The organism is Brevibacillus schisleri (assembly GCF_055685845.1).
In genome coordinates this window covers 677672-793014 of the sequence record NZ_JBVNDM010000001.1, presented here as the reverse complement: position 1 = coordinate 793014, position 115343 = coordinate 677672, and the positions used below count along the sequence as shown (strand labels likewise).

The window sequence follows — 115343 nt, the reverse complement described above, 5'->3', positions numbered from 1 at the left end:
CATGATCGCAATGATGACGATATACGGGATCGAATACGGGCCACTCGGGCCGATGTACCCCGTCCCAAGCTGATTGAAGTCACTCCGCAGTCCAGCTATTGGCTGAGATTGATTGGGCTCTCTGTCAAAATAGATGGAGTTGAATCCGTATACAATGACCATCATGCCCAGCGTGGCAATAAAAGGGGGCACGCTAAAACGAGACACAATGATGCCGTTGATCAGGCCAACCAGCAAGCCCGCAGCGATTGCAATGAGAATGGGGATAAGCAACGGCAAATCGGGTAAATCCGGGAAAAATCTCCGCGGGTAGTCTTGAGTTTGCAGCATCGAGGCGGAGATGACAGCCGTCAATCCGACCACTCGCCCCGCAGAAAGATCCGTTCCACCTGTAATAAGAACAAACGCAGCACCCAAGGCAATAATGGCGCGAGTGGAGGATTGCATCAAAATATCTCGAAGCGTTGTAATGGAAAGAAAATTGGGATCGTAAATCGCAATTCCCGCTATCAACAAAACCAAAACGATATAGATGGCATTTTGCGTAACAAAGCCTTGCACCTGTTTAGCAGACAACGAAGACATGCCTGTTCCCCTCCTTTCTCATGCTAGATGCTTGGTAGCCAGCCGCATGATCTCTTCTTCAGTTGCTGCTGTTCCTGACAAAAAACCGGAGAGCTTCCCCTCGCACATGACCATGATTCGATCTGACATGCCAAGCAACTCCGGCATTTCCGAAGAAATCATGATGATGCCTTTTCCTTGACTCGCCAGCTCCGCGATGATGGTGTAGATTTCGTATTTGGCGCCGACATCAACTCCACGCGTAGGTTCGTCCAGCAATAAAATATCCGGATCAGTCAAAAGCCACCGCGCTAGCAGAACCTTTTGCTGATTGCCTCCCGACAGGTTTTTGATCATTGCTTTCATAGAGGGCGTCTTGACGCGGAGCATCTCGATGCTTCGACTGACATCCGCCCTACGCTTGCGCTCATTGAGGAGCAGAAAAGGTGTTTGGTAACTGGCCAAATTCGCGATGACCGTATTTTCGAGAATCGATAAGACAGGAATGATGCCAGTGACTCGCCGTTCCTCCGTCAAGAGCGCCATTTTGTACTTCTTCGCATCCTTCGGTGATTTGATCCGTACCTCCTTACCGTTGATCGACACTTTTCCTGCTGACACTGCACGCAGTCCAAACAATGCCTCAATCAGCTCTGTTCGTTGTGCACCCACGAGACCGCCTACGCCTAAGATTTCGCCCTTGCGTAATTCAAACGACACGTGCTGAAAAGACTGGGAAAACGGGGAGGTCAATCCCTCTACCTTCAAAATGGGTTCCCCCGGTGTATTGGAACGACTCGGGAAACGCTGCGTCAGGTTCCGTCCGACCATTTTGGAGATGATCAGGTCTGTCGTTAGCTCAGTAGCCCGCCATGTACCGATGAGCTTGCCATCGCGCATGATCGTTACGTCATCCGCAATCCGTAAAATTTCTTCCATCTTGTGTGAAATATAGATGATAGCGACACCTCTGCTCCTCAGTTCGCGGATGATGGCAAATAACTGCTCCACCTCATTTCCCGTCAAGGAAGACGTCGGTTCGTCCATAATGATCACTTTGGATCGGTAGGAGACCGCTTTAGCAATTTCAAGCGACTGTACCTTGGATACAGACAAATCACGGACTACAGCGTGCGGATTCAGGTCCATTCCCAGATCAGCAAATAGCTTCTCTGTATCCGAAAGCATTTTTTTCTCATCCACAAACGGAAAAGGACCGATTCTTTTGACCGGAAAACGTCCTAGCCATATGTTTTCCATGACATTGCGAAAGGGCACCGGATGCAGCTCTTGATGAATCATGGAGATGCCGTGTGCCAACGCGTCCTTTGAGCTGCTCATCGTCACCTGCTCATTGTTTAAGACGATTTCTCCCGCATCTGGCCGATAAATTCCGAAGAGGCATTTCATTAAGGTAGATTTGCCTGCTCCATTCTCTCCCATCAGTGCATGGACTGTTCCGGGCCGGACTTTTAGCGTGACATCATCGAGTGCCTTGACCCCTGGGAATTCTTTGTGAATGTGGTTCATTTCCAACAAAAACTCCTGCTGGGCCATGGAATGCCCTCCTCTTTGCAAAATCATCCCCATCACCGAAACAGGGGAGTCGGATTCGTCACATCACCGACTCCCCTGCCTTTTATTTCGCGTCGTTCATGTTCTCCTTGGTGATTTTTTTGTAGGGCACCCACACGTACTTACCGTCTGTAATGTCAAAGCCAGTGGAATCTTTTGTTGGCGTTTCACCCTTTGCCAAAGACGCCGCGATGCTAAGAGTGGCTTTTCCCTGATTATTCGCATCGTTGAGGACCGTTCCGAGCAAGGTTCCCGCCTCGAGCTCCTTTAGTGCGGGCGCTGTAGCATCCACGCCAACAACGGGCATGTACTTGCCATTCGCAAAATAGCCGGATGCCTTCAGCGCTTCGATTGCCCCCAGTGCCATATCGTCGTTGTTGGCAAGAACAGCTTCGATCTTGTCACCGGAAGCTGCAAGGAAGGCTGCCATCTTTTCTTGCCCTTTTACGCGATCCCACATGGCCGTATCTTCCGCGACCTTCTCTACTTTAATCCCTGCATCTTCAATCGCCTTCACCGAAAACTTCGTCCGCAGCTCAGCATCCTGATGCCCTGGCTCGCCTTTTAACATGACGTATTGGAGGACACCATCCTTGTTTTTATCTGCTTCCGGGTTTGCTTTCCAATAATCGACGATCAGCTGCCCAGAGATCGTGCCGGATTCCTCCGCTTTTGCTCCCACGTAGTAGACCTTATCCCACTTCTGCATATCCTCTGGCATCGGCTCACGGTTGAAGAAGACGACAGGGATATTGGCTTGCTTCGCCTTGTCGATAAGGACGCCAGCCGCTGTGCGATCCACCGGATTGATGGCGAGGGCATTTACCTTTTTGTTAATGAACAAATCTACTTTGTCATTTTGCGTAGGCTGGGCATTTTGGCTGTCTACAATGTCCACCTCCGCCTTGCCCTCTGCTGCTTTTGAAATCGCATTGCGTACTCCCGTCATGAACGTATCATCGAACTTGTAAATGGCGACTCCGATTTTGGGATTCCCCGCGGGAGCCGATCCTCCCCCCGACGCTGCCGGCTGCGAACCGCCTGACTGTGAGCATCCAACCACCGAGAGCGTAACAGCGGCCACCAGTGTAGTGGCAATCAGCTTTCTCATTCGATAATCCCCCTTTATCCCCTATATTTACATCTGATATACACCAAATGTAAGCGTTTTCCATAATGTGTTCCATCGAAAATCCTGCGTATTTCTATCAAAATTCTCATCTGTTTTTCGGTGGCCTATTTAACGAAGGGGAAGAGGAGCTTTTGATTCTCCGACCAGAACATATTCTCCCGATCGATTACTTTTGTTCCGGTGTCGACCAAACTGGGTATTGCTTCTCTGTTGCTCGCGTCGACCGCGTACTTGACGCCTAGATATCCCATCGATAGCGGCTTCTGGATGATCGTCGCGGAAATGATTCCTTCCTCCAAATACTCCAGCACTTCCGGCGGGCTGTCGATTGCTACGATTTTGACTCTGTCCCGCAGTCCACTGTTTTCTATTTCCTCGGCCACACCGATCGCTGTACTGGAATCGAGTGCAATTACTCCTTTCAACTGCGGATGTTTGCGAATCAGTTCGCGCGTCCATTCACCAATCTGCTTTTTATCCGAGGGAACATTTTCGTTGGCAACCAGTTCAACCTGCATTTCCCGTGGGAGCAAATCGAGGACGCCCTGTTCTCTTCGTTTGGCATTTGCCTTTATCCGATCTGTACCGAGCAATGCGATTTGTCCCTTTTTTTCAATCAGGTACACCATTTTTTCGAAGGCCTTCCTGCCCATATCGTAGTTATCCGTCCCAATGTAGCTCTTGACGGCTGAATCATTTCCGACTGTGTCGAGTACAAGGATCGGGATGGCCCGCTCCCTTGTCAGCTTAATGGCTTCTCTCAAAACTTGTTCGTCACTAGGTGCCACCACGATTGTCTCGGAACCATCTGCGATTGCTTGCTGCACCAGCTCCATTTGCCTCTGAGCATCCTCCTCATAGTCCGGTGCGTAAAAATTCAAGTTTCGCTCATATTCCTTAGCAGCCATCTCCGCGCCGAGCTTGACTGTTCGCCAATAATCGCCGTGCTTCATACGGACGATTAGCGCTACTGTTTTTTTCTTGTCTACTTCCACATCCGTTAGCGAAGCACTACACGAGTAAAAAAGCGTCACCGCTACCAAAACGACCAGTCCGTATACGGTAAAACGTTTCCCCGCTGCTGTCCTCATAAACGATCTCGCTCCTCTGCAACCTGCCGCGGAATCCATACACGCACAACGGTCCCCTCTTCCTGTTCGCTCGCGATTTCCAAACCGTACTGTTCGCCAAAGCTCAAGCGGATGCGTTCCTGCACGTTTTGAATTCCAACGCCCGAGCCTTCTTCGCTTTTGTAAAAGCAGGCTTTTACTTGGGCAAGAACATCTGGGGACATGCCCAAGCCATTGTCACTCACTTGAAGTAACACCTTGCCGTCGATGAGCGCTACAAATATGCGAATCTGTCCCGGATCAGCCAAATGCTCGATCCCGTGGTAGATAGCGTTTTCCACAATTGGCTGGAGCAGTAACTTCAGCGTCAGACAGTTAAGCACCCCATCCTCCTCCTCATTCTCGACCACGATCTCGTACTCAAATTTTTGCTTGTACCTCATTTTTTGAATAATGAGATAATGCCGCACGTGCTCCAGCTCTTCACGCACCGTGATAATGTTTTTACCTCTACTCAGGCTAATCCGAAACAGTTTTGACAACGAAGTAATCGTGGTGATGACATCCTCGTTTTTTCCGTTGCCGACCATTCTGACCACAGAGTTCAGCGTGTTGTACAGAAAATGCGGATTGATCTGTGCCTGTAGCACCTCCAGCTCGCTTTTTCGTTTGGCTTCCTGTTCCCGAATGATCTGGTGCATCAATTCCCTGACCTTCGCGACCATCAGATGAAAACGCAAGGAAAGCTGTTCGACCTCATGGCTTCCCCGGATCGGTTCACTCTCTGAAAAGTCTCCCTGCTCCACCTTTTCCATAGATTGCTCCAGCAGTTTGATCGGTCGAGATATTTTTGCAGAGAGATAGTGCAGTATAAACAACACCATGACAATCACGAAGATGAGCAACAAAAAAATGAAGCGACTGATTTCTTTTTTGGTCGTGACAATCTCGTCCATGTAGGAAACCCCAATGATTTTCCAGCCTAGCTGATCGATCGTCTTGATGGTGATCAAGCGCGTTTCGTCCTGTGTCTCTTCTACATAGCTGCCGTAGGAATGCTTCAGCGGCAAGAAACGGTTTTCATTTTTCAATCCGGCGTAAATCAACTGCTGCTGCGGATGGTAGACGATGTTCCCGACCAAATCGATGATGTAGACGTACCCCTTTTTCCCCAAGCCCACTCTCTGGCATAGGTCATCGATCTCTTTGAAATTCACATCGACTAAAAGTACGGCAGGAATTTCTCCGTCAGGTCCGTGGAGAAGAATTTCCCGACTCATCGAGACGACCCAGGTGTACTCTCCTTTAAACAGGTTCTGGATATGCGGGAGCGAAAAGTTCAGGTTCGTCGGGTCCTCATTCGCCTTTTGGAACCAGCTCTGTTCGGTCAAACGAGTGTTTTGCCTCAGTACTTTGGAAGGAGTTGTGGCCAATAACGTTCCGTCTCGTGTAAAAACCGCGATGGAGACGATGTCCTTTCTCGTTTCTACGATTGTCTCCAGCTGTTCGCTCAGCTTGTCAGCCGTGAGTCCCTTGCTTCTTCTGATCTTGTCATCGACGAGTTCGAAAATTTGCGTCATCCCGTTCAAATAGCTGTCCAGATTATATTTCACCTGTTCCAGGATTTGCTGCGTGTGCAAATAGGCGTTTTGTTCTGCCGTCTGCGCAAATTTTCCGTACAGCATCACTCCGACAAACAGCATGACGAGTACCGTCACGAGTGTAAAGGAAGTGGTAATAATAAATTGAATGCCTTTGACCCTGATCACCGCTAGCAATCGTTTCATCGGTTAACCTTCCTGCTCGCTCTGACTTCGGTACTCTTTAGCGGACATGCCTGTATACTTGCGAAAGCTGAAACTAAAATAATTGGGATCGGTATATCCTACTTTCTCCGCGATTTCAAAGGACTTCAAATCGGTTGTCCGCAAAAGCTCCTTGGCCTTTTCCATGCGCAACGACAAGAGATAGGAAACAAAGGTGGTTTTCGTCTCTTTCTTGAAAATACCGCTAAAATAACCGAGGCTGATGTGCAGATGCTCGCACACCTTATGGATGGATATGTCGGGAGAATGGTAATGTGCGTGGGTGTAGTCCAATGCCTGCGTGATCAATCGCCTGTACGTCGTTTGCCGTCCGCTTGCGATACTCGCCATGAGGCGCTCACAAATATCTGTGATCTGTTCTCGGGCATCCTCCATACCGGTACAGGTCGTCATAACCTGCAACAGATAACGTTGCCCGCCAAACAGTTGATCCATGTCAACTTCGGCACGATGGGCAGTCTTCAAAATGGTCGTCATAATTTCCAACAAATAAATTCGGTAGTCCTCAATGGATACGGGTACACCCGCCACTTGAGCAAACAATTCATCAATCACGTTCCGAAGCTCCGCACTCGTCCCCATTTTGATGCACCGAACCAATTCATGCTCCCTTCTCTCATCGAGGCGTATCTGTTCACTCGCTTGCTTTTCCACGTCATTGATCAATATCATCCTGTTGCAGCCAAGGATGCTTTTGTAATCGAGTGCCTGCATGGCGTCCTCATACGAATAAGGGAGTGCTGCTATATCTGCCACAGCGTTGCCAATTCCGATTGTCACCGTGATGCTCATATATTTTTCAATCGTTCGCCTGATTTCTTCTGCGATATTTTGTGCTCGCACTTCGATTCGCTGCGTGTCGTCTGCTTTTGTTCGCATGAGCAGCACTACCTGATCTTCATGGAAACAAACGATGCCCGCCTGTTTGCCTGCGTTTAGCTGCTCTTCTGCAATATTTTTCACAGCAAAAAGAAACAACTGCTGCTCCTCCTGCTTGGGCTGGTCTACACAGATGACCGCCACGAGGTATTCGGGACTCCTGAGCTCTATCCCGTATTCGCAGGCTTTTGCAAAAACATCTTGCTGTACGAGCTGACGACTCAGCAAAGATGATAAAAAAACCTCCCGCAACACCGGCAAACTTTTTCGATAGCTATCGCGCAGCAGCTGAACGTTTTCCCGGTGGGCCGCCTCTTCGTCCATCCGTCGCTTGACCTTGTCCAGCGCCTCCGTCAGCTCATTCGCAGAAAACGGCTTGAGCACATATTCATCAATTTGCAGCTTCACGGCCTTCTGCGCGTACTCGAACTCATCAAACCCGGTCAAGATAATGATGCGAATGGCAGGGTAATCGCGCCCGATGGACTCCGCCAGCTGAAGTCCGTTCATAAAGGGCATCTTGATGTCGGTTACGACGACGTCCGGTCGCAGCCTCTCTACCAGTTCCAATGCCTCTCTGCCGTTTTCTGCTGTGGCAACCACCTCGTATCCGTGGCTATGCCAGTCAATTTCTTGGCTAACCCCTTCTCTTACATCTTCTTCGTCATCTACCAATATCAGCTTATACATAGGCACCTCCCGCTGTTGTACTTGTACAACGGGAGGCAATTGTTTTCCTGCAAATGGAATGGTATGGCGCTACCACGTCTTATTCAGATCATCTGCATAGAACAGAATCGCTTTTTGATAGGCCAAAATCGTAGGATCACTTGAGGTTTCTGCGAGGTTTTTCAGGAGGAGATTCATGGCTTCGTGATGCTTCCCGAGATTGTAATACGCCATGGAAAGAAAAATCGGAAAGGAACGGTCGCAGGGGAACTGTTGCATCCCCTTTTCAAGCGTAGCTGCTGCCTGCTCGTATTGTCCCAGCGTGCGATACGTACTGCCCAAACCGAGTAATGCCCCTTGCAGGTCGTCTTCGACAGACAGTCCGAGCTCAATCGCTTTTTCGTAAAAGGGAACAGCTTCCCTCTCCAATCCGGCTGCGTCGTGGCACCAAGCACACTGATAATGAGCGACAGGATCAGTCGGAGATTGGCTGACGAGCTGAAGGGCAAGCTGGATCGCTTCGTCCAGATGCCCTTCTTTTCGCAGATGAATGATAGTTTGGATCATCGGGTTCATGTGAGCACTTCCTTTGCCTGAGTATCTCTCTTTCCCCTAGCGTAACAGGGCAGCTTGGCAAGGTGAAGACACAAATTCGTTATGTGCCCTGCAAGGATTTCGTCCGCTCTCTTTCGCTTCTCCGTTGTCGATAGGCTCTCATCCACGACCAGCCCAAAATGAGAAACGGAACTAGCACCAACAGGATCAATAGGATGCCGTCCCAAAACTCCCACGAGTGAAGCGGAGCGTTTTTCATGTCGTCAGCAATGATCCAGATGAAATCAACCGCCATGCGCAGCTGATACTGGACAAAGAACCAAATTCCCCACACCGATCCAATCAAATAGACCCAGCTATACCAGCGGATGACTCTCTTCTCATGGTCAGCTACGTACTCCCATTCCTCCTGCTCCTCCTGCGTCATGGAACGGAATTTCCCTTTCAAAAACATCCGTGTATTCACCATTAAATTGGAGCATTGGAACTTGGTTGCCAAAACGTAGTACAAGTCGGTCTGCATGAAAACCATAAACTGAAAGGCCAAAGCCATGAGCAGAATGACATTCAGCATGCGAATGAATGCTTCCATGAAGGGCACAAGCGTCAGCCAGCCCTGATCATTGGCAAACAACAGAATCACACCGATTCCCATAAACATCGCATCCCACGACATTCCCGCCAAAAACGCCCTGTATCTGCGCTGTGGCTCAACAAGAACAATATTGGACATATTCGTCTCTGCTACGGCAAAAACAAGACGATGCCCCAGACCGATACGACTGCCGATCCCCAATGAGCGGGCCGCCATCAAGTGGGCCATCTCATGGAAAAACAGAAAAACCCAAGTGGCCACGAATGAAACCACTACCGAAACCGTCACGGAAGAAGAAACAAAAATATCGGAATAGACCGGGATATACTTGCCCGTAAACAAACAAATGAAAAGACCCGTGATAAAGAAGATACCGTATACTCCAAAGGCAACGCGATTAAAGAAAAACTGCCCTGTACTCTGCTTGATCCAAGAGAAATGATCCACAACCGGCACTGGCTCGTTGACAACTTCTCCATCTACCATGTAGACAAATTGATAGGAAGCAATTAAATCCTGCGCAAAGTCAAGCACATCTACCGGTTCGCCCAACCGTTCTTCCATGATCGTCGCGACTTCATGAATGCTCTTCCCTTCATCCAGCATATCGATGATCTCGACACCAATGGCCGGAAGCACAATGAAATTGCTGATATCCGTTCGCCCAATGAGGATCTCTTCCTCGTTTTCCGCCCGGCGCGCAAGCGGGTGCATCTTGAGAATGCTATCTCCCGAGATATTCAATTAGACACCTTCCTCTCTTACAGGAACGATTCCTTACTTTGCGAGCACTTCATTTCTCTTGATATGAAAAATCGGTTCCGTTCCGCTGCCTCTTCCACAGGTCGGGCATTCGGCTTCATTTCGCTCCCACTCAAAAAACACGCTCTTTTCCAACGTGTTGAAATCGAAAATGATAAATTTGCCCGCCGATTGTACAGGAGCAATTCCAGTCAAATACCTGATTGCATCTGAAGCCATCATTCCTGTAATCATCATGGTGTTGGGTGCAATGGTGGCAGTAGGCAGAATAAAGTTGGTATCGAGCAGCCTTTGGATCAGCTGCGGATAGTCCTCGATCTGTGTAGAACGATGCAAATGCATGCAGTCGATACAGCCTGTCTTGCCCGGTTCTACCATGAAGAACTGTCCTTCGATGAGGTTGAATCCCCCGGCAATGAACGGGATTTGCAGTTTGGTGCAGGCATGATTCACCCATCTCTGCAAAAAGAAAAAGGGCTGATCGGCTGCGAGCATCACGAGGTCACTTCCCGCAATAACCCGCTCCACGTCTTCGCTGGACTTGATTTGCATCGTCTCCGTTTCAATCAATACCTCAGAATGAAGCCTTCCGATGAAATCACGTGCCGCTTCTACCTTCAGGCGACCAATATCATGCTCGTTAAAGACCATTTGTCTGTTCAAATTGCTAAGCTCTACTCTATCAAAATCCACTAGCTTGATATGCTGAATACCCGCTCCTACCAGATTGACCAGTAGCGTAGAGCCAAAGGCACCCATCCCTAAGATCGTCACTTTTTTTCTACTTACCTGTTCCTGTAGCTCGCTTGGACTTTGATTGAGATCGGTAAACAAGGAGAAGTAGCGAATATTCGCTTTATATCTTTCCTTTTGTTCCGAAGTCAGAACGGAAGCCTCTTCCTTCGCCTGATCCATTAGGAAACCCAAACCACTCAGTGATTCCACTGCTTCCACTATTTCTTCATACGTAATTTCGGGGTAATCGACAACCAATAATGTATGTATTTCACCGACAGTACGAGTGCCATCCATCAGTTTGATCATCTTGCGGATGGACCCATTCTCGTCTTCCAATTCGAATGTATAGCCAGGAGCCTCTCCCAAGCGGAGCATCTGCTCTGTCACTTCATAGACGGGATGCACTGGTTTAAATAAAGGACGACGTTCCATAAAAACACCTCCCAATAGTAGGTTAGCTAACCCGGCTCAATTTAGATGAAAAAAGGGAATAGCTCTTGTGCTATTCCCCCTCTTCTTAAGAGAATTAAGCTGCTACTGCAGTAGTGCGAACGCTTTCAACTTTTTTCGCTTGGATTTTCATGGATAGTTCCTCCTCTCTCTGATTCAAAAATAAAGACAAGTTGATTATATTTCATAAATTTACAGAAATCTACAAATATTAGCAAAATTTTATATATTTTGGTAATATTTGACTATTTATTTCGTATGCAATAGTATTTTCCTTCCATTTTCTATTAAAAATCTTAGGATTCCTTCTTTTTGGAAAAAATTTCGATCTATTTTGGAAAATCCCCCTGATTTTGGGACACTTTCATTTCGGGATTCGTAGTACTAGGATGTAATAAGAAAATTTCACCAAGATCACTTTTGTTTGATCAAAAAAGGAAAAGCTGCGCAGCGAGCCTTTTTTGCTTAGGGGGAGCACTAATGGAGGAAGATCGAGTGATCATCGGGCGGGTCTTGCAAGGAAACAAAGACGCCTACTCCGAGATCATTGCCAGATACCACGGAAAAGTAAGTTCCATTCTTCGCAAGATGTTGGGACATACACCGGATGCACAAGATATCGTGCAGGAAATTTTCATTAAGACGTACTACCATTTACCAGAATATAAGACAAACTACGATTTTTCTGCATGGTTGTACCGGATTGCTGCCAACCATTGTCTGGACGAGCTGCGTAAACGTAAACGCAAGCTTACGCTCCGCTCGAATGAGGAGATAGAACCAGTGGATAGCCACACGCCGGAGGTTGCCTTTCTGAATAAGGAGGGGCAGCGCTTGTTGCGTCAAAGGATGATGTCCGTCGAAGAAAAGTATCGGATCGTCCTCGAAATGCGCTACTTCGAATCATTGAGTTGTGAGGAAATCAGCCATCGACTGTCGATCCCGTCGAGTACTGTGCGGACGCGCCTGTCTCGTGGAAAAGACAAGCTAAGGGAAGCGATCGGACATGCAGGGCAAGGGGGGGACTTTCATCTATGAAATGCTTAGATAAAGGACAAATTGCTTTGTATCTATACGACCTTCTTGAACCAGAGGAAGCCGAGGTCATAGCAGCCCATTTGGAAGAGTGCCCTCATTGTCAGTTGAAGTTGAAGCATGAGCTGGACGAGCTGGATGATCCGGAAGAATCGCTAGCAACAGATGAGCCATCACATGCTGTCATCCATGCCATTATGGCGAATCTGCCCCCTTACCCTATACACGTTCTGAAACGCTCAGAGAGACAAAACATACAGAAGAAAATTGATTGGAAGAAAAGGAGTCTGGATATCGTGAAAAAAGCAACCATCGCCGTAGCAGGAATGGCAGCAGTCGTCTATTTTGGAACACTGACTTCACCATCTTTTGCGACTTATGTAAATAACTTGTATGCCGCTACCATAAAATCAGAGCCGCAGCAGACAGAGAGCAGCTTGTTTGGAGCAAAAGCGTCCGAGGACGCCCTCATCCAGCGCGGACTTGAAAGAGGATATAACAAGAAGCTTGATTTGAAAGCCGTCGACAACGGAATGACGCTGGAAGTAAAAGAAGTTATGGCAGATACGAGGGATGTCCGGATTATTTTCGGCTTCAAGGATAAGAATGGCAAGCAACTTGAAAAGTTGTTCTGGAATTTGCCAGTGGGGGATGAAGATAAACTGAACGAAACCTATGAAATAAAAATCATAGACGAAGACGGAAACGTTCTTGAGACAATTGATAAGTACCATCTTAAATATAACAAGAAGGAAAGCATCGGCGAAAAAGGTGAGTACTTGATGGTCAGCCGACCGATTAGCCGATATTTTACAGATGTCAGCAAGATTCCTGACAAACTAAACATCGAGCTTCGCATCAAGAAGCTGGACAAAGTTGACGGGAATTGGAACGTGACCATCCCTGTTGATATTTCCAAAGCTAAAAAGGAAACGAGAATTGTTCCGATTAACGAGCATTTTACCGCTCCCAATGGGGAAGTGATTAATCTGAAGCAAGTGATGGTGACACCTGGCCAAACTGAATTCGTTATCGAGAATACGGAAGGAAGCGGTAGTTCCCCATCCTTAACTTATGAAGTGGTGGACGACAAGGGGGCTGTACTCGCAGCTTGGAGCACTCTGGACCTAATGAGTGAATTTGGGGAAGAGCCGAATCCATTTTTCAAAAATGTAAGCAGGGAATATTTCGTTCGTGCAACCGATGACAAAAATATTCACTTCATCACCTTTCATTCCTTGCCAACGGATAAAAATCTAACCTTTAGAGTCGGTGATAATTATGATCAGGTTCCTTCGAATTTTAAGCAAAAGTTGTCCATTGAGACACTAAAAACCACTCCTGTAACGATACAGCATGAAGGAAGCACACTAACCTTCTCAAACTTTGCTTCAGAAGAGATAACCAAAACAAACCCAATCACTTCTGAAAAACACAAAAAGCTGCGTAGTACCATACAGCTAGAGGCAACTTTGGCACCGGGTGTGATCTTTTTAGATTCCTGGGAGGGTGCTGATGACAAGGGTAATGAATACGATTTTAATTTCGTAGGCTCCACAACAAAAGATGAAAAAGGGAATTTTATCATGAAAGGTACACTCGTAGATGAGATGGACGTTATCCCGAAAGAGCTGACGCTTACGATCGAGGAACAAGTGAACAAAGCAAAAGATATGGATTGGAGCGTAGCACTTCCACTGAAGAACTAACGCAAAAATAAAACCACCACTCCCAACGAGACTGTAACAGCTCATGGGAGTGGTGGTCTTTTTTTAGTATTGGGTTCCTTTTACAGCCTTCACAGTAGAAAGCGCAGCAGCGAGATCATCGTAAATAACATTTCCTACAACAACCGTATCAGCAATCGCAGCCATTTCTGCCGCTTGCTCCGGGTTACGAATCCCGCCGCCATAAAAGAGGTGGGCTTCGCCCGCGCCTGTCTTGGCAGCCTTTACGATTGTCGGATCGCCGTATGTACCGCTGTACTCCATGTAGACAATCGGCAAACGACAAATGTTCGTCGCTACCTGCGCGTACGCTTTGGCCTGCGTGGCATCCGCAATCGGACGTGCTTTTGTCAGCTGTGCTACGCCCGCTTCTGGATTGGCGATGATATATCCTTCTGTAATGATCTCATCCCAATGAATATAAGCACCAAACGCTTGAAGCCCCGATACATGCGGAGCAAAAATCCAGTCTGGATCGCCAGCGTTCAAGACGAGCGGGATCAAGTACGAATCAAATCCCGGCACAACTGCATCCAGCGAGGAAATCTCCAGGACAGCCGGTACTGCGTAACGACGCAATCGCGACATCAATTCGAGTGTATTGTCATAGGTCACACCGTACGTGCCGCCCACAATAATCGCATCTGTTCCGGACTCGCAAATCGCCTCCAAGGCCTCGTCATCGATTGTTTTATCCGGGTCTAGTTTAAATGTATGGCGCCAGCCACGATAGTCAATCAACGTTGCCTGCCTCCTAGCTATTTTCCGATCCGCTCAAGTGCCATCTGATATCCGTCATTTCCATAGTTCAAACAGCGCTTGACGCGGGAAATCGTCGCCGTACTTGCCCCGGTCTCTGCTTCGATCTGATTGTAAGTAAAGCCCTTGCGGAGCATTCTCGCCACTTCCAGGCGCTGTGCGAGTGACTGCATTTCGTTCACTGTGCACAGATCGTCAAAAAATTGATAGCACTCTTCCATCGTTTCCAGGGAAAGAACAGCTTCAAACAACTGTTCGAGCCCTTTTCCTTTTAATTTTTCCAATTGCATGTCTGTCACCTCTGTTATATATCCGTCTATCGAGCGATTTCTCACTGTACAATTTTTAAGCACTAAAGCTTCACCAATTATCTTAGAAGAAACCGCCTTCATCCGCAACCCCTAATCCTTACTGGAACTTGAGGGACTTCGACAGACCCGGTGAGTTCGGCAGTATGGAAATCCAAGTATTTCCAGGCAAAAGTGTTGCTTCTTGCGTCAAAGCCGCATCCTCATAGGCACGGATGACACCATTGCTGCGCTTCCATTTGATCTTGCGCGCTTTTCCTTGCTGGAACAAATAACCGTCCCCCGGACCGATTACATCGACCGATAGACGCCCTTCTTTATCCAGCACGCGGTGTTTGGCAGAGATGACCAATAGATTGGTCGTGGACAACTGTTTCTTGTCGCTCAAGTCCAAATGCGGCTTGCCTGCCGTAAAGCGCATGTATTTTTTTTGCTCGGCATCATAAGTAAAAGCCGCTTTATTCAATGAGTGGAAAGTCAGATCTACCTGTGAAGCAGGCTCACCTTCCTTGATCTCGGTATCCTCCGGCAGGAACGTGAAGTGAGGCACCTCTGCCGTTTGACGCATCCCTTTATCCTGCATCGCTTTTTCCAAGAGCTCTGGCTTGGTGTACAGGTTATGTGGCATTTTGCGGAATTTTTCGCGCCAAAAGTATTTGCCATTCGGGATTTCATCTAGATGACTGAGGTCTTTTCTCGCCAAGGTTTCCAGTGCATCCGGACTGCCTCCCGCGTGGACGAGAACTGCATCGAAACCAGTCCCGATCTGGATAAAATAAGGGCGGATACTGCGGACAGGTCCAATTACTTCCGGTCTTTGACTTTGGAATATCGCAAGAAAACGGGTCATTTCCCCTTCTGACAATACCTCATAAATCATGTCCGCTTTGTTGATACCTGTTTGTGGCCGTGCGGGCGGAGCGTTGTTGATCATCACCATGATCGGGCGTTTGCTCCCCAGGTTTTCGTGACTGCCAATTCCCGTCATCGGTGCCTTATACGCATATTCGATGGGCTGATTCGTTTCCGGTGGCGTTTGCACGAGCGGATCAGGTATCTGCGGACTAGGTTGGGTGTCCACTGGTTTTTGACCGCAAGCCGTCGTTAAGAGCATGAAGGCTAGTACCATGAGAGACGATTTGACTGTTCGTTTCATATGAATCGCTCCTTTCCATCTCTCGTTGTCTTTTTTTCCCTGTTTCTTTTTCCAGAAGGATACAGGGGAATCCTGCTTCCACACGTTTTCCACGATTCTCATACGTCCGTACCACACATCTGGTTTTGGGCTATGCTACAATACGGATATAAAACAGATGCAAAGCGAGGCCGAAATCTATGAATACCCCCTACCTCGTCTATCTGGTGGACGATGAAACGAACCTGTTGGACTTGCTGCAATCGTATTTGCAAAATGCCGGATTGCAAGTGAAAGCGTTTTCTAGCGGCAAGGACGTCTTGCCGTTACTTGATGAAGAAACACAACCACATTTGTGGATTTTGGACATCATGATGCCCGACATCGACGGCTATGAGCTCTTGCGTCTTATCCGCGAAAAGTCGAATGTACCCATCATCTTCATCTCCGCTCGCGATCAGGATGTCGATAAAATCATCGGACTGGAACTAGGCAGCGACGATTACTTGGCGAAGCCATTTCTCCCTCGGGAACTGGTCATCCGTGCGAAAAAGCTGCTCCAGCGCACCTATGAGAAGCCTGGTGCCGCTGCTTCCTCTACCCAAACTTTCCAAGATTGGGTAACGATCGATCCTTATATCATCTCAGAAAAAGGCAGACAAGTAAAAGAAGGCGACGAGCTTATTGATTTAACCACCAAAGAATTCGAGCTCATTGTCTACCTTTTGCACAATCAAGGTATGGCCTTGAATCGTGAGCAGATTCTAACCTCTATCTGGGGGGAAGACTACATCGGCTCAGATAGAGCTGTCGATGACTTGGTGAAGCGCATCCGCAAAAAAATGCCCAAGTTTCCATTGGAGACGGTCTATGGCTTCGGCTACCGAATGACGCGTATATGAGCAAATTCCGGCTGAAAAACCTCCCGATTTCCAGGCAAATCCTCATTTTGTTCATGATCCTGACAAGCGTCCTCGGGGTTGGCCTTGGCATCGGGTATCCACTGGCTGTCAAACAGTACCTGGTATCCAACACTTACTCGCTCTTGGAAGAAGAGTTTTACACATTATCTCAGCATATCTCCTTCAATGAGCATAATGAGCTGCTGCCTGTTCCGGCTGCTGCCCCCTACTTTTTACAGCTCTTGCTCCAACGCTATGAGTACTCCTTTGATATGATTGTCTATGCCGAGAACGGTCAAGAGCTGGGCAGCCGGAGCAATAGCAACGGCCGCATACCGTATGAGGATTCCAAGGAGCTGTTCCTAAAAGCAGCCACATACCCAAGCCAAAAGCTGCAGCATGGTTCGCTGGACCGTGGAGACGAGAGCTATTTGTTCGTCAGCAAAAAAATGGACTACCACGGCTTCCCTTACTACATGGTGCTGTTCTCCAAGGAACAGGAGCTCAACCAGATCAATTCGATTTTGACTCGTCAGTTTTTGCTCGTTTTTGGTCTGCTGCTGCTCGTAAGCTGGCTTTTGGCCGTGTGGTTTAGCGGGTATTTGAGCAGGCCGCTACGCACCCTTGAAGATCTGTGCAAAAAGATCGCTCGTCGTCAGTTCGATATCCCGCTAGCGATGGATCGCGGGGATGAGATCGGACAGCTCGCCCGCTCATTCGATATGATGAAAAACCAACTGAAGGAATACGACGAGTCGCAGCAGCATTTTGTCCAAAATATTTCCCATGAGCTCAAAACACCGATCATGGCGATTCAAGGATACACGCAAGGACTCATAGAAGGCGTCTTCCAGGGCCCTCAGGCTGAAAAAGGGCTTTCCATCATCATGGAGGAGAGCAAGCGCCTCGAAAAGGTCGTCGGGCAGCTCTTGTATATCACGAAGATCGAGTCTGTCTCGCAAATGATGCAAGTCGATCGCGTCGACCTGTCAGAGATGATGCACCTGTTGAAGCAGCGACTCTCCGTGCTTAATCCGCAAATCGAGTGGGAGTTAAATCTGGCAGACGACCTGATCGTGGAGGGAGACGGCGAGCAATTGAGCACTGCATTTGTCAATATCATGGAAAATCAACTGCGCTACGCCAAAAGCCGACTTACCGTCACAGGGAGACAAGCGGGAAAAAGCGTCGTCGTCACGATTTCCAATGATGGTCCCCCCATTGAGGAAGCGCTGCTGCCGAATTTGTTCCAGCGTTTCCGCAAAGGAAAGTCGGGCAAGCATGGGCTTGGACTCGCTATTACCCGTGCCGTTTTAGAAGCACATAAAGGGACAATCGATGCCCGCAACGATCCAGATGGACCTTGCTTTACGATGATCGTACCTATTGAGTTTAAAGGCAGATTGAACTGATAGGAGGGGACACTTGTCCTCTCTTTTTCTATTCTAAAGGAGAAATTCAATAAAAGCGTAGGAAGATACCGTGACAAAACCGAGCTTCTCATACACGTGTATCGCCGTGGGATTATCCGCAAAGACAACCAAATAGACATGGTCAGACTTATCCAAGCCAATCTGGGAAATATCTGAGCTGATTTGCGTACCCAATCCTTTTTGCCGATGATGAACAGATGTGCCAATGTTCCCGATTTCTACAAAGGCTTCGTTATAGACATGAAAGCCGGCTACGGCCATTGGCTCTCCTCCTTCCGAAAAGAGCGCGATGTGTGGCATTTCTGCTACTTCCTCCGCCCGAAAACTAATCATTCCGAGCTCTGCCGCCATATCCTCCACGATCTGTGCTTCGGATAACTCCAGTATTCGTGATTGTCCCACAGGTAAAAGACGCTCGGGATATTTTAGTTTCATCAAACGCATGGTACGTGTGGATAGTATATTCGGAATTTGTACTCGCGTCAGACAAGGCTCTGCTAGTGCAATCACGCCCTTTTGTCCATCTGGCAGGCTGCCGTCTAGCACTTCTTTCATATAGGAGAGCATCGGCTCCACCTCGTAATTTTCCTCCCCCTCTACGACATGAAGTGAAAACGCGTGAAACGGCATCCCTTTTAGGTAAGACCCGATGGCGGTTATTTCTCCTTGGACGCCGTCCGTTACGACGACACTCCTATCCGTTCTCAAGAAAATATTCCCGTATAAAATATACGAATCTTCTAACGAAATTTGTTCCAAAAGCTGGCGATGTTCATGACCTGTTCGCAATTTTAACAAAGAAATCACTCCTTCTAACGATTCCCTATTGACGTTGTCGTACTTCACGGTTAACATGGTAAAAATTTCTCTATTAAAGAAGCAGTTCAAAAATCAATTTCACCTAGGAGGAGAGAATCGTGGCTTTTTATTACACAGAACCATCTCGGACGTTTAATGAGTTTTTGCTGTTGCCAAATCTCACCACAAAAGAATGCACACCGAACAATGTGGACTTATCCACTCCGATTACCAAGTTTAAAAAAGGTGAAAAGCCTGCCATCACACTAAACATACCGTTCTCATCCGCAGTCATGCAAGCAGTTTCCGACCATCATATGGCGGTCGCATTGGCTAGATGTGGCGGTATTTCGTTTATTTTTGGCTCCCAGTCCATCGAGAGCCAAGCAACCATGGTTCGCAAAGCAAAAGGCTACAAGGCTGGTTTCGTCGTGAGCCGATCCAATCTGACGCCAAGCCATACGCTGAAAGACATTTTGGAATTGAAAGAGGCGACAGGCCACTCCACCGTTGCCATTACGGAAGATGGTACGGCAAAAGGCAAGCTGCTCGGAATCGTAACGGGTCGCGATTATCGCATCAGCCGCGACTCTCAGGACAAACTCGTCAGCGACATCATGACTCCATTCTCGAAGCTGATCTATGGCAAATCCGGCATCACGCTCTCCGAAGCCAACGACCTGATCTGGGAGCACAAGCTCAACTGCTTGCCAATCGTAGATGAAAATCAAAATCTCGACTTCCTCGTTTTCCGCAAGGACTACGATTCCCGCAAAAACAATCCGCTGTCCCTTTTGGACGCGAACAAGAGCTATATCGTAGGTGCCGGTATCAATACAAAGGACTACAAGGAGCGCGTCCCTGCGTTGGTGGAAGCAGGCGTTGATATCCTGGTCATCGACTCCTCCGATGGCTTCAGCGAATGGCAGCGCGAGACGGTTCAATTTGTAAAAGAAAACTTCAATGTTCCGATTGGTGCAGGTAACGTCGTCGATAAGGAAGGCTTCCGCTATCTCGTGGAATCGGGCGCAGATTTCATTAAAGTAGGGATCGGCGGCGGCTCCATCTGCATCACCCGCGAGCAAAAAGGAATCGGACGCGGTCAAGCCTCTTCCCTCATTGAAGTGGCAGCAGCTCGCGACGAGTATTTCAAGGAAACAGGCATTTACGTTCCGCTCTGCTCTGACGGCGGAATCGTACACGACTACCACGTGACACTGGCTTTGGCTATGGGTGCAGACTTTGTCATGCTGGGACGTTACTTCGCTCGCTTCGACGAAAGCCCGACCAAAAAAGTGAAGATCGGCAACAACTTCGTGAAAGAATACTGGGGAGAAGGCTCCAACCGCGCTCGCAACTGGCAACGCTATGACACTGGCGGCAAAAGCAGTCTCGTCTTTGAAGAAGGCGTAGACTCCTACGTACCATACGCAGGAAGCCTGCGCGAGAACATAGACCGTACCTTGAGCAAAATCAAATCGACCATGTGCAATTGCGGGTCGCTCTCCATCTCAGAGCTTCAGCAAAAAGCGCGAATTACCGTCATTTCTGCTACCAGCTTGGTAGAAGGCGGCGCACATGACGTTATCTTGAAAGAAAGCAGCATGGCTGCTGAGTAAGACACTCGACGCGTAATCACAAGAAACCAGTCTGCAGCTCACAGGGCTAGCAAACTGGTTTTTTTCTTAAGGCCCCCACACTCAGCAAGAGAACGGGCAAGAACAAACCGTACGTCAAGGAATAAGGCATCCAAATTTCTGAAACGAAAGTATCAAAATAAGAGCGGTTAGGCATCGTCGCCAATGCCACCACAATCATGATCATTCCCAGTGGCAGTGTCAATTGGCGGTAATCTCGCAACCCCACTGTATACGCGATTCCACAGCTCGTCGCATAATAGCAAATAGTAATTTTGACAAAGAGCGTGATAAACCAGATAACGGCCATCATCACTTCTATTCGCTCCAAAAAATTGCCGATACTGATTTTTTGCGCAAGTGTGTAGCTTGGGTAGGCGAGTAGCACAGTAATATCGGCGCCTAAAACCAAGATTGCCACAGAAGTAATCAGCGTCAGGCAAAAATTCGCGAAAAGGATGCCCCAGATATAAGCTTTGGCAGCACTCGCTGGCCGTTTTACCAAGGGAAACATCACGATCAGAATGACCGTTTCCAGCAAATAACCCACGTATCGGAAGTTCCCCCCGATAACAGGAGCGATTCCATGCGCAACCACAGGCTTCAGATTTTCTATTTTGATCTGGGGGGAGATAAATGCGATCAAGACAAAAAAAAGCAACAGAAAATACGGAAACAACAGCTCACCCACCCGAGAAAAGGCTTCTGGTCCACTGCGGACCCCCATAATGATGATCACCAAAAAAAGGACAAGAATAATTTCAATGGGGGTCTCCTGCATAATCTGCGTCGTGACAAAATCGCCAATCTCCATCAGCATGAGCGAAGCATCGATGAAGAAGTAGCTGATGAACAAAACAGCCACCGCTTTCCCTATCCACTTTCCCAATATTTCCTCGCTGTACTGAAAGATAGACTTGTTCGGATACCGCATACTCAGCGAAACATACAGGTAGGTTAAAAGAAAGCCTTCCCCCCACCCCATGAAGGCGGAGATCCAGGCGTCCTGTTTGGCAGCGGTAGCCGTAAGGGATGGTACGTACAAAATCGCATCACCAATCCCGAAGAGTGCCACGAGTATCATAAATTGCCTTGCGCTAATATGACCGTTGTCTATCAATTCCTCTCGCTCCCCCGCCTCGCTGCTGCCGACTGCCTCATTCCACAGTTCCCAAAATGAAGTCGCTGAATGGTTTATAGACAAATGTGATCCAGTCCAACGGGTTGGGAATATTCGCCTTAAGCGATTCGGCTATCCCAAGTCCTGTCCCAACTACAAGCAAAATGAAGAAAACCAGCATTTCCTTTTTCATCGCGTTCCTTCTCAAATAAGGCACCTCAAAGAGGGCAATGAGTAGACTGATCAGCAAAATCAATATGATGGTCCACATGCTGTGCAGTGCACCTACTTTTTTTGCAGGATTACCTTTACCATTTCCATGGATGGAAAAAGTTATGCTCTACTCCTTTTTCATGAAAGGAATAAACGAATTGCCCACTTTTCCTGTCCGTCTGATCTTCACGTCTGTTTTGATTTTCACTTTCAGGTTGGGGAATTGAGAATCCCACTCCTCTTTTACCTTTTCCCACCCTTTGGGGTCATTTTTGTAGATCGACTTGCCAAATCCAAAAACATCCGATCGGTATTGCTTTTGCGCTTTATGGATGGCGCTTACGATTTTGCCTCGGATCTGCTTTTCTACGTCAGCTTCCAATTTGTAAATAGTTTTGGGATCGGACAAATCGTTGCTGCATGCTACCTCGCCCACATTGCCTTCTGCGGAAATGCTCACTTCCACTTGTGGTTTGCCTTTTTCCACCTTGCCTTTGACAGTTGTTTTGTTTCGGATGATCTCAATGACAATTTTATTGTTTTTGTCACAAGGAATTTCTTCTACTGTACTGTCCACCCTGTCTGTGATGTAACTGAATCCGATGCTTTCCTCTTCGTTAAACCATCCACGTAGCTTGTCTCCTTTGAAGACACCGATTTCGTGATACCTCAACAGCGATGACTGGCTTTCCTTTTGGGAATTACCCCCGGAAGTCCCCATATGTACCTTCCCTTTCGGATTAACGCCTACCAACACTGGCTCGATCCCGTCTCGTAGCAAATCCGCAATAAATTCATCCAATTGAATGGAGACAATCGATCCCCAGGCACTCTCTGCTGTTTCCAAGCTTTTATAGAGCTTCGTCGCCGGGATTTTTTCCAGTGGATCGATCATGCTGAGAATTTGTAGTGCTGTCGCGTCCTTGGCTAGAATGACATAAAAGTCAGGCCGGACCTCATGATCGCGAAATAACAAATCCAGCACTTCCTTTGCCCCTTCTTTTGCTATCTGCTCCCCTAAAACCAGTACCTGGATATGGGAAAAGTAAAGCCTTCTCGGGGTAACCGTTGTCATTTTACGGATTCCCTCAAAAATGCTGGATGCCCGCATGCTGTAAGTCGCAACAGATGATTGGTTCATTCCCCCTCCCTCTTTTGACGCTACCCCTCCCGGATTGACGATTTGGGTGGATATCACGTACTCTCCGTCAATCTTGTCGATACCTGTTCCCATGACGATCGCCAAATCATTCAATTCTCTACGATTCCAGCAGCCTGTCAACAAAACGAGAAGAGCAAGGGTCAGGAGGAACACCCCTTTACGTTTCATGCCGTTTCCACCTCAGTTCATCATTTTTCATCACCTCGGCACGATACTTCGCTATATTTTACTTTTTCGTTCTCTGACGCTGTTTTTCTGGCGCAAAAAATGGGGACGCGTATGCATCATCCAGATGGGAATCCGAAGCAGTGTATCCTTTTGATCGGCCAGATTCACAGGGGCCAGCGGAGCCATATATGGGACACCAAACGAGCGCAAGGTGCATAGGTGAATGCACAAGGCGATCATCCCCACAAATATGCCGATAAAACCAAAGCTGGCGGCAAGTGCTATCAAGCCGAACCGCAACAGTCGAATCGGAATGGACATGGAAAAGGAAGGGAAGACAAAGCTGGTAATTGCCGTAATGGAAACGACGATGACCGTAGCGGGTGAAACCAGTCCTGCCTGCACAGCCGCTTCCCCCAGCACAAGTGCTCCCACGATGGATATGGCTGATCCAACCGCCCTCGGCATGCGCACTCCTGCCTCTCGCAGCATTTCAAAGGTAAACTCCATCAACAGCGCCTCGACTGCAGCAGGGAATGGCACTCCTTCACGCTGCGCTGCTATGCTCATGAGCAGGTTCGTTTGCAACATTTCCTGATGAAAGGTGGTAATAGCAACATAAATGGATGGACCAAGCAGCGCGATAAAAAAAGAAATAAACCGCAAAATACGCAGGATCCCAAAATCTGCACGCATGTAATAGTCCTCTGGAGACTGGAAGAATTGGACAAAGACGGCTGGTACCAACAAAACAATTGGTGTACCGTCCACCAGAATGGCGACGCGCCCTTCCAGCAGCCCGGCTGCCACCGAGTCTGGACGCTCTGTATTGTAGATGGTTGGAAACGGCGTGAAGGTATGGTCCTGAATCATTTCTTCAATGTTCCCGCTCTCCAAAATACCGTCGATCTCAATCTTTCCCAGTCGCTCCTTTACTTCTGCCACTACGCTGTCCTGCACGACTCCTTTTATATACATCATGGCGACTTTGGTCTGTGTCATGTCCCCGATCTGCACGGTCTCCAACCAAAGATTGCGATTATTGATCCGCCTGCGCACCAAAGCCGTATTGGTTCGGAGGTTTTCCGAAAACGCTTCTCTGGAACCCCGAACCACCGTTTGCACGGAAGTCTCCTGAACACCACGATCTTCCCACTGCTTCGTATTTGCGATAAATCCGTTGGAATATCCATCTACCAAAATAACGGTATCCCCCGTCAATAGCGCATCATACAAATGGTCAAAGTCATAGACCTCTTCCACTCCACCAATCGTCAGCAGGAAATCCTTCATTAGTATCAATGATCTTTCTTCACACTCGGCTTCCGCCGGGATGTGCGCTTTTTTTGCATGGAGCATCAGAGACTCCATGAGGCTGCTAATCATATTTTTATCGACCAGACCCTCGGTGTACAAAATCCCTACCACAATCTGATCGACTGCTTCCAGACGTACTTGCCTCGTCACGAGATCCGTGCTGTTGCCCAGCTCTTTTTTCACCTTTTCCAGATTTTCTTCCAACGAGCAATGAAAAAGCGCAGATTGTTTTTTTGTATCCATCATTTCGAATCACTCTTTTTCCAGTTCGGGATATGTTTACTATCCCTCATGGCTGTGGGGTCTATGCTGAACGCAAAAAAGCCCCCTGTTCAGGGGCTGTTGACAAAAAGGGTTAGGGACCCAATGCCCTAACCCTTTTGCCGTTTTTTCACTTATACGTCGTCGGATTGTTTTGTTTCGTAACCTGTGATTAGTTTGCTTTTATCATTCGTTTAATGTTAATTGCCATTGCAGAAAAGAGGCAGTGTTCGGATACATTTCGAATGCCTCTTTTGTATGTTTCTTTTAAGTTATGCTGCCTTTTCATTGTACCGAAGGTACCCTCGCACCATATTCTTCTTTGCCTTTGGATAACACTGTACTCTTGGCTTTGCTTCCTTGCTTGGTTGCGTTCTTTAGCCTCTTGGAATAATGGTCTTTCTATTGTTTTGCGAGATGCGGTTTGTCCAAAACATTGTTGGCGTAACTCACAGGACTTACAGTCCTTTGTTTGGGCAGCATAAATTTTGCTATAACTTTGTTTCCAACTGTGCCACTTAACATGAGTAAATTGAAGTGCCTTGCCATTCGAGCAATAATAGGCATCGTTCATTTCATCAAATGTAAATTGTACTGACCTTTCGGTCTGATCAATAACACCTTTTATCGGAGAGATATAACCGGTTATCTTTAAATTTTCTAATTCATGGTGTACTCCAGAGCGATCATACCCTTTATCTGCGCCTACTTTGCCAATATGTAAACCAAATTTCTCTTTTTGTATCTGTAATCGCTTTATAAATGGTTCGTGGTCATTCACATTAGCAGCCGTAACGTGTATATCAGTTATGATTCCATGCTTAACGTCCACACTGGTATGCGCTAAATAGTGAAATCCCTTGGGTTTATTAGGACGGTTCAATAAACCTGACTCCGGGTCTGTTGTGCTCTGTTTTACTTCCTTCTCAGGAGGAGAGGTTTTAGGTTTTCTTCCTCGTTTTTTCCTAGTGGGATCGTTATCTCTGTCTTTTTTAATTCTCCGTGCTTCCTTTTCTAGCTCTTCAAGGTACTCAGTAGGCTTTTTCTCCACTAAAACTTTTTCTGACCTATTAATCGATGCATTCGCTTTGATGTGAGTAGAATCAACAACAATTATTTCCCCAGTAACTAAACCAGTTCGAATACATTCCGAGACGATGTGATCGAAGATCTCCTGAAAAATATGGCTTTCTTTAAATCTACGACGGCGGTTCTGGCTCAGTGTGGAATGATCGGGAACAGTGTCAGTTAAGTCCAATCCTAAAAACCATCGATAGGCCAAATTCACTTGGATTTCTTGTTCCAACTTCCTTTCGGAAGGGATGCCATAAAGATACCCGATAAGGATCATTTTCATTAACAAAACTGGATCAACTGAGCGACGACCTACAGGCGAGTATAAGTGTTGCACTTTCTCATAGATAAAAGAAAAATCAATCTTATTACGAACAACACGTAAAAAATGATTCTCGGGTACAAGATCATCCAAATTTAAGAACATAAACTGGTGCTGTTTGTCTCCATCGATTCCCATCATGAGATAGCCCTCCAAAATAAAAAGAACCGTATAGAAATGATTTCTACACGATTCCCAGAAACCCCTATCTCTACGGCAATTTGTCAACAGCCCCGTTCAAGGAGGCTTTGGGACTGAACATGTTAAGTCATCATTGTTACGGCAAACGATATACGGCAAATGGTTCCCCATTTCGATACGTATCGCTCAATCGGTCCAGCTCTGCCAAGGTCGCTTCATCCAACGCCAACGCTGCACTTTGCAAATTATCCGTAAGCTGCCCTACACTGGTTGCGCCCACGATCACCGAAGAGACAGCCGGCTTGTGCATGAGCCAAGCCAAAGACAGCACACTAGAGGATACACCTAGCTCCGCCGCTATCCGACTGATTTTACGTCCAAACTCCAGCTTGTCTTCACTTAACAACCGGACGAAACGCGGCTCCTTGTCCGCCCGCGAACCAGCCGGAGCCTGTTCTGCGGAGGTATATTTGCCTGTTAAAATTCCGCCAGCAAGCGGGAAGTACGGAATGATCCCCACCCCCTGATCAAGACAAAGCGGTACGAGTTCACGCTCCGGTGTCCGATCTGCCAATGAGTAGCTCACCTGCGTCGATATGTATCTATTTAGCCCTTCCCGCTGACTGATGCCAATTGCCTTCATCAATTCCCAGGCCGCATAGTTGGAAGCCCCGATGTAACGCACTTTCCCGGATCGAACCATGTCATCTAGTGCGCGGAGTGTTTCTTCCAAAGGCGTCTCTGGATCAAACGTATGAATTTGATATAAGTCCACATAATCGGTGCGCAAACGCTTCAAGCTGTTCTCAAGCTCCAGCATCAGGTGGTATCGCGATGAGCCTCTCTGATTTGGTCCTTCGCCTTTTACCAAACCAGCCTTGGTCGCCAAAACGACCTCGTGCCGTTTCCCTTCAAGCGCCAGCCCAATGATTCGCTCCGATTCTGTTTGCGTGTAAATATTTGCCGTATCAATAAAGGTAATCCCGTTTTCGATTGCGGTATGAATGATGTTTATTGACGTTTGCTCATCCGCACGCCCTCCGAATGAGTTCGTACCTAATCCCAATGCCGATACCTTCAATCCACTGCCACCGAGTCGGTAGTATTTCATATTGTGATCGACCTCTTTTCATAATAGGAGTGCTCCTCTATTATCTCCTATTTGGGTGGGGATTGAAAAATAAGATTAGGAAAGCTTGTTTTTCGAAATATTCTGTATTTTTTTCATAGTTCTTGATACACACATTTGGGATACATTTAAAAATTCTGCGGTTTGTGTCTGATTGTAGCCTGCCATCCTTAGTTGCAGGACTTGCCACTCTTTTAATGAAATTTGATTTTGCAGTTGCGCAAGCAAAGCAGTAACATATAGCTTGTCCAGCACGTACTCTTCGACGTCTCGTCCTTCGTCCTTCAAGACATCCATAGCGGTGGCAGCTTCATGGCTAGAAGCGGATGCCTTCAAAAATGGCTCTTGTAAATACTTCACAGGTCTCCCGACATCCAGCGCTTTTTTGATCTGTTCTACATTTTCACCCAATAATTGGGACAATTCTTCTATAGTAGGGAGATATCCCAAGTCTGCTTCGATTTTACTGATGTGATGGAGAATCGTTGTTGCCGTTCTAGTCGGCCGTACAATATTTCCGCTATCTCGCAAAAAACAGTTGATCTCCCTCACAATCGTTATGACTGCAAAGGACGAAAACTTCACGCCTCTTGCTATATCAAAGGCTTTGATTGCCTTGATGATTCCCATTCTCCCCAATTGCAAAATATCCGCTTTTTCCAAACAATATTGCCTCACTAATGTCTCCGGCTTTCCGATATATTTGTGCACAGAATGCCAAATGAGCTCTTCATTTGCGAGTATAACTTCACCTAGATACTCACTGTCTTCCTTGCAGCGGCGAATATTCTCCATGTTATACAAGGAGTATTGTTCTTTTTTCTTGCCCAATCTCTGATTTACGAACACAGCATGCTCACTCATAATACCTCCTCCCAGCCTATCTTTATGGTTCTCTTAATAAGCCGCTCATTTTTTTGTAGTGGGCCATGACTTTTGTATAGTAGCCATCGTGATAACGATTTCGGTCGACATTTCCCTCGCCTTGGTTATAGGCGATGATACTTAAACGAAGGTTTCCATATTTCTTTTGCAAGAGATCTACATACTTGATACCCGTTTGTAGATTGATCACGGGATCAAATAGGTCATCAGGGTGAACTCCCAGCCAGCTTCCTGTGCGCGGCATGATTTGTAATAATCCTCTTGCCCCCTTGCCGGAGATCGCGTCGTGCTGAAAACGGCTTTCCTGCCAGATCATCGCCATGATCAAGACCGGATCTATTTCGTATTGCTTGGATAATCTAAAAATCGTTTCTGTATAAAGCTCGACTGTAGCTCTATCAAGTCTCGGTGCAACCTGTGTGATTACGTTGGAAAGCTCCTTTTTTCTATGCCACTGCCTATCTATGTCCCCGGCCAGCTTCACCACAGGATGAACTTCCGACAGTCCCTTTTCTACGACTGGCAGTACAGCATTTGCGGGAATGAACACTGCGGCAACAATGCCGATGAACTTTGTTAGCACGTAACTCGCTTTTTCAGATGTAGCTGATGGACTGCTTGCAAAATGTTTTTCTGCATTCTTTCCACGCCGATTGCCGTATCCAGTGTATGTACCGATCGGCGCGAAGCATGGGCAAGGGAAAGATAGGCTTCCTGCACCTTTAGCAGCATGGCATGATTCGCATCTACTTCGGTTCGCAGAAAAAAGGTCACATCGGGTCGCTTCGTCAAATCACTCATCGTGGCATACCAGGAAAGGGGAGTATCTTTTATATAGAAGTAGTAGTAATTGGACAGTTCATAATGATCAATGATGATAAAATCAACGTTCTCCTTCGAAAGCCTCGCCATTTCTCGCTGATAGTCCAGAAAGTCCGCTTCAAAAAGCTTTCCTACCGCTTTCTCATCCAGCTCAATTTCGCAGCGAAGCCACATGCCAATGACTGCTCCGATCGGGGTATCTAAACGCGGAAATGACACTCTTTTCACTTTATATCCGAGGCATCTCAAATTTTCTTCCAGCAACGCCGCTTGGGCTTCCTTCGCATTGGCGTCAATTCCTTCGAAAGCGACAATCGTGGGCTGTCTCATGGCACTACTCCGTCTCCTCATTTGTCGAGATTTCCTCTGCTGCTTCACGAAGCTTCTTCTCTGCTTCAAGCTCAGCAGCCTGAGTAGCCAGATGATCTGCTAGCATTTGCTCGAATTCTTCCTTTGTGATCTCAAAAATCTCGGAGTCGAGTGGGTTTACCGTGTATCCCATACCGTCGGTCAGTAAAAAGTTTGTGTAGGTCAACGGCTCCTCACGAAACTCCTGCTTTTCGTAATCGAAAGCAATGACTGCTTTTTCAATGCCCGCTACGCAACCGCCGAACCAGATATTTACCTCTTCTTCTCCGCCTTCTGCTGTAGGTGTTGTATGCATATTGGTCGGAACGTGTACATATTTTCCAATGACCTGATGGGAGAGCTCCTCAGTTAATTCCTCATTCATCTTTTTCAACAAAACTGCCATGCTGGATCATTCCTTTTCATCGATTATTTGTGTATGTCTACAGCTCACCGTACTGCTTCAAAATTGCCTTGATGATTTGACACACTCTTTCCTTGCTGATATTGAATCTCTGGCCAATTTCCTCATGGTAATAGCCTTCACTTCTCATCTGGAGAATCAGCTTGTCTCGCGTGGACAGCTTCATATACTCCATGATGTCGAGCATCATCTCTACTTCCTCATATCGAAACTCCTCACTCGGAGCGGCAATACGGCTGATCATCGATTCCTCTTCATTCTCATCTCCGCTAGAGACTAGAACTGCATTACTGTTTGTCAGGTTTTTTTGCGTGCCGGCTTTTCGCAAGCAGTCGCGAATTTTATTCGTAATCACATGATCGACAAAGGTAGTCACTCTGGCTTTTTCCTGATCGTAATCCTTCATCGTGCGATACACCTTTAAGAGAACCTCCTGGACGACATCATCATGAGTCATTCCAGCAAACGTCATCCCTGTCAGCTTGGCTTCACAGTTTTCCTTGGCCTTCTGTAAAAAATCCTCGACTTTCCCTGCGAAAAATAACTCGTCCATTTGGTGAAGTTGATCTGTCATGAACTTCATCCCCTCCTCATGCTCCTATTCATAGTTGCTCTATCACACTAGGTAATGGGAGGAGGGTTTTAGCAACCAACTTTCAAATTTTTTTCGGGCAAGTTTGCAAGGTACCAGCCGTGAATACTTTTCCATTCAAAATTTTCCAGGAGGCACACTGACGCTTGATGTACCATTGGCAATCGCGGCAAATGTCATGAACCACACAACGACAAGTCATGGGCACGACATCCTGTTCCTTTGCTGACATCAAGATGTCGTTGACTGTCATTTTCTTTTGGCAGGCTTTTTCATAATCACATCCCTGACAGGCCATGCTACTCACCGATCCTGACAATCCCAATTCCTTTTAGGGACGCAGGATTCACTTGAACATGCTCGCGAAAGAACTCTTCCAAAACGGCTATGGGGGTGTCTTGGGTCGATGTATATTTCATGACCTGCACCTGCTCTCCATCTGCCGAAAAACTAATCTGATAGTACATGGTTTCTCCCCTCCTTTTGCTTCTTGTCGAATCTATACGAAGCGCTTTGAGATGAATTAAGCGGAATTTAAAAACAAAAAAACCAGCCGTTTATTCCAGCTGGTCCTCTACATATAATTCCTCTATCATTTCCTCTGTGATATTCATCTTCCCAAATTCCTGACAAACTTTTTGAAGTCCAAGCAGCAAGGAATCATTTTCTGTGAAAACCTCGTTCAGATCCATTCCCAACATGCCAAGCGCGTCACTGAGCTCCTCCCAGCCTTCGCGATCGATGTCCTCTCCTAGTAGAAATTCAGCTAATGCAGCAACAATTACGACATACAATACAGCTTTTTTGGAATCTCTCATTCTTATCCCCTCCATTCTTATTCGTTGGAAATAGAATAGACAGTTTCGAATGAGTTTTCTCCCTTTCAAAAGAAAAAGCCCGCTGTGGACGGGCTTACTTTACATCTGCAATGATTTTTTGAATCAAACTTTCATCAATCAAATGGCTGGCTACTGTCAGGGCCTTTGCCATCCGCTCCTTATCTCCATCAAAAACCTCGTGGATAATGTGACGCACACTTTCTTCATTCAGCATGAAGTTCTTGGCCATCGCCATAATCCCAACAACGGCTTCATGATCTTCGAGCCCCTTCGCAGAAACTTTTTCCTTCGTTTGTTGAATGATGATTTGTATTCCATCACTTCGCAATGTTATGACCTCCTGGCTTCTATACGACCAATTATGTATTCCAAGGGAGACTTCTTCCCCTTCTGTCTAACCTATGAACGTAGAAGGAGCAAATATTGTTCCAAAATTCCCTAGTAAAGGGGGTGAATCATTCATGGTTGTCGACCTCTATTACCATCTCTATGAATTACTTTCTACGGATAGCCAGTTGCTCGCATTACTCGGAATTGCTCCAGAAGACAAGGACTCCCTATCCAAGCAGATTATCAAGCGAAGAAAACTCGCTCCGCTATCTGATGTTGCGAAGCCTCTCCTTTCCTTCTACGCAACCTCCGGAAAGCGCGACACCGATAATCCACTCCTTCTCACCAGCTTTTTCCGATTAGATGTGATCACGCCTAGCGATATCGAGCTGGCGCATCAAATCGCGAACCACCTTTTCCATCTCTTAGACGGCAAAAGCTTATCGATGAATGGAATAGAAGGATTAGACATGTATGTTGTCTCCCAGCAGGAATCCGATACGGGTCATTCCTCTGCGTACTGCTTCACACTGGTCACGAAGTTTACTTTGCAAGTTTGTTAGACATTTCAAAACACCGTCTATCCTATGACAAGCTGATCGCGATTCCCTTTTCACACGATTCAGCAACAGCACACAAATCCCCTATCTAGAAGGAGTGACTTTCATTGTCTAAAAAAATGATTATCAAAGGTGTCGGTCAATTTCTTGCCAAACGCGCTTCCAAGGATGGAAATGGCGTCGAAGTCATTACGCTTGGTAATATGCAGGACCTGAAAATTGACATGAATGTTGAAATGGAGGATATCTTTGGCGGCGATGGACTCTTCGCCATTGACACTCTCGTTAAATCGAAAAGCATTGAGATTACCGCAACGGATGCCAAATTTGATTTGGCGGCTCTCGAACTGATGATGGGCTCCAAGCTGCAAGAGCAAAAGAGCGACTATGTATATGTACTGGGTGAACAAAAAGCAGTCACTGCTGGCAGCCTGAATCGAACAGCATCCACTGGCGACGCTGGTGTATGTGAAGTCGAGTTTGGCGACAAGCTCTTCAACGGTGGCGGATTTGCTGTTCGTCTAAAAAATAGCAATCGCCTTTTGAAACAAGTGAAGTTGAGCACGTCTGCTGCACCACAAGCTGATGAGTTCATGGTGGATACTTTCAATGACGGCAGCGATACAAAAACTCGTTTGATCTTCTCTCCTGCCCTGCTCAATGAAGATGTGGTCTTCAACTATCAGCGAATCGAAAAGGTAGACGTGGTCGACATTTTGATGGATGAAGTGCCATTCCCGGTTCATGTCGTCCATCACGGCTCCTTCCTGCAAAAGGACGGAACCTATGCAGGCATTGAAACAGAGCTGTTCTCCTGCATGGCAAAAGGCAGCTTCTCGATCGATGCGGCACGCTCCACAGCCAGCACTTCCGCTATTTCTTTGTCCGTTATTGATCCAGAGCGAGCAGATGGCAAGCTAGGCAGTGTGAAACGCTTCGTGTCTAACAAAAAAGTGTAACTCTTTCGAGGGTAATCAGGCTGAGTGGAGAGCTCCGTGCTCTTCGCTCTTGCCTTGTATTTTTTCAAAGGGAATAACTTACAACGAATCATAGCGAACGACAACGCATTTTAGCAAGTAGATATATTTAACAAATACAATCTAGCATTGTTCTAGGAGGGATTCTTCCGTGCTAAACCACCAAGAAGATTTGGAAAAAAAACACGCAGAGATGATGAACCAAGAAGCTGTAGAGCGGATTAAAAAACAGCAGGAGGCTGATCTGGTAGAGGCTATTTTCTTTGAAGATGATAGTGAAGTCATGCTGCGTGACGGCAAAACCTACCGGATTCCGCCTGTGACCTTAAAAGACGCACGCATCCTGATGAAAAAGCTAGGAACCGTTCATATCGACGCGATTATCCTTAATTTTCTCCCGTACGAAAACAAGGAAGAAGATTTATTCGATATCCTGCTTCTTGGCTTTCGCAACCACCCTACGGTTACTCGTGAGTACTTGGATGAACATTGTGATTTGGAGACGGCCAAAAAGCTTATTAACATTCTCATTGGTCTAAACGGCTTAAAAAAGTAGAGAGTGGCGAGGGTGACAGTTCCGCCATTCGCGATACGGAATCTGGTGAGCCACTTGATTGGGGCGATCTATTTTTTCATCTCCATAAGGACTGTGGTTTGAAAAAATGGGATATTTGGGAGTACACCCTTCCCCAAGTAGCAGAATTAATGAAGAGAGTAAACAAATACATTCAATTTGAGGTAGAGACACGCATGGGTTTTCCTTTTATGAGAAGAAAGGGTACGAATTCTGCTGCCAGTTCTCCCCATGCATCTAATTCGCAAGACTATCAGGAAATTTCCGAAGACGATATTGCCGTACTTGGCAAAGTGTTAGGTGGTCTATAACCCGTTTCTGTCTATTCTAAGACCAGAACGGGATTTTTCTTTTGAGGAAGGTGATATTCATGGAAACTCAACGTTTGACCGATGCCCTCCGCTCTATAACGAATGCTGCACGGAGTTCTGTAGAGCAGTCGGCATCCCCATTTCGAGCCGAGCAAGCTATCCCATTTTTTCAAGCAATGAATCCGCAACTGTATGAATTACGCCAGATGATACGCGACGTCGAGTCGAAGCCACTCAGCTTTTCCCGTAAGTACGAGTCTCAGCCAGTTTCCCAGGCTGCTCCTGCTTCCCGGCTGTCCGTGAGTACAGGAGCCATTTCCCCGTTCCGGTTTGCTACTGTCCCTAATGCTCCCGTTAAAAGAACAGAAAAGTCCTACGGCAAAAGAAGCACCCTTTACCCACAAGCATGGGAAGAGGCTGCCGTAGATGTGTTGCAAAACATGATGAGCAACGGCCTTCATACGCTTATCGCCTCGATGGATAGCGAAAATTGGGAGTCAGCGAAATCTTTGAACCGCCTGATAAAAAGAGCAGAGCGCAATTTTTTGTTCAAGGATACAAACATGATGGATTTGGCTCAGGCACGCGTTTCAGGACGCACGACGAATCAAAAACAAGTGGAAGAAGAAGCATATAGCTTGCGCGAATACTTGCGATCAGGAGTCAAACAAGACCTGCGGGAAATCGCGCTAACACATGCCGTCAGCCTTGAAGAAGTAACCAGAGCCTACTATACGTCTTCTCGCCGATCAAATGACCCGCATGTAGCGGTAGCCAATATTCGGGAGAAGGCAGCCATGTTACCAAATGACCCTCTTGCTCCCCAAACCCGGATGCAAACCATCTGGCAGGCAGCCTCCCTTGAAGCATTCGATATTTTTAAAAATCAGCCCCGTAGCTTTCCCACGCTTTTGTTACACCTGCTTCAGCGCATGAGGGAAAGTCAGAGCCAATTATCGCTCGCTGTTCGTCTGTTGAAAAATACTGCGGATCAATACGGAGGAAAAGCCGCCTACGTCAAAGCCCGGCGCAATCTTCATGAAGGAAGTGAGCAGCGAAGAAAAGAGCGTGTTACCGCACTGCTTGGTCAATCCTCTTCTCCCTTTACACAAGAAGCGCTGGAGATCCAGTCCTGGCAATTGCAAAATCTGTCTTCCTATCAGGCAGCCCGCACTCGATTGATTCGCAACAGGCTCGAGCAGAAAAAGGTCCAAGAGCTGTATCCGCACAATGACAGATTGTTAAAAGCACTGATTGCAGAAGAGAAAAAGCTGCTGAAACAGTTGCATCTTCTCTGGCTGAAGATGCGCGATGTAGAGCGTCAGGCACATTTGCTCGCCAGCCGAATTCATTTGACCCAGCGGGCATTCGGTGGTTTGCAAAACACGATTACCACCTTGATTCCTGCCGTCACCTCGCTGGACGAGAGACTGCGTGCTCTCTCTGATACGTCCGTTGCTACTGATGAGCAAATCAAGAACATGACCAGTGACTTAAAGCAGCAGGAAAAACAGCTCCAGAAAACACGGGAAGCCTTGAAGGAATTGACAGAAGCACTGTCCACGGCTGTACCCAAACCTCCGAGTGCCACAGCGGGTCCTCAGGCTGCTCCCTCAGCTCCCGCCGCCAGCAGTTCATCCTCTACCGCAAGCAAACTCCCCCCTGTTGCTGCAGCTCTCCTATTTGAGGAGTTCTCAGGTGATCTCAAGACGAAGATAAAGGAAAAGCTCAAAAAGAAGGAGGACAAGAAAGAATCGGACGATACGGAGGACGATACGGATGAGTCAAGCTCCACGCAGGATATCCCACCGAGAGGGAGCGCAGACAGAGATCCAACGCCTTCCGATAATGATCCAGGCCCAAGGGTACCACTATGGCGAAAAGGATTAAAAGCCGCCGGGAACTTGTTAAAAGGTGTTGCTCTCGCACGCGTTGCCATGACAGCGGCAGAATTTTTGGATGGCTTAAACACAGATTGGGTGCAACCTATGTTTATGTCCGATACCCAGCGGCAAAGCAGAGTGTTGGAAAATCAAAAAGGCCTCGTGGACAAAATCACGAGTATTGACAAAATGCCTCCTGGTTTAAAGCATCTTTTTTTTGTAGATACCGCCATTACAGGTATTAAAGATAGTTTGATCAACTTACTGGGTGGCACTACTCCTTCATTTAGCGATTACTATAACGCTTACGAAGCTGCTTACAAATATGATGGCAAAGACCTCAAAGAAGAGTTAAATAAAACCTTCCAGCCAGACAGCAAGGAAGCTGACCTCGAACTCGAAAAACTCAAAGCAAAATATAAAAAAGACGATGAAAAAGAAAAGTACTCTCGGTTTATTGATATTGATGGAGACGGCTCCAAGCTGAACAATAGCGCCGTTCCTTCATGGGATGAAGTCAAATCACTCGACCTTGGCAAGGAAGTGGTTGGCTATCATCTGGAAAAACTCGACTATAATGACGGAATTCTTACAGCCAATTACGAATTAGAAAAGAGCAAACTTTTGTCCGAGGGCAAAACAGAAGATTCCCAAGAAATGCAAGACTTATTTGCAAGGTACCAAGATGGTAAAAGAGCAAATAACAGAACAGCTCGGTTTTTTCTGGAAGGCCTCATAAAGAATATTCCTGACAATAGCGACGCCAAACAAGTAGGACAATTTACACTTGCGGGCTTAGACGCTTCTTATGAACAAATTAACCTCGATAAAATCAACCATATCGCCGGCACCAAAATTAAATCTGCGATGAGCAAAGTGAGCTCTGACCTGGCAAATAAAGAGCATCAGTATTACATTGACCGAAGTGAAGCACTCTTAGCTGGCCACAGTCCCAATTCTGAGTTCATGAAGAAACTCGAGGAAAAATATTCACGCAGTACGATTGAGTCGTTAGATGCAGGGAATTCTGACATGGATCGTCTTTTGGCCGAGTACCAAAACAACGAAACATATAAGAAAAGCATCGAGGACTTTAAAAAAGGCCTCGAGAAAGCCAAATACGACAATCTCGTATCTCTGCACATGTCCAAGCAGCCCACCAAAGGAACCTTCAACATGCCCGACGGCTTACAGCCACTGACCTACTGGGGCATGCAAACGGCCAATGGAACACATAGCACCTACGACTTTACCTATGGCGGCGACAGCAATGTGAACATTACCATCGCCAACATGAGCGGAACGGAGGCTGACCTCCAACGCCTCGGCTCGACCGTCAGCGAAGCCGTTCGTAATACACAAGCAAGCCTTTCCACCGAATTGAGCCAACAAGTCCGCTCTGGAATCGCCACGAGCTACACGAGATTGTAAGGAGGTACAGAAATGACCCAACAATACGCCTTTGGCACTGCCAATCAGCGCTACAGAAAAAAGCTGTTCCTTGATACTGGCTTTGAGTTCATGGAAGTAAACGCCCGACTCATCGAGCCGTATTCTCCGCCAAGCCCCCAGCCTTCCTTGCGCGAAATCAAAATCATTAACGCTCCCTCGCACATCCATCACTCCGGTTTTAGCAGCTACCAATGTTCATTGACCTTGCTTTTTCCAGACAAGGAATCGTATAACGATTACTTGAGCTACGCAGGCTGGACCCACAAGTTTTACGATGAAAAGGGAAGCATTTTTCTCGGAAGCGCAGAATCTATTACCCCCCAAGTCCTTGAGGCAGGACGGCGCTACAGTGTAACCGTCGATCTGATCCTCATCAAAAAAGACTCAATTGAGCGCGAATCACGCTTTCGGTTTCAAGATATTGAGGGACATTGGGCACAGAAAAACATTGAGGAGATGGCCGATCTCGGGCTCATCACAGTCATTACCCGAGATGGGAAGCCTGTCATTTACTTCCGCCCCAATGATTTCGTGACACGCGCCGAATTTATTGCTTTTTTAAATCGGACAAGGCGGCTGGTAGAGCGGATGATTCGGGAATAGCTGAGGCTGTTCCGGGTTTCTGTCTACTCTATATAGGAGGTGATGAAAATGATCAGCTGGGCTGATGTGAATGAAAAAGACTGGTTTTTTAATGAAGTAATGGAGGCCAGCAATTATTTGATGGCTGACGGAGAACCGTTCATTCAAGGAATTGCTTATGGCTCCTTTGAAAGCAATGCTCCTTACTTGTATGAGGAGTACAAGGGCTCCACTGGACAAAAAGTATTTACGCTCGCAGCCAAATTGACACCAAGTGCAGATAACCCCCTCTTTGTCTATATTGACGGCACGCAAACCCTTTTCAAAGAAATTCGGCCGAATCAAACAGACCCAAACAAAACGGACGTCGAGCTGTATTACGCACCATCTGCCAACTCGGTTGTCGCTTTTTCCAGCTTCGGAAAACCTGCCTTGGACCGTTTTGGCAAACCGATTCCCCCCAACTCCTCTTCCTTTGCTTACCCGAACAAACGCCTCGATAACGGAGACACCTATTTCTACAATCCATTCAGCCGCCAATTCAACGAGTATTTGTACGCATATGGTCGCTCCTTGAAGCGAATGGATGTGCCAGAAGAGGAATGGAAATCGACACCTGCCCAAGACCTCGCCAAAAAATATATTGGACTCAAGCAAGACGTCTACATGGTCAGTCCTGCTCCGGGTGCAACGATTTATCTCCCCTACAATCTAAATGGCGTACAGGTGCGCTTCATCTACAACAGCTACGAAAACGGCGCACTGTTTATGCGAGGCGGATATTTTTCGGTGAAAAGTCCTGGCGTATGGCGAAACGATCGCTTCTTTCCCAATGCCTACATCAATCGGGCAGAGGCTTTTCTGCTCATTGACCGGCTTCGGCGCTCTTTTTACCAACGCTTTACGGATTCACAACCTCCCACTCAGCGGCTGGATGAATCCCATACGGCATACGAGGGGCAACGTGTTTTTCGTCTGAACGGTACCTATCCCGCGGGTAAAAAGCTGCTTGCCGTCAAAGTGGATGGAAAAGGGGTCAACAGTTCCGACTATCAAGAATTTGATGATCATACGGTACTGTTCAACATGCCGCTTGAGGCGGACAAAAACGTTCATTTCCTCTATGTCAAAGAGACGAGCACCCGCTTTGAAGATGTTGGGCGCGAAAAGTACATGTACAACAGCAACACCGGGGAAAAAATTGCGCTAAACGGTGGGATGACAGGCAGCAAGCCTTCATGGTGGGCACCATCCGTCCTTTCTATGGAAGACGAGCGATTTGGCAACGGTGATTACCTGGTCGAAGGCATTGCGATCAACAATTTCGCCGATGGAGCCGCTGTCGTTAACCATATGTACGAGGTATCGTCATCCAACGCGGAAGAGAAAGAAAAATGGTTCATGCCTTACTCGCTGCTCACCCGGGCACAGGCCGTCTCTTTTTTGAATCGCTTTCGAAAATGGTCCCTGGAACGGTTTAAATAGGAGGTGCTTTCATGCAAACGATGTCCAATGAGCTGCGGAGAATTCTCTCCGAAAGACTCAAACTGGGAGAATTATCGAAGCCCGCGTGCCGCGTCGAGATAGATCGACTCATCTTCGTGCCGGGCCGTACCGAAGAGCTCGATTTCATTATGAGTGATCGGCGGGAAGAAAAAACATTGACCCGCACCATCATTCAAGATAGCTCAGGAGAGGGCGGAACTGCTCTATCCAAGATTTCTTTTGTCTTTCCTGTCGAGGGCAAAAGCATCCGAGATATTACAGCCTATATGGGCGACAACCGCAACCACAACGGGATTGATATCGCTTGTCCAGTCGGTACGCCCATCAAAGCTGCCTGGGCTGGCAAAGTAAAAAAAGTGACCGTGTCTGAAAAATATACGAGCTTTGGCTTTCGCGTAGAAATTCAGCATGCGGATGGCATATGGACCCGTTACGCCCATATGAGCGAAATCCATGTCAAAACAGGGGATTATGTCACGCAAGGCACTATTATCGGAAAAAGCGGCAATACAGGAGACGTCCGCTCTGCCGGCGTTACGAACATGGGCACCTATGACGATCCCAATTCCCCCCGCTCCAAAGGAAGAGGTGCTCATCTGCACTTTGAGGTCTGGAACGGACAAGCCGTCATTGATCCTTTTCCTTATATGAATGGCTCGAAGCATCTGTTCGCTGCCTCTTCCAATAACGGCTCAGGAGTCACAACCGATGCCACCTATGTTGGAACACCAGGAGCAACTCTCTTTGACGAACGCTTTACCAATAATACGTGGCACACAAAATCTGTCTACAAAGTAGACGAGCTGACCAAAAAGCTATCCATGATCGAGAGAAGCTCGACGGAGCATAGCAACCTCACCTTTACCTTTGATCCCAAAGGGTACAAGACCGTCTTCCCCTCCCCTACCGTTACGACAGGTATGAATCTCAAGCTGACCTCCCTTCACCCCGGCATTTTTAGCATGGGATTCTCCACCAACTTCGGTGAAGGTGCCGGCGAGCTGCGCGTTTTTTTCAATGGAAAAATGCAGATCAAGGTCAACAAATTCTCTGGGACAGAAAACGTAGAGATTCGTGATATCCCCTTTCCTAATGGCGAAATGGAAATCCGTATCGAGCTGTTCTGGAATGGAAAACAAGTCAATCGTTTTTCCCTCCAATACATTCAGATTAAGGAATTGCAAGGGCGACCCGATCTGTATGGGAACAAAGACAAAGTCGATCCGACGATACAGCAGGAGTTTTTTGAGGAACGGGAAATTACGAGCACCTTCATGCCTGGTCAGCCGCGAAAAGTATCGCTCCAGGTCGGAAAGTTCGTCTATATGGACACCCTTACTCTGGACAATATTAACCACATCGAAATGGACGACCAGTTTGAAATGGATTCACGTGAGGCACGGATCACGATTTCAAACCCGGGCGGCTACTACAGCCCGGACTATAATCCGTTTTACTTTCCGGAAACCTACAAGGAAACCCCTTGGTCTTATTTTGTGAATGGATTCCATGTCGGTGTCCTCTCCGAAAATACTCCTGTCCGGATCTACATGGGTTACGGTCTGAATTTGATGCGGGTATTTACTGGGCTGATCGACAAGCTCGATTTGAATGGCGAGGAATCGACCATGACCATTTACTGCCGCGATATGTACAAGAAGATTTTGAACAAGGTCATTACCGAGGACAAGCAATATCCATCAGATGTCGGACATTCTGCTGCGCATGATACCAATGTTTTTTCCTCGATGTCTCGTCGGGACAAAATCATCTCGATGGCTAAAAAGCAGGCCAAACAGCAGGGTCCAGAGCTCGATTATAAATTTCTGCTAGCCATCGCCGAGCATGAGACAAAAATGGGGACGCTCGGGAAAGGGCTGCCTCCAGGAGACTTCATTCTCGGATATGGATGCTATACCGGTGAAAAATGCGATCCGCAGTACCAAGGAATCGAACGACAGCTCTATCGCGGAGCCGTTCGCTATCGGGAAGCCATGGCGAGCAAAGGCTGGCGCTTCCAATCTGTCGACGACGTCAAATATTTTTGGCAAGGAGGAGACAAGGGGGCTTACCAATGGGCAAGCGATACGAATTGGTATAACAGTGTGTGGCAAATCTATCAAAAGTTCCGTTCCAGCACGGAGTTTGATCAAATCCCCGAGTGGGAAGGTACTGCACCTGTCCCCACCGAACCAACCGCTAAAGCCGCCTACCTCAAATCCGCTATCGTACAAGACTTGATCGCCCATGCAGGAATGTATAGTTGGCGCAACAATCCGCAAGACATTTACTACCCCTATGCCATTGTACAAGAGACAAGCTATACCCACGCGACGCAAGCGACAGGCAAGGTTTTCAAGGCTGTACCGGATAAAGAAGGCGAATTCGTAGAAGTCGATGCCGAATCCATTTTGACCCCAAAAGGTTGGAAAAATCCTTTTATTGAGCCGCCCGGACGCAAATTCGAATCGTATCAATACAAAGTGGGAGAAGCCATCGCGGAAATCATGAAAGATACAGAATTCCGTTCCTATTGTGACCGTTACGGTACGTATCGCTTGGAAGAGATTGATATGAATCGACCGATTGTAGCTACTTATACGGAGCACGACAATTTGATTACGATTCATAAGACGATCGATTTTTCCCGTGGCAGGAGCCATCTTGTCATCTTGGACGAAGAAAATAAGGCTGGTCATTTCGTAGATACCGAGATTTTGATGGAGCTAAAAGGCGAGGTCCGCACAGGCGTGAGGCACGTTCCTTCTGCGAAGACAGACGAATTGAAGCGACTGGCCGCGCGACGAACATTTTTTGATATAAAACGCTTGTGTCGTACGCTGCAAATTTCCATCCCCGGTAACCCTGCCTTGGATGTCCTCGATCGTATTTACATTATCGACTCCAATACAACCACCCGCGAAGCGTATACCATCAAAGGAATTCGTTCGATGTTCGATGCACAGAACGGCTATATGCAAATCCTCGATTTATTTTGGAGCAACAACGAGGGGGCGATTGTGTAATGGCCGGGATTGCGAATGATTATTTGATTTATCCCATCCTCGATCTGATCCGCGATGAAGTCCACCGTACCAAGACAGTCACAGCAGATCCGTTCGTCGAAGAACCCTCTGTACGTCTAATCCGGGAGCATCCCCTCGATCCGGAAAAGGTCACGGGTGCAAAGCTATTCTACGAGTCTGGCTACATGCTGGATATTTCCCTCACATTTGGCTCTACAGACACGACCACCTTCCCGCTTGAAGTCGATCAGCTCCATCCAGACTGGGAGTACTATTCTCTATGGCGATTAACCTCGGTTACCGCTGCGGGCTACGCACCTGACGGAAAAACGGTAGGATCTTATCTGATCCGTCTACTCTATGATACAAGGGGCCTCTTAACTGGCACCGATGTCCTTCGTATAGAGAAAGAGAGGTGAGTACAAGTGGGCTTCTCCGTTGTTTATTCGGGCGGGGGCGTGATCGACAAGGTACGAGAGCTCCCCTACCCGCACTTTTCCAAATTTACTGAGCCCTTCATTCGCGGACGCATGCTTGATGTGACTGCGTCCAAGCAAGTCTTTTCCGATACCTATGCCCTTCCCTATCCGACAGAATTTTTATCCGTAGCGTTTGCTACCAATAATTACTGCGTCGGCGATTACTGGGAGCTGAGTCTGGACGGCGTGAAGGTCTGTGAAACGATTTATACCAAAGAGCTTCCGGAGTCCGTCTCGATGGGAAACAGCTTTGGGATCGTCTATCCGTTGAAGCCAAATGCGCAAGTCCGCTTTGACTTCCACAACATTTCAGGTACGGAAAAGAAAGTTTGGTACAATGTGAAATTTTTACGCAAGAAACTGTAAAGGAGGCGTATGGATGCCTAGTAAACAAGTAGCTTGGATCGAGGGCGAGGTCACAGCCGATTTGCTCATCAACAAGCTGGCTGATGAAATCGTCAATGCCAAAATCCCGGATACGAAGAACCGCTGGGAAAAGGTGTTCGAGGTTAATGAAGATAAGTGGGTTACGTATACGAAGACCACTGTTGCGAATACGCAAGGGACGTACAAGCATACGGATGGGAAGACTTATCAGGTGTATAAGTTACCAGATTTGCGGGAGTTGACTGCTAATGATGGTGTTCGACTCGTCGATGCAGACGGATATGTCTATGAAACGATTAATTACAACAATACAAAATCAGGTAAAAAAATTCAGGTCATGCAGTTTACCTACAAGGATGATACAGGAAAAGATAATACCCTCTCTATTCCTGGGCTCTTAGTAATTAATGTAGATGATCCTGATCCTACCAATACAGTTGGCAAGAAGTGCCTCGCTCTTCAACAAGGAAAGTATGAATTAGACGGTCATACCTTTACAGCCGGAAATGAATGGGACGAATATCAAGTGATCACACAAGTTCCATCTGACTGGAATGATGTTTTGGCAAAAGGCAAGTGGACTGCTTACTATACATCTGGCGGTACCTGGACTAATATCATTCCCCCTTCCTCCAAATTCGGAATGGTCAAATACATTGCCAACCCCGTCCATCACTACGACCGAACCGTCGTCCTAAAAACCGTTCCTGACATCCCTTCAGGCCAAACCCCTAACGACTATTTTGTCATGCTAAAACATCCTATTAATCAATACAACTACTTGGATGTGTCCTACGGCAAAGGCTTCAAAGGCAAAAACCCAGTTGGAAAATCTGCCGATACCTACCTGCTAGCCTGCGATAATAGCACCGTTATTCCCGGTAAAGTACCTGTCGTCATCGATCAAAAACAGGCTGAACTCCAGTACAACAAATGGAACAATCCTGATGATGGTGACAAGTACACCCCACCTCAGGAAGCATGGGCACTCGATTACGACGACAAGGTCGAAATTAAAAGCCCTTCCTCCCACTTTTTCTACGGCGCCGACTCTGTCGTCTCTTGGGTACCAAACAAGAAGCGTCGCCCAGACTATTGGGTGGAATACAACCTCTCTGTAAGCAATGATCGTGTAGCAATCGTAATTGAAGGCGATCCTTCTCCAGATATGGATGCTTACTACAGCAGCTTTGCTTATATCGGAAAGACGATTCCTTTTGCTGACTATGACCACAAAGGCAATTTTGGCATCACAGTCGGCATGGGTGATTTGACCAAGGAAAAATCAGGATTCCTTCCTGCTGACATCAAACAGGACACCAATCCTAACTATTCAGGCTGGGGACGCTACACCTCCAACGGCATGTATTCCTTCTCCATGCTGCAAACCCGTAGCTCCGTTTACTTCCAAGCATACTACCCTGCCTTCATTACCCAGCTCCCCAAATACGATGGAGTGGGCACGCTCCCTCCTGAGCTCTCCAAAATGGTACTCGAAGCAAACGGCTTCCAAAGCTCGAAATGGACGAAGAAATATCATGCATCGCCGATCTATCTGGTACACCAGTTCGAAGGCTATCGTGGCTACCTCGACAGTGTCGTAGCAATCGAGGACCATAATCTGATCAATAAGGACGAGCTCGTCGTAGATACCGAGGAACCAAAAGATCCGAAGAACCCTGCTGCCGGAACTTGGACAGAGGTATACAAGTTCTTCCGAATTAATACCCCTGTTAATTTCTTTAAGTACTCCCCTAACCCTACCGATTGCACCATCGCCATCTTAAAAGAAGTATATTAAAGGAGGATTTTCACATGGCCAATTTTAAATACATTGAAAAAATCACCACTTCTAAAGAGCTCCTGGATACGATTAAATCTGAAATCGAACAACTTACTAACTATACCTTTAACCCAGCTGCCGGAGAGACACAAGAAAAATCAACCTGGACAGTTATGACAGATCTCACAAAAAAAGATTCCGCTTCCGGCAAAACCTCCGAGCTTGTCCTAAAGGGCATCTCCAAAATTAACACCGAGACCAAAGAGTTTTATGTTAAATTCGTCAATCCAGGCTTCACCAACCCGAAGGAACACAGCTCTCTGACGGTTCAAGTATTGACAGACTACAATGCCACAGCCAAAACCTTCGCAACAGAAGGACATCCAGTCAATTTCGAATGGGCCGACGAGAAATTCGTCGTGAATGGCAAACCGACAGATCGTACGATTGATAAACCTGTCTACCTGTACATGAATGTGATGAACAATCGCCTTTCTCTGGTTGCCGTTGGCGATCCGGCTGTTCACTTTGAAGATTATCGCAAGAGCTTCCTCTATGTCGGCGCACTTAAGCCATTCAAGTACAACATGGATGATGTGGTTGGAAACATCATGCTGACGGCTGGAGCTGTCGCTACTGAGCCTACTGCCCCAATCGCCCCACACGATTATGGTCAATACACCTCTTTTGGCAACAACACCTTGCAAATGCTGGCGACAAAATCAGGCATTCGCTTCCAAAAACACTACCCTGCCTTCATTACCCAAGCTCCACAGCCGGGCAAAGCATATTCCGATAGCAAGCTCGGCGATACCGGTCTTCTTCTAGAGCCTCAAGGCTTTAACGCATCTGCTTGGACACGTCGTTACCATTTGAGCCCGATTTATGTCGTACACGGATATGATGGATACCGCGGCAGCTTGGATGCATGCATTGCTGTTTCGAAAAACAACATTCTCCACTTGGATGAATTGATCATTGATGTTGATCCGAGCGACACGACCAAGAAACACAAGCAGGAAGTGTACCGCTATTTCGACCATAATACCGAACAGAATTTCATGAACTACTCCGCCAACGTAAAAATGGGGGTCGCTTTCCTGAAGGAAGTTCGCTACTAAAAGAAGTCCCTCTAAAACCGTATAGCTAGCAAAAGGGGGAAAACTAGAACGCATCTCTGGTGTTCCCCCTTCTTTTTGGGAGGTGAACCATTTGACCGGGATTTCTTCTCTAGCAGCCTATCAATTCAGACTTGCAGATCACTACGCTTCTATTCGCAACTATATCGGAAAAGTAACTTTCACGACTTCGCCCTCCCGTAAGTATTCCTTCGTCTATATTCCCTACGGACAAAGTGCCAGTATGGTCATGCTAGATTATTTGCTCGCGAATCGGAAATCGTTTGCCGCTGACCTTCAAGACTCCTTGCAGGATATGATCCGGAATGATACTAGCATGGCCAATCCCATGGAGCTGGTCGTGGTATCCGATCGCTCGCCATTTAAAGAGAGCTTACTTCAGGACGATGCCTTGGACGCTGACCGGATCATTAAACAGCCGCTACAAGTCATTCGTCGTGTACATTTATCAGATCGGATTAAAGCAGCAGGAATGGCAAAGCTCAACCCTGCCAAAATGTTTGTGCGTGTGCATAAAGATGAGCTGCATATCGATTTGCCACCAGCATTGGCAAGTCGTTCCGTATCGTCAGAAGCTGTCGTCAGGAAAGAACAACCTGGAGCAGCACGAACCGAGCGATTCGCCGGAAAAAAGATAGACGAGTCGTTCACGGGAGAACGTACTTCCACGTTCGATTTATTCGTCAATACCGAAAGAAGCTTGGCTGAGCGAAAGTTTTGGGCTTCTCTCTTTGTGCAGATGGAAAGAGAATACGCAATCAGATCGATCACTCAACACCTATCTATTGAGAACAGCCTACCTCTTTCCAACCGCAACAACAGACATACCATGTTTACGGATTGGTCTTACTCCATTGGCGAGCGACATACTTCCTTCCAGATGACCCGACACTTCGTGCAAGCCTTCCACAGGATGAAAACAAAGCCGACGAAAGTGCTTCGCGACATGGACTGGGCTTACCTCAAAGCCCGTCAGTATGACGCCATGCTACACTTCCTTCAACGTGCAAGTAGGATCGCTACGCAAGATTTAGCGATCCATCGGGCTTCTACAGGTTTTCGAACCATGCTCCAAGATGGTTCCCTTTTACAGAATCAAGACTGGGGCTATCGAGATTTCACGCGTCTTCTCTCCCTCGATTCCTTTTCACCAACAGCCTTCCGACCATACCAAAATGACTTATTCATCAATCGCTCTCGACTATATGCTACTCGTCCCTATCAATCCCCTGGCACACTCATCACGGAATATGCTATTGGTAATCGGGACGTGGTTTCAGAGCTCGCTATTTTCCTATCACAGATTACGGGAACCCGAACGATTCAAACAGATGCTTCGCTCATGAACTATCTGGAACAAAGCTCCCGACACACCAGTCCCCTCTTGTTTGTTCCCAATCCCATCAATGATTCTCTTCGAGAGAAAACCAATCCGCTCTGGATTCCCCAGCACTTCGAACTCGGAAAGAAAGATCTTTCTCGTCCCACTTCGATTATCAAGGAAGACCTTCGCGCAGATCGCCAGCTCGTACATGCTGCTCATCTTTGGGAAAAGGAACGCGCCATCGATCTTAGTGGGGGCAAAGCACCTAAGCCATCCTTTTATCAGGATGAGGATGACATTTTCGCCAATCTGGAAAATGTACGCCCAAGTCTCCTGACAGAAGAAATGGTCTTCGCAACCATCTTGCGCTTACTGCCCGCTCATCTTTTGGAAGACATCCTTGGTTCCAAGGAATTTCCTTCCCACCTGATGGATGACATGATTTTTGCCTCGCGCCTGACAGACGGCCAAAGCATTCTGGAAGCACTCATGGAATGGGCGCTGACCAACAAGACTTTCGATGCTTATGTAGATGAGGAATTTTTGGAGGGTGTACGGACACGGGTTCAGGCATTGATCGAATCTGAGGTCATTTTCAGTAAAGCGTTGCAAGACAGGGCGGGCATTCTTTCCTTTGAGACATGGGAGTCCACCCGTCAGAATGAGATTCTCTCGCATCTGGAGGAAGATGGGGTTGCAGGAAAACGGGAAGTATTGCTACCTTCAACGGTTGAAGAGGTGGATATCACCAGCCAAATGGAAGCAGCTCCTTCATCCCTTACAGAAGCACTAGTCGGCGAAGATGTATTCCGTCCAGCCGAGCTGCAAATTGAGAATCCTTTTGGTTACATGGAACCCGATCCGTCCTTTTTGTTCGATGAGCATACAGCTCGTAAATCCGCTCACGCCAGCGACCTTGACGAGTTGCCGGTCACCGCACTGTTGCGCAGCAGAATCACGGAATTGTGCAGCGGCTATCTCTTCGCTACCTCCCCGCATGAGCGAGCCAGTTACCTCGTCGATTTATACGATGTGGCAGAAAAAAGCGCGCGTGATGGAGAACTGCAGGACGATGAATGGCAAAAGTATGCCAAGCTCGCGTTGGAACAAACGGTATTGCATGAGCAACTAATTGCCTATCAGCCGGAAGCAGCCGCTCATTTGATCGAATCCATCCTCAGTTACAAGCTACCAGATCAAGCTGTTATCAACGCGGATTGGGTAGCCTCCAACCAAGAGCGCGCTACCTCGCTACTCACCCAAATCATGGGTAAAAAAGAACTCGCAGATGCCGTCATCCTGGAATACTTGGCTGGCCAATTGGATCATAGAAAAGGGCATATCGAGAAACCATTACTTTCTGTTCGCGACTACAAGAAAGCATGGGCAGATCGTATAGAAGAAATAGGACAAGGTTTGGTCTACGACTACTCCAACGATGTGCTCGAGGCTGAGCACGATCCCGAGCATTGGTCAGGTGGTTTTTCTGTTCCAGAAGCGTACGATCCCCACGATCCATTCAATGCGTACTATCCATGGACGACGGATATGAATGCACTCGCGATGGGGCAAGACAACTGGACTCGTTTTGGCTCTGGCAGTTGGGAGCATAATCGCGACCAAGGCACTTTTACCCACCCAAAAGGCTCTAGTGGCATGAGCGGCTACATTCGAAATGACTTTACCTATTCAGACTATCAATTTGAGGTCGATTTCAGAGTAGATGAGCCCGCAGATGGAGACAGCGCTGGTATCGTGTTCAGATATCACAACGACCAGAACTACTGGATGTTCGTCGTCAGTGACGGAAGCGCAAGCGGTATGCCGCGACCCATGCAGCTTTTTAAGGTAGAGAATGGTAGATCAACCATGTACTCTACCCCGATGAACCCGTTTGCCTGGGAAAAAGAGAAATGGTACACGCTGCGTGTTTGGGTTACGGGTAACCGCATCCGCGTCTGGGTAGATCATAACCTGCAATACGATTTTACGGATTAGAGGTGATCATTTTGGGTCATACGTTTGGCATTTTTTCTAAATCAGTGGGCAACGTCACATTCGGAAAAATGCGCTCCTCATTGGTAGAGGGCGCATTCCACCCGAATCATCCGGACAATCCGGACAGCCCCAATCGTCCTCGTGCTGAGGATCGTTATGCCGGGTATCAGAATCCGCTTTTAGGCGATCCCGGCAAGGGTCAGATTGGTCGTTGGCAGACCGTCAATCTCGACTCTCTCGAAAGCGTGATCGATCAGATGATTGAGCAATTCGTCCGGGACAAAAATTGGTACGCCAAGGTTCGCTGCCGAGAAGCACTCTGGAACATGTACCGTCGCCTGGAATGGTGGGTCAACCAGCAAATCGATCCGCAAAAAAACGACTACCAGCGCGCCTTGCTCATGGTACGCGATTGCATTTACAAAATCCTAAAAAACGCCGAGCAACCGGATGGAACCCATCAAAATGTTTCGCTACCAGTTTGTCCGGCTCCTTATTATCATCACTTTAGCGGTTACTATCTCAATCATTACGATGCCATCGATAAAGAAGTCCCTACATTTGATATGCGGACTCTTCCGCTTTCGGATAAATTTCACGGCTTGTTCCGCTATGTCTCCTCCACCGAGGATCGGGAATGGACAATGGTCCACTCCGTCGGCACCAATGAGATGGCGGGGAGTGAAAACATCATGAAGCTGGATGTGACCACTCTCAAGCACGGTAATTCCAGCAAAGTGACTTTTCAGTGGCGCTTTAAAAAGCAAGGCTTTATTCGTTTCAAGTACATGGCTAGCACTGCTCCTGGCGATGGGTTGCTGTTTTTTATTAATAACAATCAGGTTGGCGGGGAATGGAATCAGAACAGCAGCTGGCAGGAAGCGAAGTTTCACGTCAAGCCGGGGCAGACGTATAAGTTTGATTGGTTTGTTCGGCGGATGAGTGATCGGCGGTTTGGGAAGAATGCGGTTTATGTTAAAGATGTGGAGTGCGTTGAGGTGGTGCAGAGCCTGGATGAGCAGACGCCTCCGGATGTGGATACGTTGGGGGATGCGGCTTATAACATTCCTGGCTGGGAATGGATTACTCTTTCAGATAAGAGCATCATCACCACTTATTTTTCAGGAGTAAACGACACACTTTCAAGGAAGGTTCAGAGAGTACTTGATGCGGAGTGCGCTGGAGATTTCAGTTTTCAATACGAAATGGGAGTGGATAACCCGCCCTATACGAATGAATCTGCTCTATTTTTCGATGAAAGATTTGCTTCCCGGACCCAAATCGGCGAAGGTGTACGAGGAAGTACCGCAGTCTCACAACAAGGATGGCAGTGGTCATTAGATGGACAATCCTCCTCCACTCAAGAAGATTCAGCTATCATTTCCTATGATATTGAAATTGGTGACAACTGTACCGTTGATTTAACAGGAGATGTCCAACTGATCTGTCCACCACTAGAGATTGATCACTACGAGGAACGAACCACAAATGTTTCTGATCCTTTAAACTTCTACTTCACCGGGGTGAGTCACTGGGAATGGAAGTCGATTCCCGGACTTGGTAGCGGTATTTATATGCAGGACCCAATTGTTTCTGGAAATGGAGATGCCACCTATACTTTTGAACTTGAGGCTGATGGGTGGATTGAGTTCAGTTTTACTACTGGTTTGCGTTATACAGAAAGACTCCTCGTCATTATCAATGACGTACAACAACTAGAAGCAACAGGAGATGAATGGGAGAAAAACGTACAACTCCCATTAGTAAAAGGCCGTAATACCGTTATTTTTCGAATTCAAGATGACATGACAGAAGAACCCCTTGAGGAAACCTATCCTGGTGAATTCTCTTATCGCTCGTCAAGCGGCAAACATAAAACGCCTATGGGCAGTTACATTGATGTAGACAGAGAATGGAGAACAGACAAAAACTCTAGTTACACAAAAGAGGATCGTGCAGAAAATGTTTACGACATCTTCCTGAATCCCGGCTCCTCTGTTGAATTTTCGGAAGAACTGGAACTGAAAAATCTCGTTGATGAATCGAAAGAAGACGAGTATGAATTGATATTCTCTGAAAATTTTAATGATCGAGATAAATACGCACGTGAAATTCGTGTTGATGACAATTGGGAATGGGAAGATATCGTTACTCGTTATCATGGGGAAGGTCACGGAGGAGACGGCGTACTCAAGGTTGAGAATAAAGACGGTACCCGGAACCGCCTTTATGTCGAGAATATAAATTTGGATGAACCGGGGTTCGTAAAGTTTGAATATGGCGGTTCCTTTTCAAAATATGAGAGTCTCAGCCTATATAGTAACAATCGGTTAATTTGGTCGGAAAACAAAAGCACCAGTGATCCTCTTGGGCATACGATAGTGGTTCCACTTAGCCGAGGAAAACAAACGTTAAAGTGGGTATTTGAAGATTACGATAAAGTTGAAGTTGAAGCCCCTAATTCTGGGTATAAACCACCGACAAAACCCGATCCTTCTACAGGTGGTGAGCAGTGTTATCCCTCGGGATCAGTAACTCATTTGGGTGATTATAGCCCTTTCATTGATCACCAACAAGTATATGAATCTAAAAGAAAATTTAGAGTTCGATGGATGCAATATACCCAAGATCCTGTAAAGATTTACTACGATGGTAAAGTACCTATTGCTCAAGGAACTGAAAGAGATGGTTACACACTCAGGCGATTTATTAATAACTCTTCTATCACATCAGCCAAATATTCCGAGCGATTAAAAATCTATGCTGGTAAAGGCTATGATGTTCCAAATGCATTCGATGTCCCTGTCAAATGGGTTTTCCGCTCTCATCCTGACGCTGCTAAAAAGACACCGATACACTATGACAATACCTATGTGATAACGTCTGAACAGGTTGCAAATAAAAATAATTCTTCCACCTATTGGTACGTTACCTTTGACAGTGTGGGGAATGAACATTTAGAAGTTGAGTTTGACTATCAGTACTATTGTTACGAACTAGATAGCAAACAAGGTAATAAAAATGGGCGACAAGTCTCTACGAAAAGATTATATAGCTACGCAATAGCGACGGAATACGATCCTAAAACGAATTCTCATCTTTTTGTAACACGTAAAGGTATTGGCTGGAATACCCCAACAATCACAGCCACAGGTAGTAAGAGGATGAATGTAGGAAACACGCAGAATCCCTATAATATAAAAGATTGGAACGATGCTGAACACCGTAGCTCCAAAAAATTTTATTGTAATAAGCCAGGTCCCTACTGCATTGTCTTTGACGTCCAACGAACTTTTTTTAAAGACTCAACTTTTGGAAAAAATGGTATCCCCTATTACATCGCTATCCGCAATCTCAAATTAAAATCCAATAAGCACCGTGAATTCAGCAATAACTATGACGACACTAAAGTAGAGGTTACAGTAACGGATATAACTAATCGAACAATTATTGATTCTTACCCCTTATCAGCAGGTCCTACAGGACAGGCTGAACATTTCATAAAGTACGATGTCCCTAAGGGTAGACATTATCGTATTGATTACAAACTGCTAAAGGGAATAAGTCATAGGGGAGGATTAGATGACAACGGAGGAGTCTTTACTCTCAGTCAAGGAAAGGCTGAAGAAAAGTGGGTAAGCTATTGCATTGATAAACTAGGCTCTATTTATCCAAAAGACAACTCGCCATATGAACCTAATCTCCCCCCTCCCACTCAAGTAATCATACCCGACGACTCCTGGTGTTGGATCGATACAATCGAGATCAGACAAAGTAAAAAATCAAAACCATGTCGTGATGCCTATGTCCGTGTAAGAATTTACGACGAAGACAACGGAACCATCATATCCGAAGAGAAATACTCGGATTTTGATGATGTACAAACAATCAAAGCTGCTATTACCAATGATTCTGATGAAGGTAAAAATTATTCTATTCGAATCAAGTTCTATACCGATTGTGATGCCGAAGCGAGATTAAGTAATGGAGAGTATACATTCCATGACAAGCTCCCGCTCCCTAAATCATCAGCGTTTGTATACAACTTCAAAACGACTGCCAACGTCCCCATATGGATAGGCGGATGCAACGGCAGCAATATCCAGGTAAACATCTATGATCAAACAGGCAACAAACTTCAAAACACTACCGTTAATCTCTCCGGAAACTACGACTTTACCCTCGAAAACCTATCCAAACCTTCCGTATCTAAAGTACGTGTCGAAATTACTACAGAACAAAAAGGCCAGATAAGCGAGTGGACTGGCAAAAGTTATTTGACTACGTTCAAGCTACGAAATTTCAAAGCAACGGAAAATTGGACAATTGTCCCCTCTCCTTTTAATAGCCAATTGGACTTTTTCATTGATGGCGTTCTTCGAGGTAGCTATACAAATGCCGGTGGAACTCCTGTATTTCAAGTAGATAGAGGAAGACATACTTTCACCTGGGTATTTACAGCAAAAGGTACAACAGAGGTCTGGGATTACTGCAATATCGACTACATCAAACTAACCAACTGGATCTGCGACAAGGTCCTCGTCACCCCCTACTGCGATCCCGGCAGCGGAGACAAATGCGTCGAAGCACTGATCAAATGCTTGCTCGCGATCTGGAAACAACGCCCTGAGGCATGTGTGATTGGCAAACGAATATGGCTATTTACGTAAGGAGGTACTTCTATGAGTGTAGTTTCTCGGCGTAAATCGGGGTTTCTCTTCGAGGATTCTTTCGATTCTCTTACCCTCGATTCCAAGTGGAACATGACACCAAATGACTCTTCAAGGTGGTCGCTATCTGACGCACCAGGCTCGCTCCGTTTAAAAGGCGGAGCCGAGCCGCTTCAACTCTTCTTAGACACACTTACCCCCGTGAAACAATTCGTCCTCGATATGAAAAATTCATACAATCCGAAAGCTTCCGGAAGCACAGGCGGATTGACTGTCTTCATAAACCACAATGACTTTTTCCACGTCGAAGAATATTACGATTCATCGCAAGGCGCTGCGAAAACCTTCCCCTGGCTTCGATTAATACGCGACTACAATACCTATACCGCGTATTGGTCCGAGGACGGAGCCATCTGGCACATCATCGGTTCGGAGGAATTCAACCGCCTTGCTCCCAAAATCGGTATCTTTCTCAACAGCAGCGCTACAGACGACTATCTGGACATGGAACACGTCCGCGTTTTCTCCCTCCCCACTCTCACAGTCTCAAACCTCTCCCCCGGCATCCGCGTGGAGCTGCTCGATTCCACAGGAGCCACTGTCGACTCCAAAACGTGTCGGACAAGCCAAACATCCATTCACTTTGATATGACTCAGCATCCTATTCCTTTCACTGGCTCCCTCCGTTTTGCGGAAGCAGACGGAAAAACAACCATTAGCTCCAGTGACCAGATGGAAATGTGGGGCGGGGACGAATACGACTTTTCCCCCTCTCTCACCCTCTTTTTTATCGATGGCGAAGGAAAGGAAGTCCACCTGCAAGACAACACGGAGGAGTTTCTCGGTCATATGCTCCAAGGCCAGTATAGGGAAGTGAAAATGATCGCCCGAAATACGATGCATCATGGGACTTTTACGGGTATCCAAGGGGTTCTCATCTCCTATGCAGGTACCGATCAGTACAAGCGGCTAGTAGATGTCGCTACAGACAAAAACGGAGTGCCTGGTACGTGGGGCGATTCTTTCACCCTGCCGGATACTGCCGCAGGAAATGAACAAGTTTTCTGGACGCGGATTTCCCGTGAGACCGATCCATCCCTCGTAGATAAAACGACGCATGTCCATTTTGGGCTCAATTTGTCCGCCGTTTATACCAAATAAATCGAAAAGGAGCTGAACGTATGTCGGTCAGAATCACCCGAACAGGCACCGAAGTCGTCCTGGATCATAATGAGTTGGCCAACAAGGGAAAACGTACCCACACCGAAATCGACTCCTACCTCCAGGAGCTGGATGATGCCAGAGAGAATAAACCGAGCTTACAGGATAAATTCCGTGAGCTAAAAGACAAAGACGATGAACAGGATCGTCAGCTTGATGCCGTGAAAAGTGCTGTTTCTACCTTTCAAACGGGGCTGAATGCTTTATCGTCAACGGTCAGTGCAGCAGAAGCGAAAAATCAGACGCAAGATCTCCGTCTTTCACAAGTCGAACAAAAAAACGCACAGCAAGACCAAGCCATTTTGAAGCTACAAAGCGATGTCTCATCTAACCCGAACGCCGAGGTGGTCGCTGCACGCCGAGATCGGGATGGGAAGACTTTTCCCAGTCTAAAAGCTCGGTTGGATGATATGCAGGGGAGGATTGGTTCTGGGGGCGGCGGGGGAAATAATGGGGGAGCCACGAGCATCTCCTTTGATTTACAGACCCCCATCAATATTTTGCTGAATACCTTCCGTGATGCGGAAACACATAACAGACCCGCCTATCGTCAAAACAACATGTATGTAGATGTATTTAGCGATTCCTCAGGAATTGATATCGAGAAGTCGTCTTCTTTTGCCAATATAAATGGTACCGTCTCACCCGGGCTTTACGATACAAACATCATCATGTCCGGTCCAACTGAACCTGCCCCTTATCACGTAACCTCGTCTAGTGAAACATCTGGTTACCCTGGATGGATGGGAATCAACGGAAATTTAACTGATTCCTATTATACAGATGGAGTGACTCCTCCAGCAGAAGGTCATTGGTGGCAAATTGACTTTTTCGTCCCCAAAATTATTACTAAGCTCGCAATACGAGCTATTGGAATCTCAGCTGGACAGTACGGTCTTGCCACGTTTACTCTGCAAGGTTCACAAGACAATACGAATTGGACAGATTTATACGTAGGATCTCATGCAAACACAGGTTCAGAGTTAGAACACAGCTTTACGAATACCTCTGCATACCGCTATTACCGCCTGGCCAAGCTTCGGAGTTATCGCAGTGCAAACCCGGTAATTTACACCGGTTGGCACGAGATTAAATTCTATGAAATTATTGACGCTGTTACTCTCGTGACTAAGGCAGTTAATGTTGACCGCTCTCCAAAGAAGGTTATTACAACTGCGGAGTATACTGACGCGGTCACCTTCGACCTGACCCTCGATGGAACAACTTGGGTAAACAACATCGATTTAAACAAGCTACTCGATACTTCTTCACTAAAAGGTACAAACCTCCAATTACGAGCTAACATTCCAGCTACAGGCAGTTTGAAATCGTTAGGATTTACTTGGTATGACGATAGCATGCTTGTTGAGATGCCGAGCAAAGAAGGGGGAGGCGGGGATCGTAGCAGTACCAAACCGTTAGTAGACGTCGTGGCCGCTACGAATATTTTGCGTAATGCTTATCGTACTTTGGAAGGCGCGAATCAGGGAGCGTCGGTTCGGCATAATTTGTATGCAGATGCTTTTGTAGATTTATCTGGGATCGATTTATCTAAATCAGAAGCATTTCAAATCCAAAATGGAAAGTTTACCAAAGCTGCTGGAGTACCTTTCTCTTGGAAGGATCTAGGCGTCCAAACCGCTTCATCTATTGGAGACTGGTATAATAGTAGCACTAGTTTTAGACCTTACAAATCAAATAGTACGACCCAAACCTATGCCGTTGAAAAAATCGCTGACGATAATGCTATTGCAACACCGGGTGGATATTCTGATTACTGGCTTCAAGGCGGTACAAGTGCTGACTTATTCATGAAATGGGTAACACCTGTAGAAATATATAAAATCATTCTTTGGATGAATGGCAGTTTAGGACAAAACGGACACGATTATTGCGACCATCAAATTTTTGTCAAAAATCCATCAACAGGTAAATGGGAAGCAGTTACTCCAAGGATTAATCTCGCTTCAAAGACCGATAAAGGAGTACATGGTGACGGTTCATGGCACTATCCCATCAACCTAGACCATCTCGTTAATGAAGTCAAAGTAACTGTCTGGAATAAAAGTTCATATATGACCGTTACTGAGGTTCAAATATTGCAAGCATCTGATAAAAATCCTGTCATGGTTTCCAAACCGATTCCATTGGCAAAGGCTCCGACCCATCTTGTGCTGGATGCAGAGTACGAGGGCAATATCAGCATTGATTTGTCACTTGATGGAGGAACCACGTTCACAACAGGTGTTCCTTTGAATCAGCTGGTTGACTTAAGCACTTTCCTATCAGGTAATTCTCTTGTCATTCGCGCCAACCTTAGTGATAAAGCAGTACTCAATAGCATCGGCTGCATTTGGTATGACAAAGACACTCTCCCAACCTATACAGATACGGTAGGCGGTAGTTCAGGGGGTAACGTACCTGGCAACGGTGTTTCAATGATTCAAGTAGAAAAGTATGGAGTTACCGCCTCACCTATTTCTCCCTCAGAAGTAAATATCACCATCCCCTACACTTCTGACTATAAATTACCCCCTATTGAGGTTTTGAAATTTGCCCCAGGTAAACAAAATTACACTCTCGAAATGGCATCCTTTTCTAGTAACGAAGCCCCTAGCTTTGACCATGACAAGTATTATATGGAGCTAGATGGAACATTACGGCTTAAAACCGACTACTCGATTGAATTGGTAGAAGACGATGTGCTTCCGTCTGGTAACAGTGTGTACTCATTGACTCTCAATATGGATCAATATTCTAGTATTGAGAAAATCAAGGTGAATTGAATATGACTACGATGAGAGCTCAGTTTAGTATTACGAAAAGTTCAATGAATTGTTGAGGTAAAAAAAAATGCCCATTCCAGCAACAACCGGACAGTTACGATCAAAAGTTTCAGATATGCAGATCGGTGACTATGTAAAGTGTTGGTACTCCTTCCTTGGAAGTAGTGGGAGCCTGTCTGATAGTCCAGCAGGGATATTAGTTGGGTTAGGGACAGATACATTCTCTACGGCTGAAGAAAAGCCAGTAACAGGAGAGTCCACTACTAACAACTCCAAATTATTTTATTTTGTGAAAGTTGCCAAAGGATTGCTGATCGCTGATAGGGTGTGTCAACACTCCATCTCTTGGGATGCCCTGAATGCAGGGAAGGTGATACAAGGGAATCCCTATTCGTTTAGTACAAGCTCGAATATCTCACAAGGCTATGCTTCGAGTGAGAATATTTCAGGTATACTCCGATCTCTCACAAGTGGAGTAGCTTATGCAGATGCAAATGAAAATAAAACCTTAGATGCCAGATTGAGCAATGGAACATGCTTTCCTGTGAACAACGAATATGATAAGTACTTAATGGGATTTCCTCAAAGCATGATAAAAGATGGATATACAGTAGATGATGTATTTCATTACAAAGTACGTTTTACAACTACGCAAGATACCACTATGACAGGTTCTCGTATATCAAGTACAGGAACTATTGAAGTTCAAGACAATACTTGGCGAGTTGGAAGGGGAAGTGAGGATAATTTTCCAATATGGAAAGGCTTAGGGATTAGTAAAACATCAATAGCTTATGAAAGTACAGGTTTTCGACCAGTGTTTGAATATAGGGAGGTGTAATACATGGCTACAATTGGAGATCAATTAGCTGCACCAGAGGCAGGATGGAAGCGATATGATAACACTTATCCGTCTATTGCCTATAACGGAACATGGGCGAAAAGAACAGGATATGCAGGTAGTTATGAATTAACAGATACCTACACCTCAACAGCAGGAGACACGGCAACATTTGACTTTGTAGGAACAAAAATCCGAATCATATCTTTTTTCTGGAACAACTTCACAGCAGATGCGAAGATCACGATTGATGGGGTCGCCTATACATTTAGTGAAAGAAGTGCTGCAAATACTCCAAAAGTCATCGTATTTGAAAAAATGGGATTATCTGAAGGCAAGCACCGTGTTGAGCTGAAATTGAATTCTGGGACAGATTATCTTGGAATTGATGCCATTGATATTGATGCCGATGGTAGGATTCTCCACCCTGATGAAGTAGTAGATGTAAAAGATTTAACTGTAGGAAAACGTATTCGTTTTAATTACTTGGCAACTGCTGGTACGTTTGGAACCATATCTATCGGAAAAGAAATGGCAGGACTTCTTCCCAATGCTCCTGCAACAAGTGCAAATGGTGATGGGTATTTCATCATGTACGGTACAAATCACAAAGGTGATAAGTTGCTGATGGCTGACCGCAATATCCAAACCATTTCATGGGATGCCTTAAATACAGCAGGAATTGCAAGTGGAAGCGGACTGCCAATAAAAAACCTGCACACCATTCCAGGATTGTCTGGGTATTCTTCTGCCGTGTGTAAAGTATCTGCTTCAACAGAGTATGACACAGCAAATTATCATGCATGGAAGGCTTTTGACGGATCAGAGTCTACGTACTGGACAAGTACTGCTGCTACTGAAACAACAGAAGAGATTTTAAAGATTGAGTATTCAACACCAACAAAAATTACTTCGTATTATCTATATGCCATATATAGTCCGAAAAAATGGTTCTTCGAAGCTTCTAACGACGGAACTTCTTGGGATATCTTGCATAATGGAAATGAAGTATCAAGCTGGCACGGTCTTAAAAAGACCTTCTCATTCAAAAATGATAAAGCTTATACACAATATCGCATCAGAGTATCAGAACGTTACGTGTGGAACGGACTTTATTATGTCGGCTTTTATACTGCCCAATTGTTCACATCCTCTGATAGAGAAATAACATTGCGACTGCCGACAGGTGGAGTAAATGCATCGGATAAAGACAACGAATGGGATAAGTACATTACCGATGACCAGATCTGGAATAATGTAAATCACGGTTCATGGACCAGTACGACCGATCAATCTAACTCAAAGGCCCGCGTGATTCGAGGTTATAACGGTCTCAAAAACTGGACATCTGGTTCAACAGATCTAACAACTCCAGGCCGAGGCTTCCGTCCAGCTCTGCTGATTGAGTCATTCAACAATAATCGATTTCTCATACTAGACGGTACAGACGTGAAAACATACACTCCTTCCGGTTGGGAAACCGTCAGTGCTGCTCCCCCTACAGACGATATGTTTCAAAATAAAGGCATGCTCGACCTCTCTACATGCACCCCATACTTGAAAGATTTAACAGAAAAATCCAACCTCAAAATTCTTGTTTCGAAACCTAAAAGAGAGCCCACGGTTGCTCATCTTACTGGAGTTCCTGTACCAAAGATCATAAAAATGAAAAATGATGTAAGCTTTCTCAACACATCAAAAATCAACTCTTTAACCTTATCAGGTACAGAGAAAGGCGTCCTAAGAATTGCAATAAGTACAGACAGTGGAACAACATGGGAAGCAAAACAAAAGAATGGCTCGTGGACAAAAGTTGATGTTACTAACATCATTGATTTCAAAGCAAAAGCAATGACAATAGACGATTTCAACAGCATTTCTGAATGGGACGAAAAGATCGGCCAAGCTAGAAACTTAAGATGCGCATTCTACTTCGAACAGTCATCATCCACTGATGAAACAAGCCTAGACTCCCTTACCATGGATGTAGACTTACTAGATTCGTGGGACATGGCGATGCCCGGAGTCGATTACAAATACGGGTATAACCGAAATACCAATCTGCGAGTCCTCTTATTCTCAGATGGAGATTACAAAATAAACGTAGGCTCTGGCGGTAGCAGTGGCTCCACGATCACAGAAGTAGATGGAGGTACATTCTAATGACACTACCAATCAAATTTAAACGAGGAAAAGAAACTAATTTGCCTTCCTCCGCTCCTACAGGAGAACCGCTTTTTACTACAGACACGCATAAATTATTTATTGGGACTGGTACTGGGATTACAAGTGTTGGGGCTGATTCAGCATTAAAAGAACGGATTGATTCGATAGAAAAACAACGAAGCACCATTACTTATACGCACCACGAAGATTTTAGCAACCGCTCTCGTATTGATTTTGATAAGACTACGGCGGCAGTTCGGACAAATGCAGTCAGAGTTGCCAAAACGGCTTCTTTTCAAGAGAGCTTTGAAAATACCAATTACTACGATAGCATCAATTCCACTAACATCTTCTTCGATACATCGACCCAGAAAGCATTACTTGCTCCCGGAAATCTGGAAGGAATCCTCTATACCAAACCGATCCCTGTTAAAAACTCTGATACCGTCACGATAAATGCCAATACTGTCCTTCCTTCTACAATGGCGTTTTCTCACTCGGAGCGTCTTACCACCGATGATACTCGTTCTTATTTCCAGCCAATTGCATTTACAGATCGAACGAATCGGACATGGCATGTCGCTTTCCTGAAAACAGAGGGAGTTTATTATCGAGTTGAAAACCCGGATGGAACACTTGCCTTTGAGAAAATATCTCCTACTCCCTTCAGTACTAACTTTGATCCTGCCTCATCTTACGGAAGCTATGTGCCTGATATAAGTTTCGTTGTGGATTATAACAACCGAGTTTGGCTCGGTGTACCAACAAGCAGAGAAAATTACTATAGGCACCTTTACCTTGGCTGTATTAATAGCGACGGAAGTTTCCATAAAGACTGGGTATTACACCATTCCACAAGTGGTGGAGAAAATTTCTATAAGTCAACCTCACTTTGTGTAGACAAAAATAATCACATATGGTTCGGTTGGACATATGCAACCTATGGCCTTTATATTACAAAATTCGATAGTGAAATGAATACTTTGATACCAGCATTTCTTCTACCAGGAACAAACGTTCCAGCTAATGGTCATTTGCTCAGCCTTACCCTTTTTTACGATAGTGATCAAGAGGCGATAGTATCCATACATCATACAGTATATGCAAGTGGAGTCTTCCTCACAAAGATAAGTCTTACCGGAACTCCCTTACAGCCTCCAAAGCAACTTAATATACAACGCTTCACCGACTCCCTAGCCACTTATTTTGACCCAGATACACGTAGAGTTATTATTGCCGCCGTACAAAATGCCAGTCCTGGCACTATTTACGTTTGCACGATAGCTCCACTCTCGGGTACCTTACTCCAAGCAAAAGCACTTCCTAGAACCGCTGATCGTATCCACAGCTTAGTCAAAAACGGAAATACCTATCGCTTCACCTACGATACCAAATTAACCGGCAAAATCTGCTCCCTGTCTGTGAATGCAGATACTCTGGATATCTCCGACGATGAGACACTCGTGACGAATTTTAACGGCAGCCTCTCTTATGTGTATAAGGACTCCAATCAAAAAATTCGTTGTGTATATTCATCCACAGCCTACAGCAAAAATCTGACGATGATGCGTAGTGATTTTGTATCTACCCCCTCTTCATTAACAATGGAAATTTCCCCGGACCACGGGGCAAAGTGGTTACCAGCTCCAAATGGACAAGAGATAAAGTTTTCATCTCCAACCGATACGGTCAACCTTAGGATAAAGCTTATAACGCCAACAGTAACCATGACCCCAGAGATAACAAAATTCAGCCTGACTATCGGGGGAGAATCAGGCGATCTCACACAAGAATTCGTCAGTAATCGCCTGCCGTCTGTATTTCCCATTCTTAATGCAGTATTAACAGCTGAAGAGGATCAGAAGGATGGTACAATCAGTTGGTTTCTATCCAATGACGGGGGTTCTAATTGGCTTCCTACAATACTAGGAGAACAGATTACCTTCCCTAATCCGATCAACTCGGACCTGAGAGTAAAAGCAATTCTTCATTCTCCGAGTGGAGTTCTTGATAGTCCAGCCATCCATAGCTTCACCGTCCTTTCCTCCAATCTTGTATCCAATTTTATAGGTAAAACAGGAACCAACCTGACCGCCACCATGTCCGCCGACCAAATCTTAAACGCGCCCGACACCTTCACCAAAATCAAATTCAATACAGCCACCCACGACAACCTCCAAGAGTTCGATAAAAATCAAAGCCGCTTTGTTGCAAAAGCACTCGGCGACTACTTAATCGTTGGCTCGGCACGAATCAAAAGCCCAACCACTTCACCCAACGGACTGCATCTAGAAATCCGAATCAATGGTGAACTCCATAAAGTACTCAGCAGCATCGTCTCCTATTCCAACCATGCCTGGTGTTTAAACGGTTCAAGCATCGTCCAACTAAAGCCCGGCGACTATGTAGAGCTTTTCGGCTACTCCTTTTTTGCCAATGGCGTCATAGAAGCCATCCCCACCTATTCTTACTTCCAAATCAAGCAGTTGTGGTAGCATTTTCACTCAAAACACCGTGAGAATCTCCCCTAACTGTCTACTCTATATATAGACCTCACAAGAGAAAGCAGGTGAATAAACGGATGATCCAAACACTACTCAACTCTTCCACCCTCCCCTTGGTAGTATCCAGTGTACTGACGGCAATCGTCACTTATCTGGTTGCTCGCCACAACAACAAAAAAGAGTTGATGATTACAGACAGGCAACAAATCTCGCAGGAGAACCAGCAAATTCGCCAGGAGCTTCGTCAGGAAATGGACAAGCTTCGAGAAGAACTCCATGTTTGGCGCAACCGTTGCATGGAGCTTGAAACCATCGTGCAGGAGTGGCGAGATAAATACACGACGCTGGTCGTAGAAAGACAACAGCTGGAGTACCGTGTCAAAGAGCTGGAGACCGAACTCAAAACGTACATGCAAGCGAGGGTTTCCTAGATGTTGCCGATCCGGCCGACCTCCTCCACAAGAAGTCATCCACAAAGGTGACACCTACCTGTTGGGGCGAAATCTCGCCTCGCGAATTAATTCCCTTCCAAATGAATATCGACTGGATGTTTTCCCCGAAGTACGCCCCGCTCTACTAGCAAAAGGAGGATCAACCTTTGATTGACATGGACCCATTCATTCACAGCCTGAGTCTGCTAACTTTTATGGCAATCTTGATTGAAGCCGTTACCGAAATTTTAAAGAATGCCTTCCCCGTACTAAAAGACCGCTCCACTTATATCCTCTCTATCCTCATTGGCATTTCGCTCTCCCTCGCTTTTCAAGTCAACCCCTTTGGTCTTGAGGGCAGCGGCTACTACGTTTCTGCCGTGCTAGCTGGTATCCTCACCAGCCGCGGAGCGAACTACCTTAATAGCTTTGTGAAAAAACTTAATACATCCTCGAAGCAATAGCCTCTCTTTTTCCACACAAAAAGGCACCTGCCCTGATGCAACCATCTTACGCATCAGGCAGGTGCTTCTTCTCTTTTTCTCTTGCTTCTCTCTATACTTCCTCTATCAACCGCGCCAACAAGGTAGCGCGCGTCGATATTTCTCCCAGTTCGATCCATTCATCCGGCGAGTGGGCGTAACCACCTTTTACACCAAGTCCATCCAGCGTCGGTACTCCGCAAGCGGCCGCGAAATTGCCATCGCTGACTCCACCTGTACCCGACTCTTCCAAAGCCATCCCTAGTTCATTGATGCTAATCGATTGTGCAAGGGAAAATAATTTGCCTGTCTCTTCGGTTCGCTCCATCGGCGGTCGGCGAATGCCTCCCTTTACGCTGATGTTTGTACCGGCGAGCACTGGTGTGAGTTCGCTCATTACCTTCTCAATGCGTAGTGCCTCTTCCATCGAGATAAATCTCACGTCAATTTCAGCTTCTGCCGAATCCGCTACGACATTGGAGCCAATCCCGCCCTTGATGACACCCACATTGACGGTCGTTCCTTTCTCGTAATCGGTCAAGGCATGCAGAAATTGCACCTGTCTCGCCAGCTCTTCAATAGCAGAGACACCTTTTTGATGATCGACGCCCGCGTGTGAGGAAATACCACTGACTGCCAAGGTAAAATGGGCGCTTCCCTTCCGCCATGTTTTGAGTGCGCCGCTTGGTTCGGTTGGCGGCTCCAACACAAAGCTCGCCACCGAACGCGCGGCTTCTTCTTCTACCAGTCGGCGAGAAGTCGGGCTGCCGATCTCCTCGTCACTGGTTAATAAGAGCACGATTTTTTTATCTGCTGGCAGGCGATCCAGCTTTACCAATGCCCGCATGGCAAACATTGCTTGCAAAACGCCCGCTTTCATATCGTATACGCCCGGACCGTACGCTTTTTCATCCCGGATCGCAAACGGTCGGCGAGCTGCCTCTCCTTCTAGCCATACGGTATCGTAATGGCCGATGATGAGGATTTGTTTTTCCCCGTTGCCCAGCGTACAGCGCACCTGATCGCCATACGTCTTATTCGGGATCAGCTCTGCTACTCCCCCTGTCAGCCGTTGAAACTGCAGGGCGAACCAGCCCGCCATGCGGTCACCCAGCTGTTTGTCACGAGAAGGCGAGTCCATGTTAACTGACTCTTCAAGTAACTGAAGATAGTGGGGCATATTCTCTTGTACATAAGTGTGGATTGACATAGTGCCTCTTCCTTAATGAGATTGTGAATTGAGTCCGAACAGGCGCTCTAGTCCGTACACTTTTTCCAACAAGACGATGAACACCAGACTCAGCAGGATGACCACGGAGGATATCGAAGCCACCAACGGGTCAAGTGTCTCCTGCATATAGGTGAAAATCGCGAGTGGCAGCGTCGTCGTATCCGGTGCCACCAAGAATAAGGAAACCGTCACATTGTCAAACGACGTCAAGAACGAAAAGATCATCCCCGACACGATGGCCGGACGCAACAGTGGCAACGTAATATCCCAGAACACCCGAAGCGGATGGGCCCCCAGCATGTATCCCGCTTTTTCCAGCGTATAATCGAACGAGCTAAGCCCTGTGAGCACCAGCCTAACGACATACGGAATCGAGATCAGCATGTGCGCCAGCAAAAGTCCTGTAAACGTCCCCGCGATACCAATTCGGGTGAAAAACAGCAGCGCGGAAATCCCGATAATGAGCGAAGGAACGGTAAGCGGTGAAAGCATTAGTGCGTTGATGATGCCGCTCCCACGAAACTTGTATTTGGACAGCGCGAATGCAGCCAATGTCCCTAAGAAAGTCGCCAAAATCGCCGTTACCGTAGCCAGCTTTAGACTGATCCACAGCGAATCGATGAACTCCGGCCGATCCAAAATCATTTCATACCACTGCCACGAAAATCCTTCGGGCGGAAAAGCGAGGTATCCGGCTGCCGTAAAGGAGCTTGGGATAATGACCAGAAACGGCAGATTGACCAAAACAAGCACAAAGAACGTGATGAGTCCGAGTACGTTTATTTTTTTCATGACGCAAACACCTCTTTATACCGCTTGGTTTCAATCAGCTTCGTATACAAAGTCACCAATAGAATCGTGCTTCCCAAAAGCAGGAAGGCAAGCGCCGCGCCCAAAGGCCAGTTCAATGTCGCCATGATTTGCTCATAGGCAATGACAGGCAAGACCTTCACGGAAGTGCCGCCCATTAAGGCTGGTGTCACAAAAGCACTCATCGATAAGCTGAACACCAGTGTCGTACCAGCAATAATCCCCGGCAAACACAAGGGCAATGTCACACTGAAAAACGTACGTACGCGGGAAGCCCCCAAAATTGATGCCGCCTTATTCAAGGACGGATCGATGGCATACAAGCTGGTTGCAATCGCCAGAACCATGTAGGCAACGAAGGAATCCGTCAGACCGATCACAATACCCAGCTCGTTGTACAACAGCCGCAACGGTTGATCGATCAGACCCAGACTGATCAACGTCTCATTGATCCACCCTTTTTCCCCCAAAACCACTACCCAACCGAAGTTGCGAATAACAACACTGATGAGGTGAGGGGCCAGGATCAGCATCGTGACGATTCCACGCATTTTCCCTGTAGCCTGCGCCATGTACATCGCTACAGGAAATCCGAGCAAGAGACTTACCAGTACCGTCCAGAGACTCACGCGAATCGTCCGCCAAAGAATCTCCAAGTAGTAAGGATCTTGTATAAATAATGAATAATTGTGCAAAGAGAACGCTTGATTCTCATCCTGAAAGCTGAGCAAAAGCATCATCAGCATCGGGAGGATGAATACGCCAAGCAGCAAAATCATCGCAGGTGCTGTCAACAATGTAACCGAGAGACGCTTGCTCATCCGTCATCCCCTTCCTGCGGGCATGACCAATACGTCGTCCGCGTTCCATTGACAGTAAACCGTTTGACCTTCTTGGCGGTCGACCGAACTATCGGTCATTTGGACTTTTACCGAGAGCGTATGCTCCCCGACCTTGACCTCACATTCTGTGTACGAGCCCAGGAAGGAGGCAAGCTGCAAATGTCCTTTTACCCGATTCGCTTCCTCACTAACTGCTGTATCGGTCAGTTTTATTTTCTCTGGTCGGATAAAAATGATCACTTTTTCATGGAGTGCCACGGTTCGCTGTTGCTTTGCCGCCTTCACGAGCATTCCACCAGTCGTCCGCAGCGTGAGTTCATCCCCGTCCATTCCGATGACTTCCCCTTCCAAACGGTTCGTCTTACCGATGAAGGTATGTACGAATTCAGAAGCGGGCTGATTGTAAATCTCCAGCGGTGTACCGATTTGCTCCACGAATCCGTGATTCATGACCACGATGCGATCAGAGAGTGCTAGCGCCTCTTCCTGATCATGGGTAACGAAAATAGTCGTAACGCCGATTTCGTGATGTAAGCGCTTTAACTCATCGCGAAGCTCTTCCCGAAGTTTGGCATCCAAGTTACTGAGCGGCTCATCCAACAGCAGGAGCGACGGCTCAATAACAAGCGCCCGTGCAATCGCAATCCGCTGGCGTTGTCCGCCGGAAAGTTGTTTCGGATAGCGATCTGCTACGTTTGGCAGCTTGACCAGCCCGAGTACACGATTCACACGCTCTTGCATTTCTTGCTTGTTCACTTTGCGCAATTTCAAGCCGTAGGCGATGTTTTCCGCCACGGTCATATGAGGGAACAATGAGTACGTCTGAAACACCATGCCCAGCTCCCGTTTGTACGGAGGCACGCCATTCATTCGCTGCCCTTTGATCAACAGGTCCCCGCCATCCGGGTCCAAAAAACCGGCAATCATATTCAAGGTCGTGGTCTTACCGCAACCAGATGGGCCGAGAAACGAGATGAATTCGCCCTGCTCCACCTGCAGGTTGAAGTTTTGAACCACGACATTGCTTTGAAATTTTTTCATGATGCCGCGCAGTTCAACGTCAATCACCTTGGTCACGTGAATACCTACTTTCCTGTTTTAGGTGCGATTTCTTTGTTAAAGCGATCCAGCCAAGCAGATGTTTCCTTGCTCACTACGCTATAGTCGAAGTTGACAACCTTTGTACGATCGAATTCCAATGTTTTCGCTACATCGTCTGGCAGCTTCACAGAGGTTGCCGGATTGTAGTACAGCTTCGTTGCGTACATCGTTTGAATTTCATCTGTCAAAAGGAAATCGACGAATGCTTTTGCCGCTTTTGGACTCTTCGAACCTTTTACCAGCGTAGCTACGTTCGGTACGATGTTTCCACCCTCTTCAGGGAAAACGAACTCCAATGGTACGCCTGCTTCTTTTTGTGTCAAGCTGCGCGCCATTGTCCAAGTGGTGTACGCTGCGCTTTTGTTTTGCAGATTTTGCTGAAGCTGTGCTGCACTCTTCGCAAAGGTCGGCATGTATCCTGCAATCGTTTCCATTTGTTTGAAGCCTTGTTCGATGTCTTTCTCAGACCCGCCATTTGCGTACGCCAGCATGATCATCGTTGAACGTCCGAAGTTGCTCGCTACGTCCGTCATCGTGATATAGCCTTTCACGTCAGGCTTCGCCAGGTCATTCCAGGACTTCGGTACAGGCAAGCCTTTTTCTTTTACCAGATCCGCATTGTAGGAAATCCCCATCGGCGTGAAGTTTACAACTACACCGCTATCCTCCGTCACACGCAAATCTTCTGGCACGTTTTTCATGTTCGGGATATCTGTTGCGGATACCGTTTCCCACAAGCCTTCTTGACGTCCCTTCTCTTGTTCGCCGCCTTCAACGATTGTCAGGTCGATTTGCGGAGCATTTTTCTGTGCCTTAACCTTCGCTACAATCTCCGTGGAAACACCAGAAACATAGGTCAGCTTTACATTCGGATACTTCTCGTTAAACTTCTTGAAGACTTCATTCTTCATCATCTTTTCAACGGTCGCGCCGTTTCCTGCTACTACCAGTGTGTCTTCCAGCTGAGCTTGTGCTTCGGTGCCGCTATTGTTGCCAGCAGCCGGTGCAGGAGCAGATGTTTGCGGCGTGGAGGAGCCACATCCAGCCAGCAAGGAACCAGTCAAAGCGAAAATGGACAAGACGGATAATGCCTTTTTCTTCATGTAAGTTCGACCCCCGATTGTCTATATTGTTCACGAATAGAGAACGACGTTTCCTATTCAAGAACGATAATGCTATACTAGCATAAAGATACTGACTATTCAAGGTAGTCGTACTAGAAGCACCATTGCCCCAATTACAGGCTTGTCAGCATTCTTTCTAATGGTAAAATAACTTCAATCGAGACTCTTCTTTATAGAAGGGCTACTGTACGTTAAAGGAGACCTTTTTATGGACCAAGTATTGTCTTCTGTTCGAAATGGCTGTCGGCTGTTAAAAATATTTCTCGATTCTCCAAAGGAACTCGGGGTAACGGAGCTCAGCAAAAAACTCCAGTTGTCCAAGGGAGCCGTTCACAAGCTCCTGTCCACGCTGGAGTCTGAAGGCTTTATCCGCCAAAATGAAAAAACCAAGCAGTATACGCTTGGCTACACGCTTTTGGAGCTGGGCACTAAGGTGCTCACGAATCACGATATCGTTGATTTTTCCAAACCGTTCTTAGACCAGCTTGTCTCACGGACAAACGAATTGGCGGTCTTATGTGTACAAGATTCTAAGGACGCGATCTATGTAGCCAAAGAGGATTCGCTTCATCCTGTTCGCTTTACCGTAGAATCCTTTCGGCGTTTCCCTCTTTACTCTACCTCTGCTGCAAGGGTTTTGCTTGCCTATCAGCCAGAGGAGTTTCAGGATGAGATTTTGCAGGAACATCCGCTGAAAAGCTACACGCCTCATTCGTACACGTCGATTGAGCAAATCAAAGCGGATTTGGTGACGATCCGCGAGCGCGGCTATGAAATCAGCTCGAATCGACGCAATACAGGAGTGACTGGAATCGCTGCCCCGATTTTTGATTCAACTGGGCACGTAACTGCATCCGTCAGCGTCATCGGTCCCTCCGACCGCGTGATGCCGAAACAAGAAGAGATTTTACAAGAAACGCTAGCGACGGTACGTGCGATGTCGGCACAGTTAGGGTATCGAATGTCTTGAAATCATCAGTTTAAGATGCCATGAAAAAACCTCCTGTTCATCAGTCTGCTCTGATGACAGGAGGCTGCTCTTCATGCTAACTCACTTGTTTGATAACGGCTCATTCCGTTCACTTACTTTTCACTCGATATAGTTATGTTAAATTTTTCATCTTGAGGAGAAACGGTTTTGTTATTTTTTCGTCTACTACTTGTGAATAGTATTTCGTGTACAGAAAGGAAATGACACCCTATGAGAAAAACATATTTGCTGCTTTCTTCTTTGTTATTCTGTTCATTGCTTGTTACTGACGCTCATGCAGCTCCACAGCAAGGAACAGTTGCGCCTGTTCCTCCCCAAGTAATTGTTCCAACAAGCAGCAAGGATAAACAAGGAAATACCCTTGAAAAATCAATGGCCTATGTGAAATCGTTACAAGTGAAAAATGGAAAGCTACTCGTCTCACTTGACTATGTTCAATGGTTTTTCGGTGAGGCAGCAGTAAAAGCTTATCGTCAAGATCATCCATCGGAAAAAGAAGACTATCCAATGCCATATTACATTCGTAATAGCAGTCCTAAAATTAGAACGTTTGAAGTTTCTCCAAAGGCTTCCTTTACTCTTCAAACCAACTCTACACAAAAAGATGGGAATTTCCATTGGAATGAAGCAGTAAACACCGATACTTTTAAAAAGTTCGTGCTTTCTAAGGGAATTCCTTATCAGATACCATTCCACGTTGAAGTAAAGAATGGCATCATCACAAAAGTTACAGAACAGTACGTCCCTTAATTATTTGCAGCACTCCCTTTTTGGGATGCTGCTTTTCATTTTTTCTCAGCGTTCCTTCACCCGATCCCTTGGATTGGGTTTTTATTTTCTCCTTCTACTTGCAAATAAGGCTCCCATGCACGTTTCAACAGACGAATGCCATCCTCAATCTCCTCGATGGTCTGCCCCCCGAAGCCGAACTGAAAAGCCGGCAGTCCATTTTCCTGTGGATGGATCCATTTATGTGCGGTTGGATAGACACGAACGCCTGATGCAGCCGCAAATTGGGTCAACTGTTGCGGAGTACTCTCACTTTTCACTTCTACCGTCACAGACAGCCCGGCATCCTGACCCTTGACCCAGATGTACGCCCCCAGCTGTTCCTGCAAGCATCGAAGCAGCACTCCATGCTTTTTGCGATAAAGCGTCCGCATCTTGCGAATATGCCGCTCCCAATCGCCATTTTTCATGAACATGGCCAGCGTCTCCTGATGAATACGCGATGCCGACTGGTCAAAATCCGCCAATTTCTCCTGAAACACCGCCAATAACGCTTGCGGCAAAACCATATAGCTCATCCGAATCGACGGTAGCAAGGCCTTGGAAAACGTCCCCAAATAAATAACGCGTCCTTGCGTATCTAGCCCCTGAAGGGAAGGAATCGGTTTGCCATGATAGCGAAACTCCCCATCGTAGTCGTCCTCTATGATGTAGCTCCCCGTCTGATTCGCCCAGTGTAGCAGCTTTAGCCGTTTGGCATACGGCATGACAATTCCGGAAGGGTCCTGATGAGAGGGGGTGATATAAACCAGCCGCGCTCCACTCTCACTGAGCGCTTCCACATCAATCCCATCCTCTGTCAGTCTGATCGGGCGCACATCATAGCCCAAATGGGAGAATACAGTACGAACACCGTGATAGCCCGGCTCCTCCATCGCTACAGCCTGTCCACGTGTCCCGAATAGGAACCCCAATAAGCTGATGATCACCTGCGTCCCCGCACCAATCACAATTTGTTCCGGCGTAGCTTGCACTCCCCGAGCTCGTCCGAGATAGCGTGCGAGCTCCTCCCGTAGCTGCGGCTCTCCTTGTCGGTCGCCGTAGTAGAGCACATGCTTGTTTTCTTCCTGCATGCATTGGTTGGTGTACTTGCGCCAACGGTCAAAAGGAAAATGCTCGGCATCAACGCGCGCTTGGTGAAAATCATATTGGATCGGAACTGCTGAGGGCCTAGATGGAGTTGTTTGGACGTAAGTCGTTTTAGCAGGTTGCTGCCCTTTCCCTGTAGGTACAGGCACTGGACCATCCCAGTCCACATCGACCACATAAAATCCGCTGCGCTCCCGACTCTCGATGTAGCCTTCTGCCATGAGCTGGTGATAGGCGCTCTCGACAGTCGTTTTACTCACTTGCAAAAATCCGCTCAATGCCCGAACAGAAGGAAGACGCGTCCCAGAGATCAAGCGCCTCCCTTGGATTTCTGTACAAAAATAGCGATAAAGCTGTAGATAGAGAGGCTCGCTCCCTTCTACAAAGCGGGGACTAATATCTAGCAAGCCACTTCCTCCTCGCTGAATAAATGAAAAACCGACGGGAGCAAAAATCCCCATCGGTACTCACGTTTCTATTACACCACTATTACGCCAAATACGCCTCTCTTACCTGCGGATTCATTAATAATGTCTGGGCATCGTCTTGCAAAATAATTTCGCCTGTCTGAATCACATAACCGCGATGCGCGACAGACAGCGCTTGATTCGCATTTTGCTCGACCAAGAGAATCGTCATGCCTTCCTTGTTCAGCTCCGTAACGATGTCAAAAATCTGCTCCACCAGAATCGGCGCCAATCCCATCGACGGTTCATCGAGCATGAGAATTTTTGGCTTCATCATCAGTCCACGAGCAATCGCCAACATTTGCTGCTCTCCACCGGACATCGTGCCGCCTTTTTGATTGACCCGTTCCTTCAGGCGTGGAAAGTAAGCAAAGGCGCGCTCGATTCCTTCTTCTATCACCTTTTTATCGGATACACTGAAGGCACCCATCTCCAAATTCTCGCGTACGGTCAGCTTTGGAAAAATACGGCGGCCTTCCGGGACGTGAGCGATTCCTGCTAAAGCAATATCATGTGTACGCATCTGCGTAATGTCTCTGCCATTGAAGATGACTTTTCCTTCTTTGGCACGGGTCTGTGCACATATCGTTTTCAACGTGGTCGATTTACCCGCCCCGTTGGAACCGATCAGCGTCACTACTTCGCCTTCGTTTACAGTTATGCTCAAACCTTTTAATGCGTGGATGCCGCCGTAATACGTATGAACGTTAGTCAGCTCTAGCAATGCCATCGATTTTCCTCCTTCTACGACACGTCCGACGCACTTTTTCCGAGATAGGCCTCAATGACGTTAGGGTTGTTGCGGATTTGTTCGGGTGTTCCTTCTGCAATTTTTCTCCCGTAATCCAGCACGTGAATGTATTCGCTAAGTCCCATGACCAGCTTCATGTCATGCTCAATCAAGATAATCGTCAAATCGAGCTCTTTTTTCAGCCGACGAATAAAATCCGTCATCTCAATCGTTTCGCGAGGGTTCATCCCTGCCGCTGGCTCATCGAGCAAAATAATTTGCGGATTGGTCGCCATCGCCCGGGCGATTTCCAAGCGTCGTTGCAACCCGTAAGGCAGACTCCCTGCCGCTTCATTGGCAATATGCGCGATCCCGACATACTCCATGAGCTGATAAGCCTCGACGCGCGTCCGCTCTTCCTCCTGGCGTACACGTTTGGAGTTGAACAAGATTCCAAGAATTCCAGCCGATAAGCGGCTATGCACACCCACCATGACATTTTCCAAAGCCGTCATTTCCTTGAACAGACGAATGTTTTGAAAGGTACGGGTGATACCGCGACTCGCGATCTGATCCGGACGAAGCTTCTTGATGCTTTTGCCATTCAGCAGAATTTCTCCCTCGTCTGGCTCGTAAAATCCGGTAATCATATTGAAAAAAGTCGTTTTTCCGGCTCCATTCGGCCCGATTACCGCCGTAATGCTTCCCTTTTCGATGTCAATCGAGACGTCTTGATTGGCTACCAAGCCACCAAAGCGCTTCGTCAAATTTTTTGCCTCTAACAATGCCATGCTCATTTCCCTCCTCGTCCGCTATGACTGTTTTCCAGAAGTCAATTGGGACAGTCTGCCGAGAATCCCCAGCTTTTCTTTGCCAAACTCGCTCTTTTTGATCGCATCGAGATCGTTTTTCTTCCGTTTGGCCGGAATCAATCCGTTAGGGCGATACAAGGCTACGAGAATGAGCATGATTCCGAAAATGAGGCGCTGGAACTTGGATGGGTCCAGCTGGTTCGGCAAACTGATGATCCCCGAATTTTGCAGACTGTGCAGGAAGTTGGAGAATTCTTTTAACAGCTGTACCTGCAAGATGGTCACAAATGCGGCTCCAAGCACAACGCCTGGAATGCTGCCACTACCACCCAGAATAACCATCACCAATATCCCGATCGATTCCATCAGCGTAAAGGAGGTCGGATCGATAAACGTCTGCTTGGCCGCAAAGATAACACCCACGACACCAGCGAAGGAAGCACCCAATGCAAATGCAGCCAGCTTGGTATTCAACAAAGAAATCCCCATGGACTGGGCAGCCAGCTCATCCTCACGTACCGCAATCCATGCCCGTCCCAAACGGGAATGCTCAAAGCGTATATTCGCCAATACGATAAAGGCAATCACAAACAACACGATAAAGTAAAAGTAAAACGGCGTCCCCATCTTGACCCCAAACAGCTCAGGAGACGGAATCGGCGTAATTCCCTGCGGACCGTTGGTGATGTTGATGGGCTTGTCCAGGTTGTTGAAGACAATGCGAATAATTTCACCGAAGCCCAAGGTCACGATTGCGAGGTAATCGCCTTTTACTCTGAGAACTGGCAATCCTAGCAATATTCCGAAAACAGCAGCCACAATCAAGCCGACTATGAGAAATGGCCAAAACCACTCACCAGAGAGTGGGAACAGATTCCCTGCAATAAACTCATTCGCTTGCGAGGTCGAGAAAATCGCGTACGCATACGCCCCAGCAGCAAAAAACGCGACGTAACCCAAGTCAAGCAAACCAGCAAAGCCTACTACGATATTCAAGCCCAAAGCCATCGCTACGTAAATGCCTACCTGTGAGGCTACCTCCATGTAGTAACGGTTTTCACCGGCTACCAATGGAATGATTAGGAGGAGAACGATAGCGCCAATCGCCATTTTGATTGATTTGGTGGTATTGGTGTAATAAACAAGCACAATGGATGAAAGAATGCCGAGAAACGCGATCACTGATTTATCCATCAGGTACAATGCAACAGAAAAGCCTACAATCCAGATCAACGTGAATACGAGCGGAATGCCTTTGAACGATTTCCAAGCGAAATTTGCCATTTATTTCACCTACACTTTCTCTTTTACAGCTTCGCCAAACAGTCCTTCTGGCTTGAAGAGAAGCACGAGAATTAAAATACTGAACGCGAATACGTCTTTGTACTCTGCACCAAAGGCTCCGTTGGTCAACGGCCCCATAAAGGCACCGGACAAGGATTCCAGAAGACCGAGGAGTACGCCACCGATCATCGCACCACGGAGGTTCCCAATCCCGCCGAGTACGGCAGCTGTAAATGCTTTTAGACCGAGAATAAAACCGATATAAGGATCGATCGTCCCGTAGTTTTGCGCAAACAGAACGCCTGTCGCGCCACCCAGGCTGGATCCAATCAAAAACGTAAGCATGATTACTTTGTTTACATTTATGGTCATCAGCGAAGCCGTACTCTGGTCCTGTGCGACGGCGCGCATGGCGATTCCCCACTTTGTTTTATTCACAAACAACGTCAACGCAATCATCATGACGATTGCAATTACGATCACGATCAAGCCTTTTGTTGGAATCGTAGCAATACTTCCTAATGGAATCGAGCCTGTAAAAAGAGCAGGACTGTTCAGATAAAATTCATTGCGAGCCAGTGCTTCTGTAAAACGTACGAGGTCTTGCAGCAAAAACGATACACCTATCGCCGAAATCAACGGCACAAGACGAGGTGCTCCACGCAATGGTCGATAGGCAATCCTCTCAATTCCTACCCCCAAGGCACCAGTTAATACCATGGCAATTATGAGTGTTATGAAAAGTGCGACAAATGGATTCATACCTTCAAGTGCCCCTAACGCATCAGAGATCAACAATACCTCTGTACCGATAAAGGCTCCGACCATGAAAATGTCTCCATGGGCAAAGTTGATAATTTCCAAAATCCCATAAACCATTGTGTAGCCCAAAGCCACAACTGCGTACATAAATCCAAGTGTCAATCCGTCAACCAACACCTGAGGCAAAATATTGATCATGCTTTCCCATCCCTCATTTCCCTTGTAGACTTGTACAAATTTTCTGCATTCGCTTCGTTGACTGGACGTGTTTTCTCGTGGAAAAGGGGCCAACACTGGCGTGCAGCCCCCTATCCTGGTATGAGGCATGGGAGTGTGTGCGCGTTGTGTGGTGTGATTACTCGGCCTTGCCTACGAAAATGGATTTGTCCTTGTCAAACTTGTAAATGAACACGTCTGCATTTGTGTTGTCACCTTTTTCATCAAAGGTAACCTTGGTGAATTGACCCTGAAAATCTTTGGTTTTGTGGACTGCATCGAGGACTTGCTCGCGGGTTGGTTTTTTGCCTCCGTTCTCTTTGGCAGCTTCCAAGACACCATTGAGGATGACGTTCATGGAGTCGAAACCATAGACGGAATAGGTTTCCAGAGGCTTATTTGTGGCTTTCTTGTACTCTTCAGCCCATTTTTTGCCCTCTTCGGTTTGCGTTACGTCCCCTGCTACTGACGTAAAGACTACACCTTCGACAGCATTACCGGCTATTTTTATCATATCAGAAGAATCCAAGCCATCGCCACCCATAAAATAACCCTTAAATCCTTTTTCACGAGCTTGCTTGATCAAAATTCCACCTTCTGGATATAGGCCCCCGAAAAAGATGATGTCCGGGTTTTTCACCGTTACCTGGTTAAGTACCGCGCTGTAGTCCTTTTCGCCCTGGGTGATGCCCTCAAAGCCAAGGATTTGGACTCCGTCCTTTTCGAATTGCATCTTCACTTGATCGCTCAGACCTTGGCCGTACGCTGTCTTATCATGGATAATATAGGCCGTTTTTACACCAAGTGTATTTTTTGCATAAAGAGCAGCCTTTGGTCCTTGTGCGTCATCGCGAGCACAGATTCGATGGACGGTTTTCTTGCCTTCCTCCGTGAGCTTCACCCCTGTATTTGCCGGGGATACCATGACCAGCTTGCCTTCGTCGTACTTTACAGACGATGGAATTGCAACCCCTGTGTTATAATGCCCGACTACACCGTACACATCGGGATCAGAGATGAGCATCTCCGCATTCGATACCCCAATTTTCGGGTCGCCTTGATCGTCCTGAGGGAAAAGCTGGAGATCAAATCCAAGTGCTTTAAATTCTTCCTTGCGCTTTTCGAGAGCGTAACCAGCGCCAGTCTTAATCGCATCTCCGATAGCAGAATTGCTCCCGGACAGAGGAGATTGTGTGGCAATTTTGATGAGGCCACCCTCGGTCGTTCCTCCACCACTGTTGCCTGGGGCTGGCTGACTTTGCCCGCCGCTTGCGTTACTTCCTCCGCTTGAATTGCTGTTTCCTGCGCAACCTGTTAATGCCATACTCGCAGCCAATACCGCAGATAAAACCCCCACATAAGAACGCTTTTTCATTCAGAATGAATCCCCCTTCTATCATTCTTTGTTCTTGTTACCCAATCTATCCACCATGTTAGCCAGGTTGCGACTTTCAAAAACGATACTCTTCGGGGATAAAGATAGATAGGCTTGGTTGTTTTTATTTTAAAATAAATCTGATAATTTACAAGAAGTAAAATATATTTTATATTCATATATCATTGATTCACAAACGATCACGATCGTTTGTGTGACCGCAAAAAAACACTCCCTCAAGGTAGAGGAAGTGCCGGAACGACGATTTGCCCACTCTTCACGTCGACAATACCTGTTGCCGTTAGACGTGCATACGGCAAATGGGTAGCCGTAAAAAACAAAAGCGAATAAATCGGATCGAGATGGACATGTCCTTTGGAACGGAGTTGATTTACCAAATTTTCACCCATGCTGATCACTTCCTCCATCGGTGCCGACGCGAATTTTCCAGCAAGAGGCAATGGGCATTCGCAAATGATTTTTCCTTCATCGATTAGGACGACTCCACCTTTTATTTCCCGAATACGCTCCAGTGCTTGCGCCATCGCTTGGGGATCGCGTCCGATTACGATCCAATCGCCAGAAGCTGAATAGGTACTGGCTAGCCCTTCGAGATTCTCACCGAAGCCATGAAGCACTGCCATTGTTCGGTTGCCTCCATTTGCATCAATAATAGCGATCAATGCCAACTGCGGATCATGCTGCAAGGATACATATCCATCCTGATCAACGGGCATGTCCTCTAGTGACAGCCGCGTGATAACGGCATTCAGCATCTGTAGCACAGCGGTCCTGCCGTCCGCATCTGGCCGCAGGCGGAACCAATCAGGATGTGCCTGTTTTTTCAATGGATCTGCCAATCGTAACGAAGCTTCCTCCCATTGTGGCTGAACAGTTGGAACGAGCAGAGTCCCTTTTTCTGCCACCCGTTGTCCATTCGCAATCACGATGGATGGAGTCGGTTGATCCTTTACCGTCAACAATAGCATATCGGCGATTCGACCTGGCGCAATTCCTCCGATCTCCGCGTCCAGCCCATAATAAACAGCCGGGTTCAGCGTCGCCATGACATACGCTTCTTCTGGCGGCATTCCCGCTTCCATAGCAACACGGAGCGTACTATCCATGAACCCGTCACGATGCATCGGCGGCGTGCTTCCATCCGATGTCAGCATCATCCGTGAAGACCACGGCACCCCCAACTCCAGCCAGCCCTTTACCAGCTCAGGCAGATCAGGGCGAATAGATGAATGGCGCAGTGTCGCATACATGCCTAAACGGATGCGCGACAGCAAATCAGCAGCATGGATAGCCTCATGACAAGCTGTTATGCCGGCTGCTGCGGCAATGTTCAATGTCTCGTATGACGCCCCCGGATGATGCCCCTCCATCCTTTTGCCCAAGTCCTGCGTATGCTTCAAACCAAAAAGCAGCGTCTCATCCTCTTGTAAAACACCGCCCCAATTCGTCAACTCCCCGCCCTGGATCACGCGTGGATGTTCCAGCATTCGCGCCAAATTTTCCTTCGTGAACGACGGATGAGCTTTCCCTGTCTGCGGATCGAGTCTGCCCCAGAAAAATTGCTTCACGGGATGTGCTGCCAAAGAATCCATGATCGCTGCCGTTTGCGAAAAGGGCAGTTGCATGAGCATTAACGTGTCCGACACCATACCAGTCGTTCCCGTCTGCAAAGCAAAGTCAGCCAACGTGTAAGGGTTATACCATTGAAACGGATGCGCGTGAGGCTCGATGTAACCCGGCACGAGATATTGCCCAGTCGCCTCTATGATCACGGTCTGGTCATCGACCAACGGCTCTTTTTCTCCTACATAAGCAATACGCTCTCCTGCCACTGCGACGTGATGCTCTTGCCATTCTTTTGTGTACACATTCAGAACGCTTGCGCCTTTTATCCAGAGGCTTGCCGGTGCCTGACGTCTGCTCACGCGAATCATGTTCAAGTAATCACGATCTGATATGGCTCGTACGCGCATCATTTCTTCTCTCCTCGCTGGTCTCCCGCTGTTTTATAAAATGAACGACCGTTCATCGCTCTCTACAGCTTCTCCGCCCATCATTCATTCCCCTGCAAGCTTGGTAATGGTAGTAACAATTCCCACGGGTGTCTTGTCCCCCTTTATTACACACTAGGGAATAGACGTAATTGCGACAGGAGGACAACTCTCATGCATAAAAACGTAGGTAGAACTGATGCCATGATTCGTATAACTGGCGGTCTGTTGGGCTTGGCGTACGGCATCGGAAAAATGAGTCGTCGCCCATCCAAAACTCCATGGCTGCTCATGGCTTTTTCAGCAATGAAAGTAGCGGAAGGAGCTACTCGCTTTTGTCCGATGTACGCAGCGATGGGCATCAATACGAAAAAAGGGAATGGCATGCAAGGCATGATGGATCAACTCAAGAAAAAAGGCGTGCAGATGGCAGTCAACCAGTTTACCCGCTCCATGAATATCGCGCCCATCAAAGACTCGAACACCAGCCAAGACGATGAGAGCAACACGCCAGCGACAACGAATAAGGCAAACATACAGTATTCCACAAGCCCACAATTATCGAAGAATCAGGAAAAACACTCCATCAACAATCAGCAAAACACGAAGCTTACTCCCGAGGATCAACTTCTCGAAAAAGCGGCAAGAGAGATCATTTCATTTCGCTCCCAAGAAAATAACAACAGCAGCACTCGCTACCCCACGTACACATAAGGAGAGGAGGCACTGCATATGCTTGTCGGCTCCCAGATGTATGAATGGATGTCCCATAACTTCTTTGTTATTGCCACGATCATTGGCGTCATCGGCGTAATGGGATATTACTTCTTTCGCACCTCGCGAAAGAGAGGGAGATATCGTCAGTAAAGGAGAAGCAACCAACCGCCTTTTCATAGGGCGGTTTTTTCCATTTACAAAATTAATTGTTGTGCATATAATTGTCGTTGCAAGTATTTTTGAACGAAAGAGGGTTATTCCCCTGATCGATCATTGGCAAAAAGAACCGGTTGGATTTCTTATTGGAAATACATACCGGAGAATGATTCATTATGTTTCCCTTTTTTTAAAGGAGTTTGATTTGACCACGGAGCAGTTTGCCGTCCTTTATCGGCTACGAGAAGAAGAGGGTATCAATCAAAAAGAGCTGGCTCAGCGCTCTGCGAAGGATCAGCCTTCCATGACACGCATTTTAGACACACTCGCCAAAAAAGGATTTATCGAAAAGACATTGAGCGAACAAGACCGCCGCGCTTACATCATTACCCTTTCCCCGAAAGGACGGGAATGGCTTGAGCAAGCAATTCCTGTAGAGGCTCAGGCTGTTGCGGACATTTTGGAAGGGATCTCTCCTGAAAAGCTGGCCTTCCTACGGGAAATCTTGCTGGAGATTAACGAAAACATCAATAGAAAAACGACAGACTAGGAGTGACAGCATTGGGAGAGAGTAGAGAGAGATTGTGGACGAGAGATTTCGTCCTGTTAACTGTATGCAATTTGTTGTTGTTTCTCACCGTTCAAATGCAAACCCCAACATTCCCTGCCTATGTGAAGGAGGCTTATCAGGCAAATGATTTTGTCGTCAGCCTGGTTATTAGCTTGTTTTCACTTGCAGCAGTGATCGCAAGGGTATTTACTGGGGAAGCTTTGAAAACGAAAAGCAGTAAGCTCTTGGCAATCGTAGCACTTGGATTCGTCGCGATTTTTAGCGCAGGCTATTACTGGGCGGGAAACATTGTGTTCTTTCTTCTGTTGCGAATTTTAGTCGGCATCGGCTTTGGGATGGGTAGCACGACCTTTCCGACGATTGTCTCCAATGTGATTCCTGCCAGAAGAATCGGCGAAGGCATGGGTTATTTCGGCTTATCGACCAGCTTGGCTATGGCACTCGGCCCGTTGATTGGACTTGGCGTGTTGAATGGGTTTGGATTCGGATCGATGCTCATGGTTCTCGTGTTGTTAGTTGCTATTATTTTTCCGTTGATGCATTTTATCCGTGCCTACAATCAGCTTCCTGTGTCGTCCGGGAACACACAAACGGTCACAGGCATTCGTCGATTTTATGATAAAAAGCTGCTGCTTCCAGCTGGACTGAACTTTTGTTTATCCATTACGTATGGCGGGATTCTCAGCTTTTTGGCCTTGTATGGAAAAGAAACCCACATTGAGAATGTCGGCTGGTTTTTCCTTACGAATGCACTGGCGATGGTGCTGATTCGTCCGTTTTCCGGCAAACTGTATGATCGCAAAGGGCATATTGCCGTCCTGCCTCCCGGTGCGATTTTCGTCGGGATCAGCCTCTTGCTCCTGTCCCTGACAACGACAGAGTCCTTGCTTCTCGTCTCTGCTGCCTTCTACGGCCTTGGCTATGGCATGATTCAGCCATCTATTCAGGCGTGGATGGTGAAGGTCGTTACACCTGAGCAACGTGGCATGGCGAATGGACTGTTCTTTAATTCCATCGATCTAGGAATCGCGGTCGGCTCTATGCTCCTCGGCGTCATCGCGACACATTCGAGCTACTCTGTCATGTACCGCTGGTCGGCGGCTTGCTTGCTGCTGTTTCTCATCGTTTATTTCCTCTCACAATTGGCTGCGGCTAAAGCGAAAAAAGCGGCTATCGCGGGTGAAAATGTGGGGATGTAGCAGAAGCTCACGACTTCGCGCTTGCGATATCACGTAGTGAACTGGGGAAGAATCTAGTACTGTTACCAAAGATATATCGACCTTATTTTTCTAATATAAAGCTGTTCCCTATGGACAATTCTCTTCATAGGGAACAGCTACTTCATAACACCTATGGACTTGTAATCAGACAACATTCGTAGCCTTCTGCATCCGGCTCATGATGAAAAATAATCGTCCAGGACAATGTAGAGTCAAAGATATACAGATCAAAAGTAAACCGGCTATATGATTCTAATAATTGCTTGGAATCCAGCTTGAATACTTTATTTCGGGTGAAATCTCTTCCAAACGAACTAACAGAATCCCAGAAAAATAATACTTCTTCTTTGTCATGAAGATAATCCTTTGCTTCAGAAGCTGTTAACCCTTTGGCTCTTTCACCTTGCATAAATCCCCATAAATAGCCTTTATCTAATTTTACGTACCGTTTGTAAAAAAACTCCCTTACACAATCACCCTTGACTCTAAAAAATGTATGAATGTACTGCTCTCTTAACTGGATTGACACTTCTTTAGAAAGGATCGGTATGTTACGAATGTTCAAAACATCTTCTCTATACTCAACTGGACGATACATGTGCACAACATTTGCAGACTCGTCTGTTAGCATGAGCGTTCTAAATTCAACCTTTTCGATATCCTCATAATTCGTCATTGCAAACAGATGATGCTCATCATTGGTTTGGCTCTTATGGAGCATTGCATAGGGACCAGAGGGAATCGTAACCACGACACACCCGTCAGGAACATGAGTGATGATACTTACTCGTTTACCTATCATTTTCTTTTCCGTAATCGAATTCCAAACTTCATAATATAAATGACTGTCGACAACATTTTTAATTTCATACAATCTTGAATCCGGCGCTTGTATGAATTCGTCCCGATCATAGTAACAATCTACTTCAATACCAACTATAAAAAATGCTTCAATGTCAACAACCTTTAGTCGCACGGGATCTCCTCATTTTTCAGCAATTATATAAAAATGGCGTAACAGAAAGTAGTGTTACGCCGAATCCGTTAACTTCTATTTTTACCAAGGGAAGAAATGATGTCCCTCTAATCTTTCCCACTTTCCATTAACCTTCTTTGTTAAATGGAAATGGGGAAGATTTGCTATCATCAGTCTACCATACCGATCAAAATAATGGGGGTCTTCGTATTCAAATCTATAGTTCTCCTGCGTTACAACTTTTTCTGCATAATTTTTGTTAACACTGAAGGTTTCCCTTCCCCTTCTTGCTTCTAATTGAGCCTGACTGAGAGTTAGAGGTTCAGAAACTATTATTCCACCATCGGAGTTTAAATAAGCCTTAAAATGTTTTTCTTTTTTCTTTTTTATTTGATATGCAACTTCTTCACTCATTGTAACACTTTTAGTCACAAATTTGATAAAAGATCTACCAAAGTATTCGCCTATTTCCTTAGCAAGGGCTCCTTGGTTTGCAACATAATCACCTACAAATTCCCCTGTTATTACCGCTCCTGTAACAAGAGCTATAAAATCCCCAACAGGTAATGGTCCATCTATCGCAGCAATAACCCCCAATGCTGCTAAACGTTTAAGTAACTGTTTTTCGGTTATTTTAATCCCAATTTCCTCTAATACTGTTAGAGCGTGGCTCGTCGTTATACTTCTGATCTCCACCTCTTCTGGGAATTCATTGTGGATCTGATAGTAATCATAATATTCTTTAGCAAGTGCATCTATACGCTCAAAATCCCTCTGTAAATCTTCTTGATCTATATCTATCATATTATTGTCATTGTTCTCAGACTGCGCTGTATTATCTGCATACTCATCAACAATTGAAGCAATCTCTTCAAACAAGTAATCTTCTTTATCCCCCAAATATTCTTTTAATTTAACGCTCAATTCTTTGGAGGCTTCTGTACCCTCTTCTGACAAAATGTCTATATATTGCTCAATTTCACTTCGCTGCATATAGGCATCTTTCTCATCGTTCGTCTTTGCAAAAATACTAGTAGCATTTCCGAATAACAATGCGATGACCATAAAAATTGTTATCCATCTATGATTCTTAAACATAATTCAGTTGATACTACATTTTGTAGTATTCAACTTTCCACCTCCTGCATTTTAATTATTTTATTGGTAATTTCGCCTATATATTTCCATTTATATTTATACACCATTCTCTATCTTCGGTAAATATGCTTTCTATTTTTCGGAAAATTAAGTTATGTAACAAATTGAAAGTTTTAATAAAATTTGATGCTAAGTGAACAAACCTATCCTGCAAAAAAAAACTGTTCCCTAGTAGAAATTCCCACTAAAGAACAGTTTCCTTTGCCTTTACACCTTTTGCTGATACTTCATCGCTCGTGCCGCAATATCCGTGCGATACTGTGCCCCATCAAACGAGATCCCCTGCACCTTCGCGTACGCTGTCTCACGCGCTTGCGCCAAATCCGCTCCTGTTGCCACGACGCCAAGCACACGGCCACCGCTCGTAACGATACCTTCCTCGTTTTCCTTCGTACCTGCGTGAAACACTGTAGCTCCCTCGTTTGCCTGACCCAGTCCGTGAATCAGCGCACCCTTTGGATATTCTCCCGGATAACCCGGCGCTGCCATGACGACACAGACAGCACTTCCTTTTTGCCATGTCACATCGACTGCATCGAGCTCACCATTGATCGTTCCGACAAAAATATCGAGCAAATCTGTTTCGAGCAATGGCAAAAGCACCTGTGTCTCTGGATCGCCAAAACGCGCATTGAACTCCACGACTTTCGGGCCTTGCTCCGTAATCATCAGACCTGTATAGAGAATGCCTTTGAACGGAATGCCATCCTTGGCCATCCCTGACGCCATCGGCTGGACAATCGTTTTGACGATCTCGTCCACCAGCTCAGCAGACATTTGCGGTACCGGGGCGTATGTCCCCATGCCACCTGTATTCGGGCCGCGGTCATCATTGAAAATTCGCTTATGATCCTGAGAAGTAATCATCGGCTTAACCGTCTCTCCATCGACGAAAGATAACAGCGACAGCTCTTCGCCGAACATGCACTCCTCAATGACCACGCGCGCTCCAGCTTCACCAAAGACGCTTTCCTGCATAATCTGACGAAGTGCCTCTTCCGCTTCCTCCACCGTTTCTGCGACAACGACCCCTTTCCCCGCTGCCAAGCCATCCGCTTTGACAACGATAGGAGCGCCCTGCTCTCTCACGTATGCACTCGCCGATTCGTAATCCAGAAACGTTTCATAGGCAGACGTCGGAATCTCGTAGCGTTTCATTAAACTTTTCGCAAAAGACTTGCTTCCCTCGATCATTGCCGCTTTTTGATTCGGGCCATAGATCGGCAGATTGCGCTCCTGGAAAAAGTCAACAATCCCCGCCAGCAAAGGATCTTCCGGGCCAACGACAGTCAGATCAATTCCTTCATCCTTGACGAATTGAACCAGTGCAGCAAAATCATGGACGCCGATCGGTACGTTTTGAGCGATTTGGGCGGTGCCCCCATTTCCTGGCGCACAGTATACCTTTGTCACTTTAGAACTCTGCAACAGCTTCCAGGCAATCGTGTGTTCTCGACCGCCGCCACCGATCACTAATATTTTCATCGTATTTCCTCCTGTGTGAGAGGTAATCCACTCTTTCATACGTGTTAAAAAAGCGAAAGTTACTCCCGAATAGCCTCTTTTAGTGCTTGAAATGACGCGTGCCGGTAAAGATCATCGCAATGCCTGCTCGGTTGCAAGCATCAATCGATTCTTGGTCGCGAATGGAGCCGCCTGGCTGGATGATCGCGGTAATCCCTGCTTTGGCTGCCGCTTCCACGGTATCTCCCATCGGGAAAAACGCATCCGAGGCCATAACCGCGCCACTTGCCAATGCACCTGCTTGTTCGATGGCGATTTTCGCTGCCCCAACGCGGTTCATCTGGCCTGCACCCACACCGATGGTCATATTGTCTTTTGCCAAGAGAATCGCATTTGATTTGACGTGCTTGACGACCTTCCACGCGAATTTCAGCTGTGCCAGTTCCTCTTCCGAAGGCTTGCGGTCTGTAACCACTTGAATCTCGCTTTCTTCGAGCTGCTTGTAGTCGAAGTCTTGAATGAGTGCCCCGCCTGCAACAGGAGCCACGCGGAACAGATTGTCCACTTTTTTGGCTGGTTCATTCAGCGCAGAAATACGCAAGAGACGGAGGTTCTTTTTCTCAGCCAGAACAGCCAACGCCTCGTCGGTGAAGTCCGGTGCGATAATAATTTCCAAGAAAATCTCTTTCATCGCGAGTGCGGTGTCACGGTCAATCGGGCGGTTTGCTGCCACGATCCCACCATAAATAGAGACAGGGTCTGCTTCGTACGCTTTTTGGTAAGCGGCGCGAATATCAGTACCGATCCCTACTCCACACGGGTTGGAGTGCTTGATCGCAACAACAGCAGGTTCAGCGAATTCGCGTACAATCGCCAACGCTGCATCTGCGTCATTGATGTTGTTATAGGAAAGCTCTTTTCCTTGCAGTTGGCTTGCATTCCCGATGCTCAACTGATCAGACAACGGCTCACGGTAAAATGCTGCACGTTGATGTGGATTTTCCCCATAGCGTAAATCCTGTGCTTTCTCATAAGTCACGGTATAGCTCTCAGGCAGCAGTTCGCCCACCTGCTCACTTAAATAGCGAGAGATCAAGGCATCATAGGCAGCTGTATGACGGAAAACTTTTGCAGCCAGCTTGCGACGGGTTTCTAGCGTAGTATCGCCATTTGCATCAATTTCTTCTGCTACTTTTTCATAATCGGCTGCATCGACCACGACACTGACAAACGCGTGATTTTTCGCAGCAGAACGCAGCATTGTTGGTCCACCAATATCAATATTCTCAATGGCATCTTCATATGTCACGTCTGGCTTCGCTATTGTTTCCTTGAAAGGATAAAGGTTTACGACAACCAGATCAATGGTCTCAATCCCGAGGTCTTTTAGTTGCTGCACATGTGCTTCACTGTCCCTTACAGCCAAGAGGCCGCTGTGGATATTGGGATGCAACGTTTTGACGCGACCGTCCAAAATTTCTGGAAATCCAGTCACTTCAGAAATGCCAATGACGGGAACTCCCTCTGCTTTTAAAAGAGAAGCCGTACCCCCGGTAGAAATGATCTGTACCCCGGCGGCTACCAATCGACGGGCAAACGGAATCAACCCTGTCTTGTCAGAAACGCTGATCAACGCTTTTTTCACACTCACGGATAGAACCTCCTGAATTTTAGTGAAAACATGAGTAACTATTGACCAAAACACGAACAATACTTATATATTATAAAATAATTGTACGCTATTATCAATAACTTCGTGAGGAAAACAAACGCAGCCGCCCATGCCTGTTCGGCACCTGCGACTGCATCCACCTGTATTTGCTTTGATGAAATTATCGTTTTTTCTTGCCTTTGCCTGATAGCCTTTTGATGCGGTCTGACAGGGAGACTGATTTGCCTTTGGCAGTCGCCCTGATTGGCTTGATCGGCTTCTTCGACTTGCGGCTCCTCGCCTTTACTTCTTTGGGCATTAAGTCCCCTAGCTCTTCCATGGAGATGGAATTGCCGTCCTTTACACGATCCCTGACGCGCTCTTTCGTCTCCTCTGGCACTTCGATTCCCATATTTCCCAGCTCATCGAGCAGCGCATCTACATTTGCTCCGCCCTTCGGCATTTTTTCCGCGAGCTTCATAATATCGTTAAGCGTCCATTGCCGCCCTGTTTTTTGGCTTAGCTTATCGAGCAAGTTCGAAACAAAATCTCCGCTCAAGTCGGCCCCTCCCTTTGTGGGAATATCCCTCTTTTACTGTATGTCGCAAGAGTTGATTTGGTTTGTCATGATTCGCGGAAGAAGCATAGCAGCAAAATAGGGTGAGTCGGTCATGTTAGAAGCCGACACCGTCTGAAAGGACATGAATAACATGCATGTAGGACGAGAAAACAAGAGGGTTTTTATTTTCGAAAGGGGGGAACGTTTTAATGGACAGTAGTCCAAGTTGCGGAATGAATAACTGCAATCAAGATTGTGTACGGAGAATTTTCCGGCCTTGTGGCGCTGCGGCATGTTCCCCATACCTTATTTATCATTCTCCCTTTTTATGGGACGAGTGTATGTAAGTATCTATATGTAGACATGCTTGCGCAACATGGTCGTATCCCTCCGATCCTTCTTTGCGAAAGGATGAGAAAACCATGTTGAACATTTACAAAACGAATACCCTCGGAAAAATAGAAGAACTGCAACAATTTGAAAAAGGCTGCTGGATCCATCTGACCGATCCTTCTGAACAAGAAAAGCAACAAGTCGTCAGGGAGTTGTCGATTGACCTTCATTTTTTGCAGGATGCCCTTGATGACGAAGAAATCGGACGGATCGACAAGGAAGGGAACCGCGTGAAGCTCTATGTGGACATTCCGATCTCTACGAAAGAAGCGACGAAGGAAAACTATACGACGGTTCCATTGGGAATCATGGTGACGGAGGATTATATCTTAACGGTTTGTCTGGTAGAAACGGCTGTCATGAATGAGTTTGTCCAAGGAAAAGTGAAAAGCTTTCACACGCACATGCGAAACCGGTTCGTCCTGCAAATTTTATCGAATACGTCGCATGATTATTTGCATTACTTGAAAAAAATCAACAAGCAGACAGAAACGCTGGAAAAATCGTTGCGGCAGTCGACGAAAAACAATGAACTGCTTACCTTGCTTGAATTGCAGAAAAGTCTCGTCTATTTTTCGACGTCCTTGGAAACGAACAGTCTGTTGATCTCCCTGCTCCGGAGTGGCGGTTATTTGAAAATGTACGAAGAAGATAAGGCGCTGCTGGAAGAAGTAAAAATCGAAACCAAGCAGGCCATCAAAATGACGGAAATCTATACCGCTATTTTAGGGAACATCATGAATGGCTTTGGTTCCGTCATCTCCAATAATCTGAATCGCGTATTGAAGCTGTTGACCGCCATTACTATTGTCATCACGTTACCTATGGTCATTGGCACCTTTTACGGGATGAACGTCGGGCTTCCTTTTCAGGATCATCCGCACGCATTCACGATCATTATGATCATGTCCACCGCCATTACGTCCGTAACAGCCCTCCTGTTTTGGAGAAAGAAGTATTTTTAAAACGGATGACCAAAAAACCGACATCGTAAAAGGATGTCGGTTACTGCTTTCTCTCTCGATTTACGTCAGCTGGACAAGTCTTCCTTCCAGCTTCACTCTCTCTTCTGCTAAGTAGCCAATGACCTTCACCAAAAGCTCATGCTCCACAGCATGGATGCGAGCCGACAAGGTCTCAGCCGTATCTGATTCTTGCACCGCTACGGGAATCTGGGCAATGATCGGCCCTGTATCCAGACCGGCATCAACCAAATGTACCGTTACCCCCGTTATCTTTACCCCGTATGCGAGTGCCTGACCAACCGCGTCTTTTCCCGGGAAAGCAGGCAAAAGTGACGGATGCAGATTGATGATTTTTCCTTCGTAGGATGACAAAAGAGTGTCGCCCACCAACCGCATGTAGCCTGCCAGCACAACCAGCGATATATCGCGTTTTTGGAGCTGCGCCACTATTTCCTGCTCAAAAGCAGCCTTGTCTGCATACTCCTTCGGTTGAAATACAAAGGCGTCGATTCCCAAACGCTCTGCCCGTTCCAAAACCTTGGCGCCGGGCTTGTCGCACACGAGTAAGGCAACTTCTACACCTGCGAGCTTGCCGTCCTGTACAGCCTGTACGATCGCTTCAAAGTTGGAGCCGCTCCCAGAGGCGAAAATGGCCAGCTTTCTCACCATTCCACCCCGTTGTATACGACTTTGCGCTCTCCCGCTTGAATATTTCCGATCAAATACGCTTGTTCTCCCAGCTCTTGCAGCTTTTCCATCACACTTACTGCGTCTTCCGGCTTCACGACAAGCATCATGCCAATGCCCATGTTGAACGTTTTGTACATATCCGGGTAAGAGATGTTCCCCGCTTCTTGTACCAGCTCGAAAATTGGCAGCACAGGCCAGGAACCAACGTTGATCACAGCCTGCATTCCTTCTGGAAGCACGCGTGGAATGTTTTCAGTAAAGCCGCCGCCTGTGATGTGTACCAGAGCTTTCACTTCATGTGACTCGAGAACGGATAGCACTTGCTTCACATAAATGCGGGTCGGTGTCAGCAGCTCTTCGCCTAGCTTTTTGCCCAATACGTCAACATGATCATGCAAGGACATGCCTTTGTCTGCCAAAAGAACCTTGCGAACGAGCGAGAAACCATTGCTGTGCACGCCGCTGGAAGCCAGACCGATCAGTACATCGCCTGCCGCCACAGAAGCTCCCGTAATCATTTTGCTCTCGTCCACGACACCTACGGTAAAGCCTGCGATGTCGTATTCGCCTTCTGCGTACATGCCAGGCATCTCGGCAGTCTCCCCGCCAATCAGCGAGCAGCCGGACTGGGAGCAGCCTTCCGCGATCCCTTTGACAATCGCTTCGATTTTTTCCGGAATTACCTTGTCTACAGCCAGATAATCGAGGAAAAAGAGCGGCTCTGCCCCTTGAACCACTACGTCATTGACGCACATAGCGACCGCATCGATGCCGATTGTATCGTGTTTGTCCATGGCAAAAGCGAGCTTTAGCTTGGTTCCTACCCCATCTGTTCCGGAAACGAGAATCGGTTTCTCGTATTTTTTGGTATCCAGGCGAAACAGCGCTCCGAACCCGCCCAAATCAGTCATAACTTCGGGGCGGAATGTTCTTTTGACGTGCTTTTTCATGCGCTCGACGGCTTCGTTGCCCGCATCGATGTCTACGCCAGCTTGTTTATATGCTTCACTCATCGTTTCTCCCCCTAGCAAGAGGTGCTTGTATTAGCGGTTGTTCAAAAAGCCATCTTTTGATCACGAAGTAATCATGAAAGCAAATTCGGCGTCGAAAGTAACGTTCACCTTCGGAGTCCGGTGCTCATGTAGGTTCCCTACACTCCGCTCCTCCTACTTCAGGTTCTCGTCACTTTCTTGGTGCTGAAAAGACGACTTTTTGAACTGGTACTGTTAGCATTTGAGCGCAGGTAGCGCTTCTTCGAACTCAATCTCTGTCGGATATTCTCCGTTAAAGCATGCGAGGCAGTGTCCTCTATTAGGAGCCGAATCGGTGCGGCCAATTGCATCGATCATTCCTTCAATAGACAAGAACGACAGCGAATCAGCCTCAATGATTTGACGAATTTCCTCTACGGATTTGGTCGCCGCAATCAGTTCCTCACGCGACGAGGTGTCGATGCCGTAAAAACAAGAATTCATAACGGGCGGAGAGCTGATACGCACATGCACTTCTTTGGCGCCAGCCTCACGCAGCATGCGAACAATCCGATTACTCGTCGTACCGCGAACAATGGAGTCGTCAATCATCACGACGCGCTTGCCTTCCACTACTTTGCGAACCGCAGACAGCTTGAGATAGACAGCGCGCTCACGCAGCTCCTGACTAGGCTGAATGAAGGTACGTCCCACATAGCGGTTTTTGATCAAGCCGATTTCGTACGGAATTCCTGTCGCTTCCGCAAATCCGATAGCAGCAGAAATACTCGAATCCGGTACACCTGTGACGACATCAGCATCAATCGCGGATTCCAATGCCAGCTGCTTGCCCAGACGTTTGCGCGCCATGTGGACGTTGATTCCGTCGATGTCGCTATCTGGTCGGGCAAAATAAATGTATTCAAACGTACAAATCGAACGCTGTGTCGTTTCGGTATGCTTGCTCTCGGTAATGCCATTCTTGTCGATGACGATCAGCTCACCCGGTTGCACGTCACGCCAGTACTGCGCGCCAATGATATCGAACGCACAAGTCTCGGATGCGACAGTGATCGCATCTCCGAGACGTCCTAGTGACAGCGGACGCAAGCCATTCGGATCGAGGGCGATCACGAGCTGGTTTTCGTTCATGACGAGAAGCGCATACGCTCCCTTGATGTATTGCAGGGCGTCCTTTACCGCTCCTGGCAAATCCTTGCACTCAGAGCGGGCGATCAGGTGTGCGATCACCTCAGTGTCACTGGTCGTCTGAAAAATGGAGCCCTTTGCTTCCAGCTCTTTTCTAAGCACAGCGGCATTTACGAGATTCCCGTTGTGGGCAACTGCCATGCTGCCTTGTGCATAGCGGAAAAAGAGCGGTTGGGCGTTTTCAATCTTACTCGAACCAGCAGTCGTATAACGGGTATGACCAATTGCGATATGACCACTGAACTTCTCCAGATCGCCCTTGCCAAAAGCCTCTGACACGAGACCCATTCCGCGGTGCTTATACCATTTCTCGCCGTCGGAGGCGCAGATACCTGCGCTCTCCTGACCGCGATGCTGAAGGGCGTGCAGACCCAAATAGGTCAATTGGGATGCTTCATTGTGGTTGTAGATGCCAAAGACGCCGCATTCTTCGTTCAATTTGTCCCAGATTAGCCGATCAAACATGGAATCGCATCCTTCCAGGCTGCTTTCACCTCTTGAGTCGAAGCGTTGATCGCTTCTGTACCGTTCACGTTCACTACCAGACGATCACCGCCGACCGTACCGATGTTTTCAGCAGGTACGCCATGTTCACCTGCCAATGCGAGAATCGCCGCCGCATGCTCCCCAGATGCACTGAGCAAGATGCGCGATTGAGATTCACTGAACAAGAGCACATCAGTACGCAGCTCGGACGTAAGAGTCACCTGCGCACCGAAGCCTTTGCCGAAGCAAGATTCAGCCAGTGCGACACCCAGACCACCTTCGGACAGATCGTGTGCGGAGTTCACCAGACCTTGGCGAATCGCTGTGAGAACCAGCTTTTGTACGGCCGCTTCCTTCGTCAGATCGATTTGTGGAGGACGTCCGGAAATGCTGCCCGTAGCCATCTTTTGATACTCACTGCCGCCCAGCTCAGCAAAGGTCTCGCCCAACAAGATGATCGCGTCGCCTTCGTTTTTGAAATCCTGGGTCGTAATATGGTCAACATCAGTGATCAAGCCGACCATTCCCACCGTTGGGGTTGGATAGATCGCGTCACCGCTGCGTTCATTGTAAAAAGATACGTTTCCGCCGATGACCGGAGCATCGAGTGCTACGCACGCTTCGCTCATGCCCTCGCACGATTTTTCAAATTGCCAGAACACCTCAGGCTTTTCCGGACTTCCGAAGTTCAGGCAGTCCGTAATCGCCAGCGGCTCTGCACCGGAGCAGACGACGTTGCGCGCAGATTCTGCAACCGCAATGGCACCGCCCACTTTTGGATCGAGGTACACATAGCGACCGTTGCAATCTGTACTCATAGCAAGGGCCTTGCGAGTACCGCGCACCATGACAACAGCAGCGTCAGAACCAGGCTTTACAGCTGTGCTTGCACGCACGATATGATCATATTGCTCATATACCCACGCTTTATTCGCCACGGTTGGCTGAGCCAGCAAGCTTTTCAGCGTACCATTCAGATCTTTCGGTTCTTGGATTGCTGCCAACACATCTACATTCGCGTTTGCTTCGTAGTAAGCAGGCACCGCAGATGGACGATGGTACACAGGCGCGTCGTCAGCCAAGCTGTCTACTGGCACCTCTGCTACTACCTCACCTTGGTGCAACAAGCGCAGCTTGCTGTCTTCCGTTACTTTGCCCACGACAGCGGACGCCAAACCCCATTTGTCAAAGATCGCAATCGCTTCTGCCTCTTTGCCTTTTTCCACGACAACGAGCATACGCTCCTGAGATTCAGACAGCATCATTTCGTATGCAGACATGCCAGCTTCGCGCTGTGGCACGAGGTCCAGATTCATTTCGATTCCGTTCCCTGCCTTGGATGCCATCTCGGAGCTGGAGCTCGTCAGGCCAGCCGCTCCCATGTCCTGAATCCCGACAACGATACCCGTGTCGATCAGCTCCAGGCACGCTTCCAGCAGGAGCTTTTCCATGAATGGATCGCCGACTTGTACTGCCGGGCGTTTTTTCTCGGACTCTTCTGTGAGCTCCTCGGATGCGAAGGTCGCCCCGTGAATACCGTCACGCCCCGTGCTTGCACCAACGTAGATAACAGGGTTACCGATACCGGACGCTACCCCTTTTTGAATCTTCTCGTGGTCGATCAAGCCGACACACATGGCGTTGACAAGCGGATTGCCTTCATACGTAGGGTCGAAATTCACTTCGCCACCCACAGTCGGAATCCCGATGCAGTTCCCGTAGCCTGCAATACCTGCAACAACGTTTTCGAACAAATATTTGACGCGAGGAGACTTGAGCTCCCCGAATCGAAGCGAGTTGAGCAGCGCAATCGGACGCGCGCCCATCGAGAATACGTCACGGATGATACCGCCCACACCAGTCGCTGCCCCTTGGTACGGCTCGATCGCAGATGGGTGGTTATGGCTTTCGATTTTGAAAACAACCGCCTGATTGTCACCGATGTCGACAATACCCGCACCTTCCCCAGGTCCTTGCAAAACGCGAGGTCCTTTTGTCGGGAAACGACGCAGGACAGGCTTAGAGTTTTTGTAGGAGCAGTGCTCCGACCACATGACGCTGTACAGACCTGTTTCCGTCCAGTTCGGCTTGCGGCCGAGAATTTCTACGACACGCTGATATTCTTCGTCAGTCAGACCGATTTCTTTGTATAATTTTTGATCGGCAATTTGTTCGGCTGTCGGTTCTTTATGCGTGAGTTGTGACACTGTTCTGCTCCCTCCAAGTCTTCAGGATCGAGGTAAACATGCGGCGTCCGTCATCGGAAGTCATCCAAGAGTGGACGGCACGCTCCGGGTGAGGCATCATGCCAAGTACGTTTCCACGTTCGTTGCAAATGCCCGCGATGTCTTCCAGAGAACCATTCGGATTCTCGCCATGATAGCGGAAAACGATCTGTTTGTTCGCTTTTAGTTTCGCCAGCGTTTCCTCATCACAGTAGTAGTTTCCTTCGCCGTGCGCGATCGGAATTTGGATAACTTCCCCTGCCGCGAAATCACGGGTAAAGGAGGTATCGTTGTTTTCCACACGTAATTCGGACAGCTTGCAACGGAATTTCAGTGAACGGTTACGCAAGAGTGCTCCTGGCAACAGTCCAACTTCGGTCAGAATCTGGAAGCCATTGCAGATTCCCATAATCAGCTTGCCTTCTTCTGCTGCCTTCACCACTTGCTCCATGACGGGTGAAAAACGAGCGACCGCACCACAGCGCAGATAATCTCCATAAGAGAATCCGCCTGGCAAGAGAATCGCATCATATTTAGAAAGATCCGTATCGGAATGCCATACGTAATCTACAGGCACTCCCATTACGTCTTCAACTGCGTTAAACAAATCAACGTCGGCGTTCGAGCCTGGAAAGACGATAACGGCTACTCGCATATCCTTAGCCCTCCACGATATCAAAGCGATAGTCTTCTACCACCGTATTGGCCAACAGCTTTTCGCACATTTCACGTACACGCTCTTCGGCTTGCGCACGGTCAGCAGTGTTCAATTCCAGCTCCATGTACTTCCCGATGCGTGCATTGTTTACTTCATCAAAACCCAAGGTGTGCAGAGCACCTTTTACAGCGTGTCCTTGCGGGTCCAAAACACTCTCGCGCAATGTTACATAAACAACAGCTTTAAACATGTACGTCTCCTCCTAGTCTCGTAAGCATTTCTTTGTAAGCTTCCTCCACATTACCCAAATCGCGGCGGAAGCGGTCTTTGTCGAGCTTTTCATTCGTTACCGAATCCCAGAAACGGCATGTATCCGGGGATATTTCATCGGCGAGGAGAATCTCCCCGTCCGCTGTTTTTCCGAATTCCAGTTTGAAATCGACCAAGGTAATGTTACGCTCGCGCAGGTAAGGCACGAGGACCTCGTTTACAGCAAGACCCATACGCTCCAATGTCGCTTGGTCACTCTCGCTTGCAATCCCCAACACTTTAATATGGGAGGCATTCACCAATGGATCTCCCAGTGCGTCATCCTTGTAGTAAAACTCGACAACGGGCTGCGGAAGCACAGTTCCTTCTTCCATGCCAAGACGCTTGGCCAATGAGCCTGCTGCGATATTGCGAACGACTACCTCCAAAGGGATAATCTCCACTTTGCGAACAACTTGCTCTGTGGCGGACAGCAGACGGACAAAATGGTTGTCGATGCCCCGCTCCTTCAGCATAGTGAAAAAGATTGCCGTAATGCGGTTGTTCAGCTCACCTTTTCCGGTGATTTGCGCCCGTTTCTCTCCATTAAATGCTGTTGCGTCGTCTTTGTACTCTACCCAGTACTGATCAGGCAAAGATGTCCGATAAATACGTTTCGCCTTACCTTCGTAGAGTTGTTCTTGTTTTTCCACCGTAGGAGTCACCTTCCCAGTCAAAAAGGTTGAGTTTAGGTTAATTCACGAACGTTTCAACTACATTAAAACACAAACATACGCATTTATCAACGAAAAATGCTGGAATAGACTTCGACAAATGTTCGGGATTTACTGCATGTTTTTCGCACTATAGATGTTAACATTCGTTTACATGTTCTCCATACTAGCTTTACATCTCCTGATTACAATAGTCCTTAGTCTCGGGACTTTTCGACCATCCACTTATCAGGAGGCAACTGGAGATGCACGCTATCTTTCGCCATTTACTCACTCCCTTTTCTCGCCTACACAGGCAAGTGCGGCTCCGTACCAAGCTGACGATCCCACTTCTGTTCATCCTGCTCATTTCTTCTGGCATGATTGGCTGGACCTTTTACACCCAGGCAAAACAGGTGATGATTTCGCAAATGGAGTCCCGCCTTGACTCAGAGACGGACAAAACCACTGAAAAAATTTCGCTTTTAAAGTTCACTTTCGCTAGCGACGATCAAGCCTACCAAAAGCGCCTTCAATACGAATTGCAACAGCAAGAAAGCAATCTGTCTCAGGAAGGCTTGATACTCCAGCAATATCTGGTCAAAAATGGAGCTTTTCATCCCATTGAAAACGTGACAAAGGGCGCGATTGAAATCCCGCAAGATATCGCGATACGAATGCAAGCCGAGCGATTCGGCGTGATTCATGTCCCTGTCGATAACCACATACATACACTGGCCTTTACGCATTCTCCTGAGGAGAGCTACATATACGTCATAGACGTTTTGCAGGAGTCCTATCTAGGTCCTCTTCACGAGATAACCAAAATTATCGTGATGACCATTCTCGCTAGTCTGTTCCTTTCTTTGTTGCTGTGCTTGCTGGTTGTGAAGGGGATAACAGCGCCTTTTCAGACGTTGATTATGGCCATGCAACAGGTAAGCTCGGGCGATCTCACCCATCGTTCCCGTTTGCAAAACGAGGGGCCAGAGATTCGTGGAATTTCTAACAGCTTCAATCACATGGTAGAGCAAATGTGTGAGATTATTGCTGAAATCCAACTTATGATTGAGGAACTGAACAAAGGCGGCATCGCGATCAGGCAAACAGCCGATGAAGCAGGCGACCGTTCGTCGATGCTGTCTTTTCGTCTCGATACAGTCAATCAAGGCGTCGAACAAACTGCTACCTCAACAGATGGCGCCAGCGCCTCTTTTCAGCACATCAAGCAATCGATGGATGGACTGTTTGCGCGTATTTTCTCTGTGATTGAAGCGGGTAAAAAGATGCAGACAATCACCCACCATGGACAAAATCGTATCGATGATTTGAACACGATGATCAATCGCTTCTCCCACACGTACGCACAGGTCGACACCCGCATGACAGAACTGCGTCGACAATCAGAATCTATTGGACATGTTGTTCATCTGATCCAAAACGTGGCGAAGCAAACCAAGCTTCTCGCTTTAAACGCGAGTATTGAAGCGGCCCGTGCTGGAGAAAACGGACGCGGATTTGCTGTCGTGGCAAACGAGGTAGCCAAGCTTGCCAGCGAGTCGGAAAATGCCACAGTAGAAATCACGCGACTGATGGACGCTGTTCAGGAGCAAACCCATGAGATTTCCTCCGAAACCTCACAAGCATCCGAACAGCTTCAGCAAAGCCTGCAAAAGCTCTCAGAGGCTGCATCTGCTTTTCTTGAGCTTCGACAAGCTGTCGATCAGACAACGGGAGAGCTGCATATTGCCAACGTGGGGTTATCCGACATAACCGAAGGCTTGCACACCGTAGACATGGCATTCGATGCGTTTGTTGCCGTTTCACAAGAGACCAAAAGCAGCACAGAAGAAATGTTGGTCGCCTCGCGCGAACAGCTCACTTCTATTGAAAAATCACGTCAATTGGCAACAGAGCTTCTAGCCTTATCTGAGCGGCTGCAAGAAATCAGTGATCGCTTTCGCGTTGCCTAAACAAGATGAGCCTCCCCCTCCGGGCAGGCTCTTTTCGTTTGTTTATGATAAACTTGTCAGTGGTATAACCAATACGTGAAAGAAGGAATTTCAGATGTTTCCATTTGAAGTGTCTTTTCCTACCAAAATTTACTTTGGCATAGGCGAACTGGAACGTTTGGGCCAAGAAGCAAAATCATTAGGCCAAAAAGCATTGCTCGTTACAGGCGGCAATGCTGCCAAACGTACAGGACTTTTGGACCGCGCCAAGGCTCTGTTGCAGGAAGCTCAAGTGGCGTATCTTGTTTTTGACAAAATTGAACCGAATCCGCGTACGGCAACAGTTGATGCCGGCGCTGCGCTTGCGCGTGAGCATCAGTGTGACTTCATTCTGGCTATCGGTGGCGGCTCCGTGATGGATGCCTCCAAAGCGATTGCGGCAGCAGCCGTTTCCGGACGCCCGATTTACGATTACATGCGGGGAAATCCGAGCGGTTCTGGTCAATTACTGGTACCCGTTCAGGAAGCACTGCCGATCATGACCGTCCCGACAGTAGCCGCTACTGGTTCGGAAGTAAACCATATCAGCGTCCTAACTAATTGGGACACGCATGAAAAATCTTCGATCAACGGTCCAGCACTTTACCCGAAGATTGCCATTCTTGACCCGTCTGTCACCTTTACCGTTCCGGCTCGCGTCACAGCGGAGTCTTGCGCCGATATCTTTTCCCATCTGTTTGAAAACTATTTGATCAGCGCGGAAGGGACCCACGTACAGGACGGGATTTCCGAAACACTCATTCGCCTCGTCGTCGAGCACTCCATCACAGCGATCCAGCAACCAGACAACGCTGAAGCAAGATCCACCCTTTTATGGGCGAGCACGCTGGGCATCAGTCCCTTCGCTGCTGGCGGTCGCGGTGCTGGCATGCCTTTGCACGGAATTGAACATCCGCTGAGCGGAATCTACGATATGGCTCATGGTCGTGGACTGGCGATCCTGTCCCTTCCGTATTTCGAACAGGTGATATTGCAAGACCGTCCCGAGAGACTAGCCCGTATGGGACGTCATTGTTTTGGTGTTACGGTGGAGAACGAGGACGAAGCAGCACGAGCAACGATTGAAGCCGTTCGCCGTTGGTATGAGCGCATGGGAATCACCGAACGTCTGTCTGACTTCGGTGTAACCAAACAATCACTGGCCCAAATGGCTGAGGAAGCGGTTCGCATTGGCGGACGCGGAATCGGATATCTGCCTAGCTCACGAAAATTGAATGAATCCGATGTAATCGCGATCTACGAGGCTTACCTGTAATGGAAGCATCAAACACACTGGCGAGCCTACGCTCAGTTATGTAATAATACAAATTAATCACTAATCAAAATTATTTTACTACGGAGGTTACCACCATGGCAGATCCACGCATTAATGAACTGGCAAGCCGTCTCGTCCGTTACTCGCTTAATTTGCAAAAAGGCGAAAAAGTTCTGATCGAAAATACAGGCCTCCAACCTGAACTCGTTCGTGCACTTGTACGTGAATCATTTGCAGTTGGGGCTCTGCCTTTGGTCACCTTAAAAGACCAGGAAGTCATGCGTGCACTCTATCAAGGCACGAGCGAAGAACATATGGCTCTGATGGCAAAATACGAATATGACCGGATGAAGGACATGGACGCTTACATCGCCATCCGCGCTTACGACAACATCAACGAGTATGCTGACGTACCAGAAGACAAAATGGGCATTTACGCTCGCGTCCTGTATCAACCTGTACATACGAACGAGCGCGTTCCGAACAAACGCTGGGTTGTACTGCGCTACCCGAACAAGTCGATGGCGCAGCTGTCCAAAATGAGTCTCGAGAGCTTTGAGGACTTCTACTTCTCCGTCTGCAATCTGGACTACGCGAAAATGTCAGCTGCCATGACTCCGTTGAAAGAGCTGATGGAGCGCACTGATCGCGTACGCATCGTCGGTCCAAAAACGGACCTGCGCTTCTCCATTAAAGGAATCAATGCCATCAAATGTGACGGCAAACGCAATATCCCGGATGGCGAAGTATACACCGCTCCTGTACGTGATTCCGTGGAAGGAACCATTTTCTACAACGCCGCATCGATCTACAACGGCATTACCTTCAATGATGTTCAGTTCACTTTCAAAGAAGGCAAAATCGTAGAAGCGACCAGCTCCAATACGAAAGCATTGAACGACATCCTCGACACGGACGAGGGCGCACGCTATATCGGAGAATTCGCGATCGGCTTCAACCCGCACATCCTCCACCCGATGCTGGACATCCTGTTTGACGAAAAAATCGCGGGCAGCTTCCACTTCACGCCAGGGAATGCTTACACAGTAGCAGACAACGGCAACCGCTCCTCCGTTCACTGGGACTTGGTCCAAATCCAACGCCCTGAATACGGCGGCGGCGAAATCTGGTTTGACGATGTGCTGATCAGAAAAGATGGGCGCTTTGTGTTGCCAGAGCTGGAAGGCTTGAACCCGGAGAATTTGATTTAAGTGCAATGAATGAAAAAATGGGTTAGGGAATGAGGCTCCCTAGCCCATTTTCTATTGTTCAGAGAAAATAAAGTATGAGACTGATGCTGTGAGGCGACACTGTCAGCGGGCTTGAACACATTGGCCACCTCATATTCGACGACTTGGCCGAGCAGCAGGCTTGCTTCATTCAAGAGATATTCTTATTAATCCTACCAAATTTTACGGGTTTCTTTCACCGGTGAATCTCTGTTATTCTAGGTCATGCCAAACAAAACAGCCGAAACTTCCTCTCGAATGGAAGTGCGGGGGATCTTTTTTACTTGCAGATGAGAGATCTGCATGGGGTGAATCGCCAAAGTGCGTAGGGTTGTTTCCTCAATCCGAATCCGTCAACTAACCTCGTAGGCCAAAAAAAGGAGACGATGTGAATATGAAACGCCTTGGTACTATTGCAATCGCAACATTGGGATTGGGATTTGTTCTTTCCGGCTTTTCTAACACAGCTTCTGCCGCTACCACATGTCCGCAATACGGATATCAACCATATATGCAACCTGTCCAACCGCAAATGCAAGCACCTTACGCAGCACCAGCGAATCAACAGCAGCCAGCTCAACAGCCAGTAAAACAAGCTAACCAACAAGTGGATGCTTCCTCTGTTGGGAAGCAAGTAACTGATTTGGTAAACCAAGAGCGTGCAAAAGCAGGTCTGAAGCCAGTGGAACTGGATGCTTCCCTGAACAAAGTTGCACAAGCAAAAGCGACTGATATGTCCAACAACAACTACTTTGACCATACAAGCCCTACGTATGGCTCTCCATTTGACATGATGAAACAATTCGGTGTATCTTCTATGACCGCGGGTGAGAACATCGCCATGGGTCAACACACCGCTGAGGAAGTCATGAACCAATGGATGAACAGTGAAGGACACCGTCAAAACATCATGAATCCTTCCTTCACCAAAATCGGTGTAGGCTTTGTGAATGGATACTGGGTACAAGAATTCATCGGATAATGAAATTAGATATAAATGCCGAGTCCTCTAGCGGGGACCCGGCTTTCTTGTTTTTTCCCAGCCTTGTCTGGAGTGGCCTTTGAACATCTATCAATCTCCGTGAAAAGCCAACAGCTAGCTTTATACGCTTTATTCAGATTTACTTCCCATTTCTAGTTCGTTTGTCTTTTCTTCAACCACCGATTCCGCACCTTCTCGAATTTTTTCTACAACTTCTCCAGATTTGAGTTGCCTGTGCGAAGGGAGATCTAAAAATGTAGAAGCACGTTGATCGAGCCACAAGCTTTCCTCACCTTCCCTATCAGTTGCAACGAAGATAAACCCACCTGAATAACTAAAGTACGTAATGTTTGCATCTTCCCCGAGTGTATTTTTCATGTTCTCGTAAAGGTCAAACAATTCAGGACCAGTTTTTTCACCACCAGCCATGATTGGCTCTGTATCTGTTGCTATAACGATACCTTTTACTTCATCCTCTTCCATAATGAACGAAAGTTTTTCATCCGTTGAAGATAGTAGTCCTTGCATATTCGTATCGTTATAGTTACGTATTTTATCCGCTTCTGGTAAAACAGCTCCCTGAATCGAAAAGTTTGACAGGGTTACATTCCTACTCGATTTGCTTAAGGGGTAGTTCTCTTGGTTACGTGCCTGTTCCATATTTTTATATGCCTGTAATGCTTCCTTATCCCCTTGGTTAATAGCCCCAGCCCAAGTAGCTGATGATATTCCAGCAACAATTAGCGCACCTATCAATGTCCATGTGTATTTATTCATAACTCCCCCAAAGTTAATTCACTTCGATACAGGAATATTATACCATTTTTTAAAATCTCTATGAATTATGAAATAAAAAAATGGAGACATTGAAGCATCTCCATTTTTTTACTTTTGCCATCATTTCATCCATACGGCAACCTGACCTCAAAACACGTATGAATCAAATCACTTTGGACAGAAATCGTTCCCCGATGCTTCTCGACGATATTTTTGGCAATAAACAAGCCGAGTCCTGTGCCTCCTCCTTGATGCGTTCGCGCTTTGTCGCCTGTAAAAAACATTTCAAAAATATGCGGCAGCGCCTCCTCAGGTATCTGGTCGCCGTAATTCATGATTTGCACAACCACTTCATCGCCCTCACGATAAGCGTTCAAATCGATAAACTGGCCATCGCCCCCGTAGCGTATCGCGTTGGTCAGGATATTCTCAAATACGCGTGCCAGCAGCTCCCCATCTCCCACGATCACTAATTGAGCAGCAACCGTACACCGCGCGACGAGCTCATTTTTCTCAAAGGAAGGATACATCTCCTCATTTAACTGGACAAGCAATTCACTCAAATCAATGGCCTTTTGCTCGATGGTAACCATGCCGTAATTCATTCTCGTAATTTCGAAGAGCTCATCAATCAGCTTTTCCAATCGATGCGACTTGGTAAAAGCAATTGTCACATAATGCCGCATCTGTTCTTGTGGCAACTGCTCATCTCGCAAAATGAGATCGAGATAACCCAAAACAGATGTCAGGGGTGTACGCAAGTCATGCGCCAGATTCAAAACAAGCTGATCCTTGCTGCTTTCGGCGAAATCTCCTCTTTCTACCGCCTGTTGTAGCATTTCGCTTGCTGTATTAATATCCTTGGCGATTTCTGCAAACTCATCATTGGATGGAATATGGACATGCCGTGTAAAGTCTCCACTCGCGAGATAATGAATGCCCGTAGAAATCTCCCGAAAGTAGCCAGCATACCGTTTGGTCAGGAGATAGAAAAACAAGATCGCAATGGGAGCAAAGACAATCAAAAAGAAATTGATATCCCCCATCTCCTTGATGAAATAGCGAACCTGGGCGAGCGGATCTTCGTACTTAACCCCCACCCGATAGTAAAACTGGAGCACTTTATAGAGCAGATAGGTTACTATACCGGCCAAAAGCATGCCAAACCCAAGAAGCCCAAGCATTTTGAAACGAAAGCTATGTCTCCCCTTCGCCATGGAAAAAATGAACCACTCCCTACCTATACTCGTTTTCGTCCAAAGATCAATCATGATAGACTCTTTTAACCCGTTCTCCCAAACGGCTTACCAGCTCGTTCGTAATGGTTTTACATTGTTGGGCCATTTCCTCGGCAGTAATCTCTTCTTCTTGATCTCTGCCGATAAAAGTCACAACATCCCCTTTTTGCACCTCTTCCATATCTGTGATATCTACAATAAGCTGATCCATGCAGACGAAGCCAATAATCGGTGGTCTTTTTCCTTTAATCAAGCAGGTAGCCCCCACTTGTGACAGCATGCGCGGAACCCCATCTGCATATCCGATGGATACGATGGCAATCTTAATGTCCTTCTGCGCTATGTGGGCGCGTCCGTAGCCCACGGATGCTCCTTTTTCCACCTGTTTCACCTGCACAACTCTTGCTTTTAGTGATAGCACAGGTCGTAGGTCGACGTTTGTTTTTACCTTGTCTCCCTGCTTGCTCAACATCCCGTAGAGAGCGATCCCCACCCGAGCATAATCGTATTGCAGCTCCCCGTAATTCAGTACGCCGTAACTGCTTTGGATGTGCAGCTTCTGTGGATCGATCCCCTTTTCTTTCAGCTGATCGATCACTTTTTGGAAACGGTCGATTTGATTTTTCGTGTATGCAATATCGGAAGCTTCCAAACTGTCAGCCACACTCAAATGCGTAAAGGTACCGCATACCTGCAAATGCTTATATCGATACATGGACGCAATTTTTTCCGTGTATTCCCAAGACTCCCCGAGTCTCCCCATCCCCGTGTCGATCTTGATATGAACAGGGATTTTCACGTTGTAGCCATTCAGTGTTTGAGCATATTCGTCATCTACTACGGTTTGTGTCAGTTTGAAACGGGCGATTTGGCGTATCCGACGCTCATCGGTATAGCCAAGCACCAGAATCTCCCCTTTTACGCCCTTCTTCCTTAGCTCGGTTCCTTCATCGATTGTGGCAACGGCGAAGTGATCAATTCCGAGCTTGTTTAAGAACCTCGCAATTTGCCATCCGCCGTGGCCATATGCCTGCGTCTTGACGACTGCCATCATCGCACAATCCTTGGGGAGAACCTGCTGGATTTCCCTGACATTATGTTGGAGATGCGGAAGATGGATATCAGCCCATGCTCGCCCAGTTTGATCCGGTTTTCCACCTCGAAAGCGCTGGATCGCCTTCATCGCCAGCACTGAAAGAACAAACGACAGCACTGTGACCAGCGTAAAGTGCACCAAGCTGTTTTCAACAAGCGGCCCTGTCAGTCCCGTTACTTTGGCTGCTGTGAGAATGAGCAAAATACACAGTGGATGGATGATATAAACATACAGGCTCAGCTTTCGCAGGATTGGGCAATTTTTTCCTTTCCAGAACAACAAAAGTTGAAAGAGAAAATACATGCATGGTATCAAAAAAATATACATACTGTCATGGCGTTGCAGCTGATAAGCTTGCAAAATCAAGCCTTCCATGACCAGCATGCTACCGAACAAAACAAACCCGATGGCATACGGTGCGACCTTGTTCTTTTTCCGTCTGCGGGTATTGGCAATCATCCCTCCCATGACAATAAACACAGGGGCAAAAAATATACCGTTCCGCGTGTAATCAAACAAAGTAAACATCAATTGGTAGATACTGTCCACGAACGGACTCATCTGTACCAAACCAAAGTAGCTGTCTCCCAATAACCCGATGCCATACAGCAGCAAAGTCATACAAAACGCATTCCATGTCGATAGTCTCGTATATAAAAAAGTACTGATACACACTCCCAGCATGATGCCAGGGAAATACCACAGATGATACATGGTCCCGTTAAACAAGAGGTCTTTCACTGCTGTAAATACAGTAAATCCATCCGTAAAATACCCCGCATACACATTCACAGGAAGATAGAGAAGGATCGAAAGCAAATATAGCTTTCCTACTTTCCATAAAAACTGCTTCAGCATAGACGCATTTTTGTTGCGATCTGAGCCAAGCTTTTGCATGAAGAAAAATCCTGTGCACATAAAGAAAAACGGAACTGCCACTCTGGCTATTGTTTGTCTCAGTGTGAAGTCAGCCCATTCACTTATGGATAGCAGTGGAAAAGTATGGATGGCGATAACAAGAATCGCTGCAATGATTCCGAATCGATCCAGCCCGCCATACTGCTTTTCACTACCCACGTTCATTACGTGCCTCCTGATGAAATACCGTAATGATAAATCCATCCACGTTGTTGCCCGATATTTCGTAGCGCTCACCAGCCACAACCGGGATGTGCGTAACTGTATCGGTAGCTTTTACATAGTAGATTTCCATGTTCTCATCATCTACTCGGAAATGCTCCTGATAGAATTCGTAGTTTTTCACATACTCGATATACTCTTCCAGACAAAGCTGAAGCTTTTGCATCAACACAGCATGCGGATAGCCCACATACCGAAAATGCCAAGGCTCATCCGAAATCCCTGTTCGCTGTTCTTTGTCTTTGTCGTAGCGTTTGATAAACCCATATTGACTAGCGCGCTGTCGAAACATTCGGCATACGCCGTGATCGGGAAAAGAAGGGCAAATAAAATCGATTACTTCCTTTTTCTCCCCTACATCTATCGCAAGCCCTGTCTGATGCTCGCTTTCATTCGGACGCGCTACAAATTTACTGGTAAACACCTGTCCATTTTCGAGCAAGGATTGATCATAAATATCCGTTTGTTCCGCCTTACTGCGAAAGCCACTGACAGGCACGATTGCATTTTCTGCGTTGCAGGCTTTCAGCAGCTTGGCAAACATCTTTGCAGCCGTATTTTCCAGCATCATATTGTTGTGCGCTCCATCAATCAGCCGCATGCGGTTCAGCAGAATACCGTCGTCTGTTTGCCAGCGGATTGGGTACTGGCGATTCACCAAGATCAGATGACCGTGATGCAGATTGTCGCTGTTCAACGTAACCGTAAAGACGTGAGGTTGTGTCATCGGTTAGTCCTCCTCCAACGCTAGCATAATCAACGTATCAAGAAGCTCCTTATAGGAAATCCCCGCAGCACACAGCATGCTTGGATACCTGCTCTTCGAGGTAAAGCCGGGGATCGTATTCACTTCGTTAAACACGATATCCCCGTCTGGTGTGACGAACATATCCACGCGAGCGAAGCCACGACAGCCAAAAACCTGATAAAGATGGGTCGCTGTTTGCTTGATTTTATGAGCGAGCTCTTCGTCAATTCTTGCTGGGACATGGATATGGGCCGTCTCCAATGAATACTTTTCAGTATAATCGAAGAAGCCTTGGAGCAATTCGATCTCATCCACTTCCCCCACAATGACCTCACGATTTCCCAGTACCGCGCAGCCCACCTCAAATCCTGTGATGTTTTCCTCGATGACTACCTTGTCATCATGCTGGAGGGCGTTTTCTATCCCGAAGAACAATTCTGATAGGCTGTATGCTTTCGTAATCCCAATGGAGGACCCTGCCTTTGCCGGTTTGACATACAAAGGAAATCCCAGTGGTTCGGTGGCAGATTGAACAGTTGCAAGATCCGTATTTGGATAAACGGTAACGGATCTTGGCGTTTTGATACCGGAGCTTTCCGCCAACGTGTGAGCGATATCCTTATCCATACAAATCGCAGAGGATAGCGTGTGACAACCGACAAAAAGAATTCCGGCGAGCTCCAATAGCCCTTGCACCGTTCCATCCTCTCCGTTTTTGCCATGCAAAATCGGGAATACCACATCAACCTTCGTGACCGTCATGGCGCCGTTCTCCTGTGTAACAATTCCCCGCACCTGTCTGCAAGGAGAGAGAAAGGCCGGCACACACGTCTCACTTTGATGCCAACTGTCATTCCGAATGCTTTCGATGTTACCGGTATATCGTAGCCATTGCCCTTCCCTCGTAATTCCTAGCAAAATCACCTCGTACTTTTCCAGACACAAGCTCTCCAGCACCGAACTCGTAGATTTAAGGGATACTTTATACTCTGAGGAGCATCCCCCAAACAAAATCGCGACAGTCAATTTCTTCATTAGATTCACTCCTTCTTTTCTTTAGTTCACGTAGCTTGTTACAATCACGCCGCCTATGTTGTCACCCGAAATCTCGTAGTTGCTCGAAATCGGTACTTTGATCATCATCTCTTCATTGACAGGGTAGTAGTTAATTTCGTAGATCTTCCCTTCGTTTGTCACGGAGATACTTCTTTTGTCTTTTAGATAGTCCAAGTATTCTTCCAGCGAAAAGTTATTCTCCTTCATGATCGCGCTATGCGGCAAGCCGACATATCGGAAATGCCAAGGCTCAAATACCGTTCCTGTAATGGCTACCTTGTCTTTCGGGTAGCGCAAAATAAAACCGTATTTCCACGAATGATCTTCCAGCCACTTGCCTTCAGGGGCGTGCTCCATTTTCATTTGTGTCGATCCAATATCCAGCGCGGAACCTACATTATGTTCGCTATAACCGCTTGGCATCGCGATCGCTGGCCCCATTTCTTCATACAGCTTCTCTTGTTCTTCCTTACCTCGATAACCGCTGTTCAGGATAAAGTGACTCACGTTATCTTGTTGTGCAGCTTTGACCATCTCCAAGAATACTTTGGCTACATGCTCCGACACTTCGAGTCTATGATCGAGCAAAGTGTAGCCTTGTAACAGTTCTTCATGCTTAGACAACCGAATCACATCGTTTTTTACCCCTGCCTCATGAACCGGATAGTCTTTATTGACCAAGAGAAGATCTCCCTGATAAATTTGATCTTTTGTTATTTGTATCGATTGGTACTCCACACCGGTAGCCTCGCTCACTGTTTCCATACGTCCTCCAACATTAGGTGGGCTTTCTGTTATTTTTTGGAAAACGATATATCCAAACAGCGATAAAATGACAAGCCAAAAAACCCTCTTTTTCATTCACAGCTTCCTCCTTCACTTACACAACTAGGATAGGGAAAACTGTTAAAATAAAAAGTAGGGTAAATCTAAAATAATTTTAAAGATGTCCAATCATTTTTATAAAGTTGCTTAGCTGGATAGAGAGGAGGTCAGTAGCCTAGTATGAACAAAACAGACCGTCTGTTGGCAATCGTTCTGGAATTGCAGCGAAAAGGTACGTTGCGCGCAGAAGATTTGGCCGCGACTTTCGAGACGAGCGTCCGAACGATTTATCGTGATATGCAGGCATTGAGCGAAGCAGGCGTCCCCATCGTTGGGGCACCGGGTCAGGGCTACTCGTTAATGGAAGGGTATTTTCTTCCACCCGTCAGCTTTTCGGTAGAAGAAGCCGTTGCACTTTTGATCGGAGCAGACTTGGTCGAGCAAGCATTTGACCAAAACTTTGGAAATGGCGCAAGAGCCGTGCAACGAAAAGTCGAAGCGATCCTGTCTGCGGATGTAGGCGAACAAACCAGACGTATCCGTTCAACCTTTCGCCTCGTAAGCCCCAGAGCAAACAATCTGCGCGAACAGGAAAAAGCGCATGCGCAGCTCCTCCACGATGCGATCATTAGTGAGCGTAAAGTGCGGTTCCGCTATCGGAGGGGCACGCCTGGGGAGAGTGACGATCGGGAAACAGTTCGTGATGTTGCTCCATATGGTCTCGTGCTGGTTCGTGGTTCTTGGACACTGCTCGCTCATTGCGATCTGCGACAGGATATTCGTCGATTCCGCCTGTCCCGCATGAGCGGCCTGATCGTTTTGGAAGAGCGCTTTATCCTCCCTGACCATTTTCATTTTGCTGATTACAAGCCTCTCGACGATCGGTATGTGGAGGTACAGATCGTCATCAGCCCAACTATCGCTGATCGGGTAAAAGAATCGGGCTATTTTTTTATCGAAGAAATTACAGAGCATCCGGACGGCTTTCTCGTTAGATTGCGCGTCAGACAAATCGAAGAAATATTGTCTTGGGTACTTGGGTTGGGGGCAGATGCTGTTGTTCTTACGCCTGAATCCTTGCGTAGCCGAATACGCGAAGAAGCCCAAAAATTATTCGAACGCTACTGACATACTGCTGTCAGTAGCGTTCGAATATGATAAGAGCAAGAAACCAAGAGGAGCTGATTCGCCCATGAATACAAAAGAAATCGTAACCAAATTCGAAGACGTGACAAACCACTACCTGCATGAATTAGAGGGCTTCACCATGGAACAACTCTTGCAAAAGCCAAGTGAAGAGGAATGGTCGATCGGTCAAATGTACCTTCACTTGATCCAATCTGCCCGGTATTTTCATCTGGGAAATGTCGAGAAGTGTAGACAAGGAGGTCCTGCTGTCACAGAAGCAGGTGCCCAAAAATCTGAGATCGGGCAGACGATATTTGCTCAAGGTTCCTTTCTTCCCGTTCGCGTGAAAGTCCCTGCCTCCCCGGAGTACACACCTGCACAACCAGAGAGTAAGGAGCAATTGCGTGATGGACTCATCAGCGTGCTCGCACAAATGAAGGAACTGGAACCAACTCTGGACGAAATTCCTGTGCATCACACGGTGGCTCACCCAGCCTTCGGTTCGCTTACCGCAAAGGAATGGTTTGCCGTGGTAGAAATGCACTATCGCCATCACCTGCTCCAGCTCAACCGACTGAAGGGTTAGTTTTTTTCTCCAAACATCCCCGCAAGCTTTTGATAGGTCGGCGGAAACTCTGCTTGATAGCGCAAGAAGGACGGGATCGGATAGCGGATTCCGCCTTTTTGCGTTCCCACTAATCCCTCTACCAGCTCGGCGGCATCGCGAAAATGAAAGCTGAAGGCCATCTCATGATCCTGTGTCTGGGCAAACAATCTGTCGCCATAACACGGAACGATCACTTGCGGCTGTCCCGTCTGGATCGGCTTGATCGCGATGTCCGCACAGTCGGCCCGACTGGAAAAGGTAGAAGGTATCGATCCACCGCGCTTGTACAGCATCCCCGCCACCAATCGCATGACCTGTGCCGCATTGCCGTAAATCACGACGACATCCGGCTCAATCTCTGCCCGCTCCAGCGGAAACGATACGTAGTAGCCGCTTTCTTCTGCTGAAAATTTCGGGACATCCAGCTCGCTTTTCGCCCCATTTTCCAATGAATCTGTATACATCCCACAGGCGAGATGACCCTCTGTATAAAACGCCGGCTGCTCTTCATACCCAAAAGCCACCTGCGCGATCGGACAGGACAGATCGGCTCCATTCATCGCGATACTCCAGCCATAACGCCGGGAAAAACCGACAGCTTGGCAAATGGTAATTGGATAACCCAGATCACGGACAGGGCGCTTTGCCTTTGACGGCAGGGCGGCTTCTTCTTTTTGGATGCTAACTCCCACAGGAAAGGTCTCGGTCCTCACATACATTTGAAGCGCTTGATTCAGCTCGATGGCGTTCATTCCCTTTTCCCCCTCGTTTTTCACATTCACCGCTTATACTCGGAATCTTTCGTCTTTTTCACCCAAAGTCCTGTCACTCCCTGCATTTTTTCCAAGCTTACAACATCGTAAGGTAATGGAAAGGTTTATCGATAGGGAGTCGAAACGATCCCTGTTAGGATAAAAGAAGACTACACGTATTACTTGGGATGGCTGGAGGGTTCACAATGAAAAAGTTGGCATGGCTGGGCACGGCGCTTCTCGTCTTTCTGTTAATGGGATGCTCCTCCAGCTCACCAGATACAGTGCAAGGGCTCGGAAAAGAAGAAGCGGGGCAAATCGCTGCCGCCGCTGTTAGACAATATTATCAGGTGGATGTTGATACGACTGATCGGGAAATCACGCTGGAGGACCCAGCCAATTCGGTATACAGAGGTGTACCTGTTCACGCCATACTAAAACGCGAACCTGTGAATGGCGATGTCCATGGCTTTCACGCGATCATCGAACCGAGGTCAAAGCAAATCCTTTCCCTGTCGATTGACGTTATTGGAATAAACGGAGAAATAGCGACAAAAACGATGACAGAAGCAGATTTGGAAAAGACGGCATCTGATTTCATCCGCTCGAAAAACCTGCTTGCGGCAAACAGCTTCCAATTGGTGAAAGCTTCTGACGCTCATTCCAATGACGCCAAGCGTTACTTTTATTACACAGATGGCCTAAATGACGTGGCAATCGGAGTGGACCCAAGCCTGAAACAGGTCGTTACGTTCACGTATGATTGACGGCACCCTAAACCTTACCCTTTCCATTTACAGTGGGTTCTCCGTTGCGAGAACCCATTGCTGTTAGTTTCCGCTGTATTTATCCTCAATTTCCTCTCTCATTTCCTGATAGGTCTCGGTTGTGAGACTCACCAAGTAATTGGTAAGCTCCTCCTTGGACTGTGTAGCCAACGCTTCTCTTTCTTGCCTTTTCCTAGTAAGGTACTCCCTCGCCTCATTGCCAATCTTGCCACTCGCAGATAAATACTCGATCGCCATTCCAATATTCAGGCTCTCCCGCCAGTTTTTCTCGTACCAGTCCCGGTCGTAAGCATCCACCCATTTTTTGCGGTCGATCAAGACAGCGTCAGCTTCTGTCAATGCATCCCGTTTCCACTGCTCCCACTTCTGGGCGATTTCTTTCGCACGTTCCAGCTCTTGCTTGAACTGCTCACGGTTCGTCACATTTGCATACAGACCTTCTGAAGCGTGGGCAATCTCCTTCAATTGCTTCTGCCCTTCTGCATTCACGTCAAAGCCAATGACGTTCAACAACGGCATAATTTTGGATTGGGACAATTCCTTGGCTACTTCCATTGGATTGCCATCACAAGTCTCGATACCATCACTGACCAGGTAGATGACATTCGTGTTTTTATCCGCTTCGAATCCCGCCAAATCCTCCTGTGCGAGACGCAAGGAGTGCGCAATGGATGTCCAGCCCGTCGGCTCAAACATGTCGAGTGCTTGCTCAAGTCTTTTCGCATCGTAGGCTTGCAATGGATAGACCATCTCACTGCTGCCACAGGAAAGCTGCTTATGTTCATCAGCATTGCTCCCCTTATGACCATATACGCGCAACGAGATTCTGGCTTCTTCAGGCAGTGCTTCCGCGAATTCCTGGATCGCTTCCTTGGCGAGCTGCATTTTCGTTTTGTCCCCAATTTTCCCGGCCATACTGCCACTCGCATCCAGGATGATTTCTACGTTGAAATTTTCTCGAAACTGAAAGCGGGCATCCTCGATGTCTGGACTCCCATACGAAGCCATTCTCCAGCGGTCTACAACCATCTGGGGACTGAGGTAATCCTCCGCGAACAGGGTGAGCAGTTGATTCCAGTACAAATCCAAGTAAGCATCATTCATCCCGTCGACCAGGGTAGGCATTTTATCCAAAACCTGTATGATCTGCGCTCGATGCGGATAAGCTGCGTGGAAAAATTGCGTGCCAGCAAGCGGTCCAGGCTGTGAAGCAATCAATTCCTGTGTCGTCTGCGGCCATTGATTCTGCCCGATCCCTGTACCCGCTCCTATTGCGCCCATTGAACAGCCAGAAAGCAGCAGCATGATCATGATGCTGTTGATCAAGAGCGACATCCGCATTTTGGTGTTACCCATTCGGTCATATCCTCCTTGCCTTGTTGCCTTGCTGATTAGATCGCCGCGTTTTTCTTTCGGATGAACGCCAGATGATTTCTTTTGATAAAAGGCATACCGACCGCGAGGATGAGCAGCTGCAACGGGAACTTCGATAAAATGAGCCGATGATCGTAGCTGGTACGATCAAGGCGTAGAAGTAAATCATCATGTATCGCCAAAAGCGCTGCCAGCTTCGTTCCTGTCTGGACATGGCTTACACCTTCCTTCTCGTTCACTTGATCATCACCGACTCATTTCTTTTCAACACAAATGTTCCATGCCAGCCTGTTCAATGTACGGAAGGGCAAACATAAAAAAGAGCAGCGCATACGGGAGTTTTTCCCCCAACGCCATGAACAGACAGGACATCGGCAGGAAAACGCCATAGATGATCACCGTCACTACATTCCAGAATCGCTGCATTTTTTGTAGCTTGCTTGTCATGCCATTTCCTCCAATGTTCGCCGTTCCTACATAGGAATATGCAGATTCACCCATCCGCTTACTTCATCAATAAAACCGATCCGTCTGCTTTCGCCTGTCTGGTAGATTTGCTCGGAATAGGCAGGAATGAAGTCAAACCCCATCGATTCCGCTTCGTACTTTACAGAAGTTGTTACTTCAATCCGATTGTCACTGTTGAACAATTTGACAGACGAACCGCTTAGCGTTGCCTTGTTATCCGATAGCACTTTGGTAACCACTCCAGGAATTCTGCTAGTTGCATTCTGTAAGCCTGCATAGACATAAAACTGCAGCTCAGGATTACCAGGCAATGCACTGCTTAAAGCCAAGTCAATCGCTCCGTATTTTATCTCGCTCGCGGCCCAATCCGGATGCGAAGCCTTCAACTGACTCGTCGCAGCTACCACTCTTGGCCAGACAAAAT

General features: G+C 47.1%; 102 protein-coding genes and 1 riboswitch (2 of these 103 running past the window's edge). Of the genes, 40 read left to right on the top strand and 62 right to left on the bottom strand.

What is annotated here, in order from left to right:
* The 9 genes from mglC to ACUUHJ_RS04030 form a co-directional block, all read right to left on the bottom strand.
* Positions 1–585, bottom strand: the 5' portion of a protein-coding gene (gene mglC / locus ACUUHJ_RS04070; protein ID WP_016741215.1) for a galactose/methyl galactoside ABC transporter permease MglC. The gene continues 435 nt to the left of window position 1, outside the view; the window shows 585 of its 1020 coding nt (coding positions 1–585); the start codon lies at positions 583–585; its stop codon lies off the left edge, out of view.
* An 18-nt stretch (positions 586–603) separates the two neighbouring features.
* Entirely contained in the window at positions 604–2121 is a 1518-nt protein-coding gene (locus ACUUHJ_RS04065) for a sugar ABC transporter ATP-binding protein (RefSeq protein ID WP_289676105.1), read from the bottom strand.
* Positions 2122–2203: 82 nt separating this feature from the next.
* A complete protein-coding gene (locus ACUUHJ_RS04060) occupies positions 2204–3250 on the bottom strand; it encodes a galactose ABC transporter substrate-binding protein (protein WP_012684421.1) in 1047 nt (348 codons plus the stop codon).
* 125 nt (positions 3251–3375) lie between these two features.
* Positions 3376–4362, bottom strand: coding sequence for a substrate-binding domain-containing protein (locus ACUUHJ_RS04055; protein WP_472298305.1), 987 nt, complete (start codon positions 4360–4362; stop codon positions 3376–3378).
* The gene (locus tag ACUUHJ_RS04050) at positions 4359–6128 is read right to left on the bottom strand and encodes a sensor histidine kinase (protein WP_472298304.1); all 1770 of its coding nucleotides are present in this window, start codon (positions 6126–6128) and stop codon (positions 4359–4361) included. Before ACUUHJ_RS04050 ends, ACUUHJ_RS04055 begins: the two co-directional genes overlap by 4 nt.
* A 3-nt stretch (positions 6129–6131) precedes the next feature.
* Positions 6132–7736, bottom strand: coding sequence for a response regulator (locus tag ACUUHJ_RS04045; protein ID WP_472298303.1), 1605 nt, complete (start codon positions 7734–7736; stop codon positions 6132–6134).
* Positions 7737–7805: 69 nt separating this feature from the next.
* Positions 7806–8291 carry a tetratricopeptide repeat protein gene (locus ACUUHJ_RS04040; protein ID WP_289676101.1) on the bottom strand — a complete coding sequence of 162 codons (486 nt, stop codon included), beginning with the start codon at positions 8289–8291 and terminating at the stop codon, positions 7806–7808.
* Between the two features lie 79 nt (positions 8292–8370).
* A complete protein-coding gene (locus tag ACUUHJ_RS04035) occupies positions 8371–9609 on the bottom strand; it encodes a PqqD family protein (protein ID WP_289676100.1) in 1239 nt (412 codons plus the stop codon).
* A gap of 33 nt (positions 9610–9642) precedes the next feature.
* Positions 9643–10797: a HesA/MoeB/ThiF family protein gene (locus ACUUHJ_RS04030; protein WP_289676099.1), complete on the bottom strand. Its 1155-nt coding sequence runs from the start codon at positions 10795–10797 to the stop codon at positions 9643–9645.
* A gap of 498 nt (positions 10798–11295) precedes the next feature.
* Here ACUUHJ_RS04030 and ACUUHJ_RS04025 point away from each other — a divergent pair, with 498 nt between their 5' ends.
* Positions 11296–11853, top strand: a complete 558-nt coding sequence (locus ACUUHJ_RS04025) for an RNA polymerase sigma factor (RefSeq protein ID WP_289676098.1) — start codon at positions 11296–11298, stop codon at positions 11851–11853.
* Positions 11850–13559 carry a DUF4179 domain-containing protein gene (locus ACUUHJ_RS04020; RefSeq protein WP_472298302.1) on the top strand — a complete coding sequence of 570 codons (1710 nt, stop codon included), beginning with the start codon at positions 11850–11852 and terminating at the stop codon, positions 13557–13559. The genes ACUUHJ_RS04025 and ACUUHJ_RS04020 overlap by 4 nt, the downstream gene beginning before the upstream one ends.
* Before the next feature lie 63 nt (positions 13560–13622).
* Here the strand turns inward: ACUUHJ_RS04020 and pcrB are convergent, their stop codons facing one another.
* The 3 genes from pcrB to ACUUHJ_RS04005 form a co-directional block, all read right to left on the bottom strand.
* Positions 13623–14318: a heptaprenylglyceryl phosphate synthase gene (gene pcrB / locus ACUUHJ_RS04015; RefSeq protein WP_289676096.1), complete on the bottom strand. Its 696-nt coding sequence runs from the start codon at positions 14316–14318 to the stop codon at positions 13623–13625.
* A gap of 17 nt (positions 14319–14335) precedes the next feature.
* Positions 14336–14626: a YerC/YecD family TrpR-related protein gene (locus tag ACUUHJ_RS04010; RefSeq protein ID WP_007717484.1), complete on the bottom strand. Its 291-nt coding sequence runs from the start codon at positions 14624–14626 to the stop codon at positions 14336–14338.
* A 118-nt stretch (positions 14627–14744) separates the two neighbouring features.
* On the bottom strand, positions 14745–15800 hold the full coding sequence (locus ACUUHJ_RS04005) for a DUF3048 domain-containing protein (protein ID WP_472298301.1): 1056 nt from the start codon (positions 15798–15800) through the stop codon (positions 14745–14747).
* A gap of 179 nt (positions 15801–15979) precedes the next feature.
* On the opposite strand from ACUUHJ_RS04005, the gene ACUUHJ_RS04000 reads away from it, so the two are divergent.
* On the top strand, positions 15980–16681 hold the full coding sequence (locus tag ACUUHJ_RS04000) for a response regulator transcription factor (protein ID WP_472298300.1): 702 nt from the start codon (positions 15980–15982) through the stop codon (positions 16679–16681).
* Positions 16678–18093 carry a HAMP domain-containing sensor histidine kinase gene (locus ACUUHJ_RS03995; RefSeq protein WP_472298299.1) on the top strand — a complete coding sequence of 472 codons (1416 nt, stop codon included), beginning with the start codon at positions 16678–16680 and terminating at the stop codon, positions 18091–18093. Before ACUUHJ_RS04000 ends, ACUUHJ_RS03995 begins: the two co-directional genes overlap by 4 nt.
* Positions 18094–18126: 33 nt before the next feature.
* Here the strand turns inward: ACUUHJ_RS03995 and ACUUHJ_RS03990 are convergent, their stop codons facing one another.
* A complete protein-coding gene (locus tag ACUUHJ_RS03990; RefSeq protein ID WP_472301138.1) occupies positions 18127–18921 on the bottom strand; it encodes a GNAT family N-acetyltransferase in 795 nt (264 codons plus the stop codon).
* A gap of 110 nt (positions 18922–19031) precedes the next feature.
* Between ACUUHJ_RS03990 and ACUUHJ_RS03985 the strand changes: the two genes are divergently transcribed.
* Positions 19032–20531, top strand: coding sequence for an IMP dehydrogenase (locus ACUUHJ_RS03985; protein ID WP_289676090.1), 1500 nt, complete (start codon positions 19032–19034; stop codon positions 20529–20531).
* Between the two features lie 46 nt (positions 20532–20577).
* Here ACUUHJ_RS03985 and ACUUHJ_RS03980 read toward each other — a convergent pair whose 3' ends face one another.
* The 14 genes from ACUUHJ_RS03980 to ACUUHJ_RS03915 form a co-directional block, all read right to left on the bottom strand.
* Positions 20578–21669: a GerAB/ArcD/ProY family transporter gene (locus ACUUHJ_RS03980; protein ID WP_472298298.1), complete on the bottom strand. Its 1092-nt coding sequence runs from the start codon at positions 21667–21669 to the stop codon at positions 20578–20580.
* A 37-nt stretch (positions 21670–21706) separates the two neighbouring features.
* Positions 21707–21940, bottom strand: coding sequence for a hypothetical protein (locus ACUUHJ_RS03975; RefSeq protein ID WP_087342276.1), 234 nt, complete (start codon positions 21938–21940; stop codon positions 21707–21709).
* Positions 21941–22009: 69 nt separating this feature from the next.
* Positions 22010–23212: a Ger(x)C family spore germination protein gene (locus tag ACUUHJ_RS03970; RefSeq protein WP_472298297.1), complete on the bottom strand. Its 1203-nt coding sequence runs from the start codon at positions 23210–23212 to the stop codon at positions 22010–22012.
* A 51-nt stretch (positions 23213–23263) separates the two neighbouring features.
* Entirely contained in the window at positions 23264–24775 is a 1512-nt protein-coding gene (locus ACUUHJ_RS03965; protein ID WP_289676087.1) for a spore germination protein, read from the bottom strand.
* A 187-nt stretch (positions 24776–24962) separates the two neighbouring features.
* A complete protein-coding gene (locus tag ACUUHJ_RS03960; protein WP_472298067.1) occupies positions 24963–26327 on the bottom strand; it encodes an IS1182 family transposase in 1365 nt (454 codons plus the stop codon).
* A gap of 136 nt (positions 26328–26463) precedes the next feature.
* Positions 26464–27438, bottom strand: coding sequence for an aldo/keto reductase (locus tag ACUUHJ_RS03955; protein ID WP_289676086.1), 975 nt, complete (start codon positions 27436–27438; stop codon positions 26464–26466).
* A 75-nt stretch (positions 27439–27513) separates the two neighbouring features.
* Complete coding sequence (locus ACUUHJ_RS03950) at positions 27514–28320, bottom strand: sigma-70 family RNA polymerase sigma factor (RefSeq protein WP_472298296.1); 807 nt, start codon at positions 28318–28320, stop codon at positions 27514–27516.
* 22 nt (positions 28321–28342) lie between these two features.
* Positions 28343–28924 carry a lytic transglycosylase domain-containing protein gene (locus tag ACUUHJ_RS03945; RefSeq protein WP_472298295.1) on the bottom strand — a complete coding sequence of 194 codons (582 nt, stop codon included), beginning with the start codon at positions 28922–28924 and terminating at the stop codon, positions 28343–28345.
* Positions 28918–29493, bottom strand: coding sequence for a dTMP kinase (locus tag ACUUHJ_RS03940; RefSeq protein ID WP_289676083.1), 576 nt, complete (start codon positions 29491–29493; stop codon positions 28918–28920). The genes ACUUHJ_RS03945 and ACUUHJ_RS03940 overlap by 7 nt, the downstream gene beginning before the upstream one ends.
* A gap of 4 nt (positions 29494–29497) precedes the next feature.
* A complete protein-coding gene (locus tag ACUUHJ_RS03935) occupies positions 29498–29917 on the bottom strand; it encodes a hypothetical protein (protein ID WP_173626885.1) in 420 nt (139 codons plus the stop codon).
* 37 nt (positions 29918–29954) lie between these two features.
* Complete coding sequence (locus ACUUHJ_RS03930) at positions 29955–30509, bottom strand: sigma-70 family RNA polymerase sigma factor (protein WP_472298294.1); 555 nt, start codon at positions 30507–30509, stop codon at positions 29955–29957.
* A 317-nt stretch (positions 30510–30826) separates the two neighbouring features.
* Positions 30827–30994, bottom strand: a complete 168-nt coding sequence (locus tag ACUUHJ_RS03925) for a hypothetical protein (protein WP_012684395.1) — start codon at positions 30992–30994, stop codon at positions 30827–30829.
* 90 nt (positions 30995–31084) lie between these two features.
* Positions 31085–31345: a hypothetical protein gene (locus tag ACUUHJ_RS03920; RefSeq protein WP_289676080.1), complete on the bottom strand. Its 261-nt coding sequence runs from the start codon at positions 31343–31345 to the stop codon at positions 31085–31087.
* A 94-nt stretch (positions 31346–31439) separates the two neighbouring features.
* The gene (locus tag ACUUHJ_RS03915) at positions 31440–31694 is read right to left on the bottom strand and encodes a hypothetical protein (protein WP_289676079.1); all 255 of its coding nucleotides are present in this window, start codon (positions 31692–31694) and stop codon (positions 31440–31442) included.
* Between the two features lie 133 nt (positions 31695–31827).
* On the opposite strand from ACUUHJ_RS03915, the gene ACUUHJ_RS03910 reads away from it, so the two are divergent.
* The 21 genes from ACUUHJ_RS03910 to ACUUHJ_RS03810 all read left to right on the top strand — a co-directional run bounded on the left by ACUUHJ_RS03910 (position 31828) and on the right by ACUUHJ_RS03810 (position 64760).
* Positions 31828–32259 carry a hypothetical protein gene (locus ACUUHJ_RS03910; protein ID WP_472298293.1) on the top strand — a complete coding sequence of 144 codons (432 nt, stop codon included), beginning with the start codon at positions 31828–31830 and terminating at the stop codon, positions 32257–32259.
* Positions 32260–32363: 104 nt separating this feature from the next.
* Positions 32364–33215 (top strand): hypothetical protein, encoded by an 852-nt coding sequence (locus tag ACUUHJ_RS03905; RefSeq protein WP_472298292.1) that lies wholly within the window; start codon positions 32364–32366, stop codon positions 33213–33215.
* A 169-nt stretch (positions 33216–33384) separates the two neighbouring features.
* On the top strand, positions 33385–33789 hold the full coding sequence (locus ACUUHJ_RS03900) for a hypothetical protein (RefSeq protein ID WP_472298291.1): 405 nt from the start codon (positions 33385–33387) through the stop codon (positions 33787–33789).
* 98 nt (positions 33790–33887) lie between these two features.
* Positions 33888–34118 (top strand): hypothetical protein, encoded by a 231-nt coding sequence (locus ACUUHJ_RS03895; RefSeq protein WP_238351880.1) that lies wholly within the window; start codon positions 33888–33890, stop codon positions 34116–34118.
* 59 nt (positions 34119–34177) lie between these two features.
* Positions 34178–37432, top strand: a complete 3255-nt coding sequence (locus tag ACUUHJ_RS03890; RefSeq protein WP_472298290.1) for a hypothetical protein — start codon at positions 34178–34180, stop codon at positions 37430–37432.
* 12 nt (positions 37433–37444) lie between these two features.
* Positions 37445–38056 (top strand): S-layer homology domain-containing protein, encoded by a 612-nt coding sequence (locus ACUUHJ_RS03885; protein ID WP_472298289.1) that lies wholly within the window; start codon positions 37445–37447, stop codon positions 38054–38056.
* Between the two features lie 48 nt (positions 38057–38104).
* Entirely contained in the window at positions 38105–39520 is a 1416-nt protein-coding gene (locus ACUUHJ_RS03880) for a hypothetical protein (RefSeq protein WP_472298288.1), read from the top strand.
* 11 nt (positions 39521–39531) lie between these two features.
* Entirely contained in the window at positions 39532–42567 is a 3036-nt protein-coding gene (locus ACUUHJ_RS03875; protein ID WP_472298287.1) for a M23 family metallopeptidase, read from the top strand.
* On the top strand, positions 42567–42986 hold the full coding sequence (locus ACUUHJ_RS03870; RefSeq protein WP_064201880.1) for a hypothetical protein: 420 nt from the start codon (positions 42567–42569) through the stop codon (positions 42984–42986). The genes ACUUHJ_RS03875 and ACUUHJ_RS03870 overlap by 1 nt, the downstream gene beginning before the upstream one ends.
* Before the next feature lie 6 nt (positions 42987–42992).
* Entirely contained in the window at positions 42993–43412 is a 420-nt protein-coding gene (locus ACUUHJ_RS03865) for a hypothetical protein (RefSeq protein WP_007717420.1), read from the top strand.
* 13 nt (positions 43413–43425) lie between these two features.
* The gene (locus ACUUHJ_RS03860) at positions 43426–45234 is read left to right on the top strand and encodes a hypothetical protein (protein WP_472298286.1); all 1809 of its coding nucleotides are present in this window, start codon (positions 43426–43428) and stop codon (positions 45232–45234) included.
* Between the two features lie 14 nt (positions 45235–45248).
* Complete coding sequence (locus tag ACUUHJ_RS03855; RefSeq protein ID WP_289676069.1) at positions 45249–46337, top strand: hypothetical protein; 1089 nt, start codon at positions 45249–45251, stop codon at positions 46335–46337.
* 82 nt (positions 46338–46419) lie between these two features.
* The gene (locus tag ACUUHJ_RS03850; protein ID WP_472298285.1) at positions 46420–49677 is read left to right on the top strand and encodes a 3-keto-alpha-glucoside-1,2-lyase-like domain-containing protein; all 3258 of its coding nucleotides are present in this window, start codon (positions 46420–46422) and stop codon (positions 49675–49677) included.
* A gap of 11 nt (positions 49678–49688) precedes the next feature.
* The gene (locus ACUUHJ_RS03845; protein ID WP_472298284.1) at positions 49689–54347 is read left to right on the top strand and encodes a hypothetical protein; all 4659 of its coding nucleotides are present in this window, start codon (positions 49689–49691) and stop codon (positions 54345–54347) included.
* Positions 54348–54359: 12 nt separating this feature from the next.
* Complete coding sequence (locus ACUUHJ_RS03840) at positions 54360–55508, top strand: beta-xylosidase family glycoside hydrolase (RefSeq protein ID WP_472298283.1); 1149 nt, start codon at positions 54360–54362, stop codon at positions 55506–55508.
* A gap of 20 nt (positions 55509–55528) precedes the next feature.
* Positions 55529–58354 carry a galactose-binding domain-containing protein gene (locus ACUUHJ_RS03835; RefSeq protein ID WP_472298282.1) on the top strand — a complete coding sequence of 942 codons (2826 nt, stop codon included), beginning with the start codon at positions 55529–55531 and terminating at the stop codon, positions 58352–58354.
* 67 nt (positions 58355–58421) lie between these two features.
* The gene (locus ACUUHJ_RS03830) at positions 58422–59195 is read left to right on the top strand and encodes a hypothetical protein (RefSeq protein ID WP_472298281.1); all 774 of its coding nucleotides are present in this window, start codon (positions 58422–58424) and stop codon (positions 59193–59195) included.
* A 3-nt stretch (positions 59196–59198) separates the two neighbouring features.
* Positions 59199–61358 (top strand): hypothetical protein, encoded by a 2160-nt coding sequence (locus ACUUHJ_RS03825; protein WP_472298280.1) that lies wholly within the window; start codon positions 59199–59201, stop codon positions 61356–61358.
* A complete protein-coding gene (locus ACUUHJ_RS03820; RefSeq protein WP_472298279.1) occupies positions 61358–63856 on the top strand; it encodes a hyaluronate lyase N-terminal domain-containing protein in 2499 nt (832 codons plus the stop codon). Before ACUUHJ_RS03825 ends, ACUUHJ_RS03820 begins: the two co-directional genes overlap by 1 nt.
* An 86-nt stretch (positions 63857–63942) precedes the next feature.
* Positions 63943–64296 (top strand): hypothetical protein, encoded by a 354-nt coding sequence (locus ACUUHJ_RS03815; protein WP_376898198.1) that lies wholly within the window; start codon positions 63943–63945, stop codon positions 64294–64296.
* 176 nt (positions 64297–64472) lie between these two features.
* Positions 64473–64760: a hypothetical protein gene (locus ACUUHJ_RS03810; protein ID WP_172801901.1), complete on the top strand. Its 288-nt coding sequence runs from the start codon at positions 64473–64475 to the stop codon at positions 64758–64760.
* Positions 64761–64851: 91 nt separating this feature from the next.
* Here ACUUHJ_RS03810 and ACUUHJ_RS03805 read toward each other — a convergent pair whose 3' ends face one another.
* Genes ACUUHJ_RS03805 through ACUUHJ_RS03785 form a run of 5 tightly spaced genes read right to left on the bottom strand, consistent with a single transcriptional unit; the run spans position 64852 to position 69865 of the window.
* Positions 64852–65988 (bottom strand): M20 family metallopeptidase, encoded by a 1137-nt coding sequence (locus tag ACUUHJ_RS03805; protein ID WP_472298278.1) that lies wholly within the window; start codon positions 65986–65988, stop codon positions 64852–64854.
* Between the two features lie 12 nt (positions 65989–66000).
* Positions 66001–66801 carry an ABC transporter permease gene (locus ACUUHJ_RS03800; RefSeq protein WP_289676060.1) on the bottom strand — a complete coding sequence of 267 codons (801 nt, stop codon included), beginning with the start codon at positions 66799–66801 and terminating at the stop codon, positions 66001–66003.
* A complete protein-coding gene (locus ACUUHJ_RS03795; protein WP_012684368.1) occupies positions 66798–67640 on the bottom strand; it encodes an ABC transporter permease in 843 nt (280 codons plus the stop codon). The genes ACUUHJ_RS03800 and ACUUHJ_RS03795 overlap by 4 nt, the downstream gene beginning before the upstream one ends.
* 3 nt (positions 67641–67643) lie before the next feature.
* Entirely contained in the window at positions 67644–68738 is a 1095-nt protein-coding gene (locus ACUUHJ_RS03790) for an ABC transporter ATP-binding protein (protein WP_289676059.1), read from the bottom strand.
* An 8-nt stretch (positions 68739–68746) separates the two neighbouring features.
* Positions 68747–69865 (bottom strand): ABC transporter substrate-binding protein, encoded by a 1119-nt coding sequence (locus ACUUHJ_RS03785; protein ID WP_472298277.1) that lies wholly within the window; start codon positions 69863–69865, stop codon positions 68747–68749.
* A 229-nt stretch (positions 69866–70094) separates the two neighbouring features.
* Between ACUUHJ_RS03785 and ACUUHJ_RS03780 the strand changes: the two genes are divergently transcribed.
* Together ACUUHJ_RS03780 and ACUUHJ_RS03775 are read left to right on the top strand one after the other, a co-directional pair.
* Positions 70095–70856, top strand: coding sequence for an IclR family transcriptional regulator (locus ACUUHJ_RS03780; protein WP_472298276.1), 762 nt, complete (start codon positions 70095–70097; stop codon positions 70854–70856).
* A gap of 231 nt (positions 70857–71087) precedes the next feature.
* Positions 71088–71627 (top strand): hypothetical protein, encoded by a 540-nt coding sequence (locus ACUUHJ_RS03775; RefSeq protein ID WP_472298275.1) that lies wholly within the window; start codon positions 71088–71090, stop codon positions 71625–71627.
* A 56-nt stretch (positions 71628–71683) separates the two neighbouring features.
* Here the strand turns inward: ACUUHJ_RS03775 and pdxR are convergent, their stop codons facing one another.
* The 7 genes from pdxR to ACUUHJ_RS03740 form a co-directional block, all read right to left on the bottom strand.
* Positions 71684–73162, bottom strand: a complete 1479-nt coding sequence (pdxR, locus tag ACUUHJ_RS03770; RefSeq protein ID WP_472298274.1) for a MocR-like pyridoxine biosynthesis transcription factor PdxR — start codon at positions 73160–73162, stop codon at positions 71684–71686.
* Between the two features lie 82 nt (positions 73163–73244).
* Entirely contained in the window at positions 73245–73952 is a 708-nt protein-coding gene (locus ACUUHJ_RS03765) for an ABC transporter ATP-binding protein (protein WP_472298273.1), read from the bottom strand.
* 14 nt (positions 73953–73966) lie between these two features.
* On the bottom strand, positions 73967–74743 hold the full coding sequence (locus ACUUHJ_RS03760; protein WP_172141833.1) for an ABC transporter ATP-binding protein: 777 nt from the start codon (positions 74741–74743) through the stop codon (positions 73967–73969).
* A 21-nt stretch (positions 74744–74764) separates the two neighbouring features.
* Entirely contained in the window at positions 74765–76048 is a 1284-nt protein-coding gene (locus ACUUHJ_RS03755; RefSeq protein WP_472298272.1) for a branched-chain amino acid ABC transporter permease, read from the bottom strand.
* A gap of 9 nt (positions 76049–76057) precedes the next feature.
* Positions 76058–77104 (bottom strand): branched-chain amino acid ABC transporter permease, encoded by a 1047-nt coding sequence (locus tag ACUUHJ_RS03750; protein ID WP_289676053.1) that lies wholly within the window; start codon positions 77102–77104, stop codon positions 76058–76060.
* A 61-nt stretch (positions 77105–77165) separates the two neighbouring features.
* Positions 77166–78401, bottom strand: a complete 1236-nt coding sequence (locus ACUUHJ_RS03745) for a branched-chain amino acid ABC transporter substrate-binding protein (protein WP_472298271.1) — start codon at positions 78399–78401, stop codon at positions 77166–77168.
* Between the two features lie 236 nt (positions 78402–78637).
* On the bottom strand, positions 78638–80395 hold the full coding sequence (locus ACUUHJ_RS03740) for an adenine deaminase C-terminal domain-containing protein (protein WP_472301137.1): 1758 nt from the start codon (positions 80393–80395) through the stop codon (positions 78638–78640).
* Positions 80396–80587: 192 nt separating this feature from the next.
* Here ACUUHJ_RS03740 and ACUUHJ_RS03735 point away from each other — a divergent pair, with 192 nt between their 5' ends.
* The 4 genes from ACUUHJ_RS03735 (at position 80588) to ACUUHJ_RS03720 (ending at position 83056) form a co-directional block, all read left to right on the top strand.
* On the top strand, positions 80588–81127 hold the full coding sequence (locus tag ACUUHJ_RS03735) for a YgaP family membrane protein (RefSeq protein ID WP_064201863.1): 540 nt from the start codon (positions 80588–80590) through the stop codon (positions 81125–81127).
* Positions 81128–81145: 18 nt separating this feature from the next.
* Positions 81146–81280, top strand: coding sequence for an EYxxD motif small membrane protein (locus ACUUHJ_RS03730; RefSeq protein ID WP_012684353.1), 135 nt, complete (start codon positions 81146–81148; stop codon positions 81278–81280).
* Positions 81281–81452: 172 nt separating this feature from the next.
* Positions 81453–81836 carry a MarR family winged helix-turn-helix transcriptional regulator gene (locus ACUUHJ_RS03725; RefSeq protein WP_012684352.1) on the top strand — a complete coding sequence of 128 codons (384 nt, stop codon included), beginning with the start codon at positions 81453–81455 and terminating at the stop codon, positions 81834–81836.
* A gap of 11 nt (positions 81837–81847) precedes the next feature.
* Positions 81848–83056 carry an MFS transporter gene (locus ACUUHJ_RS03720; protein WP_289676051.1) on the top strand — a complete coding sequence of 403 codons (1209 nt, stop codon included), beginning with the start codon at positions 81848–81850 and terminating at the stop codon, positions 83054–83056.
* Between the two features lie 151 nt (positions 83057–83207).
* On the opposite strand, the gene ACUUHJ_RS03715 is transcribed toward ACUUHJ_RS03720, so the two are convergent.
* The 5 genes from ACUUHJ_RS03715 to ACUUHJ_RS03695 form a co-directional block, all read right to left on the bottom strand.
* Positions 83208–84053, bottom strand: a complete 846-nt coding sequence (locus tag ACUUHJ_RS03715; protein WP_472298270.1) for a hypothetical protein — start codon at positions 84051–84053, stop codon at positions 83208–83210.
* Positions 84054–84134: 81 nt separating this feature from the next.
* The gene (locus ACUUHJ_RS03710) at positions 84135–85118 is read right to left on the bottom strand and encodes a hypothetical protein (RefSeq protein ID WP_472298269.1); all 984 of its coding nucleotides are present in this window, start codon (positions 85116–85118) and stop codon (positions 84135–84137) included.
* A gap of 300 nt (positions 85119–85418) precedes the next feature.
* A complete protein-coding gene (gene purD / locus ACUUHJ_RS03705; RefSeq protein WP_472298268.1) occupies positions 85419–86696 on the bottom strand; it encodes a phosphoribosylamine--glycine ligase in 1278 nt (425 codons plus the stop codon).
* Positions 86697–86775: 79 nt separating this feature from the next.
* Complete coding sequence (gene purH, locus ACUUHJ_RS03700; protein WP_472298267.1) at positions 86776–88326, bottom strand: bifunctional phosphoribosylaminoimidazolecarboxamide formyltransferase/IMP cyclohydrolase; 1551 nt, start codon at positions 88324–88326, stop codon at positions 86776–86778.
* 181 nt (positions 88327–88507) lie between these two features.
* Complete coding sequence (locus ACUUHJ_RS03695) at positions 88508–88885, bottom strand: hypothetical protein (protein ID WP_472298266.1); 378 nt, start codon at positions 88883–88885, stop codon at positions 88508–88510.
* Positions 88886–89307: 422 nt separating this feature from the next.
* Here ACUUHJ_RS03695 and ACUUHJ_RS03690 point away from each other — a divergent pair, with 422 nt between their 5' ends.
* Entirely contained in the window at positions 89308–90243 is a 936-nt protein-coding gene (locus tag ACUUHJ_RS03690) for a magnesium transporter CorA family protein (protein ID WP_289676046.1), read from the top strand.
* 60 nt (positions 90244–90303) lie between these two features.
* On the opposite strand, the gene purN is transcribed toward ACUUHJ_RS03690, so the two are convergent.
* The 7 genes from purN to purC all read right to left on the bottom strand — a co-directional run bounded on the left by purN (position 90304) and on the right by purC (position 97444).
* Complete coding sequence (purN, locus tag ACUUHJ_RS03685) at positions 90304–90912, bottom strand: phosphoribosylglycinamide formyltransferase (RefSeq protein ID WP_289676045.1); 609 nt, start codon at positions 90910–90912, stop codon at positions 90304–90306.
* The gene (gene purM, locus ACUUHJ_RS03680) at positions 90906–91946 is read right to left on the bottom strand and encodes a phosphoribosylformylglycinamidine cyclo-ligase (RefSeq protein WP_087342151.1); all 1041 of its coding nucleotides are present in this window, start codon (positions 91944–91946) and stop codon (positions 90906–90908) included. The genes purN and purM overlap by 7 nt, the downstream gene beginning before the upstream one ends.
* 213 nt (positions 91947–92159) lie before the next feature.
* On the bottom strand, positions 92160–93578 hold the full coding sequence (gene purF / locus ACUUHJ_RS03675) for an amidophosphoribosyltransferase (RefSeq protein ID WP_289676044.1): 1419 nt from the start codon (positions 93576–93578) through the stop codon (positions 92160–92162).
* Positions 93563–95806: a phosphoribosylformylglycinamidine synthase subunit PurL gene (gene purL / locus ACUUHJ_RS03670; protein WP_289676043.1), complete on the bottom strand. Its 2244-nt coding sequence runs from the start codon at positions 95804–95806 to the stop codon at positions 93563–93565. The genes purF and purL overlap by 16 nt, the downstream gene beginning before the upstream one ends.
* Entirely contained in the window at positions 95787–96479 is a 693-nt protein-coding gene (purQ, locus tag ACUUHJ_RS03665) for a phosphoribosylformylglycinamidine synthase subunit PurQ (RefSeq protein WP_172141848.1), read from the bottom strand. The genes purL and purQ overlap by 20 nt, the downstream gene beginning before the upstream one ends.
* 4 nt (positions 96480–96483) lie before the next feature.
* Positions 96484–96732, bottom strand: coding sequence for a phosphoribosylformylglycinamidine synthase subunit PurS (gene purS / locus ACUUHJ_RS03660; RefSeq protein ID WP_232774453.1), 249 nt, complete (start codon positions 96730–96732; stop codon positions 96484–96486).
* A complete protein-coding gene (gene purC, locus ACUUHJ_RS03655; protein WP_012684340.1) occupies positions 96725–97444 on the bottom strand; it encodes a phosphoribosylaminoimidazolesuccinocarboxamide synthase in 720 nt (239 codons plus the stop codon). Before purC ends, purS begins: the two co-directional genes overlap by 8 nt.
* A gap of 266 nt (positions 97445–97710) precedes the next feature.
* On the opposite strand from purC, the gene ACUUHJ_RS03650 reads away from it, so the two are divergent.
* The 4 genes from ACUUHJ_RS03650 (at position 97711) to ACUUHJ_RS03635 (ending at position 102922) form a co-directional block, all read left to right on the top strand.
* Positions 97711–99417 (top strand): methyl-accepting chemotaxis protein, encoded by a 1707-nt coding sequence (locus tag ACUUHJ_RS03650; protein ID WP_289676041.1) that lies wholly within the window; start codon positions 97711–97713, stop codon positions 99415–99417.
* A gap of 94 nt (positions 99418–99511) precedes the next feature.
* Complete coding sequence (locus ACUUHJ_RS03645) at positions 99512–100711, top strand: iron-containing alcohol dehydrogenase (protein ID WP_472298265.1); 1200 nt, start codon at positions 99512–99514, stop codon at positions 100709–100711.
* 95 nt (positions 100712–100806) lie between these two features.
* Positions 100807–101922, top strand: coding sequence for an aminopeptidase (locus tag ACUUHJ_RS03640; protein WP_289676039.1), 1116 nt, complete (start codon positions 100807–100809; stop codon positions 101920–101922).
* A gap of 247 nt (positions 101923–102169) precedes the next feature.
* Positions 102170–102327, top strand: a riboswitch (cyclic di-AMP (ydaO/yuaA leader).
* A 7-nt stretch (positions 102328–102334) separates the two neighbouring features.
* Positions 102335–102922 carry a CAP domain-containing protein gene (locus ACUUHJ_RS03635; RefSeq protein ID WP_289676038.1) on the top strand — a complete coding sequence of 196 codons (588 nt, stop codon included), beginning with the start codon at positions 102335–102337 and terminating at the stop codon, positions 102920–102922.
* A 129-nt stretch (positions 102923–103051) separates the two neighbouring features.
* On the opposite strand, the gene ACUUHJ_RS03630 is transcribed toward ACUUHJ_RS03635, so the two are convergent.
* From ACUUHJ_RS03630 to ACUUHJ_RS03605, 6 genes are all read right to left on the bottom strand, one after another.
* A complete protein-coding gene (locus tag ACUUHJ_RS03630) occupies positions 103052–103699 on the bottom strand; it encodes a hypothetical protein (protein ID WP_472298264.1) in 648 nt (215 codons plus the stop codon).
* A gap of 125 nt (positions 103700–103824) precedes the next feature.
* On the bottom strand, positions 103825–104916 hold the full coding sequence (locus tag ACUUHJ_RS03625; RefSeq protein WP_472298263.1) for a sensor histidine kinase: 1092 nt from the start codon (positions 104914–104916) through the stop codon (positions 103825–103827).
* Positions 104917–104962: 46 nt separating this feature from the next.
* Positions 104963–107116: a serine racemase VanT catalytic subunit gene (vanT, locus tag ACUUHJ_RS03620; RefSeq protein WP_472298262.1), complete on the bottom strand. Its 2154-nt coding sequence runs from the start codon at positions 107114–107116 to the stop codon at positions 104963–104965.
* Positions 107103–107900 carry a M15 family metallopeptidase gene (locus tag ACUUHJ_RS03615; RefSeq protein ID WP_472298261.1) on the bottom strand — a complete coding sequence of 266 codons (798 nt, stop codon included), beginning with the start codon at positions 107898–107900 and terminating at the stop codon, positions 107103–107105. Before ACUUHJ_RS03615 ends, vanT begins: the two co-directional genes overlap by 14 nt.
* A 3-nt stretch (positions 107901–107903) precedes the next feature.
* Positions 107904–108956, bottom strand: a complete 1053-nt coding sequence (vanG, locus tag ACUUHJ_RS03610; protein ID WP_472298260.1) for a D-alanine--D-serine ligase VanG — start codon at positions 108954–108956, stop codon at positions 107904–107906.
* Between the two features lie 21 nt (positions 108957–108977).
* Positions 108978–109838: a M15 family metallopeptidase gene (locus tag ACUUHJ_RS03605; RefSeq protein ID WP_472298259.1), complete on the bottom strand. Its 861-nt coding sequence runs from the start codon at positions 109836–109838 to the stop codon at positions 108978–108980.
* A gap of 144 nt (positions 109839–109982) precedes the next feature.
* Here ACUUHJ_RS03605 and ACUUHJ_RS03600 point away from each other — a divergent pair, with 144 nt between their 5' ends.
* Entirely contained in the window at positions 109983–110930 is a 948-nt protein-coding gene (locus ACUUHJ_RS03600; RefSeq protein WP_472298258.1) for a helix-turn-helix transcriptional regulator, read from the top strand.
* Positions 110931–110994: 64 nt separating this feature from the next.
* Positions 110995–111516 (top strand): DinB family protein, encoded by a 522-nt coding sequence (locus ACUUHJ_RS03595; RefSeq protein WP_012684327.1) that lies wholly within the window; start codon positions 110995–110997, stop codon positions 111514–111516.
* Here the strand turns inward: ACUUHJ_RS03595 and ACUUHJ_RS03590 are convergent.
* Positions 111513–112289: a DUF169 domain-containing protein gene (locus ACUUHJ_RS03590; RefSeq protein WP_472298257.1), complete on the bottom strand. Its 777-nt coding sequence runs from the start codon at positions 112287–112289 to the stop codon at positions 111513–111515. The genes ACUUHJ_RS03595 and ACUUHJ_RS03590 overlap by 4 nt on opposite strands.
* A 206-nt stretch (positions 112290–112495) precedes the next feature.
* On the opposite strand from ACUUHJ_RS03590, the gene ACUUHJ_RS03585 reads away from it, so the two are divergent.
* A complete protein-coding gene (locus tag ACUUHJ_RS03585; RefSeq protein WP_472298256.1) occupies positions 112496–113056 on the top strand; it encodes a hypothetical protein in 561 nt (186 codons plus the stop codon).
* 63 nt (positions 113057–113119) lie between these two features.
* Here the strand turns inward: ACUUHJ_RS03585 and ACUUHJ_RS03580 are convergent, their stop codons facing one another.
* The 4 genes in view from ACUUHJ_RS03580 to ACUUHJ_RS03565 are tightly spaced (at most 35 nt apart) and all read right to left on the bottom strand, a layout consistent with a single transcriptional unit that may run on beyond the window.
* Entirely contained in the window at positions 113120–114433 is a 1314-nt protein-coding gene (locus ACUUHJ_RS03580; RefSeq protein WP_472298255.1) for a VWA domain-containing protein, read from the bottom strand.
* A 35-nt stretch (positions 114434–114468) separates the two neighbouring features.
* The gene (locus tag ACUUHJ_RS03575) at positions 114469–114690 is read right to left on the bottom strand and encodes a hypothetical protein (protein WP_472298254.1); all 222 of its coding nucleotides are present in this window, start codon (positions 114688–114690) and stop codon (positions 114469–114471) included.
* A 25-nt stretch (positions 114691–114715) separates the two neighbouring features.
* Complete coding sequence (locus tag ACUUHJ_RS03570; RefSeq protein ID WP_289676026.1) at positions 114716–114898, bottom strand: hypothetical protein; 183 nt, start codon at positions 114896–114898, stop codon at positions 114716–114718.
* A 26-nt stretch (positions 114899–114924) separates the two neighbouring features.
* On the bottom strand, positions 114925–115343 hold the 3' portion of the coding sequence (locus ACUUHJ_RS03565; RefSeq protein WP_289676025.1) for a Tad domain-containing protein. The gene runs 250 nt beyond the window's last position; the window shows 419 of its 669 coding nt (coding positions 251–669); the start codon falls outside the window, past its right edge; the stop codon is at positions 114925–114927.

Bases quoted from the DNA above. Each gene is read 5' to 3' on its own strand.
- ACUUHJ_RS04010 (WP_007717484.1), bottom strand. From the start codon at position 14,626: ATGCAATTGGAAAAATTAAAAGGAAAAGGGCTCGAACAGTTGTTTGAA.
- ACUUHJ_RS03835 (WP_472298282.1), top strand. From the start codon at position 55,529: ATGTCGGTCAGAATCACCCGAACAGGCACCGAAGTCGTCCTGGATCAT.
- ACUUHJ_RS03860 (WP_472298286.1), top strand. From the start codon at position 43,426: ATGCCTAGTAAACAAGTAGCTTGGATCGAGGGCGAGGTCACAGCCGAT.
- ACUUHJ_RS03765 (WP_472298273.1), bottom strand. From the start codon at position 73,952: ATGGCATTGCTAGAGCTGACTAACGTTCATACGTATTACGGCGGCATC.
- ACUUHJ_RS03825 (WP_472298280.1), top strand. From the start codon at position 59,199: ATGGCTACAATTGGAGATCAATTAGCTGCACCAGAGGCAGGATGGAAG.
- ACUUHJ_RS03935 (WP_173626885.1), bottom strand. From the start codon at position 29,917: ATGGCAGTTTTGTTGAAAAAGATGAATGAGGAATTAACTGAGGAGCTC.
- ACUUHJ_RS03930 (WP_472298294.1), bottom strand. From the start codon at position 30,509: ATGACAGATCAACTTCACCAAATGGACGAGTTATTTTTCGCAGGGAAA.
- ACUUHJ_RS03855 (WP_289676069.1), top strand. From the start codon at position 45,249: ATGGCCAATTTTAAATACATTGAAAAAATCACCACTTCTAAAGAGCTC.
- ACUUHJ_RS04000 (WP_472298300.1), top strand. From the start codon at position 15,980: ATGAATACCCCCTACCTCGTCTATCTGGTGGACGATGAAACGAACCTG.
- ACUUHJ_RS03800 (WP_289676060.1), bottom strand. From the start codon at position 66,801: ATGAAAAAAATAAACGTACTCGGACTCATCACGTTCTTTGTGCTTGTT.
- vanT (WP_472298262.1), bottom strand. From the start codon at position 107,116: ATGAACGTGGGTAGTGAAAAGCAGTATGGCGGGCTGGATCGATTCGGA.
- ACUUHJ_RS03755 (WP_472298272.1), bottom strand. From the start codon at position 76,048: ATGGCAAATTTCGCTTGGAAATCGTTCAAAGGCATTCCGCTCGTATTC.
- ACUUHJ_RS03920 (WP_289676080.1), bottom strand. From the start codon at position 31,345: ATGAGAGATTCCAAAAAAGCTGTATTGTATGTCGTAATTGTTGCTGCA.
- ACUUHJ_RS03615 (WP_472298261.1), bottom strand. From the start codon at position 107,900: ATGACACAACCTCACGTCTTTACGGTTACGTTGAACAGCGACAATCTG.
- purF (WP_289676044.1), bottom strand. From the start codon at position 93,578: ATGTTTGATCGGCTAATCTGGGACAAATTGAACGAAGAATGCGGCGTC.
- ACUUHJ_RS03730 (WP_012684353.1), top strand. From the start codon at position 81,146: ATGCTTGTCGGCTCCCAGATGTATGAATGGATGTCCCATAACTTCTTT.
- ACUUHJ_RS03740 (WP_472301137.1), bottom strand. From the start codon at position 80,395: ATGCGCGTACGAGCCATATCAGATCGTGATTACTTGAACATGATTCGC.
- ACUUHJ_RS03970 (WP_472298297.1), bottom strand. From the start codon at position 23,212: ATGAAACGTAAAGGGGTGTTCCTCCTGACCCTTGCTCTTCTCGTTTTG.
- ACUUHJ_RS03810 (WP_172801901.1), top strand. From the start codon at position 64,473: ATGGACCCATTCATTCACAGCCTGAGTCTGCTAACTTTTATGGCAATC.
- ACUUHJ_RS04060 (WP_012684421.1), bottom strand. From the start codon at position 3,250: ATGAGAAAGCTGATTGCCACTACACTGGTGGCCGCTGTTACGCTCTCG.
- purD (WP_472298268.1), bottom strand. From the start codon at position 86,696: ATGAAAATATTAGTGATCGGTGGCGGCGGTCGAGAACACACGATTGCC.
- ACUUHJ_RS03805 (WP_472298278.1), bottom strand. From the start codon at position 65,988: ATGTCAATCCACACTTATGTACAAGAGAATATGCCCCACTATCTTCAG.
- ACUUHJ_RS04025 (WP_289676098.1), top strand. From the start codon at position 11,296: ATGGAGGAAGATCGAGTGATCATCGGGCGGGTCTTGCAAGGAAACAAA.
- ACUUHJ_RS03650 (WP_289676041.1), top strand. From the start codon at position 97,711: ATGCACGCTATCTTTCGCCATTTACTCACTCCCTTTTCTCGCCTACAC.
- ACUUHJ_RS03925 (WP_012684395.1), bottom strand. From the start codon at position 30,994: ATGTACTATCAGATTAGTTTTTCGGCAGATGGAGAGCAGGTGCAGGTC.
- ACUUHJ_RS03885 (WP_472298289.1), top strand. From the start codon at position 37,445: ATGACCCAACAATACGCCTTTGGCACTGCCAATCAGCGCTACAGAAAA.
- ACUUHJ_RS03645 (WP_472298265.1), top strand. From the start codon at position 99,512: ATGTTTCCATTTGAAGTGTCTTTTCCTACCAAAATTTACTTTGGCATA.
- purN (WP_289676045.1), bottom strand. From the start codon at position 90,912: ATGGTGAGAAAGCTGGCCATTTTCGCCTCTGGGAGCGGCTCCAACTTT.
- ACUUHJ_RS03840 (WP_472298283.1), top strand. From the start codon at position 54,360: ATGAGTGTAGTTTCTCGGCGTAAATCGGGGTTTCTCTTCGAGGATTCT.
- ACUUHJ_RS03590 (WP_472298257.1), bottom strand. From the start codon at position 112,289: ATGAACGCCATCGAGCTGAATCAAGCGCTTCAAATGTATGTGAGGACC.
- ACUUHJ_RS03830 (WP_472298281.1), top strand. From the start codon at position 58,422: ATGCCCATTCCAGCAACAACCGGACAGTTACGATCAAAAGTTTCAGAT.
- ACUUHJ_RS03585 (WP_472298256.1), top strand. From the start codon at position 112,496: ATGAAAAAGTTGGCATGGCTGGGCACGGCGCTTCTCGTCTTTCTGTTA.
- ACUUHJ_RS03630 (WP_472298264.1), bottom strand. From the start codon at position 103,699: ATGAATAAATACACATGGACATTGATAGGTGCGCTAATTGTTGCTGGA.
- ACUUHJ_RS03605 (WP_472298259.1), bottom strand. From the start codon at position 109,838: ATGAAAAAGAGGGTTTTTTGGCTTGTCATTTTATCGCTGTTTGGATAT.
- ACUUHJ_RS04050 (WP_472298304.1), bottom strand. From the start codon at position 6,128: ATGAAACGATTGCTAGCGGTGATCAGGGTCAAAGGCATTCAATTTATT.
- ACUUHJ_RS03875 (WP_472298287.1), top strand. From the start codon at position 39,532: ATGCAAACGATGTCCAATGAGCTGCGGAGAATTCTCTCCGAAAGACTC.
- ACUUHJ_RS03775 (WP_472298275.1), top strand. From the start codon at position 71,088: ATGAGAAAAACATATTTGCTGCTTTCTTCTTTGTTATTCTGTTCATTG.
- ACUUHJ_RS03880 (WP_472298288.1), top strand. From the start codon at position 38,105: ATGATCAGCTGGGCTGATGTGAATGAAAAAGACTGGTTTTTTAATGAA.
- ACUUHJ_RS03965 (WP_289676087.1), bottom strand. From the start codon at position 24,775: ATGATGGATACAAAAAAACAATCTGCGCTTTTTCATTGCTCGTTGGAA.
- ACUUHJ_RS03940 (WP_289676083.1), bottom strand. From the start codon at position 29,493: ATGAGACAGCCCACGATTGTCGCTTTCGAAGGAATTGACGCCAATGCG.
- ACUUHJ_RS03640 (WP_289676039.1), top strand. From the start codon at position 100,807: ATGGCAGATCCACGCATTAATGAACTGGCAAGCCGTCTCGTCCGTTAC.
- ACUUHJ_RS03910 (WP_472298293.1), top strand. From the start codon at position 31,828: ATGGTTGTCGACCTCTATTACCATCTCTATGAATTACTTTCTACGGAT.
- ACUUHJ_RS03735 (WP_064201863.1), top strand. From the start codon at position 80,588: ATGCATAAAAACGTAGGTAGAACTGATGCCATGATTCGTATAACTGGC.
- ACUUHJ_RS03690 (WP_289676046.1), top strand. From the start codon at position 89,308: ATGTTGAACATTTACAAAACGAATACCCTCGGAAAAATAGAAGAACTG.
- ACUUHJ_RS03785 (WP_472298277.1), bottom strand. From the start codon at position 69,865: ATGAAGAAAAAGGCATTATCCGTCTTGTCCATTTTCGCTTTGACTGGT.
- ACUUHJ_RS03795 (WP_012684368.1), bottom strand. From the start codon at position 67,640: ATGAGCAAGCGTCTCTCGGTTACATTGTTGACAGCACCTGCGATGATT.
- vanG (WP_472298260.1), bottom strand. From the start codon at position 108,956: ATGAAGAAATTGACTGTCGCGATTTTGTTTGGGGGATGCTCCTCAGAG.
- ACUUHJ_RS04065 (WP_289676105.1), bottom strand. From the start codon at position 2,121: ATGGCCCAGCAGGAGTTTTTGTTGGAAATGAACCACATTCACAAAGAA.
- ACUUHJ_RS03625 (WP_472298263.1), bottom strand. From the start codon at position 104,916: ATGGCGAAGGGGAGACATAGCTTTCGTTTCAAAATGCTTGGGCTTCTT.
- ACUUHJ_RS04020 (WP_472298302.1), top strand. From the start codon at position 11,850: ATGAAATGCTTAGATAAAGGACAAATTGCTTTGTATCTATACGACCTT.
- ACUUHJ_RS03870 (WP_064201880.1), top strand. From the start codon at position 42,567: ATGGCCGGGATTGCGAATGATTATTTGATTTATCCCATCCTCGATCTG.
- ACUUHJ_RS03780 (WP_472298276.1), top strand. From the start codon at position 70,095: ATGGACCAAGTATTGTCTTCTGTTCGAAATGGCTGTCGGCTGTTAAAA.
- ACUUHJ_RS03960 (WP_472298067.1), bottom strand. From the start codon at position 26,327: ATGATGGGAATCGATGGAGACAAACAGCACCAGTTTATGTTCTTAAAT.
- purM (WP_087342151.1), bottom strand. From the start codon at position 91,946: ATGAGTGAAGCATATAAACAAGCTGGCGTAGACATCGATGCGGGCAAC.
- ACUUHJ_RS03725 (WP_012684352.1), top strand. From the start codon at position 81,453: ATGATTCATTATGTTTCCCTTTTTTTAAAGGAGTTTGATTTGACCACG.
- ACUUHJ_RS03595 (WP_012684327.1), top strand. From the start codon at position 110,995: ATGAATACAAAAGAAATCGTAACCAAATTCGAAGACGTGACAAACCAC.
- purS (WP_232774453.1), bottom strand. From the start codon at position 96,732: ATGTTTAAAGCTGTTGTTTATGTAACATTGCGCGAGAGTGTTTTGGAC.
- ACUUHJ_RS03635 (WP_289676038.1), top strand. From the start codon at position 102,335: ATGAAACGCCTTGGTACTATTGCAATCGCAACATTGGGATTGGGATTT.
- ACUUHJ_RS03580 (WP_472298255.1), bottom strand. From the start codon at position 114,433: ATGGGTAACACCAAAATGCGGATGTCGCTCTTGATCAACAGCATCATG.
- ACUUHJ_RS03820 (WP_472298279.1), top strand. From the start codon at position 61,358: ATGACACTACCAATCAAATTTAAACGAGGAAAAGAAACTAATTTGCCT.
- ACUUHJ_RS03955 (WP_289676086.1), bottom strand. From the start codon at position 27,438: ATGAAATACTACCGACTCGGTGGCAGTGGATTGAAGGTATCGGCATTG.
- ACUUHJ_RS03890 (WP_472298290.1), top strand. From the start codon at position 34,178: ATGGAAACTCAACGTTTGACCGATGCCCTCCGCTCTATAACGAATGCT.
- ACUUHJ_RS04030 (WP_289676099.1), bottom strand. From the start codon at position 10,797: ATGGAACGTCGTCCTTTATTTAAACCAGTGCATCCCGTCTATGAAGTG.
- ACUUHJ_RS03570 (WP_289676026.1), bottom strand. From the start codon at position 114,898: ATGACAAGCAAGCTACAAAAAATGCAGCGATTCTGGAATGTAGTGACG.
- purQ (WP_172141848.1), bottom strand. From the start codon at position 96,479: ATGCGAGTAGCCGTTATCGTCTTTCCAGGCTCGAACGCCGACGTTGAT.
- ACUUHJ_RS03600 (WP_472298258.1), top strand. From the start codon at position 109,983: ATGAACAAAACAGACCGTCTGTTGGCAATCGTTCTGGAATTGCAGCGA.
- ACUUHJ_RS04040 (WP_289676101.1), bottom strand. From the start codon at position 8,291: ATGAACCCGATGATCCAAACTATCATTCATCTGCGAAAAGAAGGGCAT.
- ACUUHJ_RS03710 (WP_472298269.1), bottom strand. From the start codon at position 85,118: ATGGTCATCGCATTGTTATTCGGAAATGCTACTAGTATTTTTGCAAAG.
- ACUUHJ_RS04045 (WP_472298303.1), bottom strand. From the start codon at position 7,736: ATGTATAAGCTGATATTGGTAGATGACGAAGAAGATGTAAGAGAAGGG.
- ACUUHJ_RS03995 (WP_472298299.1), top strand. From the start codon at position 16,678: ATGAGCAAATTCCGGCTGAAAAACCTCCCGATTTCCAGGCAAATCCTC.
- ACUUHJ_RS03760 (WP_172141833.1), bottom strand. From the start codon at position 74,743: ATGGCATTGTTAGAGGCAAAAAATTTGACGAAGCGCTTTGGTGGCTTG.
- ACUUHJ_RS03745 (WP_472298271.1), bottom strand. From the start codon at position 78,401: ATGAAAAAGCGTTCTTATGTGGGGGTTTTATCTGCGGTATTGGCTGCG.
- ACUUHJ_RS03815 (WP_376898198.1), top strand. From the start codon at position 63,943: ATGATCCAAACACTACTCAACTCTTCCACCCTCCCCTTGGTAGTATCC.
- ACUUHJ_RS03975 (WP_087342276.1), bottom strand. From the start codon at position 21,940: ATGTGGACCATCATATTGATTTTGCTGATCAGTCTACTCATTGCCCTC.
- ACUUHJ_RS04055 (WP_472298305.1), bottom strand. From the start codon at position 4,362: ATGAGGACAGCAGCGGGGAAACGTTTTACCGTATACGGACTGGTCGTT.
- ACUUHJ_RS04005 (WP_472298301.1), bottom strand. From the start codon at position 15,800: ATGAAACGAACAGTCAAATCGTCTCTCATGGTACTAGCCTTCATGCTC.
- ACUUHJ_RS03950 (WP_472298296.1), bottom strand. From the start codon at position 28,320: ATGAGTGAGCATGCTGTGTTCGTAAATCAGAGATTGGGCAAGAAAAAA.